Here is a 110,140-nt window from a genome sequence, read left to right as displayed (position 1 = left end):
GTCAGATCGCCAACGACAATGGCGGCGGTCAGCTGGTTATTTCCGGAGCCAAGGCCGCGGTCGAACTGGCAGCGAAACTGTGCACGGAAAAGGGCGCCAAGCGTGCGCTGATGCTGCAGGTCTCCGCACCTTTCCACTCCGCGCTGATGGCGCCTGCGGCCGACGTCATGCGGGAAGCCCTGGCCGGCGTGACAAAGAATTCGCCGGTGGTTCCCGTCCTGTCCAATGTCACGGTTAGCCCGACCAGCGATCCGGACGAGATCGCCCGCCGCCTGGTCGAACAGATAACCGGCCGCGTACGCTGGCGCGAGACGGTGGAATGGTTCGGCGCGAACGGCGTCACCACACTTTACGAGATTGGCGCCGGCAAGGTGCTTTCGGGATTGGCGCGGCGCATCAACCGCGATATCGCCACCGCGTCGGTCGGCACCGCGGCTGACGTCGAGGCGGCCATGGTGGCGCTTGCATAAAGCGTCATTTGATCCCATCCCTGTAAAGGGTGTTCTCTTCTCAATCAGGAGACAAAAATGTTCGAATTGACTGGCCGCAAGGCGCTCGTCACCGGTGCATCAGGCGGTATCGGCGAGGCGATCGCCAGGATGCTGCATGCGCAGGGCGCGATCGTCGGCCTGCATGGCACCCGCCTCGAGAAACTGGAAGCGCTGGCTGGCGAGCTTGGCGACCGGGTCAAGCTGTTCCCGGCCAATTTGTCCAACCGTGACGAGGTCAAGGCGCTCGGCCAGAAGGCGGAGGCCGATCTCGAAGGCGTCGACATCCTGGTCAACAACGCCGGCATCACCAAGGACGGGCTGTTCGTGCGCATGTCGGATGCCGACTGGGACAGCGTGCTCGAGGTCAACCTGACCGCCGTGTTCAGGCTGACCCGCGAGCTCACCCATCCGATGATGCGCCGCCGCCATGGCCGCATCATCAACATCACCTCGGTGGTCGGCGTCACCGGCAATCCCGGCCAGACCAATTACTGCGCCTCAAAGGCCGGCATGATCGGCTTTTCCAAATCGCTGGCGCAGGAGATCGCCACCCGCAACATCACCGTCAACTGCGTCGCCCCGGGCTTCATCGAATCGGCGATGACCGACAAGCTCAACGACAAGCAGAAAGAGGCGATCATGGCGGCGATCCCGACGCGGCGCATGGGCACCAGCGTTGAAGTCGCGTCCGCCGTCGCTTATCTCGCCTCCAACGAAGCCGCCTACGTCACCGGCCAGACCATCCACGTAAATGGCGGCATGGCTATGATTTGACGAGGTTCGGCAGCAACGCCGGCGGGTTGTGAAAAGAGACCATTTCGGCTTGGACCTCAGCTATTTTTCGTGTAATGCGGCCCGCAACCCGGCGGTTCGGGCAAAAACCGGTCCGTAGTCGTTGCGTTTCCGGCAGGACCATCTTTCAGCTTGATTAGCGGCATTCTGCCCGCTAACGAAGACAGACAAACAAAAGACGAGGATGCCCAAATGAGTGACACCGCAGAGCGCGTCAAGAAGATCGTCATCGAGCACCTTGGCGTCGATGCCGACAAAGTGACGGAGCAGGCGAGCTTCATCGATGATCTGGGCGCCGACAGCCTCGACACGGTCGAACTCGTCATGGCGTTCGAAGAAGAATTCGGCGTCGAGATTCCCGACGACGCGGCTGAGACCATCCTGACCGTTGGCGATGCCGTGAAGTACATCGACAAGGCTTCGGCCTGACGCTTTCCGCAGTCATCACCGGGGAGGACCTGCGATGAGGCGTGTCGTCGTCACGGGCCTTGGGTTGCTGTCGCCGTTCGGCATGGGCTTCGAGCACAGCTGGAAAGAACTTCTGACCGGCCGCAGCGCTGCCAAGCGCATCACCGAGTTCGAGGTGGAGGATCTTGCTTGCAAGATCGCCCACGTCATTCCGCGCGGTGACGGCAGCAATGCCACCTTCAATCCCGAGGCCGTGCTCGAGCCGAAGGAATTGCGCAAGATCGGCGACTTCATCCTTTACGGGATTGCCGCCGCCGACGAGGCGCTGAAGGATTCCGGCTGGGAACCCAAGACGCATGAAGAGCAGTGCGCCACCGGCGTCCTGATCGGCTCCGGCATCGGCGGCATCGAAGGCATCGCCGAGAACGCGATGATCCTCAAGGAGCGCGGCCCACGCCGCATCAGCCCTTTCTTCATCCCGGGCCAGATCATCAATCTCGTCTCCGGGCAGGTTTCGATCCGGCACGGGCTGAAAGGCCCAAATCATGCCGTCGTCACGGCCTGTTCGACCGGCGCGCACGCCATTGGCGATGCTGCCCGGCTGATCATGTGGGGCGATGCCGACGTGATGGTCGCCGGTGGCGCCGAAGCGCCGGTGACGCGGCTGTCGATCGCCGGCTTCGCCGCATGCCGGGCACTGTCGACGGAACGCAATGATTCGCCGCAAACTGCGTCGCGCCCCTATGATCGCGATCGCGACGGCTTCGTCATGGGCGAGGGCGCCGGCGTTGTCGTGCTCGAGGAGCTCGAACATGCCAAGGCGCGCGGCGCCAAGATCTATGCCGAGGTGACGGGTTATGGTCTCACCGGTGACGCGCATCACATCACGGCGCCCGCCGAGGATGGCGATGGCGCCTTCCGTTGCATGACGGCGGCACTCAACCGGGCCAAATTGACGCCTGCCGACGTCGACTACATCAACGCGCACGGCACCTCGACCATGGCCGACACGATTGAGCTCGGCGCTGTCGAGCGGCTTGTCGGCAATGCCGCGTCGAAGATTTCGATGTCGTCGACCAAGTCGTCGATCGGCCATCTGCTTGGGGCGGCGGGTGCCGCCGAAGCGATCTTCTCGATCCTTGCCATCAGGGACAATGTCGCGCCGCCGACCATCAACCTCGACAACCCGGAACGCGAAACCGCGATCGACCTGGTGCCGAACAAGCCGCGTGCCCGCCAGATCGACGTGGCGCTGTCCAATTCGTTCGGCTTTGGCGGGACCAACGCGTCGCTGGTCTTCCAGCGTTACAATGGCTGATCGTCCGGCTGCCGGGCGGCGCTTCGGCGTGCCGTCAATTTTGCCATATTCGCCCCTACTCTGCCGCTGGGGATTCGTTGGGCGATCAAACGGTAGGGCGAAATGAACACAAATCCGGCAGGCAACGGAGAATTCGGGCAACGGCCGGCGACATCCGGACCGATCGTGCCGAAAACAGCCAGCGAGGCGTTGCGGCCGGAGGCCGGCACGCCGCCGCCGAAGCGCTCGCGTGCGTCACGCAGCCAGGTCGTCGTGTTCATGAACTTCGTCATCTCCTCGGTGATGCTGTTGGTTCTGGCGGCCGGCGTCGCGGTCTATTTCGGCAAGCAGGAATTCACCGAGCCCGGCCCCTCGGCCAATGGCGATACCTTTCTGGTCAAGCCGAACACCGGCGTCCAGGATATTGCCGACCAACTCGAGCGCCGCGGGCTGATCAGCGACGCCCGGGTATTCCGCCTTGGCGTGCGGGCCTTCGGCAATGATTCCGCGTTGAAAGCCGGCGAGTACGAGATCAAGCCCAGGGCGTCCATGCGCGATATCATGGAGCTTTTGAAGAGCGGCAAGTCGGTGATGTATTCGCTGACCATCCCTGAAGGACTGACGGTCGACCAGGCATTGCAGCGCATCGCCGAGGAGGCTGCCTTGAGCGGCGACATGCCGGCAACCACGCCGCCGGAGGGCAGCCTCGCCACCGACACGCTGCGCTTCACGCGCGGCGCGACACGCCAGCAGATGGTGGACAAGCTGCTGGCGGATCAGAAGAAGCTGGTTGACGATGTCTGGCAGCGGCGCGCGCCTGACCTGCCGCTGGCCAACGTCGAGGAGTTCGTCACGCTGGCCTCGATCGTCGAGAAGGAGACGGGCAAGGGTGACGAGCGTTCGCGAGTTGCCGCCGTCTTCCTGAACCGGCTTGCCAAGGGCATGCGCCTGCAATCCGATCCGACCATCATCTACGGGCTGTTCGGCGGCAAGGGAAAGCCGGCGGACCGGCCGATCTACCAGTCGGACATCCAGAAACAGACTCCCTACAACACCTATGTGATCAATGGCTTGCCGCCGACGCCGATCGCCAATCCGGGTCGTGCAGCGCTGGAGGCGGTGGCCAATCCGTCGAAGACCGCCGACCTCTATTTCGTTGCCGACGGCACCGGCGGGCACGTCTTTGCCGCGACGCTGGACGAGCACAACGAGAATGTCGCCCGCTATCGCGCGTTGCTGAAGAAGCAGGCCGATGATGCCGCCAAAGCCGCCAAGACGACTGGCACCGGCGACAGCAATGCCGTCAAGCCGGCTGACGGTGCACCGGCTGACGGTGCCGACGACAGCGGCGGTGACGCGGGCGCTGCCCAGTAAATGAAGAAAGGCGTTGCCCGGCAGGCAACGCCCTGACATTTGGAAGAGCGCCGCGCGTCCGGTTTCGACGCGCCTGCGGCGCAGTCTTTTTTCAAGCCGCACTCGCTCTGTCCGGAAAGCCGGTTCAGGGCGATGTGCCAGGGACGTGTGGGCGATATGAATTTGCAGAGCATGACCGGTTTTGCACGTGCCGTCGCCGAGCACGAAGGCACCTCGATCGCCTGGGAGGTCAAGTCCGTCAACGGCAAGAGCGTCGAGGTACGGCTGCGGCTGCCGCAAGGCTTCGAGCGGTTGGAACCTGCGGTCCGGCAAATACTTCAGAAACGTTTTGCACGCGGCAATTTTCAGGCGACGCTGACCATCGGCCGTGCCGTCGGCGCGCAGGCGCAGCCGGTCGTCAACGAAGCCTTCCTGAAGGACTTGGCCGGGCTCGCCAAGCGGCTGCAGGAGCAATTCGGCGTTGCTCCCGCGACATCAGACGGATTGCTGTCGCTGCGCGGCGTGCTCGACATTCCCGAAACTGTCGAAACCGAAGAAGTGAGGGCCGCGCTCGATGCCGCGATCATGGCCGCGCTCGAAGTGGCCTTGAACGGGCTCGAACAGGCACGGCAGGGCGAAGGAGCCGCGCTGGCTTTGCTGTTGTCGGGTCATATCGACACGATCGAGACGCTGACGCTGCGGGCAGAAGTGGATCCATCCCGCGAGACCGCGGTGATCCGCGAACGCATCGCCGAGCAGGTCAGGCTGCTGATGGACGCTTCCGCCAATCTGGATGCCACCCGACTGCATATGGAGGCGGCGTTCCTGGCCACCAAAGCCGATATTCGCGAAGAGATCGACCGGCTGAAAACGCATGTCGCGTCCGGCCGGGCTCTGCTGCTGGGCGGCGGTGCGGTCGGTCGCAAGCTCGATTTTCTGGCACAGGAATTTAACCGCGAATCGAATACGCTGTGTTCCAAGTCGAATGCCGCCGCCGTCACCGCGATCGGGCTGGACCTGAAGGCGGTGGTCGACCAGTTTCGTGAACAGATCCAGAATCTGGAGTAGCCGATGGTTGCCAAGGATTTGGGGTCCCGCATTCGCCGCCGGGGCCTGATGCTCGTCTTGTCATCGCCATCCGGCGCCGGCAAGTCGACGATCGCGCGCAATCTTCTGGAAAGCGATTCCAGCCTCGAACTGTCGGTCTCGGTCACCACCAGGCCGCGCCGTGGCAGCGAGATCGAAGGCGTTCACTACCATTTTAGGACGATGCGCGAATTCGAGCGGCTTCGTGATTCCGACGCGCTGCTGGAGTGGGCCGAGGTGCATGGCAATTGCTATGCGACGCCGCGCGAACCGGCCGAACTGGCGCTGTCCGAGGGGCGCGACATGCTGTTCGACATCGACTGGCAAGGTGCCCAGCAGCTCAAGGAGAAGATGCGCGCCGACATTGTCTCGATCTTCATCCTGCCGCCATCGATGAAGGAGTTGAAGGCACGGCTGAAGCGCCGCGCCGAAGACCAGGAAGCGGTGATCGAAACGCGGTTGAAAAACGCCCGCAACGAGATCGAGCACTGGAAGGAATATGATTTCGTCATCGTCAATGACGACCTCGACCGCGCCTTCGCCGAAGTGCGCGGTATCGTCGTCGCCGAGCGGCTAAGACGCGACCGCCGGCCAGGCCTGTTCGATTTCGTCTCGGGACTGTTGGACGAGAAGACGGGCTGAGACCTCTTCCTTCGCCCCGTTCACGGGGAGAAGGTGGCCCGAAGGGCCGTATGAGGGGCGGTGCTGGCATTTCAAGGTTCGTGCTGCCCCTCATCTGCCTGCCGGCATCTTCTCCCCGTAAACGGGGAGAAGGGAGCTACACCGCATTGGTCAGCCGCACGAATTCCTCAACGCTGAGCGTCTCGGCGCGGCGTGTCGGATCGATGCCGGCGCGTTCGAGCAGGGCCTCGCCGCCGAGGCTCTTCACGCTTTGCCGCAGCATCTTGCGACGTTGGCCGAAGGCGGCTTCTGTGACGCGGCCGAGTTTTTTCACCTCGGCGGGCAGGGGCGTCGGGCGCGGCACCAGATGAACCACCGAGGAGGTGACCTTTGGCGGCGGCGTGAATGCCTGTGGCGGTACGTCGAAGGCGATCCTCGCCTCCGTTCGCCAGCCGGCAAGAACCCCCAACCGGCCATAGCTGTCGCTGCCGGCGGGAGCGACGATGCGCTCGGCCACCTCGCGCTGGAACATCAAAGTCATCGAGGTGTAGAAAGGCGGCCAGTCGCTGACCGTCAGCCAGCGCACCAGCAGCTCCGTGCCGATGTTGTAGGGCAGGTTGGCCACGATCTTTACCGAGCCCCCGGTCACTCGACGGGCAAGGCCTGCGAAATCCGTCTTCAGCGCGTCGCCGGAAACAACCTCCAGCCGGCCGGGATAATGATCGGACACTTCGGCAAGAGCAGCCAGGCAACGTTCGTCGCGCTCTATGGCGATCACATGGCGCGCTCCATTGGCAAGCAAGGCGCGGGTCAGCCCGCCGGGGCCGGGACCGACCTCGATGACGGTTGCATCGGACAAGTCGCCGGCGGTGCGCGCGATCTTGCCGGTGAGGTTGAGGTCGAGCAGGAAATTCTGGCCGAGCGCCTTCTTCGCCTGCAGCCCATGACGCTCGATCACCTCGCGCAGCGGGGGCAGCCCGTCGATGCTCATGCCCGAGATCTCATACAGCAACCGCCTTCGTGTTCGCGTCGGCCAGCCGCCGGGCAAGCTTCAACGCCGCTATCAGGCTGTCGGGCCGCGCCACACCCTTGCCGGCGATGTCGAAGGCGGTGCCGTGGTCGGGTGAGGTACGGATGAAGGGCAGGCCGAGCGTGACATTGACCGCCTCGTCGAAAGCCAGCGCCTTGGCCGGGATCAGCGCTTGGTCGTGATACATGCAAAGGGCCGCGTCGTAGCCGGCCCGCGCCCGGACATGGAACAACGTGTCGGCCGGCAAAGGGCCGAAAGCGTCGATGCCGTCGGCACGCAGGATGTCGACCGCCGGGCGCACGATCCGCTCGTCCTCAAGGCCCATGGCACCGCCTTCGCCGGCATGCGGGTTGAGCCCGGCAATGGCCAGCCTCGGCTTGGCGATGCCGAAGCGGCCGGTAAGGTCGGCAGCGGTGATACGCGCGGTGGCGACGATCAGCTCGGTGGTCAGTGCCTTCGGCACGTCGGCCAGCGCGATGTGGATGGTGACGGGAACGGTGCGCAGGTCGGGGCCTGCCAGCATCATCACCGGCATGGCCTCGACGCCGCTGTGCCGGGCCGCCAGATGCGCCAGATACTCGGTGTGGCCGGGGAAGCGAAAGCCGGCATCGTAGAGCGGCTTCTTGGCGATGGGGCAGGTGACCACGGCCGAGGCTTCGCCGGCAAGGCAATCGGCGACGGCGCGGTCGATGGCCTCGATGGTGGCGGCCGCATTGGCCAGATCCGGCCGGCCGGGACTGTCGATGCAGCGGGCGGCTAGCGGAACGATTGGCAAGGCGCGCGCAAAGACCTGCGCCGCTTGCGCTGATGTCGTTTCGACGACCGGCAGCGAAATGCCGAGCAGGCGCGCCCGTGAGGCGATCAGCGCCGGATCGGCGAGCAGGTAGAAGGGGGGCAGGACGGCAGCTTCGCGCGCCATAAAGGCGGCGATGGCGATCTCCGGCCCAATGCCGGACGGATCGCCGGCGCTCAACGCGAGCGCAGTCACTGCGTTGCTCACGTCAGCGCTTGACGATGCGGGCTTTTGCCTTCAGCTCGTCGACATATTTCTTGCTGAGCGCGTCGGCATCCTTGTCGCCGCCGGAGCCTTCGGCCTGAAACGCCATCTGGGCGACCTTGTCGTCGGACACTTCGCGCGACGAGCAGATGCCGATGAATTCGACGCCGCGTTCGGTTTCGCGCGTGGCGGTGGCGCCGCCGACTTTGGTCGCCTTGATCTGCTCGGCCCAGTCCGGCGGCAGCTGCGGCGCCAGCACCCGGCCCAGATCGCGAACGGTGACGTCGATCAGGCCCTTGGCGAATTCGCGCGTCGTGTTGCAGCCGTTGAAGCGGGCGCGCATGGCGTCGGCCTCGCGCTTGCGTTTGCCCAGCGTCGCGCTGCGTTCAGCCGCCGGCACCACGAAGATGACCTGCTGCAGCATATATTCGGTGGCGCTCGGTTTGGCGCCGCCTTTTTCGAGCATCTTCCTCACGAGATCCTGTTCGCTGACGGCACCGGTGCCGTCGCCGGACCGGTAGCGCGCGCTCAAGGCCTGGTTCCAGGCCATCTGGGCGCGGATGAATTCCTTGAAGTGGCTCCTGGTGACGCCTGACTTCTCCATGACGCCGTCGAGCTGGCTGAGCTGCATCTTGTTGCTCGAGGCAAAGCGCTGATACGCCGCATCGACCTGCGCGTCGCTGATGCGGATGCCAAGCCGCTTGGCCTCGGCCATACGCAGCGTCTGGTCGATCATTTCCTGGCCGGCATCGCCCTTCTTGCGCTGCAGCTTCAGGAAGGCGGCGCGATGGGCTATGTCGCCGGTGGTGACCGGAATGTTGTTGACGACGTATTTGATCTCGCTGGCGAAAGCCGGCGGCGTCATTGCAGTGATCGACACGGACGTCGCCGCCACGAGCAACGCGAAACCTGCTGAAAAGAGGTATTTCCTCATCGTTGGCATCCCAATTCTATCTCGGTCCCGCCCAATTTCATCTTTCCAGGTGCGCGAAATCCGTGCCAGACCTATGCGGCGAAACGATGTCGCCGATTGTTACTGGATCGTGTCGATGGCACTGGTCGACGAGCCGAATTCGCCGAGGGTGCGGAACGACAGATTGAAGCCGATGGTCTGCGACACCTCCCTGGTGTTCAGATCGCGCGACTGCGAGTAGGTCATCAGATAAGTGAAGCAGGAATCGTTGTAGGCGAAGCCGACACCGTCCTTGACCAGCAGGCTTTGCTGCAGGTCGTAGGTTCCTGTGCCGAAGACGCGCCAGTTTTCGGCCAGATGCGTGGATGCACCAAGTGTGACTTCGTGACGGTCTTCCGTGAAACCGTACAGCGGCTGGGCCTGGATGAAGGCGTATTTGGCACTCAGCGACACAGGCAGGCCGGAATAGGCGGCCTTCACCTCGGCGCGGCGGACCTCGAAGCTCTGTTCGTCGAAACGGCCGCTGACCGAGGCCGCGAAGCCGTTGGGGCTGTTGATGCCGAACAAGCCGACATAGTCGGATTTGGTCGTGTCGAGGCCGGAATTGGCGCCGACATTGACCAGATCCGGCGCGGCAAAGGAGTTCTCGCCGCCGATCTGATAGGATTGGCCGAAAATGGCATTGGTACCCCAGCCATTGTTGTACGAGCCGGAATAGCGGAGGCCGACATTGGCGCGCGAACCGCCTTCGACGCGGTCGTAACCGGAGAACTTGTCGCGCTCGAACAAGGTGGTCGCGTCGAAGACCATGCTTTGGGCGTCTTCGTTGGGCACCGAGAGGCCGCCGACATACTGCTCGTTCGGACGCATGAAGACCTGCGCCATTGGCTCGATGACATGGCTGGACCCGCTGGCCATGGAAAACAGCACCGGCCAACGCATCTCGAGGCCCGCGGTTGCCATGTAGCGGGCAAATGACGAGCGCATATCGTCCTGCTCGCCCAAATGCGTTGCCATTCGGTCGATGGCGTCTAGCGAAGCCGACGATGCGTTGAGGTAGTCCACATCGCCCTGCAGCGCGAGCAACGGCGTTAGCACCAGTCCGTCATCTGTGACGAAACTCCGCTTCCACTCGGCCTCGGCGGTGAGGCGGCCCGATTCGCCTTCGATGCCGCGGACGCGCTGCGTCGGAGTGAGGGCATTGTAGGGCTGGACGAAGGTCTCGTCGACATCGTCGCGGCGGATGACACGCGCGTTGACATTGAGGGACAGCTGGCCGCCGGCCACCGACGCATCAGGAATATAGGCGTAATCGAGCGACGGCAGCACCCAGGGCTGTTGTCCGCTTCGCGCAGAGATATTATCGTCAGGCGTATCTTCCTGCACATCGAAATGCATGGCGCGCACGTCGAAATAGTTGCGGCCGTTGAGACCCGTCAAGTAGACCGACGACTGGTGGACGCTGCTATTGTACTTGTCGATGCCGTAGGTATTCGAGAAGTTCTTGTCGGTCTGCAGCAGCACGTCCCAGCCGAAGTTCCAGCGTGAGTTGATGGCGAACTGCCCCTGGGTACCCATCATGCCGCGGAATTTGTTGGGGTCGCCGGCGCTGCCCGAATTGACGTTGTGGCCAGAGCTGGATGGGAAGGCAGCGGTGTCGAGGAAGGCGTCGGGATTCTGCTGGTGTATCCCGGCGATCTTCAAGCTGTACTCGCCATTGTCGAAGCGCTGACGCCACTCGGCCTCACCGAGGAAACCCTGCTTGGTATAGCCGGTGCCGGTGACGGTCAGGTCGTAGGTCGGCGCCAATGCGAGATAATAGGGGACTTTCACGCCGACGCCGAGATCGCTCTTGTAGATGATGCTCGGGATCAGGAAGCCGCTCTTGCGCTTCACCGTCGGGTCGGCAATTTCGAATGCAGGCAGATAGGCAAGCGGAAAACCGAAGAACTCGAAATTCGCATTCTCGAAGCGAACCGTCTTCTTCTCGCCGTTCCAGATGATCTTCTTGGCCTTGACGCGCCAGGTCGGCGCTTTATCCGGCTTATCCTCGCACGGCTCGCAGGCGGTGTAGACGCCATTGTGGAAGGTGGTCAGCACGCCGCCCATGCGTTCGGCGCTTTCGGCGGCGAAATAGGCCTTGTCGATGGTCTCGACCCGCAACGCGTTGACGAAGCCGTCGGCGAAGTCATCGGTGATATCGATATGCTGCGAATTGATCTTGGTGCCGTCGCTGTTGATGACTTCGACGTTGCCACTCGCGACCATCCGCTTGGTGTTGCGGTTGTATTCGACCCGCTGGGCGACAAGGCGATTGCCACCATAGTCGATCTGCACACCGCCAACGGCGGTCACGGTCTGGTTGTCGTTGTTATAGACCAGCGTATCGGCAGCCAGCAGCATTTGCGAGCCGGCCGGAACCGAGGTCGCCATGTCGCCGACGTCCTGCGCAAGCGCCGGTGCCGGAACGGCGTAGGCAAGCACGCACGCCAAGGCGGTCGCCGCATAGAGGCGCGCCAAACCGGCCTGCCTGTTGCTGGGCAAAAACGCCTCCCTCACTAGCCGTCTTCCTTGTATAGCAGGAAAGTCACCCCGAAGAACATAGCCACCATGACCGGTACCCAGGCGGCTACGACAGTCGGCACGAATCCCGCCACGCCGAATGCCTTCACCAGCACCGAAACGACATAAAGCAGAAAGCCAGCGATGATGCCACCCAGAATCATCGTCGCCGACTGTCCCATCCTAGCAAATCGCATTGAAACCGTTGCCGCGATCAGCGTCATGGCGACGAGAAGGAACGGCAACGCCACGAGCGAATCAAACTGCATGGCAAAGGCATTTGCCTTGAGGCCGAAGGAGCGGGCAACCTCAATCTTTCCGGGCAGGTCGTAGAAGGGGATGGTTTCGGGGCGCGCCAGCCGCTCTTGCACGAATTCGGGCTTCAGATTGGTCGGTACGCGATCGGTTGCCGATGCCTGGATCATGCCGTTCTGGAACGTCTTGACGTCCTGCAATTCCCAATAGCCGTCGCGCAAGAAAGCACGGGCGGCGTCTTTGCGCTCGACGATGTTGCCTTGCGGTTCGAGAATGAAAAATACGACATCGGCCATTTCCAGGCCCTGGTTCAGGATGGCCCGCGCACCGATGATGGTGTCCCCCGAACTGGTTTTCTGCCGGATCCAGGGCGCGGCATCGGCCGAGACCGTATTCGATTTGCCGGAACGCAGCTGGGTTTCGATCTGCTCGGACCAGGAGAATGCGTGCGCGGCGAGCGGATTGATGACGCCAACCGACAGGACGCCGAACAGCAAGGCTCCGATACAGCAGGGCAAGAGGAACTGCCAGGCGGAAACGCCGGCGGAACGCGCGATGACCAGTTCGTAGCGCCGGTTCAGCGACACCAGCGTCGCCATCGCGGAGAAGAGACCGACGAACGGCACCGTCTGCAGCATGATCATCGGCATACGGAGGCCTGAAATGGCTACCGCCGTGCCGTAGGTGAAGCCGGGCAGGCCGGTGGTGCGGCCGGACAGCTCGGTGAAATCGATCAGGAACACCAGAGCCAGGAGGCCGATGAAGAACCAGATGGTGATCGTCACATAGCGGAAGAAGAAATAGCGGCCCAGTGTCCAGCCCATCAGCCGACCCCTTGCCCTGAAGCGCCGCGCCTGGACAAACGCAATTTGAGAGCATTCCAGCTGTCAGCGATGCGCGTGGCGAAGTTTGTCATCCAGTCCGCCCAGGTCACGGGCAGTTCCAGTGTCCGGTTGGAGACGATGAACCAGATCGCCACCGCGGAAGCCACGATCGGCACGCCATAGACCATATACGCATATTGCGGGACCTCATCCGCCTTGCTGGCGGCAAAAAAGCCCAGCCAACGCACGAACAGTGATATCGTGATCGCCGTGATCAGCGGATTGACGCGCGCCTCGCGGTGCGAGCGCGCATCTCCGGCGACCGCAAGCGCGATCAGCGCGAAAACCATGGAATAGGTCCATTCCGAGAACCGCTGGTTGACCTCGGCCCGGTATTCGTAGGGGTTTTGCTGATAGTACTTGTCGTTGGCGCCCGGGTTGAGCAGGTACTGCGTCGTCTGGTCCTTGGGCAGGAGCGTCACCGCCGAAGCCGCCGCCATGAAAGCCGACATGTCGAAGGCGTAGGAGGTGAAGCGGATGACGGAGAGATCGCCGGTCAGCGTTTTGCGATGGATGACGCCGTCATTCATCATCAGCACCTTTTCACCGCCGCGTTCGACGATGCTGCCGGTCTTGGCGTAGTAGACGAGGTTGACGCCTTCTTCTCGCGAATCGGCGACGAAAATGCCGCCCAGCCGATTGTTGGGAAGGCGCTCGCCGACCTGCAGGAACAACCCGTCGTCAATCTTGCGGAAGGTGCCTTCCTGGATGATCAGCGACAACAGATCCGCGCGCGACGACGCCACCAGGGCCCGGTTCTTCTGCCGTGCGTAAGGGTCGATGCCGTTGTCGACGGCAAAGGAAAAAACGGCGGCGGCGAGCGCCAGCAACATGATCGGCCGCACGATCGTCCAGCGCGAGGCCCCCGCAGCGTTGACGACGGCGAGTTCGGAATCCGAATTCATGACACTGAGTGTCTGTGCGACCGCCACCACCAGCGCAAAAGGCACCACGATCGGGATGATGGACGGAAGGATGAGGGCGGCGACTTCGAAGAAGGTCAGCGCCGACTGGCCGCTGTCTGTCACCAGATCGATCTTTGCCAGCACCTGCGTCGTCCATACGATCGCCAGCGTCCACACAAGAGCGGCCATGAAGACCACGAAAGCGCGGCGCATGATGTAGCGTTCAACGACCTTCATGAAGGCTTTTCTCGATTTTTTCGAACGGCATCATGCCACCGAACAAGGTAGCTGTCCGGCAGCGCCTGCACAACTGGCTCATCAGATGGTCTATCCGGGTTCTGTCCCACATCACGCCCCCCGGCTGGGCGGAGTGTCGGCGGGAATGGATAAGAAAGGGCGAACATCGATGGTTAACAACAGGTTGCGGCAAAAAGCGGGGCCGTGCCGCGACGAATCGTCATCGATTCCATAGGTCATATGGGATGCCAATTCGGCAAAGTCTTGCCAAATGCCGGAAAACGACCAAATGTCGCGCATCGTTTCGAACCGCTTCCCCAAAGTCGCGCATTCCCTGAAAGCAGGACATGATGAATCAAAGACCGTCGATCGCATTCGCCAAATTTTCCCAGAGCGCGGTGAACAAGAAGGGCACGGTCTTCGTGCTCGCGGCGGATGAGGGCGGCCTGAGCGACGTCGCCAAGGCCGGCGATCCCGGCAAGACATTGGAGCGGGCCTTTCCCGTGGCTGAGTTCACCGGCAAGTTCGCCAGCACGGTGGAAGTTCTGGCGCCGCAGGGAGCGTCGCTCGACAGACTGGTGGCGGTAGGCGCCGGCAAGGTATCGGGACTGGACGAATATGCGTGGCTGAAACTTGGCGGCACCGTTGCCGCGTCGCTGCGCAAGGCGACCGAGGTAGCGGTGATCCTCGATGTGGTCGGCGCCTCGCCGAGCGCGAAGGACGCGGCAAGTCTTGCCGCGGGCATTCTCCTGCGCAGCTATTCCTTCGATAAGTACAAGACCAGGAAGGACAAGGACGACGGCAAGGCGGAGCCGAAGAAGCCGGTCAAGGTGACCATCCACACCGCCGATCCAGCCGCTGCGAAGAAGGCCTTCGCCGATGCCGAGGCGGTGATCGACGGCGTCCTTCTGGCGCGCGACCTCGTCAACGAACCGGCAAACGTGCTTGGGCCGGTCGAGTTCGCTGCCCGCGCCAAGGAACTCGAGGCGCTAGGCGTCAAGGTCGAGATATTGGCTGAGAAGGAAATGAAGAAGCTCGGCATGGGCTCGCTGCTCGGTGTCGCGCAGGGCTCGCCGCGTGGCGCCCGCATGGCGATCATGCAGTGGAACGGCGGCAAGCCGAAGGACAGCCCGATCGCCTTCGTCGGCAAGGGCGTCACTTTCGACACCGGCGGCAATTCCATAAAGCCGGCATCGGGCATGGAGGATATGAAGGGCGACATGGGCGGCGCCGCCGCCGTTACCGGCCTGATGCATGCGCTGGCGGCCCGCAAGGCGAAAGCCAATGTCGTCGGTATCATCGGACTGGTCGAAAATGCCGTCGACGGTCATGCCCAGCGTCCCGGTGATATCGTCACTTCGATGTCGGGCCAGACCATCGAGGTGCTCAATACCGACGCCGAGGGCCGCCTCGTGCTGGCCGATGCGTTGTGGTACTGCAACGACCGCTTCCAGCCGAAATTCATGGTCAATCTGGCGACGCTGACCGGCGCCATCATGGTGGCGCTCGGCCAACATTATGCCGGCCTGTTTTCCAACAATGACGAACTGGCCGAAAAGTTGTCGGCGGCGGGGCAGGCGACGCAGGAACGGCTGTGGCGCATGCCGCTCGGCGCCGAATACGACAAGCTTATCGATTCCAAGAACGCCGACATGAAGAACATCGGCGGCCGTTTTGGCGGTGCCACCATCGCGGCGCAGTTTCTGCAGCGCTTCGTCAAGGACACGCCATGGGCTCATCTCGATATTGCCGGCACGGCGATGGGGGCGCCGTCGAACGAGATCAACCAGTCCTGGGGTTCCGGTTTCGGCGTCAGGCTGCTCGACCGGCTGGTGCGCGACAATTATGAGCAGTGAACGGCTTCGATTACTATAGGCTGAAGCGATGGCCGACGTCTTGTTCTACCACCTGACCGAATCGACGCTGGAGGATGCGCTGCCAGGCCTCCTGGAGCGCAGCGTCGACCGTGGTTGGCGCGCCGTGGTGCAGACAGGCACCGAGGAACGCCGCGATGCGCTCGACCAGCATCTTTGGACCTTCCGCGACGATTCGTTCCTGGCGCACGCAACCGATCGTGAGGCTCATCCCGGTGAACAGCCGATTCTGCTGACCACCGGCGACGGCAATCCCAACGACGCCAGGATAAGGTTCCTGGTCGACGGCGCGGTGCCGCCTGACCTTGGCGGCTACGAGCGCGCCGTATTCCTGTTCGATGGCCACGATGCCGCTCAGCTCGAGGCGGCGCGAGGGCACTGGAAGGTGATGAAGAGCGCTGGCCACGCCGTCACCTACTGGCAACAGACGCCAGATCGCCGCTGGGAGCGCAAGGCTTAAGGCAGGTCGCCTGAACGTGAGTGGAGGCAGGTCGCCTGACCGTTCAGTCGACCTGCTTTTGGACCAGTGACCTGTCGCAGATGAAAATCTCTACTGCTTTGCCTTGATCCGGCTCTGTTTGCGGCTGACGTAGTCGCCGTGTTTCAATTGCATGAACGCGTCCGCAAGGTTGCGGTGCGAACTCCTGAAGACATACCATTCGCCATCCGGAACCCGGCGCTGGTAGAGAATCCTGCCTGCCTGGCGATGTTCGAAACAGGAAAGAGCGTTGGAGTCGCCGCCGGCTCCGTGCCATTTTGCGCGGAAGCACAGCTTGCCTCCTCCGGGAATGAACCAGATGCCGTCACCGTAGCCCAGCTTGCGCGCTTTGTCCGAGGTCCAGGCACTGAACTGACGGCGCTGGACGGCAAAATATCCGGCACCCTCCCGACCCCAGAGCCACGAGCGGTTCTGGTATATCTGGTAGATGCCTTTGTCCGGCACCACTTCTGCCCGCATGGCCTGTTCGGCGATTTTCGTCGCCGTCTTGGCTGTTGCGGGAATCTGGAAAGCAAACAGACCAATGGAACAGGCAAGTGCCGTTCCGATACAATTGCCCAGTACTCGTTTCACAACCCCTACCCCTACTGTTACGCTACGCCCAGTTTATGAGAACGCTTGAGATGATTTCAGGTGAATCCTGAAATCTGAATCCGCCACTAAATGAAAGAGATGGAGCATGATGCTCGGACAGATGGTGCCCCGTTTGTCCGAAAAGCCGCTTCTCACTTTTTCAGTATCATGCTCTAGGGCAAGACATGCTGGGTCACTCTCCAGTCGGGCAGACCATAGCCGCCCAGCCACGGCCACACTTCCTTCTGGTTGAAGTAGACGACCGAAGTCAGAGCCGGAAACTCCGCGTAGGATTTGCGGGAATCTTCCTGCCATTTCGAGACATAGTCCTGCTTTCCGACATAGCCGAGTTCCGCAACGACGATCGGCTTGTTGAACACCGCAACGCGGTCATAGCCGGGCTTCAGCAGTTCAGCGAAGGTGCGGTCACGACCGGTCTCGTCACCGTCTTTTTTCTGCAGACCGAACACCGACAGGCCGATGACGTCGACATAGTCGTCGCCGGGGTAGTATTTTTCCAAACCCTCTTCGCCTTTGGGCGACCACATGTACTTGGCGGCGGGGGCAGCCTTGCGGCAGATGTCGACTTCGCGCTTGTAAGCGGAGATCCAGTCCTTGGGAGCCCAGTTGGCCCAGGTGAAGCGGCCGTTCTTGTCTTCCATTTCCTGCGCCCAGCGAATGGTCACCGGGCTCTTCATCTGTCCCACCAGATCGCAGATCGCCTGCATGTTGGCGTCATATTTGCCGCTCAAAATGCCGTCACGCAATTCGGGCGGGGTGATGCGCCAGTCCTTGGACCATGTCCACGGCTCAATCGTGATCAGAAGCGAGCGGCCGCGCTGCAGCGCATAAGCGTCGGCAAGCGGCAGCGTCGACAGATCGACGTCTTCCCAGGGCAGGAACAGCTCTTCGATGCTGGCGCTCTTGTCGGTGCTGAAGTCCCCGTAGGGATCATAGGAACCGAACGCCGACGCAGCGCTGCTCGTTTGAACAGGGTCGGTCGCGGTTACGGAGCCGGCCCATCCTGCAGTAGGGAAGGCGGCGCTTCCGCCCAATACCAGCGCGATTGCAAGTGTCTTTGCTGCGGAGTGTGTCATCATAAATTCTCCCATGGCCTCGACTTCTCTCGGAAGTTGAGGCTTCGCCCGTGCGCATCGATGTTTGATCGACACGGTTACCCAAAAAGCCATCGGCTCTATTGGCGGAATCTGCGGGATTTCGGAGCGATCATTGGCGGTTGTGCGAACCTTCGCACGAAGCCCACCCAAAGATTAACTCTCAAGGCGCCAACACAGAGGTGCCGTAGAGAGGAATTCGCCGCGATACTCACAAATTCGCGTCTATATCCCGATATATCATCCCTGGCTAATTTAAGAGCTGGTCCGAGCCAAGAGTCAAGTATAATTAACGATTGCTTAACCCTGATCCTCGCAACATGGTTAACGCCGCCTCGATCCGGTTCCCATCCAGACAGCTTTTGGTCCCCTCGGCGAATTCTCCAACGCTGAAAATTTGCCGGCTCGCTATCCCTTCGCCACCCCGGAACTGGTCGGCGGAAGGATCGACGGAATTTGCCATCGCGATTCAAGGTCTTAGGTTAACCAATTTGCAAGAAGTATAGTTAACCAGCGCTTAATTTAGTTGACTCTAAAGCACCCAAGTGGATTCTAAGGGCGGGTTTTTAAGGCTCGTCAGCCGTCGTTCGGCTGACGCTGGGGTGGCGGCGGTACGTGTATGAGTGTTTCCGCGGACGTGGGGATCATCAGCGGCAAGACCATGCCGAAACGGGGGCGTGGGGCGGCTCCGGGCAACGCTGCGGAGAAGCCTCCTTTCCTGGTGCCGGTGCTGTCGGCCACCCAGCGACGGATCTGGAGGCTGGGACTTGCCTGCTGGTCGGTAACGTTCGGATTTTTCTGGTTCTGGTGGCTGCAGCCCGGGCACATCGAAAACGTCATTCCATACATGCTGGCGACATTGACGCTCGTATGGCTGACGTTCATGCCGATGTATTTTCTCTTGAACGTGCATGCGATGAAAAAGCCGTCCAGTCTTCACACGATCCCGGAACGATCGCGGGTCGCGATGGTGGTGACCAAGGCTCCGTCCGAACCGTTTTCGGTGGTTGCGCGAACGCTCGAAGCGATGCTGGCGCAGGACTGTCCGCATGATACCTGGCTGGCCGACGAGGACCCGTCAGAGGAAACGATTGCCTGGTGCGATGCCCATAACGTCATGATTTCGACGCGGCGCGGGCGGGAGGATTATCACCGCAAGGTGTGGCCCCGCCGGACGCGCTGCAAAGAGGGAAACTTGGCGTTCTTCTACGACCACTATGGTTATGAGCGCTATCACTTCGTCGCTCAGATGGATGCGGACCACGTCCCGACACCAACCTATCTCAGCGAAATCCTGGTCGCCTTTGCCGACCCGGCGGTTGGCTATGTATCGGCGCCGAGCATATGCGACAACAATGCCGCTGAAAGCTGGTCGGCACGCGGCCGGCTGTTCCCGGAAGGGATGTTCCACGGACCCTTGCAGTCCGGCCATACGGGCGACGGAACGCCGCTCTGCATCGGCTCGCACTATGCCGTGAGAACCGCAGCGCTCAAGCAGGTCGGCGGCCTTGGCCCGGAACTGGCCGAAGATCACTCGACGTCCATGCTGTTCATTGCGGCTGGTTGGCGCGGTGTGCATGCCATAGACGCCATTGCCCATGGCGACGGCCCGCAGACCTTTGCCGATCTTGTCACGCAGGAGTTCCAGTGGTCGCGGAGCCTGATGACGATCATGCTCGAATACTCGCCCATATACCTTTCCAAGCTATCGCCACGGCTGAAATTCCAGTTCCTGTTTCGCCAGCTCTGGTATCCGCTTTTCGCCGTGTTTTCGCTTGTCATGTACGTCATGCCTATGTACGCGCTTCTGACGGGGAAGAGCTTCGCCAATGTGACGTATGTCGATTTCCTTTTATACTATGCGCCGAACTCTATTTCCCTGATTATGCTGGTGATGTTGCTGAAGGCCTTCGGCCTATCGCGGCCGCTCACTGCCAAGACGATCAGTTGGGAGGGAATGTTGTTCTCATTCTTCGCGCGTTGGCCGTGGGTGCTGGCGGGCACGCTGTCGTCGATCCGTGATTATGCGACCAAGTCGTTCGTGGATTTTCGTGTTACCCCCAAGGGCAGTGGCCCGAAAAATCTGCTGCCTGCCCGCGTCATCGTTCCGTATGTGGCACTTGCAATCGGAGCTTCGCTGCCGGTCCTTCTGGTGGACCGCGCGTCGGATGCCGCCGGCTTCTACTGGTTCGCTGCCTTCAATGCGTTCGTCTACGGGTTGCTTGTGGTCGTAATCATCACCAGGCACCTGGCGGAGAACAGAATTTCGTTGCGGCGCAATGTCGCGAAACTCGCCTTGCAGGCCTCGCTCGCTGGCGTTGCGCTCTTCGTCCCGGGCGCTGCGTTTTATGACCGCGGCCTGGAAGGCATATATGGGCTCCAGCAGGGAGCAGGCAGTGTGCGCATCGTCAGCGTGGCCTACCCGGTTTCCGGAGCCGGGCGTGGCGGGAGCGGAACCCGCACATTCCATCTCGACCCCGCCTGGGATCGGCCAATCGTCAGATAGTCTGGAAGAGCCTGGCGGCCCGCCAACTCAGGGATTGCCATGACAAACATCCAAGGCACGGGCAACTTCTCGACCGCAGGGGTGGAAGCGGTGGCTAATTCGAGATCGGTAGGTTCGCCGGGCGAGTGAACCTGGCATTTGGGAAATGGCAGCGGCTTTGAGATTGCAACGTAGTATCAGGCCCTTTGCTCTTTCGGTTGTCCTCGCGGTTATGCACGGAACGGTCAGATGGAATTGAAGACACAGCCCGGTTCACAAGGTTCCAAGCACTTCCTCCGCGCAGGCCTGCTGATCGCTTGCACCGGGTTTTTCTCCTGGGTGCTTCTGGGTGTCTACCGCGGCTTCATCATCGATCCCCAATCGACGCTCCAGGGTCGCTTGGCCTCCATCCCCAGCGGAATAGCGTCAAGCTACCACGATATGATTTTCATTTCGTCGCTGACGGCAGCAGCCCTGCTCCTGCTTTTCCTGGCAAAGGCCAACCGCCTCTTCGGCGTCGTCGTGGTCATCACTTTCTATCTCGCCATCCTGATTTCGCTATGCTGGGGGTTTGCCAACATCAATCTCGTCAAAATGCTGAGCGAGCCGTTCACTTTCCAGTGGTTGGTCTATGGCGACTTTCTGCAGAATGCCGATGCCAAGAACGCCATAGGTGACGCGCTCAACCCAAGGGATTTCGCATTCTCGTCGTTGTCCATAGTTCTGGCGCTGGCCTTGGGTTACGCGACAGCAGGACTGTGCCTGCGGCTGGCGGGAACTACCCGAGCGGCATTGCTGGGGGCGCTTGTCCTGTGCGTCGGTGCGGGACTGGTCGGCACCGGATACCATGTTCGGGCGACGACCCTGTCAGAGGCAAAGCTTGCAAACCCTATCGTGTACTTTGTTGAATCGGCCCTGTTCAGTCCGACCCCCGTCGTTTTCGCCGTGAATACCGGGGTGGACGTTGACGTCGCCAGCGTTGGGGAACGTCCGGCGGAGACGTCCAGCTTCAAGGTTCAATCACCAAATCCGATAAAGAACGTGCTGGTTTTCATGATGGAATCGGTGCCATCCCAATACGTCGAGACGTTTGGTGGAAAGTATCCTGTTACACCAAATATAAAGAGCTACTCAAGTGACTCGATGCGCTTCGACAATATATATGCGCATACTCCATCTACAAACTATTCGATATTTTCGCTATTCAGCTCGATGTACAATGACATATCTTACTATGGAATGACCGCGAGCCATCCGGATCTGCCGCTGAGTTCAATCTCCAACACTCTGACCGCAAGCGGCTTTCGCACCGGATTTTTCTGGAGTGCGGATTCACGGTTCCAGCGCGTGGACGAGTTTCTGCTCAACAAGGGGCTTGATGTCATTCAGGACTACCGCGGGCAGAAATGCGATATTCCCACATTCAAGCTCAGCTCCAAGGAATGGAAGAATTTCGACTACAACAGCGATCTCTGTACCGCTCAATCCGTCATCAACTGGGTGAATGAGGATGCCGAAAATCCCTTCTTCGCGGTGATGTTTACGGCGATGACCCATTACCCCTATCTCATCGACAGCCCGCTGTTTACGGCGATGAAAGAGACCCCCCACCTCTCTGACGGCTCGAAAGTTCACTATTCAGATGACGAGAAGTTCAACGCCTACCTCAACGCGCTGAAGGTCGGCGACCAGGCGCTGGGGCAGATCCTCGATTCTCTCAAGCAGTCCGGCAAACTCGATTCGACGCTTGTGGTCATACTCGGCGACCACGGCGAAGCGTTTGGAGAGCATGGGAACTACGTCCATGCCAGTGCTCTCTACGAAGAAAATATCCATATCCCGCTTATCATGATCAACAAGCAGCTTTTTCATGATGACGTCGCACATTCTGTCGGTGGCATTATCGACATAGCCCCGACCATCCTCGATATACTCGGCCTCCCACTTCCAAAGTCGTGGCAGGGTCACAGCTTGTTCAGCGAGCAGCGGCCGAACAAGACATTCTTCTTCATTCCCTGGAGCGGATTCCAATTCGGCTACCGCGAGGATGATCGAAAGGTCATCTTCAACGCGACCTCCGGCAGCATCGAGGCGTATGACCTCAAGACGGATCCTACGGAAAAGGTCAACCTCATCAAGGCCGGCGCCGGCGATCGCACCGCCATCTTGCAGCCGATCGCGGGATGGGTACAGTCGCAGAAGCGCCGCGTTGCCGATATGATCGCCAATGCGGCGAAAGACGCGGCGCGTTGCAGCATTGCCAGCCTTGAGATCGACGCGGCCGGCACCAGCTTCGAGGGTTCCCCTCGGCTCGACGTGCTTGTCGACGGAAAGCCAGTTGGACAGGCGGACGTCCTGGGGACGGAAAGCACGGCGATCACAGCAGAATCAATCGTCGCGGAGTTGAAGGCAGCGTCCGCTCATACCGTACCATTTCGCTTCAATCTAAGCGCCGTGCCCAATCCGCGGAAAATCGAACTCCGCTATGCCAACGACCTGTGGGCGGGACAGGGCAAGGCTGGCGATCGCAACCTGTTCGTCAAGACTATCAAGATAGACGGCCGAGTGGTGCCGAAGAGCAAGCTGCATGTCGACAACAAGACTGTAGGGTTCATCGATGACAGCGGGACCAGCATGTTCAACAGTGGCTCGCTGTGGGTCAGCGGTCCATTTGTCGAGGGGTGCATATAGCGGCATAGGCACTCTGGAGCGGGCCGCCGCATCCAGCCACTTCCGGCGATAAGGATCGCCAGCCCTTTTTGTCGGCTGGAGAGAGCCTGGGGCAGTCGGCCCTGCCGGCGCCGGTTGCGGCGCTGAGCGTTTTATACATCGCAACATCCATGACAGCCCGAGCGCCGGCTTCTGATTGCCGCAGGCGCGAGTGGGTCGCGTATGCCGATGTGCCGTTTGGCAAGGCTCCGTCTGCCAGCCGATCCGACAACCGAATTTCCTTCAAATTCGAGCGAAGAGTGAAAGGCCGCGTTCATTATGACGTTTGCACGAATTTTAATAAGTCTCTTCTAATATGACGGAACGATGTGAATGGAAAACGACCACTCACGAGCGATTAGAAACGACGGATTCGAAGTATATTCTTTGCTTTCAATCACGTTGCATTACAGGGCAGGGAGCAGATAATGAGACAGTTTATGGAAAATCTGACCGGCAGAAAATATGCCTATGCTGTTGCTGCAATCGCATTGGCCTCGATGGTGTCAGGCTGCCAGACGATGGACACGACCAAGACCAGCTCAATCAACGGACGGATCGTTGATCAAGGTTTTGGCAAGAAGGTCCAGCATGTCAGGAAGCTCGATCGCGTCGGAAAGAAGGTTCTCTACCGCAAGCCGCTCACACAGACGACCATGGTGACGCGTACGAGGCAGGAGGCCTATGCGGCCTTCGTGCGGCCGCAGCGGGTCGGCAGGCCGGCGACGGTGAAGGTCTCGTACAGCCCGGGCAATGGCGGCCCGTTCCTGGGTCATTCGCCCTGGATTTGCGGTCCGAGCGGCTTTGGCCAGCGCGCCAGCTGCCGTTCGCGTTACTAGACTGGAACATCGGACCTGAAGTGGCGGTCGATTTGACCGCCGCCTGGTCTTCGCCGGGGGGCGCCGTCGAGGGCGAGAGGTTTGGCGCGTTGCGCCTTGCCTCTTGCCCTCCGGGCGCCATCGGTCTGTTGGGCGGGAACCTTCAGGAAGTCCCGATCAGCTCATGATGGCCGGCTCGGGCGGAGCCAGCCGTCATTGTCACTGGGCGCCGGCTGTGGCCGCGCGACATAGGCCGATGCTCCATTCGCTTCGTGATAGACCCGTGCCAGCATTTCAGCCAGCACGCCCGACGTCACCATCTGCACCCCGGCGATGAGCAGGAAGAAGCCGGTGAACAGCATCGGGCGTGTTCCGATGTCCTCGGCGAAAAGCAGCTTCAGGCAAAGCAGGTAGGCAAGGATCAGCGAACCCAGCGCGCCAAGCACGATGCCGATGCCGCCGAAGAAGTGCCCGGGCCGTGTGCGATAGCGCATGAAGAAATACATGAACACCAGATCGAGCACGACCCTGAAGGTGCGCGAAATGCCGTATTTGGACTGGCCGTGGATGCGGGCATGGTGCGTCACCACCTCCTGGGCGATGCGTCTGGGTGTCGTCACCGTGGCCAGCCATGCCGGGATGAAGCGGTGCATCTCGCCATAGAGCTTGACGCTGCGGATGACGTTGCCGCGATAGACCTTGAGGCTGCAGCCATAGTCCTTGAGGCGCACCCCGGTGACGCGCGCGATCAGCGCGTTGGCAATGCGCGAGGGGAGCCTGCGCATGAAAAACCCTTCCTGGCGATCCTTGCGCCAGCCCACCACCAGGTCGAGATCTTCGCTTAGCAGGCGGTAGACCATACGCGGAATGTCGTAGGGATCATTTTGCAGGTCGCCGTCGATCGTGGCGATGACGTCGCCGCGCGCCGCGTCGATACCGGCCTGCATCGCGGCGGTCTGCTTGTAGTTGCGCACCAGCTCGACCGCACGCACATGCGGGCCGTAATGCGCCGCCAGGCGCCTGATCTCGCTCACCGTCGCGTCGGTACTGCCGTCATCGACCAGCACGACCTCCCACGGCTGGCCGTAGCGTTCCATCGCCTGGTGAATCCGTGCCAGCAGCGGTTCGACGTTTTCAGCCTCGTTGTACATGGGCACGACGATGGACAGTGTATGGTCCGGCATCACCGCGCCGTCAGGCAGTCCCGAAGCAGGGATGGGCAATACGCTCATAGGGATGGTTTCCTTGCAGGGCCGACGGCCGGGTTCCCCGGCAGCGTCGATTTCGAGGGAAACAGCCAGGCGATCGCACCCGTGGCGATTGCCGAGCAGAAGATGAACAGATGCAGTGCCAGCGCTGCCTGAAGGCCGCTCTTCATGGCAATGCCGGAGGTGAGCAGCGCCGCCGCTGCGCCCGCCTCGTAGGTGCCGAAGCCGGCGACGCCTTGCACCGGCAGTATGGCGGCGCCTTCGGCCCCGACGACGCCTGGAAAGGCGGTCGAAAAGGATGTCCCCAGCAGCATTGCCAGCAACCATCCCTGTACGGTGAGCTTCAGCGACCAATTGGCGATCGTCCACCACCAGCCATAGCGCGATCGGCCGGTCGCCTCGGTGAAGACATCGCGCAGCCTGCCGAGTTTCGCCACGATCTTGCCGCGGCCTGCCCAGTCATGCGGCGCACGCGCCCAGCGCGGCAGATACCAGGCGGCACCGACCACCGCCGCCACGCCCGCGATCCTTGTCGCCGGATGCAGGCCCGGCCACACAGCCAGGGCCAGCACGCCGACAACGAAGGCATCCTGCAGCCTGAACCACAGCAGCGAGGCGCTGGCGCGCATGACCGGTATGCCGAAGACCTGGCGCAGGAGCAGGGGAAAAGCCGTCTCGCCGCCGCGAAAGGGCACGACGTTGATCATTGCATTGTGGATCAGAATGATCCGCAGGCAGGCACCGAAACGACCATGCACCTCGTCGCGGAACTCGTCGCAGACGCGCAGCGCGCGCAGCACGTAGGTGACGAACAGCGCAAGCGCCACGGCCGCGAAAGCGCCGGGCGTGATGCTCGCGAAAGCATCGCCCACCATTTTCCAGCGCGAGTCGCTGACAACCCACGCCAGCAGGGCCAGGCTCACGATTATTGAGGCAGCTCGTTTCAACAATTCAAAAATTCCTGCGCAGGCTTGCGCTATCGGATTCCGTCGGCCGCGGCGTGCTGTATCTCAAAATCCACGGCATTGGTAGCGGCCCAAGCCTTCCGATCGGCCGCATTGCCTGGCTTGCGAGCGCGCATCCGCGCAACTTCACGCGGCCGCTGGACCTCCGGCTTTGGCCTGCTTTCCTACCCGCGACAGCGGCCTCGGTTTCATCGATGGCTGCTGATCATAGGTGGGCCGGCTGTCCGGATCCACAAGCCCGATGCGCGATCGCGATGTTGCCGTCTTGATGGACAATGCGCGTGTCGCGAATAGTTGTTGCCCGCATGCTTTGCGGCGGTTGACACCGCCGTTCTCACGACTGTTAAATGGTTCGCGTGGCTGTCAAAGTGCTGACGCAGCCGCCTTGGACTGAATAAACATGCGAGTGCCAACTATGCCGACAGCTTTGATCAGATCGCTGCCGCTTGATGTCGGCCGTCGGCATCGCAGGGGGCCTCGCCGGTGTGCAAGTTTCAAGCAACTTGTGCTGCTCCTGGCTCTCTGCGGCCAGGTGGCTGTTTCGGGAGCGGCGCACGCGGCCGTCGCCAACGACAAAAGCACCGCGGAAGCAGGTAGCGCCGCTGTTCCGACTGCTTACGAACTACAGCTTCTATATGCCGGCCGCACATGGATATGGAAGGACGGAGCAGCTTATTTCGCGCGGGACAATCGACACCTCAGGGCTTGGACGTCCGGGCAGGACACGGCAACCGTCGCGGAGGGCAGATGGCTGGTGACCAAGGACGGCAAGATGTGCATGGAGCTCGCCTGGCGATCGAAGAGCTACACCGGCGAGCCCCACCGCACCTGCTACAGCCATCGCATTCAGGGCCGCAACATCGAGCAACGCAAGGATCCGGACGGGGAATGGTACGGTTTCAAGCGATCTCCCGAGGATCCTTCCGACGAATACAAGAAATTCGAAGCAGGCGACACCAAGGGCGCGCAGTTCGAAGAGACCCGCAAGCTGGTCGATGCCAAGAAGTAGGCCATGCTTCCGACGCGCGGAGATAGTGGCCTGGCTGTTCTTGCCGTGCGCCTGTCGCGGAACCCGCGAATCGCCTATGGTGAAGCCTTGAGCGGCTCGGCAGGCGCGGTCGGCGCGCCGATCGCATCTAGTCGCATTCGGCATCTAGTCGCATTCACATTCGGCATCTAGTCGCATTCAATTGCATCAGCCAGACGACAAGACGATGGCCTGCCATACGGTTTTGATGAAATTTAATAATTAGTGATATCTAATATAACGTGTGATGTGCGAGTGGTCACTCATGCGGCGTGAAAGCGGCCCAAGTATAGTATGTCGCAACGCGCCCTTGGCTTATGCTTGATAGCAAGGGACAGAGGATGAGAAATTCCGCGAGGGTATTTCGCTCAAGCAAAAATGTCGTATCTATTGCCGCGGCTGTGGCGCTGGGTTCTATGGTTGCAGGTTGTCAAAGTATGGACGCAACTGAAACCGGTTCGGTCCTTATCAGGCCCGTGGTCCACCCGGTCCGCAGTCAGCCCGCGGTCCAGCCCGTGCAGGCCAGATTTCTCGTGCGGTCGCCCCGGGCCGACCTTCCGATCCAGATGACAAGCACAATAGGGACTGAAAGTGGCTACGCCTTTGCACCGCCGCAACGGATCAAGGCCAGTACGCCGGCGCCGGTGAAAATCTCGTTCAATCCGGGCGATGGCAGCACGTTCTCGGGCGGCTCGCCTTATATCTGCAGCCCTAGCGGATTTGGCCAGCGCGCGAGCTGTCACCCCCGCTATCTCTGACCCGTCGAGCGACGACCGACGCTGCCGCCCTGGCTGGCGGCAGTTTCATCGGCTTGGTCTTCAGTCCAAAAAAGGGAGCGGCTGTCCTGACAATCGTGTCGATGTCTGAAAGCTCCGGCACAAAGCCAAGATGTTCGCGTGCGCTTCCCGGATCGGCGTAGAGCTCCGCCGGATCTCCGGGGCGTCGGCTCCTGAGCACTGCCGGAACCGGCCTCGACGTCATTCTGCCGACCGCCTTGACGATCTCCTTGATGGAGATGCCCCGCCCGGTGCCGAGATTGACCGCAAGGCTTCGCCCGCCACCCTCGAGATGCATGAGCGCTTTCAGGTGGGCGCGGGCCAGATCGGTGACGTGGATATAATCCCTTACGCAGGTGCCGTCCGACGTGTCGTAATCGGTGCCGAAAACCTCGATCTCGTCGATGATGCCCGCTGCGGCCATGAGCACTCTGGGAACCAGATGGGTTTCCGGCGAATGCCACTCACCAAGCTCGCCGTCTGGATCGGCGCCACAAGCGTTGAAATAGCGCAGGATGGCAAACTTCATTCCATACGCGGATGCATAGTCGCCGATGATCTGTTCGCCCATCAGCTTGGTGCGCCCATAAGGGCTGATCGGATTTTGCGAGGAGGTTTCGCGAACGGGCAACGCTTCCGGCACGCCGTAGGTCGCACAACTGCTGGAGAAGATGATGTTTTCGATCGAACTCGCGCGTGCGGCATCGAGCACCGCGATGGTGCCTGTCACATTGGTCGAATAATATTCGGCCGGCTCGCGAACGGACTCCCCGACATAGGCCAGCGCCGCAAAATGGATCACGGCCGTCGGCCGGTACGTTTCCATCGCCCGCCGCAGTGCATCCCGATCCCGGATATCGCCGACGACGAGCGGACCCCAGCCGACGGATCTCTCATTGCCGCGGCTCAGATTGTCGAAAACCACCGGCATGTAGCCGGCGGCGGCCAGCTGCTTGCAGGTGTGGCTGCCGATGAAACCGGCTCCACCCGTCACCAGGACTGCCGTCCGGCTCATGAAGCGGCAGCTCCCCTGGCGATGCGATTTCCGTAGAGCAGGGTATCAAAATACTCGACGGTACGCGCGAGCCCCTGGCTCAAGCTGATTTTCGGCTCCCAGCCGAGATTGGCCTTGGCAAAGGAGATGTCCGGCTTGCGCTGCCTGGGATCGTCGACGGGCAGCGGCCGATGCACGATCTTCGATCGGGCGTTGGTGTAGTCGACGACCAGCGTCGCCAGTTCCATGATGGTGAATTCGGCAGGGTTGCCGAGATTGACCGGGTGGGCGGGCGCAATCGGCGCGTTCATCAGCCGGATAAAGCCCTCGATTAGGTCGTCGGCATAGCAGAAGGAGCGTGTCTGCTGGCCGCTGCCATAGACGGTCAGGTCCTCGCCCCGCAGCGCCTGGACGATGAAGTTCGAAACCACGCGCCCATCGTCGGGCTGCATGCGGCGACCGTAGGTGTTGAAAATGCGGGCGACACGGATATCGAGGCCATAGGTTCTCGAATAATCGAAGAACAGGGTTTCGGCCGAGCGCTTGCCTTCATCGTAGCAGGAACGCGGTCCGTGCGTGTTGACGTTGCCGAAGTAGCTCTCGGGCTGTGGATGCACGAAGGGATCGCCATAGACTTCGGACGTAGAGGCCTGGAATATCTTGGCCTTGTTCTGTCGCGCGAGTTCCAGAAGGTTCAGCGATCCAAGCACGCTTGTCTTGAAAGTGTGGATCGGATCTGCCTGGTAGTGCGGCGGAGAGGCGGGGCAGGCGAGATTGTAGATCTCGTCGCATTGAAGATCGCAAGGCAGTGCATCGACGATGTCGTGCTCGATACAGCTAAAGCTCGGATTACGCAGAAGAGTATTGAGATTGTATCTTTTGCCGGTGTGGAAATTGTCCAGCGCGACAACGTCGTATCCGTCACGCAAAAGACGTTCGCACAGATGCGATCCTAAAAATCCCGCTCCTCCAGCGACAAGGGCGCGTCGTCGGCTTTGGTTGGCGCCCCTTTGGCTGCCGGATTCCAGTTTCAGAACCTTGACAAGCTTACTCATGCTTTCCTCATACGCACACGCTACCGCCGGGCCGGGACAAAGCATCGCCCGGCCACGTTCCTTCAGAACGGGGCAAACCTCCGCATCTGCGGAATCGCCATCACTGATGTGCGTCAATTGTTCTTTGAGTTTCGCGAAGCTGGTGCGACTACACAACCTCCGTGCTGCCGCTCAGCATTCTCTGCGCCCCGAAATCGCGATCACACGCTCGGTGTCACCATCATCGATTGCTCGCCCAAATTGCACATCCCAACGCATCGAAAATATACCTGTGGAAATCATAGTCAACTAAATTAGGTATTTCTTAACCATATCTGTTTGCGAATGGTTAATCACGGGCCGGCATCAGCCTCGAAGCGGAACCAGGGAATGTCCAGGGCGGTTCCTCATTTTAAATCAGGGTATTGGGTCCGGCCGCTGGCAGTCGGCGCCACAAGCTGTTCGTTGTGCCGAATCAGCGCTTGGCAGCAAGGATCGCCATGAATGAGGGGTTGCGCAATTCAGGGCGAGGTCGGGCTGTATTCAGCCGAAAGGTGAAATTTAACGATCCGAGCGACGGGAAAATTTCAGATTGCAATGAGATTGCTGCCCAAAACCGCTCGGAGTGCAAATGTAAATTCCAGGGTGCGAATACTCATACCACAGGGCTTGACCTATCGTAGGCACGCCGCAGCTGGCTATAGTGGGAAGAAGGGCAAGGGCTAAAGATTTGTAAGCAAATTTATTCACAAGGACGAGTTTTGACTTCGTCCCCTTTTGATACACTGTTCATGGTCTTTGCGCATCAAGGCCTCTGGTTCGCAAGGCGCGCCGATGGCCCATTCCGCCGAAAAGCGCATGCGCGCCTTCATTCCATAGTGGAGGAGCGGTCATTTCGGCAACGAATTTTAAGCGCATAGGTAGAACCCGCATTGTTGCGCGGCCACGCCGCCACAAGGTTGTTGCTTGCGCACGTCTGGCTCGATCACCTGGTGGCGACTCGGCTGGCCATCGCCTTTTGATCGTCGGGGCGCTATTGGCAAGGTCACGATGGAATGTGGTGATGTCAATGCGCTTTCTGTTTGTCCTGATCCTGCTCGCCGGCGCCGGCATCGGTGTCGTCTATCCCTGGGCGATGAGCAACTTCTCCGGCCATGAGATCGGCACCTGGCGGGTCTATGAGCAGGGCCGCTTCAAGCCGCTGACGGTGCCGCTCGCCGGCCGCGACGCGCCGGTGAGGGTGCTGGTCGACCTGACCGCAAGAGCCGAGCGCATAGTCTCTCAGCAGCGCACCGTGCTGACGCTGACCGCCGCAAGCAATGGCCGCACGGTGCTCGCCTCGACGCTGCAGTTCAACCATCCCGACAATCCTCGCCAGGCCAGCCCGCAACTGCCCGACAAGATCTTTCGCGACGAGGCCGGCGTGATCGCGACCGTCAGCCCAGGTCCCTACATCTTCACCGTTGGACCGGGTGATGCCGACGACATACCGATGCGGGCGGTCGATCTCATCTTGCGCTCCGGCGCCGGCGAGATCGACAGCCGTGCGCGGCCGGTCGGCTTCGCGCTGATGGCGATCGGCTTGATCGGGTTTTTGCTGACCCTGCGTTCTGGCGGTGGCGGCCGGCCGGAAAATCCGAACTCGCAGCCACCGCCGCCGCGCTGGGGCAGGGGCTGATGCATGTCGCCCAAACATGTGCAGCGGTTTTGGGACAACGACATGCATAACGGCACAAAACAATGAACTACCGCCACGCCTATCATGCCGGGAATTTCGCTGACGTCGTCAAGCATGTCGTGCTGACGCGCTTGCTTGAGTATCTGAAGCAGAAGGACAAGGCGTTCCGGGTCGTCGACACCCATGCCGGCATTGGCCGCTACGACCTGTCGTCGCTCGAAGCGCAGAAGACGGGTGAGTGGCAAGGCGGCATCGGCAGGGTGATCGATGCCCCGTTTGCCGCGCCGGTGGAGGCGCTGCTCGCGCCCTATCTGGAGACAATACGGTCGCTCAACCCCGAGGGCGGCATCCAGAAATACCCGGGCTCGCCGTTGATCGCGCGCCATCTCATGCGCAAGCAGGACAGGCTGACGGCGATCGAGCTGCACCCCAAGGACGCCGCGAGGCTGAGGATGTTCTTTGCGGGCGATTTCCAGGCCCGGATCATCGAACTCGATGGCTGGCTGGCGCTCGGCGCCCATCTGCCGCCGAAGGAAAAGCGCGGCCTTGTCCTCATCGATCCGCCATTCGAGGAAGCGGGTGAGTTCGAGCGCCTCGTCGACGGGCTCATAAGGGCGCACAAGCGCTGGCCCGGCGGCATCTACGCGCTCTGGTATCCGATCAAGGACCGCAAGGCGATCATCGCCTTCCGCAAGGCGTTGAAGCAATCCGGCATCCCGAAGCTGCTCGACATCGAATTCGAGATCAGGCCGGCCTCTTCGGAACCCAGCCTCGACGGCAGCGGTCTGCTGGTGGTCAACCCGCCGTTCACGCTGGAGGGCGAACTGCGGACGCTGCTGCCGGCCCTGCACAGGCTGCTTGCGGTGGGGCGGCCGGCGCACTGGTCGCTGGAATGGCTGGCCGGCGAGCAGGTTTGAGGCGGGCTCATTGACGATCCGGGACCGCGCTCTTTTGGGTCCGGACATGAACGTGCCAGAGCCATTCCGGTGCCGTGCAAATTCGGCTTTGGTCAAAAGCAGTTTCAAACTGGGAAACCATTGTCAACGCAACCGCTTGACCGCCGCCGAGCGAATCCGCACAGTGCGCGCAATCGACCTTGAGAGGCTGCCATGACTCGCTTCGCCAAATCCGCCCTTGCCGCCCTGATTTCGCTCTGCACCCCGCTTGCCGCGCCTCTCGGTATCACCCAGACCGTGCAGGCCGCCGATCTTACGGTCTATTCCGATGAAGACAGCGGGGTCTGCGGTCAGCCATGGGTACTGAACAAGATCACCAGCCGCTTTTCCTATCAGGTGCATCATGTGCCGCACCTGCCTGATGTGCAGATCACCGATTTCCGGCGTATCCACCAGCATCGCTATCTGGCGGCCAACGATACCTGGCCGATCGGTCGCCGTTATTGCGGGGCCACCGTCAGCCTGTCCGACGGCCGCGATCGCACCATCTGGTACCTGATCGAGGAGGGCCAGGGCTTTGCCTCGATCGGCGACAATGTCGAATTCTGCGTCTCGGGCTTCGACCGCTGGATGGTCTACAACGGCCGCTGCCGCATTCTGCGCTAAACCCGGTTTCCCCTCCCAATCTCTTTCGCGCCTGTGGCTTGATCGGCTGCAGGCGTTTTCGTGCCGCGTTGACAGCAGGTGCGATCCGTCGCATAGACATGAGACAGACCTGTCTCACCACTTGGTATGCGCCATGACACCATCGCCCGTTTCCGATAAGCGCCAGCACGTCGTTGAAACGGCCTACGTGCTGTTCAAGCGCGCCGGCTTCCATGCCACCGGTATCGATCGGATCATCGCCGAAGCCGATGTGGCCAAGATGACGATGTATCGCCACTTTCCCAGCAAGGACGAACTGATCGTCGAGGTGCTCGACTATCGCGCTAAGCGTTTCGACCGCCAGCTCGACCGGCTCGCCCAAGAGGGCATTCCGCCGGAACAGAAAATCGGAAGAATCTTCGACTGGCATGCACGCTGGTTCCGCAGCCCGGATTTCCATGGCTGTCTGTTCGCACATGCGCTGGCCGAGTTCGGCGATCCCGGGCATCCGGTTTTCAAGGCCGTTGTCAGGCAGAAGAACGGCCTCAAGCGGTGCATGCGGTCCATCCTCGAAGAGATGATGCCGCGCGGCCGCGCCGAGAGCGGTGCGGCGGCGTTGCTTATGCTGATCGAAGGGGCGACCTTGCTGGCGCAGATGGGGCAGGCCGACGCCGCCATTCGCGACGCCCGCAAGGCGGCCATGGGCATCGTCGCTGCTTCGCGTAAGTCCCAATGAGCCCGCTGGTCATCGGGCTCGCATTGTTTGCGGCGATCCTGCACGCAACCTGGAACGCGTTCCTGCGCACGGGGGCCGACAGGTTGTGGACCGTCACCGTCATGAGCTTTTCCAGTACGGCGCTCGCCATCCCCTTCGCCTTCTTCCACGGCCTTCCGGCCGCGCCGGCCTGGCCCTACATCGTGCTCTCGGCCTGCCTGCAGGTCGGCTACAGTTTGTTTCTGGTGGCCGCCTACAGATATGGCGAACTGGGACAGGTCTATCCGATCGTTCGCGGCAGCGTGCCGCTGCTTGTCACGCTCGGTGGGTTCTTCCTGGCCAACCAGCAACTCACTCTGCCGCAGACCATCGGTGTCGCACTGGTCGCGGGCGGCATCATGGGCCTTTCTCTCGGAAGGGGCAGGGCCGCCACGACATCGATATTCTATGCATTGGCAACGGGAGCGATCATCGCCGCCTATGCGATGGTCGATGCGCTCGGCGTTCGGGCGGCGGGAAGCGCCGGCGCCTACACCGCATGGGTGTTGCTGATCTACGGCGCGTTGCTGCCGGCGGCCTTCGTCGCCTGCCGTGGCCGGCTCATCGTCGACCTGCGTGCGCCGGAAACCTGGAAGGCACTGGGCGGCGGCCTGTTTGCACTTCTGGCCTACGGCGTCGTGGTCGCGGCCTTCGCGCTTGGACCGGCAGGTCCGATCACCGCGATCCGCGAAACCAGCGTCGTCTTCGCGGCTTTCATCGGGCGCCTGTTCCTGGGCGAGATGCTGACGCCGCGGCGGGTCGGCGCCTGCGCCATCGTCGCGCTCGGCGCCATCTGCCTCGGCTATCAGCCGTGACGGAAATGTGGATCGCGAAGATTCTGGACTGCAGCCCGTCTCAGGGCGGCGAGGGCTGCTGACGATTTTTGCCATCGGCATCGCGCTCAATCTTGGCAATCCGAAGATGCCGTTGTTCTACGTTGCGCTGTTGCTTAACGTCGTCGGCGCATCGCTAAATGCTGTTCATCTCGGTGTGCTGATGATCGTGCGTCGGGTGAACCGCGCGGCGGGCGGTGTGATGATCGGCGCCGGCGTTGCCGTAGTTGCCGCGCGCTGAGCGGATTGCCCAGTCACGCTATCTCCTGCGCGGCTCCGCCTCGGCCTGATCGAGGATCTTGCGCAGGAATGCGGCGTGGCCGCGAAACGCGCGCCGTCCGCTCGTCGTCGCCTTGACGCGCGTCTGCGGCCGGCGGCCGACGAACAGCTTTTCGATGTCGACATAACCGGCCCTGGCCAGCGTATCGAGATGCGCGCCGAGATTGCCGTCGGTGACGTCCACGATGGCCTTCAGCCCGGTAAAGTCCAGCGTTTGACGCCTTTCCAGCATGCTCAGCGCGGCCATGATCCTGAGTCGAGTGCTTTGATGGATGATTTCGTCGGCACTCATCGATCGGCTCCGGCGCAGCCAAGTCGGAGGCAACGGACAACCATGCCGCCGCCGTGGCGGACCGTCTTGGCAATCTGGAACGGCGACAGCGCCGTTTGCTCCTGCGCGATCGACATTGAAGTGCTCCCGCATGCTGTACAGAATACTCTGCCATGTAGAGTTATCTGTCAAATCACGAGAAAGCCGGTCTGCGATCCCGCTTGACAAGACGATGCACCGACCGGCTGTCGCATTGCAGTATAGATCGTCCGGATGCACGAGATGATCGCACCGATGAGGCGGCGGTCATGATATCGGCGCCGACGATCGACACCCAAAGATGCTCGCTGATCTTCGGAGCTTCACGAGAGGAGCGGTCCAGCGGAGTGTGGAGAATGTCGGTGGCACATTCTAGCCATTGGTCGAAGATCAGCAGTGAATTTCTGCGACGATCAGCACGATCATGTGCCGATCGTAACCGAAATTTAAGCTGCGAAAATCAGTCTATTGCTTCGCTGGCTAGCAAGCCGCGAGTCAGATATGCATGAGCGTGCCGGGTCATTACGGCCGTCGGCACAAAGGAAGGGGCATCGCATGGCTAAGCAGTCATCCAAAGCGCCGGCGTCCAAGGCACCGGCAAAGAAAGCACCCGCAAAAGCAGCGACGGCAAAGGTCGCAGTTGCAGTGAAGAAAGCAGCACCCGCTGCCAAGCCGAAGGCCGCGGCGGCCAAGGCAAAAGCAGCACCGGCCAAGAAGCCGGCAGCGAAGAAGGCGGCACCCGCCAAGGCAGCGGCAAAGCCGGCTGCGAAGGCGGCACCGGCCAAGAAGCCTGCAGCGAAAGCCGCGGCGAAACCCGCAGCGAAGAAGGCAGCACCTGCCAAGAAACCGGCTGCCAAGGCTGCACCTGCCAAGAAGCCGGCTGCGAAGGCTGCTCCGGCAAAGAAGGCTGCGGCAGCGAAATCTTCAGCGCCGGTGAAGAAAGCGGCACCTGCTGCCAAGCCGAAGGCAGCGCCCGCGAAGGCCGGCAAGAAGTAGTCGCGCTTCCCTCGCCGGGGGCGGTGCCGAAACAGTCAAGGGCGGGTGCCTCACAGGGCGCCCCGCTCGTTTTTTAGGCAGTCGGAAGGCGAGAACAGAGGCGGACGGAGGATATCTTTTCGCAGCTCCCAGGACTTCGCCATAGGGCGGAGTCCGGTGGGGGCTTTTTTGTGTCATTCATGCGCGTGATGAAATGTCGGCGCGACGCTGTTCGGTCTTGCCTGTCGGCTGGGTGATCCGTGCGATCCCGGCAACTCGGCGACCATGGTGAAGCGCCGCCTTCTTGGAGCGCTCGCTAAACGGCCTTGGTCGATGCGTCGCTCGCTGGCGGCTGGGTTTTCCGCTTCTGGCCATTGCTCGATCGCGCCTGATCGGTCAACACTGCCGGCCTGCAAAACAGGAAACCGATCATGCCCAGGCTGCTCTACGCGTCGTCTTCTCCCTACAGTTCCAAGGTACGAATGGCGGCGGCCTATGCCGGCATCGCTGTCGATCTGGTGCCGATCAAGACCGAGGAGAAGCCGGCCGACTTGATGATCGCCAACCCGCTCGGCAAGATCCCGGTTCTGGTGCTCGACGACGGTCGCTCCATCCATGACAGTCGCGCCATCACCCAGCACCTCAATCGCTTGTCGAAGAACGCGCTTTTTCCACGCAATCCCGACAAGCGGCTCGAGGCGGAAGTGCTGGAAGCATTGGCCGACGGCATTTGCGACTGTGCGCTGTCGATGGTCTATGAACGGCGCACGCGGCCTGAGGAGATGGTCTATCAGCCTTGGCTCGATCGCCAGTGGGCGAAGATCACGGCGGCACTCGACCTGCTCAATGCCAACCCGCCGAAGCTGCCGAAAAAGATCACCGCCGGCCAGATGGCGCTGCGCGCCTGCCTTGGCTATCTCTCGCTGCGCTTTGCCGGAAAATGGGAGAAGGGTCGCGCCCGGCTGACGCGGTGGGCTGCGCGCTTCGACGAGAAGTTTCCAGAACTGAAGCCCTGCATTCCCGGTTGATAGCCGATTACCCCGGAATTGATTTCCGGGTTATCAGTTCGATCATCCGGGAAAATCACTCAGACACAAAAAAGCCGGGCGCGAGGCCCGGCTTTTCGTGTCGTGGCTTGAACGACTTAGAACTTCATACCGACGCCGAAGGTGACGCGGTTGTCGGTGGCCTTGACCTTGCCGATACCGTCGAAGCTCTTGCTGCCGAAGTCGGTGTAACGATACTCGACGCGGCCGAAGACATTGTCGGTCAGCTTGATGTCGGTGCCGAGACCGGCGGTCCAGCCGAGCATCGTGGCGCGGTCCGAACCGTACAGGTCGTCTTCAACCTTCAGGCTCCTTCCGGCGAGACCGCCGGTGCCATAGAGCAGGATTTCCGGGGTCACGGCGTAGCCAAGACGGGCACGCAGCGAACCTTCGAAGCCAGCCTTGGAATTGACGCCATTCTCGTCGCCCTTGACGCCGTTGTAGCCGAGTTCGGCTTCAGCGCCGTAGACGAAGTTCTCCTGCTGCCACTGATAGCCGCCGAAGACACTGCCAACGAAACCCTTCGTGCCGACGTCAACATTGTCAACACCCAGATCCTTTTCCTTGGTATGGCCGCTGAAGCCATAGCCGACGTTGAGACCGGCGTAGGGGCCGGCCCACGAAGCGACCGGAAGTTCAGCGATCGGCGCAGGTGCCGGCGGCTCTTCCGAAACCACGTCAGCAGCATAGGCAGTTCCGCTGAGGGCGAAGAGCCCGAGCGCAACGGCCAGCGGCCGTGCGAATTTGAGATTGGCTTGCATTGTTCTTTACTCCTTAAGCCACAGGACACAGGCTTGTTTCTCACGATCGCCATCGACCCGTCCGGGGGGTGAAACGGATCTGGCGTTCGTCGGTTCCAAATGTCGTGTCAAAATGCGGCTGAAGCGAACCTGAACTTGGGTCATTCCCCGGCGCAAATGAGGCAGAACCTTGACGTTGCATCTTCGCAACAGCGAAATGGCAGGAGCCATTCCTTGCTGCGCTGCACACCGCTTGGTGCAAGGACTCCAGCACCCTATATTGCGGTCGGGCGCGCCCGAGTCCAAAGGGGCCGGGATGTCCAAACGGCCGTTTCGCCACAATGCTGCCCAAGGTGCGAACACCATTTAACGCATGCCGGGCCATATTTCGCCGGCACTGCTTTTTCGGGCCGAAATTGAGGATTGACACCATATGAGCAAAGCCACTGTCACGGCGCTGGTGACGGGCGGGGCTAGGCGGATCGGCAGGGCGATCGTCGAGGATCTCGCCGCGCACGGTTTTGCAGTCGCCATCCATTGCAACCGCTCGCGCACCGAGGCCGATGCGTTGGCTGCCCAAATCATCGCCGGAGGTGGCCGGGCCACCGTGGTCGCCGCCGACCTGACCGATATGGATGCCGTTGGCGATCTCGTCGGCCAGGCGCAAGCTGCGCTCGGACCGATCCCGCTGCTGGTCAACAATGCGTCGCTGTTCGAGGACGATTCGGTTCTGGATTTCGACTGGCGGGCCTGGGACCGGCACTTTGCCGTCCATGTGAAAGCGCCCGCGCTCCTGGCGCAGAATTTCGCCCGGGCGTTGCCGGGAGGGCAGGAGGGCCTGATCGTCAACATGATCGATCAGCGCGTCTGGCGACCGACGCCGCGCTACTTCTCCTATGCACTGTCCAAATCGACGCTGTGGACGGCCACCCAGATGATGGCGCAAGCGCTCGGTCCCCGCATCCGCGTCAATGCCATCGGCCCGGGGCCGACACTGAAGAACGCGCGTCAGGACGACAGCGATTTTGCCGCACAGGTCGATGGCTTGATCCTCAAGCGCGGCCCGGAATTGCCGGAATTCGGCGCCACGATCCGCTATCTCTGGGAAGCGCGCTCGGTCACCGGCCAGATGATCGCGCTTGATGGCGGCCAGCATCTTGCGTGGCAGACGCCCGATGTGACAGGCATGACGGAATGAGTCCCATAGACCACAAAAGCAAGCCGCGCGGCGGCGCCGACGATCTGCCCCCCGACATCGACGTCGAGGACGAGGCAGTCGAGGAGATCGTTGAAACCGTCGGTCCCGATGTCGCCTTCACCGCCATCGACTGGACGCCGCATGCCGGCGACGCGGAAGGCATGATCGGCGCCGAGGTGATCCAGACGCTGGTCAAGCGGCTGCCCAACGCGCCCGGCGTCTACCGCATGATGAACGCTGCCGGCGATGTGCTCTATGTCGGCAAGGCGCGCAGCCTGAAGAAGCGCGTCACCAACTACGCGCAAGGCCGCTTCCACACCACCCGCATCGGCCGCATGGTGCGCGAAACGTCGACGATGGAGTTCGTCGTCACCCGCACCGAGATCGAAGCGCTGCTGCTCGAAGCCAACCTTATCAAGCGCTTGCGGCCGCGATTCAACGTCCTGATGCGCGACGACAAGTCGTTTCCCTATATCCTCTTGACCGGCGACCATGTCTCGCCGGGCATCTACAAGCATCGCGGCGCGCGCTCGCGCAAAGGCGATTATTTTGGGCCTTTCGCCTCGGCCGGTGCCGTTGGCCGTACCATCAATTCCCTGCAGCGCGCCTTCCTGCTCAGGAGTTGCACCAACTCGTTCTACGAGAACCGCACGCGGCCATGCCTGCTTTATCAGATCAAGCGCTGCGCCGGCCCCTGCACCGGAGAGGTTTCGCACCAGGACTATGCCGAACTGGTCAATGAGGCGAAGGACTTCTTGTCCGGCCGCAGCCAGAAGGTGAAGACGGAAATCTCGGCCGCCATGCAGCAGGCGTCGGAAGCTCTCGATTTCGAGCGCGCCGCGATCTATCGCGACCGACTTGCGGCCCTGTCGCATGTGCAGAGCCACCAGGGCATTAATCCGGCAACCGTTGACGAAGCCGATGTCTTCGCCATTCATCAGGAAGGCGGCCAGGTCTGCATCCAGGTGTTCTTCTTCCGCACCGGCCAGAACTGGGGCAACCGCGCCTATTTCCCCAAAGCCGATCCGGCCTTGGAAGCAGCCGAGGTGTTGGGTTCGTTCCTGGCGCAGTTCTATGACGACAAGCCGACGCCGCGGAACATTCTTCTGTCGCATGGCGTCGAGGATCAGGAACTGCTGGCCGAGGCGCTCTCCACCCGCGCTGGCCGCAAGGTCGCGATCTCCGTGCCGCAGCGCGGTGAAAAGAAAGACCTGACCGACAACGCCCTGCAGAATGCCCGCGAGGCGCTCGGACGCCGGTTGGCTGAAACCTCCACCCAAGGACGCTTGCTTGCCGGTTTCGCCGAGACATTCGGCCTGGCCAAGCCACCGGTGCGCATCGAGGTCTACGACAATTCGCACATCATGGGCACCAACGCGGTCGGCGCCATGGTCGTCGCCGGACCGGAAGGGTTCGTGAAGAACCAGTACCGGAAATTCAACATCCGCTCGACCGAGATCACGCCGGGCGACGATTTCGGCATGATGCGCGAGGTGATGGAGCGACGTTTTTCGCGGTTGCTCAAGGAGCATGGCGATGTCCCGGCTGGGGATACAGTTGATGGTTCGGCAGACGATATGGAGGACGATATCTCCGGCAGCTTCCCGGCCTGGCCCGATGTCATCCTGATCGACGGTGGCCAGGGCCAGATGACCGCGGTGCGCAAGATCCTTTCGGATCTCGGCATCGAGGACCGCGTGGTTGCCATCGGCATCGCCAAGGGCCAGGACCGCGACGCCGGCCGCGAGCGCTTCTTCGTCAAAGGCAGGGATTCATTTTCGCTGCCTGTCCGCGATCCCGTGCTCTATTTCGTCCAGCGATTGCGCGACGAGGTTCACCGTTTCGCGATCGGTTCCCACCGGGCTCGCCGCAAGAAAGAGATGGTCAAGAGCCCGCTCGACGAGATCAGCGGCATCGGTCCCGGCCGCAAGCGGGCATTGCTGCTGGCATTCGGCACCGCCAAGGCGGTCAGCCGTGCTGCTGTCGAGGATTTGAGGAAAGTCGACGGCATTTCCGAACAGGTCGCCAAACTGGTCTATAATCATTTCCATGAGAGTTGAAAAATCTGGCACTTTCATCTGGCCAATCGATTCTAGCCTGTTGACCCCCCACATTCGCTTCTGATTTGAGTAGGCAGGCAGAAAGAGTTTCCCAGACATGGCCAAGCGCGCGTTCAACCTGCCCAACATGCTCACCTACGCCCGCATCGTCGCGGTGCCGATGGTGGTGCTGTGCTTTTTTCTCGAAGGACATCTGAAGTCGAGCGACTTTGCCCGTTGGTCGGCGCTGATCATCTTCCTGCTCGCCTCGATCACCGACTATCTGGATGGCTATCTGGCACGCGCCTGGCAGCAGACCTCCAACATCGGCAAGATGCTCGACCCGATCGCCGACAAGCTGCTGGTCGCCACCTGCCTGCTGCTGCTGGCCGCCGACACCGATCGCCATGCGGGCATTGCCGGCTGGTCGTTGTGGGCGGCGATCATCATCCTGTGCCGCGAAATCCTCGTCTCGGGCCTGCGCGAATATCTGGCGGCTCTCAAGGTCTCGGTGCCGGTGACGCAGCTGGCAAAATGGAAGACCGCCATCCAGATGGTCGCCATAGCGTTCCTCTTGGCCGGACCGGCCGGCGACAAGATCTTTCCGCTGACCACCCAGACCGGGCTGGTGCTGCTGTGGATCGCGGCGTTGGTGACGCTCTATACGGGCTACGACTATTTCCGCGCCGGCCTCAAGCACATCATGGACGAGTGAGATGACGACCCGGCTCATTTATTTTGCCTGGGTGCGCGAACGCATCGGTATGCCTGAGGAGGATGTCGACCTGCCTGCCGGCATCGAGACGGTCGCCGATCTCCTGCGCTGGCTGAAATCGCGCGGCGAGGGCTACGAGCACGCGCTGCAATATCCCGACGTGATCCGCGTCGCCATCAACCAGGAACATGTCGAGCACCGCGAGAAGATCGCGGGCGCCCGCGAAATCGCGCTGTTCCCGCCGATGACCGGGGGCTGACATGAGCGGCGGGGTCTTGCCTGTCGTGCGCATTCAGCGCCAGGATTTTGACGTCGCCGCCGAGATCGCCAGACTGACGCAAGGCCGCGCCGATATCGGCGCCGTGGTGACCTTCTCCGGCCTTTGCCGCGACGAGCAGGGCGCGCTCTCGGCGCTCGAGCTCGAACACTATCCAGGTATGGCCGAAGCAGAAATCGCCCGCATCGCTGCCGAAGCGGTCGAGCGTTGGCCGTTGCAGGGGCTCACCGCCATCCACCGCCACGGCAAGATCGCGCCCGGCGAGAACATCGTGCTGGTCGTGACTGCCTCGGTGCATCGCCAGGCGGCGTTCGAGGCGGCGAACTTTCTCATGGACTATCTCAAATCGCGCGCGCCCTTCTGGAAGAAGGAGCATCGCGCGGACGGTTCCGAGGGCGGCTGGGTCGAGGCCAAGGAGGCCGACGACGAGGCGGCCGGTCGCTGGAAATCGTCAGACTAAAATACCGCCGCAGCCATGTGTTGACCGCAATCATTTGGCCAATTGAGCGCGGCTGGTCAGCTTGGGCACTGGCAGCCCGGGAGCATTGGCGGCTCGGGGCCTTGGCCAGCCTGGGCAAGGGAGATGGTCATGCTGGACAGGATCGCGGAGTTCTTCATCTTCGGTTTCGTGCCTCTGGTCGTCGGCATATTGGCCGTTCCGGAGCAGTCTGTTGCCGCCGAAAATTCCGTGAGAGGCGAGGTGATCTATCGCGAGCGCATTGCCTTGCCGCCCAGTGCCGTGCTCTCCGTGCAACTTGCCGATGTGTCGCTGGCCTATGCGCCGGCCACCATTATCGGCGAACAGGAAGTGAAGCCGGCCGGCCAGGTGCCGATCAGCTTCGAGATCAAATTCGACCCTTCCGTCATCCGGTCGCAGATGACTTACGCGTTGCAAGCCCGCATCACCGTCGATGACAAGCTGCTGTTCATCTCCGATATGCGCCATCAGGTCGATCCGCTGGCCGACGTGCCGCAGACCATCATGCTGAAGATGGTCACCCCGAGCGCCGAGCCCATGGTTTCCGTCTTCGACCAGCTCTGGCTGGTCGACTATGTCGACGGCATCGGCGCCATTGCTGCCCCGCAAGCGACATTCAGGGTCAGCGAGGCCGGCAAGGCGGGCGGCAGCGGCCCCTGCAACACCTATTTCGCCACCGCCAAACTCGATGGCCAAACGATCGCGATCAGAGACATCGGTTCGACCTACAAGGCCTGCGCGCCAGAGGTGATGGCCGAGGAAAAGGCGCTGTTCGATGCGCTGGCCAAGGCGGCGTCATATCGTGTCGATGCCGGCAAGCTCATCATATCAGACAAGGACGGCCGCGAGATCCTGCGCTTGAGCGCGGCCAGCTGACCCCTAACGAAGAAGGCCGGCGAAACGCCGGCCTTCTTTTACGGGATAAGGTCCTGACTATCGGCTCAGCCGACGATCTCGGTGTCCGAGAACCAGTACTTGATCTCTTCTGCCGCGGTCTCCGGTGCGTCGGAGCCGTGCACCGAGTTTTCGCCGATCGACAGCGCATGAACCTTGCGGATGGTGCCTTCGGCGGCGTTGGCCGGGTTCGTGGCGCCCATCACTTCGCGGTTCCTGGCAATGGCGTTCTCGCCTTCCAGAACCTGGACGACGGTCGGTGCCGACGACATGAATTCAACCAATTCGCCGAAGAAAGGACGGTCCTTGTGGACGGCATAGAAGCCTTCCGCTTCGCGGCGGCTCATCCAGACCCGGCGCGAGGCGATGACGCGCAGGCCTGCCTCTTCCAGCATCCTGGTGATGGCGCCGGTGAGGTTGCGCCGGGTCGCGTCCGGCTTGATCATGGAAAATGTGCGTTCGAGCGCCATGGGTCGTCCTTGTCTGAGAATGGAATTGAGAGTGGCGGGCTCTATACAAGCCGCCCGGCCCATTGCCAAGGGGGCCGCAAAGCGGACGGAAAGCCAATTGCTTGGCTTTCCGAACGACGAACGGTGAAAGCCCGGTCCGCCTTCGGGCGGATTGAAAGGTCCAGTGGACCTTTCAAAGGGTTTGAACGCCCGAAGGGCAGGGAGCGATAGCGAAGGGCCGGACGGCTGCGCGTTTCCGCGGCAAGCCGGCCCCGATCAGACGGCTGCACAGCAACGCTTTGCTTGCTATAGTCGCGTGTCGGCGCCGCGCTGAGGTCGGGCCGTATGGAGACAACATGACCATCACAGACGATCGTCAGGAACGCATTCGCAACCGTGCGCACCAGATCTGGCTGCAAGAGGGCCAGCCGGCTGGACATCATGAGCGCCATTGGCATCAGGCGGCAGCGGATGTCGACCAGCAGGACGCCGCGGGCAAGTCGGCAGCCAAAAAGCCAACCAAGAAGGCAACTGGCGCCGCCAAGGCAAAGGCCGACCCCAAGGAGGCAAAGGCTGCCACGAAGGCCGGCAAGCCAAAGAAGGCGGCGGCCAAGTAAGCTTTACGGCGTCAAGCCGCGGCGGCGACCTTTCGTCCCAGCCCGCCATACAGGTCGAGGCAGCGGGCGAACCACTGCGCCACCACGTCGCCGTCGTCGAGCAGTTGGTAGGGCGAGGCTATGCGCGCCCATTGCATTGCGCCGAAGACGATATAGTCGCTAAACAGCGGCGCCGCGCCGCCGATGAATGGCTGATAGAAGAGCATCGAGCGCAATGGCTCCAGCGAGGCTCTGAAATTGCCGAGCCCGGCTTCCCTGGCGGCCTTCACCTCCTCCAGCCGCTTGCCAAGACGCTGCTCCCGGCTCTGGCGGAAATAGACGGCGTTTTCCGCGTCCTGCATGGCATGAAGGTCCATGATGGCCGCGGTGGTCACGTAGGGATGAATGGTCACTTGCGACCAGCGTTCGATGAAGCGCGCCATCGCCTTGCCGCCTTCACCGCCAAACAGCGTCGGCCGGTCCGGATAGGCTTCATCGAGATAGAGGGCGATGGCGAAGGAATCCGCGAGGACCGTCTCGCCGTCGCGGATCACCGGGACGGTTTTCGAAACGCCGCCCTCGACAGCGGGCACCTCGAGAAAGCGCGTCGGTACGGTCGATATGTCGAGCCCCTTGTGGGCAAGCGCCATCACCACCTTCCAGCAATGCGGGCTGAACGGACGTGTGCTGTCGCGTCCGACGAGGTCATAGAGCAGAATGGTCATTGGCGGCGGCTTCCTCGCGGGTTAGGTAGGCCCCGTATCGACGCGAGCCGAGGGAAGCCATGAGACAGCATTTCATGATGTTTGCGGCCTATAATCAATGGGCCAATGGCCGCATCTATGATGCCGCCGCGGAGCTCGATGATGAGGAATTCAACCGCGATGTCGGCGCCTTCTTCGGCTCGATGATGGGCACGCTCAACCACGTTTTGACGGCCGATCGGATCTGGATGAAGCGCTTCACCGGCGAGGGCGACGCGCCGACGACACTGGACGCTATCCTGCATCGGGGGTTGACCGGCCTGCGGGCGGCGCGTGAAGCCGAAGACAGGAGGATCATCGACTGGATCGGCCGCCTCAATGACAAGGCGTTGACGGGCCGCTTCACCTACATGACCGTCTCGGACATGCGCACCGTCTCGCAAAGGCTGGCGCCGGCGCTGGACCATGTCTTCAACCACCAGACCCATCATCGCGGCCAGGCGCATACGATCCTGACCATCCTGGGACGGCCAAGCCTGGGGTTGGACCTGATGCTTTTCCAGCGGACCGAGGAGGGCAGGGCTTTCGCCTGATCCGGTGCCGTCCGAAGGTTGAAGAGCTTGCGCCTACTATCGCTGCATCTTGTGCTGCAGCATCGTCTTTGCATCAGAAATTAGCCGGCACACCGGATACTTGCCCGAGATTCAGGCGGCCGTCGAAGCCTCGCCCCTGATTTCGCTGTCCAGTTGGCACTGCGTCAGAGCCGCTTCCGCCATCACCCACTGCTTGAACAACTGGACCTTGCGTGCGGCAAGGCCTCTCAGCGGGGAAACAAAATACCAGCCAGCCGTGTTCGGGTGGTGGACGGCGAAGGGGGCCACCAACCTTTCGGCGCGGATGTCGCTGGCCATATAGGCACGGTTGGCCACCGCAAAGCCCATCCCGGAATTGGCTGCCTCGTAGGACATCATGCACGAGTCGAAATAGATGCTCTTGGTCTCGCTGAGCACGAAGCTGGCGCCGGCGAAACCAAGCCAGGATTGCCAATTCTGGGTGCAGGTGTCGGAATGCAGCAGGGTAAAGTGCTTGAGGTCGTCCGGTGTCACCTTCGACAGCCGTTTATCGCCGAGAACTTCGTGGAACAGCTTGCGGCTGCACACCGGTGTCAGGTCTTCGCGAAACAGCAGATCGGATTGCAGCCCGTGAAAGTGACCGTCGCCATAACGGATTTCGAGATCGAATTCCGAGGCCGTGAACTCATGCGTCGCGTAGGAGGTCGAGACCCGCATCACGATATCGGGATATTGCTGCTGGAACAGCGGCAGGCGCGGAAACAGCCAGCGTGCCGCAAAGGTGGGCAGCACCGATATTTTTAGCACATGCTCCTGCGATTGCCCGGTCGCTTCCATGCTGGCGGCGACGATTCGCTCCAACGCCTCGCGAACGCGCGAGACATAGGTCTCGCCCTCCGGCGTCAACGACACCGCATTGCCGCCGCGTTGGAAAATCTTGAAGCGCAGCTGATCCTCAAGGCTTTTCACGCGCTGGCTGACCGCTGAAGCGGTAATAAACTGTTCTTCGCCGGCACGCGTGAAATTACCGTGCCTCGCAGCACTCTCCACGATTTTAAGCGAATTGAGGTTGACCTGACTGAGCAGACGCACGGTTTCGACCTTAAGCTTGGCTTACACTAGCACCAGCATTCCTAATTTTACAGGGGTGGGTGAATTAATCGACTGTTTACCAAGTGTTGCCCCCCTCCTGGAGAAGTACAATGAACGCCCATACCATTCCCGAACTGCGTTATGCGATGAGCCGCGAGGCCATTATCGGCCATGAAACCGCCTGGAAAGTGTCGAGTTTCGGTGTCGCGCAATATCTGCACGGCTATGACCCGGCACTGCTTGCCGCGATCGAGGAGGCTGCCCTGAAGCTCAAGGCCAGCCATGCCGTGCACAAGCACCTCGATCTGACCTTCATCACCGGGGCCGACCGCTTCATTCCCGAGATCAAGGAATTGCTGCATGACAAGCTGCGCCTGGAGCGGCTGTCCGACATGATGGGCACCAAGCTGGAGCCCTATCCGCTGTCGATCGTCGGCTCGACGGTCACCTTCATGAATCCGGACGACGGCGCCGTGGAGTGGCATTGCGATGGCGTTCCGGTCACCGAGCTCATTCCGCTGTCGATCAGCAATCCGTTGGTCGGCGGCCACCTCGAAATCTACTGCGACGACTCCGAAACCGGCCGCGCCATTCTCGAAGCCGGCCGCGAGATCCCGCGCAACAGTGTCATGCGCATCGATCACAAGATGAACTATGCGACGCTCGGGCAATTCCTGGGCGTCCTGCATCGCACCGCGCCGATCCGGTTCGGCGAGCGCGTCACGCTGGTGCTCAACCAGCGCTCGGTGGCCAAACCCTATGTCGACGACAACAGAATGTTCTATCTCGCCGCCGACAACGACCACGACCGTGAGTGGGTCAGCGAACTGGCCGAAGATGTCTGGACCAATCAGCTGCCGGCCTACCGTCGGTTCGAGGCGGAGCATCCCGTGCCCGCCGCCGTCGAGGCACCAGTTCCGGGCGGAGCCAGGGAATCATGGTAATGAGGCATGATCCCGAAAAGTCGGAACCGGTTTTCGGACAGGATCATGGTCGAACAGCAAAATAGAATCCCATGCCGATTGTTTCGGCAGGGATCCGGCTCGATATCCGCGTTGGTCTTCGCTGCCGGTGCGGTGGCGTTGTGGTCCACCAATGCGCTGGTCGGCAAATCCCTGCTGGCCAGCCACCCGGTGTCGCAGGTCCAGTTCCTGCAATTTGCAGGCGCCGCACTCGTCTTCGCAGCCATCCGATTGATGAGCCGGGAAAGAGTAGCACCGGTCACGGCCGGGGCGGCGCTCACCTCTCTCGCGGTCGGCTTCATCGGCCTGGTCGGCACCATGGTGCTGCAATACATCGCCTTCGCTTCGATGCCGGTGATCGAGGCCAATCTGGTGGCCTATACCTGGCCGCTGATGGTCGCGGCGGCAGTCATTGCCTTGGAAAATCCGCGGCGTCCGGCACTGTTGGGTCTCGCCGCGGTGGTAGGCTTCATCGGCGTCGCACTGGTGGTTTCGGGAGGGCGCAACCAATCCTGGTTCGAGGGCGATCTGGTCGGCTATCTCGCCGCATTCGGGTCGGCGCTGTGCATGGCCTTCTATTCGATCATGGTGGGACGGGTGACCACCCCAGCGGATCGCCTGTTGCTGCCATCGTCGTTTATTGGCGTCGCTTTGATGTTTCTGTGGTGCGCTCGCGACGGTTTCACCTGGCCCCTCGGCGCGGACCTGGCTCTCGGCCTTTATCTCGGCGCCGGTCCGATGGGCCTGGGCTACTATTTCTGGTCGCGCGCCTTGAAGCTTGAAGGCAGCGGCAGGGTCGCGGTGGTCGCCTATCTCACGCCGATCGCCTCGACCCTGCTTTTGACCTTGTCCGGCGAACGGCTGACGGTGACGGCCATTGTCGGAGCCATCCTCGTCATCGGCAGTTGTGTCGCGGTCGGTGTGGAACGTTCGGAGGCCGAAAACCATGTTTGACGAGAATGAGCGTCTGGCCATCCAGGAAGCGCATTGGCTGATCGACGAATTCGGCGCCGAGGCGCCGCTTTACGCCGCGATGAGGGCCGAAAAGGCAATAGAACAAAAGGATTTCGCGCGTTGCGCCCGCTGGAAGCGTATTCTGGAGATATTGGACGAAAGTCCTGCCGCGAAGTCTGCTGGCTCCAAGTATTAGATTTTCTAATTTGCACGGCGTCGATTTCGCATGAATGCTATTTTGGCCGATTCTTCATTCTTTTATGAGACTTGGCGGTCCGTTGGGGGACGCGGTTAAAGAGATACATCGACACAAGTCTTCGCTGGGGTGGAGGATTTTGTCGCAAATAAGGTGAAAGAATTGTCAAATATCGATGATAAGACCGTTATCGAGCTGACGGCCGATATTGTCTCGGCCTATGTAGGCAACAATCCTCTTCCGGCTTCCGGCCTGCCTGAGTTGATTGCCAGCGTCAGTGCTTCGGTTCGCAAGCTCGCTGGCGCAGTTGTCGCGGAAACTCCAAACCTGGTTCCGGCAGTCAATCCGAAGAAGTCGGTGTTTCCCGACTACATCATCTGCCTTGAGGACGGAAAGAAGTTCAAGTCGCTCAAGCGGCATCTGCGGACCGACTACGGCCTGAGCCCGGACGACTATCGGGCCAAATGGGGCTTGCCGCCGGACTATCCGATGGTTGCGCCGAACTACTCGGCGACGCGATCGGCGCTGGCAAAGTCGACGGGACTTGGCCGCAAGCCGGCAGCAGCGCCGGCCGCTGTCGCCAAGGCAACGAAGCGCAAGGCGACTGCCTGAGAGCAGGCAAGCCACTGTTCGGCTGCTTTGACGGCGCCCTAGCGGGCGTCGTTTCGAGGCCTTGTGCGGCCAACTGGCCCGCAAGGCCTTGCGAAGCGTTGATGTCCGGTGCAAAAGCGCGGCCATGCTGATCATCAACGACCTATCGCTCCGCATGGCCGGACGCTTGCTTCTCGACCATGCCTCGCTGACCTTGCCGGCCGGCACCAAGGCCGGCCTTGTCGGCCGCAACGGTACTGGCAAGACGACGCTGTTCAAGGCCATCACCGGCGATTTCCCGTCCGAGACAGGCTCGATCAGCCTGCCCAAGAGCACCCGCATCGGCCAGGTGGCGCAGGAAGCGCCAGGCACCGAGGATGCGCTGATCGAGATCGTGCTCAAGGCCGATCTCGAACGCACGGCGCTGCTCGAAGAAGAAAAGACGGCGACCGATCCGCACCGTATCGCCGACATCCATATGCGGCTGGCCGATATCGACGCGCACTCAGCCGAATCCCGCGCCGCCACCATTCTCGCCGGCCTCGGCTTCGATGACGCTGCGCAGAGGCGTCCGGCCTCGTCCTTCTCCGGCGGCTGGCGCATGCGCGTGGCGCTTGCCGCGGTGCTGTTTGCCGAGCCCGACCTGCTGCTGCTCGACGAGCCGACCAACTATCTCGATCTTGAAGGCACGCTGTGGCTGGAAAACTACGTGTCGAAATATCCGCATACCGTGCTTTTGATCTCGCACGATCGCGACCTGCTCAACCGTGCCGTCAACTCGATCGTTCACCTCGACCAGAAAAAGCTGACCTTCTGGCGCGGCGGCTACGACCAGTTCGAGCGTCAATATACAGAGCAGAAGGAATTGCAGGAGAAGGGCCGGGTCAAGCAGGAGGCCGCGCGCAAGCACATGGAATCCTTCGTCGAGCGGTTCCGCGCCAAGGCCTCCAAGGCGAGACAGGCACAGTCGCGCATCAAGGCGCTGGAGAAGATGAAACCGATCGCGGCCCTCGTGAACGATTCGGTGCGGCCGTTCTCCTTCCCCGAACCGGTGAAGACGGTGGCCTCGCCGATCGTGGCGCTGAACAACGTCAATGTCGGCTACACCGACGGGCAGCCGATCCTCAAGAAGGTGACGCTGCGTATCGACGCCGACGACCGCATCGCGCTGCTCGGCGCCAACGGCAACGGCAAGTCGACCTTCGCCAAATTGCTGTCGGGCCGGCTCAAGCAAGAGAGCGGCACCATGACGGTGGCGCCCGGGCTGAAGGTGGCGATCTTCGCCCAGCATCAGCTCGATGATCTCCGGCCGGACGAAAACGCCTACGAGCATGTCCGTCGGCTGATGCCGGAGGCCCCGGAATCGAAGGTGCGCGGCCGCGTCGCCCAGTTCGGCCTCACCACCGAGAAGATGAACACCGCCGCCAAGGACCTGTCGGGCGGCGAGAAGGCGCGCCTGCTGATGGGCCTGTCGGCCTTCGAGGGCCCGAACCTGTTCATCCTCGACGAACCGACCAACCATCTCGACATCGACAGCCGCGAATCGCTGATCCATGCACTGAACGAATTCCCTGGCGCCGTCATCCTGATCTCGCACGATCGCCATCTGCTGGAGGCGACCGCCGACCGGCTGTGGCTGGTCAAGGACGGCGCGGTCAACCCCTATGACGGCGACTTGGAAGACTACAAGACGCTGGTCACCGGCGTCTCCGGCGACCGCCGCGGCAAGCGTGAGGCCGACAAGGCGTCAAAGGCCGATCGCCGCCGCGATGCGGCGGCACGCCGCGCCGCCTTCGAGCCGCTCGCCAAGGAAATCCGCGCCACCGAAGCGCTGATGGACCGCATTCGCAAGCGCATCGACGGCATCGAGGACGAACTGTCCAATCCGGCGGTGTACGAAAAGGATCCCTCGACGGCGACACGGCTGGCCAAGGAGCGCTCGCAACTGGCCCAGACGCTGGCCGGCCACGAGGAAAAGTGGCTGTCCATGTCGGCAGAGTATGAGGAAGGCACGGCGGAGTAGAGTCGATCTCCCCCCTCGTGGGGGAGGATGCCCGGCAGGGCAGAGGGGGGCGCTGTCCCGCCAACCTGTCAGCTTTTTTCAACCACCTACCGCCGGCTTCGGGAACGAACAGATAGGTCGCGATCCTTCGCGCCCCCCTCTGTCCTGCCGGACATCTCCCCCACAAGTGGGGAGATTGGCTAACCATCTGGCCCTACACGCGCCCTTTGAAACCCGCTAGTCTTGCCCCATGAACCAACACACCAAGCTTCGCATCGGCCATTCGGCCTGTCCGCATGATTGCCCCTCGACCTGCGCGCTCGAGGTCGAACTGCTCGACGGCAACCGCATCGGCCGCGTCCATGGCGCCAAGTCCAACAGCTATACGGCCGGTGTCGTCTGCGCCAAGGTTGCCCGCTATGCCGATCGCGTCCATCATCCCGACCGTTTGCTGAGGCCGCTGATCCGCGCCGGTGCCAAGGGCGAGGGCGCCTGGAAGGAAGCGAGCTGGGAGGCCGCGCTCGACCTCGTCGCTGAAAAATTCATTGCGGCCGAGGAGAAATACGGCTCGGAGACGGTCTGGCCCTATTATTATGCCGGCACGATGGGGCTGGTGCAGCGCGACGGCATCGACCGGCTGCGCCACGCCAAGAAATACTCCGGCTTTTTCGGTTCGATCTGCACCAATCTCGCCTGGACCGGCTGGATGATGGGGGCCGGCGCCTTGCGCGGGCCGGACCCGCGCGAGATGTCGAAATCCGATTGCGTGGTGATCTGGGGCACCAATGCGGTGGTGACGCAGGTCAACGTCATGACCCACGCCATCAAGGCGCGCAAGGAGCGCGGCGCCAAGATCGTCGTTATCGACGTCTACGAGAACGCGACGATGAAGCAGGCCGATCTCGGCCTGATGCTGAAGCCGGGCACCGACGGCGCGCTGGCCTGCGCGGTCATGCATGTGCTGTTCAGGGAAGGCATGGCCGACCGCGCCTATCTCTCGAAATACACTGACGACCCGAGAGGACTGGAAGCGCATCTCGAGACGCGCACACCGGACTGGGCGGCCGGGATCACCGGCTTGACGGTCGCCGAGATCGAGGCCTTCGCCCGCCTCGTCGGCACGACGAAAAAGACCTATTTCCGCCTCGGCTATGGTTTTGCGCGCCAGCGCAATGGCGCCGTCAACATGCATGCCGCATCTTGCATCGCGGCGGTCACCGGCAGCTGGCAATATGAGGGCGGCGGCGCCTTCCATTCCAACTCCGGCATCTTCAAGCTCAACCAGGAAGTGCTCGAAGGCACCAGGATGCGCGATCCCTCGATACGCCATCTCGACCATTCGCGCATCGGCCCGGTGCTGACCGGAGCCAGCGACGCGCTTTATGGCGGCCCGCCGGTGACGGCAATGCTGATCCAGAACACCAACCCGGTGAATGTCGCGCCGGAGCAGCGGCTGGTGACGCAGGGTTTTATGCGCGACGACCTGTTCACTTGCGTGCACGAGCAGTTCATGACCGACACGGCCAAGCTTGCCGATGTCGTGCTGCCGGCGACGATGTTCCTCGAGCACGACGACGTCTACAAGGGCGGCGGCAACCAGCACATCACGCTTGGCCCCAAGCTGATCGAGCCGCCGGAAGGACCGCGCACCAACCATTTCGTCGTCGAGGAATTGGCAAAACGCCTCGGCGTCGCCGATCGTCCGGGGTTTGGTCTTACCGAGCAGCAGCATATCGACATCATCCTGGGCAAGCGCGGGCTGGGCAGCTTCGACAGCTTGAAGGAAGACAAGTGGATCGACCTACAGCCGGATTTCGAGGCAGCACACTTCATCAACGGATTTGGCCACGCGGATGGAAAGTTCCGTTTCCGCGCCGATTGGACCGGGCAGGCGGCGCCCAACCGGCCGCCGAAGAGCATGGGCCTGTTCGGCCCGGTGGCGCTTCTGCCGGAATTCCCCGACCATGTCGACCTGATCGAGGTCGCCGACGAAGCGCATCCGTTCCGGCTGACGACGTCGCCGGCGCGCAATTTTCTCAACTCAACATTCTCGGAAACGCCGGTGTCGAGGGCCAAGGAGGGCCGCCCGGAACTGCTTCTGCATCCCGACGATGCCGCAGCCCTTGGGCTAGCCGACGGCGACCGTGTCGAGGTCGGCAACACACGCGGCGAAGTCGTGCTGCATGCGAAGCTGTTCGACGGCATCAAGCGCGGCGTGGTGATCGCCGAAGGCATCTGGCCAAACAGCGCCCATGAGCGCGGCGAAGGCATCAACGTGCTGACCGGTGCCGACGCGCCGGCACCCTATGGAGGGGCTGCCTTCCACGACAACAAGGTCTGGCTGCGCGCGGCAGGCTGAGATCGGTGAGAATTCCGCTCGTCTCGCGCCAGATCAAACCGTGCAGGGATACGCTCAGCCGGGCAATGGCACCGTCAAACCGACCTTGACCCGGTCCATGGCAACGAACGTTCGGAACTTGCGGACATTGTTGCTGTCGAAGAACAGTTTTCGCGTCAGCGCCTCATAGGCGCCCATATCAGCCACGGTGATGACCAGGATGAAGTCGGCCTCGCCGGTGACGTAGTAGCATTGCTGGACTTCAGGCGTCGCCGAGAATTGCCGCTTGGCCGCGTCGATCAGTTCGGCACGTTCGCTCTCGAGTTCCACCTCGACGAAGATGGTGATGGGCTGGCCGACCGCTGCCGGCTCGACGACCGCGACATTGCCGGCGATGACGCCGGTCTGCTCCATGCGCTTGACGCGGCGCTGCACCGCCGGCGCCGACAGGTTCACCGCCTCGCCGATCAGCCGCTGCGGCGTCGTGTTGTCGCGCTGCAGGATGGCAAGGATGGCGAGATCGAAACTGTCGAGCGAGGGCGACGATACAGGCAATGGAGATATCCTTGGCGAAACAAACTTGCATTTGGGAGGCCATATTACAGCGCCCTTTGCGCCGATCCTGCAATATATTCTCGCTGAACGCCAAGGAGGCCCGCCAGTGTTCCTGCTCAACCGCAATACTCTGCATCGCCTGCCACTCGATCCGAGCGATGCCGAAACCCTTGGTGTTGCCGGCGCCGACACGGTCGAGCGTTTTCTCAGCCACCGCGACAATCACCTGATGACGCCGCTGCATGCGCTTCCGGCGCTCGCCAGCGAACTCGGACTTGGCGCCATCCATATCAAGGATGAGAGCTTTCGCCTCGGCCTCGGCAGCTTCAAGGCGCTGGGCGGTGCCTATGCCGTCTTGCGCCTGGTGCTGGAGGAGGCAGGCAGCCGGCTGGGCCGGCCCGTCGATATGGCCGATCTCGATCAGCCTGATGTGCGGGCCGTCACTGCTGCGATGACATTTGCCTGTGCGACCGACGGCAATCATGGCCGCTCCGTCGCGCAAGGCGCGCAACTCGTCGGCGCGCGGGCGGCGATCTTCGTCCACGCCGGCGTCAGCGAGGAGCGTATCGCGGCGATCGCCCGCTATGGCGCCGAGATGATCCGCGTCGCCGGCAATTATGATGATTCGGTCAGGCAAGCTGCCCAGGTTTCGGCCGAGAAGGGCTGGACCGTGGTCTCCGACACCTCGTGGCCCGGCTACGAGCGCATCCCCGGCCTCGTCATGCAAGGCTATACCGCGATCATGCGCGAAGCCTTGCGCCAGCACCCTCGGACGCCAACCCACGTCTTCGTGCAGGCCGGCGTCGGTGGCATTGCCGCCGCGCTGGCCGGTCATCTGGCCATCGTGCTCGGTGACGCCAGGCCTACCTTCATCGTGGTCGAGCCGGCGCGTGCCGCTTGTCTTTTTGCGGCCGCCCAGGTCGGGCATCCGGTCAAGGTTGCGCATGGCCAGCCGACGGTGATGGCCATGCTTGAATGCTACGAGGCTTCGCCCGTCGCCTGGCGGGTGCTGGCGCGCGCCGCCGATGCCTTCATGACGGTGGATGAGGACGACGCCGTCGCGGTGATGCGGCGGCTGGCACGGCCGGCCGCCGGCGATCCGGTGATCGTCGCCGGCGAAAGCGGTGGCGTCGGCCTTGCCGGGCTGATCCGGGCGGTGGCCGACAACCGGGCCGAGCTTCAACTCGACGGCAAATCGCGTGTGCTGGTGATCAACACTGAGGGCGCCACCGATCCGCATCGCTATGCCGAACTGGTTGGCATAAGCCCGGCCAATGTGCTGGCCGGCAAGAGGACAGCCGAGGCAACGGCATGATCGCGGTTGACGCGCAGCGCCTGCTCGGCCGCATCCGCGAACTCGGCGCCGTCGGCCGCGACAGTGAGGGCAGGCTTATCCGGCTGGCCGCCTCCGATACCGACAGGCAGGGCCGCGACCTCTTCGTCGGCTGGCTGCGGCAGGCGGGGCTCGATGTCGCCATCGACCGGGTCGGCAACATTTTCGGCATCTGGCAAAGCTCGGAAAACACCGGGCAGGCGGCGCTGCTCATCGGCTCGCACATCGACACTGTCATCGATGCCGGCATTTATGACGGCTGCTATGGGGTGCTTGCTGGGCTGGAAGTGATCGAGACGCTGAAGGCGTCAGGCTTGTCGCCGTCGCGCCCGATCGCGGTCGCAGCTTTCACCAATGAGGAGGGCGTGCGCTACACTCCCGACATGATGGGCTCGCTGGTCCACGCCGGCGGCATCGATGCCGAAACGGTGCTGGCGGCTATCGGCACGGACGGCAGCGTGCTGGGCCAGGAACTCGCCCGCATCGGCTATGCCGGCGACCGGGAACCTGGCTTCCTCAAGCCGCATGCCTATCTCGAACTGCATATCGAACAGGGGCCGGTGCTGGAGCGCGAAGGTGTGCCGGTCGGTGCGGTGGAAAACCTGCAAGGCATCTCCTGGCAGCGCATCATCATAGACGGCGTCGCCAATCATGCCGGCACCACGCCGATGTCGATGCGCAGCGATGCCGGCCATGCCGCCGCCCGGATCATCACCTTCCTGCTCGACCGGATCAAAGCCTCGAACGCGCCGACGGTGGCAACCGTGGGTACGATCCGCTTCGAGCCGAATGCCATCAACGTCATCCCTTCGCGCGCGGTCTTCACCATCGATCTGCGCGACCCCGACGAACAGCGCCTGCAGGCGGCGGAGGCGGCGCTTGCCGCCTATCTCGGGCCGCTTGCCGCTGCCGAGAACGTGGTCATTTCGGTCGAGCAACTGGCCCGCTTCGAACCGGTGATCTTCGACCTGCGCATCGTCGAGCTGATCGAGGCCGCCGCGAAAGACCGTGGCCTCGGTGTCCGGCGCATGACATCAGGCGCCGGACACGACGCGCAGATGCTGGCGCGCATCGCACCGGCAGCGATGATCTTCGTGCCGAGCATTGGCGGCATCAGCCACAGTCCGCGCGAACACACCGAAGATGCCGAGCTTGTTGCCGGCGCCAACATCCTGCTTGATGTGGCCGCGCAACTGGCAAAGTAGGTCAGAAGGGGCAAAGAAATGTCTGAACTCGATCGCGATGCGCTGAAGCAGGAAATGATTCTCTGGCGGCGCGATCTGCATGCGCATCCCGAATTCGGTTTCGAGGAGAAGCGTACCGCAGCCTTCGTCGCCGCCAAATTGCGCGAGTTCGGCCTCGACGATGTCACCGAAGGTGTCGGTGGCACCGGCGTTGTCGGCACGCTGAAGCGTGGCAGCGGCAACCGGGCGATTGCGCTGAGGGCCGACATGGATGCGCTGCGCATATCAGAGCAGTCGGACGCACCCTACCGTTCCGGCAATCCCGGCATCATGCATGCCTGCGGTCATGACGGCCACACCACCATGCTGCTCGGCGCGGCAAAGCTGCTGGCAGGTGAGGGCGGTTTCGACGGCATCGTGCGCTTCGTCTTCCAGCCGGCCGAGGAATGGGGCAGGGGCGCACTCGCCATGCTCGACGATGGGCTGATGCAACGCTTTCCCTTCGACGAGATCTTTGGCCTGCACAACATGCCCGGCCTGCCGATCGGGCATTTCGAGACCCGTGCCGGCCCCATAATGTCGGCCGAGGATATCTTCGAGATCGTGCTCGAAGGGCTCGGCGGTCATGCCGCGCGGCCGCATACGGGCAACGAGACACTGGTCGCCGCCTGCGCGCTGGTCACCAATCTGCAGACCATCGTCTCGCGCCGGCTGAGCCCGGCCGACATATCGGTGGTTTCGGTGACCGAGCTTATCACCGACGGCACCCGCAACGCTCTGCCCGGCCTTGCCCGCATCCTCGGCGATGCGCGCAGCTTCCGGCCCGAGGTCAGCGCCGAGATCGAGCGGCAAATGCGCATCATCGCCGAGGGCATCGCCGTCGCCTACAATGTCACCGCTGAGGTCAAGTACAGCAGGGAGTTCGTGCCGCTGCGCAACGATGCCGAGCTGGTCGATGCCGCATTCGCCGCCGCCAGGGGCGTCTTCGAGCTTGGCAACATCGCTGTCGCCCGCGAGCCGATGACCGCTTCGGAGGATTTCGCCCGCTTCCTCGACCACGTGCCGGGCTGCTTCGTCTTCCTCGGCAATGGCGAGGGTTCGGCGCCGCTGCACAATTCCAGCTACGACTTCAACGATGACGGGCTGGTGTTCGGCACGAATTTCCATGTCGCCGTGGTCAGGCAAAGGCTGGGTGGCGAGGCGGGAAGATGATCGCGTTTTGATCGCCAACTCCCGGGTTTATTGAGATTGCCGAGATGATGGTCAAGACAAGCTTGTGACGGCTGGCGACCGATAGGGCCGTGCGCGTCGGTACGTTTTTAACAAAGACAATCCCCCGATGACGCAGGGGCTAGACTCAGCTAGCCTTACCTGTGCGGCGGACCTCATTATCCGCTTGGCCGGCGCTTCGTTCCTCCTCCCAAGCGGCGCCGGCCTTCTTCCCCCAAAGCCTGTCTGGAACGCCACGGCGGCATGCGGCAGGACACGAACCCCGCAAACCGCCAAGTTCCGCCTCCCGTGCCCCGAGAATGCATCGGGAAAGCGCTGGCGAAACCCGTAGCCCACCCTCATCTCCGACTGCGCGCGTGGACGATTGGCAAGGGAACCAAATGCGGTTTACCCGGTTGGTTCTGCTCCAAAGGAGTGTTGCACCATGTTCCGTCTGCTCGTTGCCGGCGCCTTCGCCTATGTCACTTATCGTATCGCCAGGAAGATGGTCGAAAACGTGCCCGATACAGTCGACCCGCTGCTGTTGCCGCCGTCGAAGCACGATCGCGAGACCTTGCGGCGGCAGTCGGCCGACATGGGTGTCGATCCGCAACGCTAAAGACACGGATGTCGCGCTTCGGCCTGTCGAGCACGAGGCCAGCCTCGCATCGACGTTGCGAACAAAGCAGAAACGATGCTTGATGGGCGATGAACCTCGCCACCGCTGATTCGACCTTTCGGGAACCGACCGTCCAGCCTGCCTATCTCGCCCGGCTGAACGATGCCCAGCGTCAGGCCGTCGAACATGGCGACGGCAAGATCGCCGGCCCGCTGCTGGTCATTGCCGGCGCCGGATCTGGCAAGACCAACACGCTGGCGCATCGCGTCGCTCATCTGATCGTCAAGGGCGCCGACCCACGCCGCATCCTGCTGATGACGTTTTCGCGCCGCGCCGCGTCCGAAATGGCCAGGCGCGTCGAGCGCATCGCCGGCGAGGTGCTCGGCCGCGATGCAGCTGTCATCACCGATGCGCTGACCTGGGCGGGAACCTTTCACGGCATCGGCGCGCGGCTGCTTCGCGACTATGCGCTGGAGATCGGCCTCGACCCTGCCTTCACCATCCATGACCGCGAGGATTCCGCCGACCTGATGAACCTGGTCCGCCACGAACTTGGCTTCTCGAAGACGGAAGCGCGCTTTCCCACCAAGGGAACCTGCCTTGCCATCTATTCGCGCGCCGTCAACGCGCAGGCGCCGCTCAACGAGGTGTTGGGTTCCGCCTTTCCCTGGTGCGCCGGCTGGGCGGAGCAGCTGAAAGAATTGTTCGCCGGTTATGTCGAGGCCAAGCAGGCGCAAAATGTGCTCGATTACGACGATTTGCTGCTCTACTGGGCGCAGATGGCGGCGGAGCCCGAGATAGCAGCGCATCTGGGCGGGCGTTTCGACCATGTGCTGGTCGACGAATATCAGGACACCAACCGCTTGCAGGCTTCGATCCTGATGGCGCTGAAACCCGACGGCGCCGGGCTGACGGTGGTGGGCGACGATGCGCAATCGATCTATTCGTTCCGGGCCGCCGAGGTGCGCAACATCCTCGACTTCCCCAACCAGTTCGCGCAAGCCGCCGATGTCGTGATGCTGGAGCGCAATTACCGCTCGACCGAAACCATCCTGGCGGCCGCCAATGCGGTGATCGGCGAAGCCTCGGAGCGCTTCACAAAGAACTTGTGGTCGGAGCGCAAATCCAGCGACAAGCCAAAACTGGTGAGCGTGCGCGACGAAGTCGAGCAGGCCAATTTCGTCTGCGACACGATCCTGGCCGAGCGCGAGGCGGGCACAGCGCTGAAATCCCAGGCGGTGCTGTTTCGCGCCTCGCATCACAGCGGCCCGCTGGAGATCGAGCTGACGCGGCGCAACATTCCCTTCGTCAAGTTCGGTGGTCTGAAGTTCCTCGATGCCGCCCATGTCAAGGACGTGTTGGCGGTGCTGCGCTTTGCCGAAAACCCGCGCGACCGGGTCGCCGGCTTCCGCGTGCTGCAATTGATGCCGGGCATCGGCCCTTCAGCCGCCGCGCAGATCGTCGAGACCATGACGACGGCGCTGGACGAGGCGATGGGGCTGGCCGGCTGGCGTCCGCCGCAACGCGCCGCGGATGACTGGCCAGGCTTTGTCTCGCTCTATTCCGGCCTGCGGGCCGGCGCCAAATGGCCGGCCGACCTCGAACAGATCAGGCTGTGGTACGAGCCGCATCTGGAACGCATCCACGAGGATGCGACGACGCGGCGCGCCGATCTCTTGCAACTTGAGCAGATCGGTTCGGGCTATACTTCGCGCGAACGCTTCCTCACTGAACTGACGCTCGATCCACCGGACGCCACCAGCGACCAGGCCGGGACGCCGCATCGCGACGAGGACTATCTGATCCTGTCGACCATCCACTCGGCCAAGGGCCAGGAATGGAAGAACGTCTTCGTGCTCAACACGGTCGACGGCTGTATCCCAGCCGATCTCGGCGTCGGCACCAAGGAAGACATCGAGGAGGAGCGCCGGCTGCTCTACGTGGCGATGACGCGGGCCAAGGACAATCTCAACCTGGTCATGCCGCAACGCTTCTTTCCGCACGGCCAGGCGGCGCGCGGCGACCGCCATCTCTATGCCTCGCGCACCCGCTTCATCCCGGCTTCGATCCTGGCTGCGTTCCAGCAGGTGTCGTGGCCAAGCGCACAGGCGGCACAGGGCAGGGCGGCCCGGCCGGAGGTGCGCGTCGACATCGGCGCGCGCATGCGCGGCATGTGGAAATAAATAGCCGCGGGATAGCGCCATGTCGAAACCTCCGGTCAGGGTCGCCATAGCGGGTGCGCTGGGCCGCATGGGCCGCGAGATGGCGGCCGCCGTGCAGGGTGACGCGCGGCTGGCGCTCGCCGCCCGCTTCCACCGGCCGGTCAGTGTCGGCGAAGGTCTGGTGAGCCGTGACGAGGCGCTTGCCGTGGCCGACGTGGTTATCGACTTCACCACGCCGGCTGCCTCGGCTGATCTAGCCAGGATTTGCGCCGAGCGCGGCAGGCCGGCCCTGGTCATTGGCTCGACGGGTTTCGATGCTGCTGAATTGGCTGTTATCGCCGACGCCGCGAAAACGATTGCCATCGTGCGTTCCGGCAGCTTTTCGCTCGGGCTCAACATGCTGGTCGGACTGGTCGAGCAGGCGGCGCGGGCACTCGATCCCGATGACTGGGACGTCGAGATTGTCGAGGCGCATCATCGCCACAAGGTCGATGCGCCATCGGGAACGGCGTTGATGCTGGGCCATGCCGCGGCCGGCGGACGCTGCATCGATCTGAAGACGGTCGCAAGGCGTGCACGCGACGGTGCCATCGGCGCGCGGCCTCCCGGTGAGATCGGCTTTGCGGTGCTGCGTGGTGGCAGCATCATCGGCGAACACAGCGTGAGCTTCTGCGCCGACGGCGAGACCGTGACCTTGTCGCATGCGGCCGGCGACCGCGTCATGTTCGCCCGCGGCGCCATCGCCGCCACGCTCTGGCTCGAGGGACGCCCGCCAGGCGAATACGACATGCGCGACGTGCTGGGGTTCAACGCCTCGTGATGCGCAATCCCGCCTGATTTCGGCTATTCCTCTCATCGAACGACTGAAAGCCAGCTGAAAGCTTGGTCATGCCATGACGGGACCGCGGTGTTCACCGCGTGACCGGTCCTTGGTGGCCGGTGAGGAGGAAAATGCGGCGCTGCCTTTCGGCGCGCCGTCCAGGTGGAGGAAGTTTCGTGACAGGCATCATCTTGAAATACGCCTTGCGTTCAGCGGCGCTGGCGTTGGCCATCGCCGCAACAGGTGCCACGGCGGCATCGGCGGCCGACAAGATCACCATCATCGTCGGCGGTATGGAAAAGCAGATCTATCTGCCGGCCGTGCTCACCCAGCAGCTCGGCTACTTCAAGGATCAGGGGCTTGATGTCGAACTGGTCAACTCGCGTGCTGGCGTCGAGGCCGAGAATGAACTGCTGGCCGGCGCCGTGCAGGGCGTCGTCGGCTTCTACGACCACACCGTCGACCTCCAGTCGAAGGGCAAGTACATCCAGTCGATCGTCCAGTTCAGCCAGGCGCCGGGCGAGGTCGAGCTGGTCTCCGCCAGGCACCCCGAGATCAAGTCGCCGGCCGACTTCAAAGGGGCCACGCTTGGCGTCACCGGCCTCGGCTCGTCGACCGATTTCCTCAGCCAGTATCTGGCCGTGCGCAACGGCCTGAAGCCCGGCGACTATACGTTGCTGCCGGTCGGCGCCGGCAACACCTTCATCGCCGCCGTCAAGCAGGATCAGATCCAGGCCGGCATGACCACCGAGCCGACCATTGCCCAATTGCTCAAGACCGGCGAGGCCAGCGTCCTGGTCGACATGCGCACCCCGGAAAAGACCAAGGAAGCGCTGGGCGGCCCCTATCCGGCGGCGTCCTTCTACGTCCAGTCCGCCTGGCTCGAAGACCACAAGGATGAGGCACAGAAGCTCGCCAATGCCTTCGTCATGACGATGAAGTTCATCGCCACCCATTCGGCCGAGGAGATCGCCGACAAGATGCCGAAGGACTATTACGCCGGCAATAGGGATCTCTACGTGCAGGGGCTGGCCAGCGGCAAGGCGATGTTCACGCCGGACGGCCGCATGCCGGCCGACGGCCCGCCGACCGTGCTCAAGGTCCTCTCGACATTCTCCAAGAGCCTGCAGGGTAAGCAGATCGACTTGTCGAAGACCTACACAACGGCGTTCGTCGACGCCGCCAAATAGCCTCGTCCCCAACGGTGCGGGCTTCCCGTCTTCGTCCATCGAAGAACAATAGCTTGCGCCGTTTGCCTAAATCAAACCGGCAGCGGCACAGCCCTTGCCGGATCATCTGGAGACCCGCGGCCGCGCTGTGGCTCCTTCCCCATTGCGACAGGAGAGTGCCATGCAACTGCAACCCATGGCGGCCGAGAGGCTGTCTCAGGCCGCGCCGCCGGCCGATGCCGCGATCGCCATCGACGATGTGACACTGCGCTTCGTCACACCGGACGGCCACATGATGACGGCGATCCGCGATTTCACCATGACCGTGGCGCGCGGCGAATTCGCCTGCGTCGTCGGGCCAACCGGCTGTGGCAAGTCGACGACGCTCAACCTCGTCACCGGCCTGTTGCGGCCGACGACAGGCAATGTCCGGGTCATGGGCAATCCCGTCAACGACATCAGCCGCGACATCGGCTTCGTCTTCCAGGCCGATGCGCTGTTTCCGTGGCGCAGCGTCATCGACAATGTCGCCGCCGGTCCGCTCTATCGCGGCACGCCCAAGGCGCAGGCCTATGAGCGGGCGCGTGACTGGATCGGCCGTGTCGGCCTGGGGCGCTTCGAAAAGCACTATCCGCACCAGCTATCCGGCGGCATGCGCAAGCGCGTCGCACTCGCCCAGACCTTCATCAACCAGCCCAAGATCCTGCTGATGGACGAGCCCTTCAGTGCGCTCGACATGCAGACACGCACCGCCATGCAGGACGAACTGCTGGGCCTGTGGTCGGAGCAGAAGTCTTCCGTCGTGTTCGTCACCCACGACCTGGAGGAGGCGGTGGCACTGGCCGACAAGGTCTATGTGCTGACGGCGGGACCGGGCACGGTCAAGAGCGTCTACCGCATCGACCTGCCGCGTCCGCGCGTCATGGCCGACATCCGCTACGATCCGAAATTCGTCGAGATCGCCAAGGTGATCTGGAACGACCTGCGCGAGGAAGTGCAGCTCGGCCAGAGCCGCACCTTGCAAACCGGCCATTAGAGCGGGTCGCGGACCCGCTCTAATGGTTTTTCGCAATTCCGGACGGAAAACCGCTTGTCACTTTTTCTGGAATTGCTCTGAGAGGAGACACCGCCATGACCGCCATCTCTCCCACCACCACTTCTCAGGCCGCCGTCCGCGATGCCTCCATCGCCGTTGCCGAAGGTCGGGCGAAGGCGCGGCTGCGCCGCCGTCATGCGCTGGTTATCGGCCTGCGCCTGGCTATCCTGGTCGTCTTCCTCGGCCTGTGGGAACTCGGTGCCGACTACAACATCATCGATCCGTTCTTCTTCGCCAGCCCGTCCGGCATCTGGGACCAGATCCGGGTGTGGGTCACCGAAGGCACGTCGCAAGGTCCGCTCTGGGTGCAGATCTATGTGACGCTCGAGGAAACATTCCTCGGCTTCGTCATCGGCGCGGTCGGCGGCATCGCCGCAGGCATCATCCTTGGCCGCAATCGGCTGCTGGCGGACGTCTTTTCCATCTACATCAAGATCGCCAATTCGGTGCCGCGAGTCGTGCTGGGTTCGGTGTTCATCATCGCGCTCGGCCTCGGCATGGCGTCCAAGGTGGCGCTCGCCGTGGTGATGGTGTTCTTCGTCGTCTTCGCCAATGCCTTTCAGGGTGTACGCGAAGCCGACCGGGCGATGATCGCCAACGCCCAGATCCTCGGCGCCTCGCCATTCCAGATCACACGCACCGTCATCATCCCGTCGGCGATGAGCTGGATCCTGGCCAGCCTGCATGTCAGCTTCGGTTTTGCCCTGGTCGGCGCGGTGGTCGGCGAATTCCTCGGCGCCAAGCAAGGCATGGGCCTGCTGATCTCTACAGCGCAGGGCGCCTTCAATGCCAATGGCGTCTTTGCCGCCATGATCATCCTGGCGGTGATGGCGCTGGTGGTGGAGTTCATCATCACCCGCTTCGAGAACTATGTCGTCAAGTGGCGGCCGGCTCCGTACAACGAACAGGGAACCTGATTGATCAGGCCAAAGGCAACCTGACCTCGACCACCAGACCGCCGGTCGCGCCATCTCCAAGGGTGACGCGGCCGCCGGCATTTTCGACAACCTCGCGCACGATGGCGAGGCCGAGCCCGCTGCCTTCCTCGGTCGAGCCGGCGATGCGGTAGAAGCGTTCGAATACGTGGTCGCGTTCGTCCGCCGGAATGCCGGGCCCGTCATCGTCGACTGTCAGCACGGCTTCGCCGCCGGTGGCCGCCAACTTCACCGTGACGCTGCCGCCGGCCCGGGTGTAGCGCAGTGCGTTATCGACAAGATTGACGATCATCTCGCGCAGCATGGTGCCGTCGCCGATAACCGGCACAGGTCCGGCCTCCTCGAGGCCGAGATCGATGTTGCGACCGATTGCTATTGGCGCATGCGTTTCCAGAACGTGCCGAGCGGCTTCGGTCAGGTCGACGTGGTCGGCGCGCGGCCGCCGACTGCCCGGTTCGGCTCGCGATAGGGTCAGCAATTGTTCGGCCAGCCGTGCCAGCCTGCCGGAGCTCGCCTGCAGCGCCACCAAGGCTTCCTGGCGCGCGTCGGAGGCACTTTCGCGAAGCGCGTAGCTCGCCTGCGTCGACAGCAGCGCCAGCGGTGTGCGCAACTGGTGCGCCGCATTCGCGATGAAGCGGCGCTGCGCCGCCATCTGCGCCCGCACCCGCTCCATATAGGCGTTGAGCGCATCGATCAGCGGGCGGATCTCGCTTTGCGCACCTGGCACCTCGACAGGGTCAAGGTCGCTGCGGCTTGGCGAGCGCACCGCGTCGCGCAGCCTGATCAGCGGCGCTAGGCCACGACGCAGACCGAGCAGGACGAAGATGCCGGCAATGGCCACCAGCGCCAGTTGCTGGGCAAAGGCGCTGAGCCACAGCCGTTTCACCATCGCATCATGTCCGGCCAGCGTGACACCAACGGTGACGGATATTGGCGAGTCGCCGCCGGCGCCGACCACCGCATGACTGAATGTCAGCAGCCGCAGCGCTTGGTCGCGATAGACCGCTTCCATGCTGGGCTGCCTCGGACCCTCGGGCAGGTCGGGGTAGCCGGTCAGCAAACGCCCGCCAGCCGTCTCGACATGATAATAGACGCTGTCGCGATCACCGGTGTCGAACATCTCGATTGCCGCCGGTGGCACCGTGGCGTCGAGAACGCCATCCACTATGGCGACCTGTTCGGCAATCGCGCGTGCCGAACCGAGCAGCATTCGGTCCGTGACCAGATCGGCGGTCGCCAGCGCGCTGTGGTGACTGGTCCACAGGTTGATGGTGGCGAGCCCCGCAAGCGGCAGCACCACCCAGGCCAGCAACTGCAGGCGGAGGCTGCTAATCCTCATGGCGCAAGAGATAGCCAAGACCACGCAAGGTGGCGATCTGGACCCGAGACCCTTCGAGTTTCTTGCGCACACGGTGCACATAGATCTCGATGGCGCTGGGGTCGGCGTCGGTCTCGAAATCGTAGATCGCCGCCGACAAGGCCGCCTTGCTTACCGTGCGCCCGGCCTTGACCATCAACTGTTCAAGCACGGCATGCTCGCGCGGCGTCAGCGCCAGTGTTTCGCCTGCGAGCGAAAACAGCCGCGTGTTGGTGTCGAAGACAAGGTCGCCGCAAGCAACGACAGGCGCGGTGCGGTCATTGGCGCGGCGCAGCTGCACGCGGATGCGCGCCTCCAGTTCCTCGATCTGGAACGGCTTCGCCAGATAGTCGTCGGCGCCTTCATTGAGGCCCTTGACCCGGCCGTCGAGGCTGGCATTGGCGGTCAATACAATCACCGGCACCGCATTGCCGCGCGCCCTCAGCATGCGCAGCACTTCCAGGCCGCCCATACGCGGCAATGCCAGGTCGAGGATGACAAGTGCGTGGTCACCGGCGGCCAGCGCGTGCTCGACATCTTCGCCGTCGTGGACGACGTCGACGACATAGTTCGCCTGCCGCAAGGTCTTGCCCAGCCAGTCGGCCAGTTCGCGATTGTCTTCGACGAGCAGCAGCCGCATCTCTATCGCTGTCCTGGGAAGCTGCCATCTCGCGTCTCGGAGGATGCGGCTGGCAGCGTACAATGCATACGCAGGAACAACCGATAGTATCGATCCAGCCGCAAGGCAAATAGCGGACTCGGCTGCTGCCGCCGCCTTTGAGTAGCCTGAATTCGCCCACCTTCGATAAAACCGAACCGTTCGGTTCGATTGTGATTGACGGACCGTCCATGTTTGGTGAACGTCGGCTCATTGGACGACGGCGTCATGCGCGGGGCGGTTTCTCATAAGTATTTGATTATAATGGATAAAAAACTCACCGCTGAAGGCCTGTGCCAAATTTCAAGACCCGGATTCGAGCTGCGGAGGAACATCTTCGTGATTGGCATCCGCGACAGGGCAAACCCATCTCGGGGTGGTCCGAGCGACGCGAAATTCCTCCCAAGGGCACGCCACTAGACGGACATGACAAACACTGGAGTAAATAAAATGACCAAGATCGCTCTTACCGCCGCCGCCATCCTCGTTGCCACGGGCACTGCTTTTGCCGGCAGCGACAATTATGGCTCGGCCAACGCCAATCAGCCTGCCGTCACCGTCGACCAGTCGATCACCGCTTCGGTCTCGAAGTCGACGCAAACCGCCCAGGCCCCCGCTCCCCAGGGCGCTGACCGCAATCTCTTCGGCCGCTAATCGCGACTGCCGATATCAACCCAATCTTGAACTCAGGAGTAATTAAAATGACCAAGATCGCACTCACCGCCGCCGCCATCCTCGTTGCCACGGGCACCGCTTTTGCTGGCAGCGACAATTACGGCTCTTACAATGCCAACCAGCCGGTTGCGAACCAGTCCGTGTCCAACATCGACACCACGCACACCGGCTCGATCCCGAAGTCCGTAAAGACGCAGGGTGATGCCAATGCCAACGTGCCGGCTCAGTCGGGCCAGGGCATCTGGGGTCGTTGATTTTCTGAAGTCTGCGACCACAAAGAGCGGTGGGCTTTGCCCACCGCTCTTGTTTTTTATGCATGAGCAGGATTTCGGACAACGGCGCCAGTGTCGGAGCGGCGATGGTAAATCGAACCAACTGGTTCAATTTATGTTGACGAATCGTGAACGGATGGCGAGCGCTGTCTCGATGAACCGCTGCACCCTGCGTCAGGCATCCTCCTTATAAGCATATGAGATCAATCGATAAAACGGGGCGAGCTCAACACCTTGCCCGACGTTGGAGGCCCCGATTCCGCGCGTGAGGGAACGTCTTCGTGATTGGAAGTCGGCGCACGAAAAACCCAGATCGAGGCTGTCCGAGCGACGCGAAATTCCTCCCAGGGGCACGCCACTAGACGGACAGGATCAGGAATACCGGAGTAAATAAAATGACCAGGATCGCTCTTACCGCCGCCACCATCCTCATTGCCACTGGCACCGCTTTTGCCGGCAGCGACAATTATGGTTCGGACAATGTCAATCAGCCGGCCGTCACCTCGCACGCGGTCAATGTCGACCACAGCTACACGGCTTCGACCCACAGGCTGGTCAAGCACCGTGACCTCACGCTGACGCCCGATTCGGTCCAGCCGGAATCCGGCCAGGGCAACTGGGGAAACTGACGGCTCAAGCGGGCGTGCGGTGGGCTTGGCCTGCCGCACCTGCCTTGGACTAGCCCAGGTCCTTCGGCCGCAGGCAATGTGTCAGCCGGGCGGGGGATACGCCGGACCAATCGCCTTCGAAGACCACCCGGGCCAAGGCTCCCGTCGGGAATTTTTCCTCAAGTCTCGCGAGCGCCTTGGCGTCCGACCCCGGCCCGGCAAGCTGTCGGGCCAAATGTTCCAGGCCCGGATTGTGGCCAATTACCAGCAAGCTGCCGCTTGAAGCGTCGGTTTGACCAATGTGGCTCAGAATGTCCGCCGCTGAAGCATCGTACAGCGCCTTGACGAATGCGATCCCGGGCTGGACGGGCAACTCCGCCGCCACAAGCCGCCAGGTCTCGCGGGTGCGCAGCGCCGCCGACACCAGCGCCAGGTCCGGCAGCCAGCGGCGCGCCGCAAGCTCGCGGCCCATCAACCGGGCTGCCTTCGATCCGCGTTCGGCCAGGGGCCGGTCGAAATCATCGAGATCAGGGACGTCCCAGCTGGATTTGGCGTGACGGATAAGAAGTAGTTGTCTCATCGATGTCGGTCATGACCAGGGAGACTGGTCAGACGAGTGCGGGCCTTTTGTTTGATCGCTTCAATGTCGAAGGGAGCTAACGGGCCGCTTTCCAATCCTTCCAGCCAAGCTCTGCGCAGCCGGTCCGTTTCGGTCTGGCACCGAGTCTGATTTGGCGGTTCCAGGCAAAGTGCCGTTGTCATTCCCGATCTAGGCCTCTCAAGGCGTGATGCGCGCCAGATGCTCCAGGTCGGCTTCCTCGCGCAGCGGATCCGGGGCCATCACCACCGAGGTGCCGTTGTCGGCATCGTCGGCAAAGTGGGCAAGCACGGTGCGGCCGGCCTCCATGCGCGCCTTGCCTTCGGCAACCAGTCCCAGCGCCAGCGGATAGAGCCGGTGTTCGGTCTTCAGCACGCGTGCTGCCAAAGTATCGGCGGTGTCGCCGACCATCACCGGCACGGCCGCCTGTGCGATGATCGGGCCGTCATCCATCTCGGAGGTGACGAAGTGCACGGTGCAGCCATGGATGCGGATGCCGGCGGCCAGTGCGCGCACATGGGTGTCGAGCCCCTTGAAAGCCGGCAGCAGGGCAGGGTGGATGTTGATCATGCGGCCCTGCCATCTCTGGACGAAGCCGGGGGTGAGGATGCGCATATAGCCGGCCAGCGCCACGATCTCGGCGTTGAAGGCCGCGAGCGCCGCGTCTATTGCCGCGTCATGCGCCTGCTTGCTGCCATGGTCGGCACGCGAGACGACCTGCGTGGCGATGCCGCGCGCCCTGGCGATGCCGAGCCCGGCGGCATCCGCCTTGTCGGAAATGACGCCGACGATTTCGGCCGGGAAGGCGGGGTCGCTGGCCGCGGCAATCAGCGCGGTCATGTTGGAGCCGCGTCCCGAAATCAGGACAACGGTGCGTTTCCTCTGCGCGCTCATAGGCCGATCGAGCCCCGATAGATGACGCCGGCGTCGCGACGCGGCACGATGCGGCCGATCGGCGTCACCGTCTCGCCGGCCTCCTGCAGCACGGCGGCGACCTGCGCTGCCTGGCCGGACGCGACCGCCAGGATCATGCCGATGCCGCAATTGAAGGTGCGCATCATTTCTTCCGGCGCCACGCCGCCGGTCTTGGCCAGCCACGAAAACACGGCAGGAACGTCGATCGCTTCGAGATCGAGTTCGGCCGAAAAATCCTTGGGCAGCACGCGCGGAATGTTTTCCGGGAAGCCGCCGCCGGTGATGTGGGCGAGCGCCTTGATACCATGCGTGTTGCGGATCGCCTTGAGGATCGACTTGACGTAGATGCGGGTCGGCTCGAGCAGCGCCTCGGCCAGCGTGGCCTCGTCGTTGAACGGTGCCGGATCGCTCCACGACAGACCGCTGACGGCGACGATGCGGCGCACCAGCGAATATCCGTTCGAGTGCAAGCCAGAGGACGCCAGGCCCAGCAGCACGTCGCCTTCGACAATGTCATCGGTGGGCAGCAATTGGCCGCGTTCGGCGGCACCCACCGCAAAGCCGGCGAGGTCGTAGTCGTTGCCGTGATACATGCCGGGCATCTCGGCGGTCTCGCCGCCGATCAGCGCGCAGCCGGCCTGGCGGCAGCCCTCGGCAATGCCGCCGACGATCGCGGCACCCTGGTCGGGATCGAGCTTGCCGGTGGCGAAATAGTCGAGGAAGAACAGTGGTTCGGCGCCTTGCACGACGATGTCGTTGACGCACATGGCGACGAGGTCGATGCCAATCGTGTCGTGCTTGCCGGCATCGATGGCGATCTTGAGCTTGGTGCCGACGCCGTCATTGGCCGCCACCAGCACCGGATCGGTAAACCCGGCCGCCTTGAGGTCGAACAGGCCGCCGAAACCGCCGATCTCGCCGTCGGCGCCCGGCCGGCGCGTCGCGCGCACCAGCGGCTTGATCTTCTCGACCATGAGATTGCCGGCATCGATATCGACACCGGCCTCGGCATAGGTGAGCCCGTTCTTGCGCTTGTTCACGTCGCGCTTGCTCATTTCTGGTGCCCGTTCAACAATTTTCCTTGTCGCGGGCTCTTCGCATGAACGGTTTCTGTCCGCAAGGATAACGGCCATTTCGGCCTACAAAACCGTGGACAGCGCGCGCGTACAGGCGCTCGTGATTGGCGAAAGCCAAGCTGAAAGCCGCTCTCCCGTGCGGGGAGATCGGCGGCTTGTCCCTTGTTGCCATCCGCCATCTTCATCATCTATCTCCGGCCAAGAGGAGGTGCCAAGCATTTGACCGTCCCCAACCTGATCACCATCCTGCGCCTTGTCCTGGTGCCGGCGGTGGTGCTGGCGATGCTGCAGGCGCGCTGGGACTGGGCTTTTGCCGGGTTCCTCGTCGCCGGCATTTCCGACGGCGTCGACGGGTTCATCGCTCGCCGTTTCAACCAGCAATCCACGCTCGGCGCCTATCTCGACCCGGCGGCCGACAAGCTGCTGCTGGTTTCGGTGTTCGTGGTCATGGGCTTCATCGGGCAATTGCCGCTGTGGCTGGTCGTCACCATGGTGTCGCGCGACGCGTTGATCGTCTGCGCGGTTCTGCTGTCCACCGTCATGGCCCATCCGGTCGAGATGAAACCGCTGTTCGTGTCGAAGGCCAACACCGCCATCCAGATCGTGCTGGCCGCGGTTGTGCTGGGTGAACTTGCCCTTGCCGTTCACCTCGACCCGCTGAGGTCAGCCCTCATATTGCTGTCCGGGGTCTTGACCGTGGCTTCGGCCGCAGCCTATCTCGTGACTTGGCTGAGGCACATGAGCTGACATGACGAAGGCTCCACTCCGGACATCCGAGACAGAAGCGGCAGCGATCGAGGCTGCGGCCGCCGACATCGCCGCGTCCGCGACCTTTCGCCGCCAGATCTTCTTCTGGCTGGCCGGCGCCGCGCTGCTGGCGCTTTTCCTCTATGTTTTCAGCGCTATCCTGCTGCCCTTCGTCGCCGGCATGGTGCTCGCCTATTTCCTCGATCCCGTTGCCGACCGGCTGCAGCGGCTCGGCCTGTCGCGTTTCATGGCGACGGTGGTCATCCTCATCACCTTCCTCATCGTGCTGGTGCTGGCCTTTGTCATCCTCATTCCGGTTCTGGCCACGCAGATGGCCGATTTCGCCGGCAAATTGCCGGAATATCTGACCCGGCTGCAAAGCCTGATCACCTCGTTCGATCCGAAATGGCTGGAACAGAAGTTCGGCGTCAACGCCAACAGCTTGCGCGACGGGCTGAATTCGCTGCTGACCTCGGGCTTCGGCCTGGTCACCACCGTGTTCACCTCGCTGTGGAGTTCCGGCATGGCGCTGGTTTCTGTGGTCAGCCTGTTCGTGGTGACACCGGTGGTCGCCTTCTACATGCTGCTCGACTGGGACCGCATGGTGGCGGTCATCGACGGTTGGGTGCCGCGCGACAATGTCCAGACCGTGCGCGCCATCGCTCGTGACATCAACACCGCCACGGCTGGCTTCGTGCGCGGCCAGGGCACGCTGTGCCTGGTGCTGGGCGCCATGTATGCCACCGGGCTGACGCTGACCGGACTGAACTTCGGCATCCTCATCGGCCTGTTCGCCGGACTGATTTCCTTCATCCCCTATGTCGGCTCGCTGACCGGGCTGGTGCTGGCTGTCGGCGTCGCCTTCGTCCAGTTCTGGCCGGACTGGACGATGATCGTCGCGGTCGCGGTCGTGTTCTTCATCGGCCAGTTCATCGAGGGCAACATCCTGCAGCCGCGGCTGGTCGGCAAAAGTGTCGGCCTGCACCCGGTATGGCTGATGTTTTCGCTGTTTGCCTTCGGCGCGCTGTTCGGCTTCGTCGGCTTGTTGATCGCCGTGCCGGCTTCGGCTGCCGTCGCCGTGCTGGTGCGGTTCGCCATAGCCCGCTATCTCGAATCGCCGCTCTACAAGGGCCGGGGCGCGGCACCTGTGCCGCAGCTTCCGGCGGATCGCGGCGGCGGCCACCGCACGCAACCGCGTCGCTGAAGTGACTGCCCAGCCGACCGACCCGCCGCGCCAGCTGCCGCTCGACCTCGGCCATGGCACCGGCTATTCGCGTGACGAACTCGTCGTCTCCGGCACCAACAACCAGGCGGTGGCGCTGGTCGACCGCTGGCCGGACTGGCCATCGCCGGTGGTGGTGCTGGCAGGTCCCGCCGGTTCGGGCAAGACGCATCTGGCCTCGATCTGGCGCGCCCGCGCCAATGCGGTGGCGGTCGACGCCAGGCGCATCGGCGACAGCATTGCCAATCTCGGCGCGCGGCCGGCGCTGATCGACGATGTCGATACCGGGACGGTTGACGAACAAGGCCTGTTCCATCTGATCAATGCGGTGCGTGGCGCCGGCTCGCAACTGCTTCTGACGGCGCGCCGCTTTCCGTCGGCCTGGGGTGTCGGCCTGCCCGATCTCGCCTCGCGGCTGAAGGCGGCCGCGACAGTCGAAATTCATGAACCCGACGATCTCCTGCTGGCAGGCGTCATCACAAAACTGTTCGCCGACCGCCAGATCGAGGTCGAGCCGCACGTCGTGCAGTATCTGGTCCGCCGCATCGAGCGCTCGCTGGCGACAGCGATGCGCGTGGTGGAGCGGCTCGACCGGACCGCGCTCGAACGCAAGACGCCGATCACCAGGACGCTGGCAGCCGAAACCGTCAACGCCATGGATGAAGGGCAGGGCGAATTCGAGATCTAGGCCGAGAGGCCAGTCTCAGAGCCACATTCTGGCGAAGTGACGGACCGCGAGGTAGACGGCGGAGTGGGCGGCGATATAGCCGGCGGCGACCAGCACGAACATTCCGATACTGACACGCCAGGAGCGGGAGACGACGGCCCCTGGGGCCTGCCTCGCCTGTCTGCGGCTTTCACGGTTGTTCCACATCGCCAGTGCGGCGCAGGCAATTGCCCACGTCACCATGAACGGAACGGTGATGCCGGCATAGGCAAAATAGGCCGGTCCGAAAAGCGACACCCAGGCATCGATTCCAAGCATCTGAACCCCTGTTTGCCGAACCGGCCCGCGGCCGCCGGATGCACGACCGGAGCAAGTGACCATATGGCTGCGTCGGGCATTGGGCATTTGAGGGGATGGTCGGAGTGGAGAGATTCGAACTCCCGACCCTCTGGTCCCAAACCAGATGCGCTACCAGGCTGCGCTACACTCCGAACGGTCTGTTGCCTATTCATTTCGGTGTTGCATGGCAAGAGCAAAATCCTGCGAGAGCAAAAACCTTGCCGCCGTGCGCATTGCGCAGTAATGACGGGCGAAGGGTGGCGATGCTGCCTTGCACAAGAACGAGGTGGCCATGTCCGCGCGCATTTTCAGCCCAGCCAAAACCGCGATGCAGTCCGGCAAGGCCAAGACCGGCCACTGGGTGCTGGAATTCGATCCCGAGTCGCGCAAGAAGATCGACCCGCTGATGGGCTATACGACGTCGGGAGACATGAGAAGCCAGATCAGGCTCAGCTTCGACACGCGCGAAGAGGCGGTCGCCTATGCCGAAAAGCAAGGGCTCGCTTTCCGCGTCGAAGAGCCGAAAGAGACCAAGCGCCGCCAGATTTCCTATGCGGAGAATTTCCGCTATGACCGCAGGACGCCCTGGACGCATTGAACGGCGTCCGGCGCCAGAATATCCAGCCGGCCCGCCGGCCGGCCAGCGGTCCCGTAGCTCAGCTGGATAGAGCACCGGCCTTCTAAGCCGATGGTCACAGGTTCGAATCCTGTCGGGATCGCCAATAAATCAAGCACTTAGGAGTTAGCCGGCTGAAAAGTTCCAACTCGATCATGGAGCGAGTTCCAACTTTTCACCCCTTTTCGTTCTCGCGGATGCGCTTGCGGCCGAGGCGGCGGGCGGCGTCGGCGGAGCGGACGGAGGCGAGGTCGACCGGCTGATAGGTGGCGTGCAGCGCGTTCGATGTGTCGATCGTGTTGGCCATTTTCGCCGAGACGGTGCCGGCCTGGGCGCCGCCGGCCATTGCCTCGATGGCGCCGGAGCGGCGCATGTCGGCCAACGTGCGGCGGTCGCCGGGAAACAGCGTCTCGCAGACGGCGCGGAAATCGTCGGGCATGGTGAAGCGCGAATAGACCGCGCCGGAACGGTTGCGCAGGATGGCGCCGACCTCGCACGGTTCCTTGGCCAGGTAGGCGTCGAGGAGCCGGAGCGTGCGACGGCTCATCGTGCCCAGCGCGTCGCGGCCGGACTTGGCGCGGCCGATGTCGAAATAGCGATCGAAGCCGCTGCCCTTCATCGCCGCCATGGTCAGCTGGCGCAGGTCGACGGGCGAGAATTGCGTGTCCCAGGCGATGGCGATTGCCACGGCGAGGCCGCGATAGCCCGTCCGCCATGCATGCTTGGCCTGGCGGACGGCCTCGCCCTCGCGCCAGCTGAAAGCCCTTGCCTTCGGCGCCCGGTTGCGGATGCCGGTGGAGGGGTCGGCCTTGCCGTGGCAGTATTGCAGCGCCGAACAGACGTTCCACAAAGCGCGCCAGATCTTGATGACGCGGTGCGCTTCGCGCAGCGATACGGTCTGGGCGATCAACTGGCGCAGGCTCGATAAGCTTTCCAGCGATACTTCCGGGTCGGTCGGCGCGAGATCGCCGAACACCGGCCTGATTCGCGCCCAGGCACGCTCCCATTCCTCGCGCGTGCGCGGCTTCTTGGCCGTCCATTCGACCGTGGCGCGGTAGCGGTTGAAGGCTTCACCGATCGATCCGGCCGGGAATTCCGGCTTGAGGTCCTGCGCCTTGCCGGCACGGTGGCGCTGCCAGCGCTCGTTCCAAAGTGCCGCGGTCGCCCAGGCCTGCGGCCCGTCGATGCCGCAACGGACGGCGGCGAAGCCGGCCCATCGCATGGCTTTGGTCGGCTGCCAATAGCCATACTTCCCCTTCTTGACGACGTAATAGGGGATATCCACGCTACCCACCGTAGAGCTTCTCCAGCCTTGCAGCGACAAGGCCGGGAGTGTGCGCCAGAGCGGGCGCCGAAGGCAAGAGGCGGCGGTGGCGCGCCGCGCGCCATGCGTCGATGGCGTCGAGATCGTAATTGCCGGTGTCGGGGTCGGTGGCCGGGAAGCCGCGCGACAAAAGCCGTGGCAAGAGGTCGGTGAACTGTTCCAGCGTCAGGCCGAGCCGCCGTGCCGCCTTTTCGGGCGGTACGTCGCGCGGATCGACGTGGAAGCGGATGCTCATCAGAAGGGGATCTCGTCGTCGAGTTCGCGCGAGCCTCGCGAGGTCTGCGCCTGGCGGGTGCGCTCCTCGACGGCGCGGCGATCATCGGTGTCGCGCGAACGCTGGCTGCCGTAGTCTTCGGCGCCCTCGGCGCCGGGCGGGCGGTTGGAGGGCAGCTTGTCGAGCATCTGGATATCGCCGCGAAAGCGGTTGAGCACCGTCTCGGTGGTGTAGCGATCAATGCCGTCCTGGCCTGCCCATTTGCGGGTCTGCTGCTGGCCCTCGACATAGACCTTCATGCCCTTCTTCAAATATTTTTCCGCGACCTCGGCGAGCTGCGTGTTGAAGACGACGACCGAATGCCACTCGGTGCGTTCCTTGCGCTCGCCGCTGTCCTTGTCCTTCCAGCTTTCGCTGGTCGCCATGCGGAACGAGACGATCGGGTCGCCGGCCTGGCTGCGCCGCACTTCGGGATCGGCGCCGAGATTGCCGACCAGGATGACTTTGTTGACAGATCCAGCCATTACGGTTCCACTCCCATGTCGGTCAGCGTGGCGTTGATGCCGTCGATCTTGCGGTCGAGTTCGGCTTTTGACGTTGCCGACGATCTCGGCGAGATAGACGGAGCCGAGCGCAATGACGCCGGCGTCCTTGCCTTCGCCGACCATCAGGGCGACGGGATCGGTATCGAGGCGGGTGCGCATGGCGCGCATGACCTTGCGGTCGGCGAACAGGCTCTGCGCCCTGGTGATGTCGGACTGCTTCAGCATCACACCATCCCCAGCGCGGCCATGTACAATTCAAGGATGGTCTCGGCCTCCTGCCTTGCGGCCGGGTCCTTGCGGCGCATGGCGACGATCACGCGCATCGCGGGCACATCGAAGCCGGTGCCCTTGGCCTCGCTATAGACCTCGCCGATGTCGTCGCCGATGGTCTTCTTCTCCTCCTCAAGGCGCTCGATGCGCTCGATGAAGGCGCGCAGCTGGCCGGCAGCGACCGTCTGACTGGTGTCTGTGATGTCGTCGGACATGAAATCCTCCGGTTAGAAACGCATTTGCATGAGGAGAAAAGAAGAGCGGTCGCTGTCGGGCAGCAGGCGCACGCCGACCGGGTTTTCGGCGCAGGGCGCGAAGGTGACCTTCGAACCGCCGGCGGCGGCAAGCGCGTCCCTGATGTAGCGGCAGTTGACGACGATCGGCTCGCCGGCACCCTCGACCTCGCAGTCGATCAGGTCCTCGGCGTCGGCGTCGTTGCCCTTGATCTCCAGACGCAGGCCGCCGTCGACCGGCGTCATGCGGATCGGCCGCGCGGTCTCGGCCTTGCCCTTGCCGTCCTTGCGCGGCAGCACCAGGAGCCGGCCGATCGCCGCGTCGAGCGCCTTGGCTGGGACGCAGATGCGGAATTCGCCCGGCGCCTGCATCAGCCTGTTGTATTCGGGGAAGGTGCCGTCGATCAGCTTTGAGGTGACGCGGATGGCTTGCGCCTCGACGGTGATGATCGCCGCGGTACCTGCAATCGTCACTTCGCTTTCGTCGCCATCGAAAATGCGGACCAGCTCCTTGACCGTGCGGTCGGGAATGGTGACGCCGCGGTAGCTGCCGCCGTCGCGCTGTCGGAAGTCGCCCTGCAGCTCGGGTGCGTCGACGCCGATGACGTGGACGCGGTGGCCGTCGGTGGCTGCACCGCGCAATTCGCTGTCGGTGACGTGCAGCAGCACGCCCTGGATGTAGTGGCGGGTCTCGTCCATCGCCTTTTCGCATGTGCGCAGAAGATCGACCAATTCGTTGGCACGGATCGCCATGCTCCAGTCGGTCTCGCCGGCGCCGATCAGGAAGAAATCGGCGCCGGGCAGGATCGGCATGGTCAGCCGGCCCTTGCCCTGGCGGGCGACGACGGTCTTCATGTCGTCTGCGAAGGTCAGCGTGCCGGCATCGTCGCCCGATCCATCGCGCGAGATGAAGAATTCCAGCACCGCGCGCGGGATGGCAGCGACGATGGCAGATCCTTCGCAAGGGATGGTGGCGCAGGCCTCGATGTCGAGGTCCGACATCGTCAGGGTCAGCTTCTTCCTCGCCACTTCGAGGCGGGCATGGTCGAGGATCTCGATGTTGCGCGAGCCGCCGGGAATGTTGCGGATGGCTTTTGCGGCTTCGGCGAAGGCGGCGACGGAGAATTTGATCATAGCGCCATCGTCCCCTGACGGCGAATGCCGGCCAGCATGTGTTCGGCTGCGGGCGAGAGGAATTGATGTTCGGGGTGCATGTCGCGCAACAGGTCGAGCGCATCGGCGACGTTGCGGTCGGCGATCATCTCCTGAAGGCGGTCAAGTTCGCCGGACTGGTAGCCAAGCTTTTCGCGCAGATCGTCGATCTTGGCCTGCGCTTTTTCCAGCTCGTTTACCGAGGTCGATAGCTTTTCTTCCCACTCTTGCCGCTCGGCCTCGACGGCGCTTTCGTGGACAAGGACGCCTTCCTTGACGAGATGGTCGATCGTTTGATCGTGGAGAAAACCCCAGTGTTTGCTGAGTTTGACCAGTGATGCGAACGCTTCCGCGTCCAGTCGGTTGATGTCGCGCCCGATTGACATCGTCAGTGCTTGGGCTTCGTTCGTTGACATCATCACACCCTCCTGGCGTTGGGGCAGAGCGTGGCCAGGCGCTCGCGGTAGGCTTCGGCGGCCTTGGCCACCGGCCATGCGGACAGCCGGCCGCGCATCGGGATCGGCTTGGCGGTGTCGATGGCCGCGCCCCAGCTTTTCGGCGCCGGCATCAGCAATTGCCGTTGCTCGGTCGCCAGCATGCGCAGGTCGAAATCGGCGATTGCCGCGCGGTAGGTCTTGGCCGGAGGCGCCATGCCGGCGGCGCGCCAGATCGCCATGTCGAGGCGGGCCTTGGCGGTGGCGATCAGCGTCTCGACCATGCCGTGCGCCGAGCCGCCATAAAGTTCGGCGGCGATGACGGCGAGCCACTTGGCCACCGGCGTCGTCATGTCGCCGAAGACGAATTCATGCGCGTCGTGCAGCAGGAAATATGCCGCGATGTTGGCGTCGCGGGTTTCTTCCATCGCCGCGTCGGCGCCGACCACGCAATGCTGCGCCACCGAATAGGAATTGCCCGGCACCGCGCCGCCGAAGCGGCAGATGCGCGCCAGCCCCTCGGCGACGTCGCCATGCAGGTCGATGTCGAGCGCGGAAAAACCGGACATCGGAAAGGCGCGGCCGGTGATCGTCTGCTTCCAGAACGAATGGTCGGCGGCGTTCATTGTGCACCTGCCTTGGCGCGCTCAGCAAGCATGCGGTCGGCGATTGCATAGGCTGCCATCGCATGTAAAAGCGCCGAGCTTTCCGATTTTGGATTGGCGGCAAGGCCGGCGAGGGCTTGCCCTGCGAACCAGTCGCGAAGGGTTATCCCCTCGCGATCGGAAAGCGCGGTCGGGAATACCGGACCACCATCCATCGTCTGCACGCCGGTCTTTTCTGCTGCCGTGCTCATATGTGCTCGCCCCGGTGCACGGTCGCCTTCTGTTCGGCGGCGATGGCGTAGATGACGCGGTTGGCCTCGCGCTCCAGCAGCGGCAGACGCCGCAGGAAGGCGTTCAGCATTGCGAGAACGCGCTCGGATTGCGACCACCAGGGGTCGAGCTTGAAGGCGGCGCGCGCCTGGCAGTAGCGCCGCCACTCGATCGCCGCCTTCTCCTCGCTGGCTTCGTCGAGGCCTGCGGTGCGCGGCATGATGTGGGCGGCCGAGGCCATCGCCTTCTCGATGATCTGCTGCATCCGGTCGCCGGTCGGCGCGATCTCGCGGATGAAGGTCTCGGCGAGGATCATCTTGGCTTCGGGCAGATGGGCGAGGATCTCGCCGATCGAGAAGCCAAGGACGGACAGGTCCTTTTCGGTGGCACCGTCGCCGCAGCCGGCGATCTCGCGCAAGGCGTCGGCAAGTTCGGTGGCGCGGGGGTTGCGTCCGCCGCTGCCGGCCTCGGGGTGCTCGACGCGGCGGCTATCGCTGAATCGCTGGCCGGGCTTGCCGGCAAGGCTGGCAGGGATCGGCGCGGCGGTTTCGGATTGACTGCGGGTTTGATGCACGGCGCGCCTCCATCGGTTGAGATGGAGCGCAATATCGAAGAATATGCGATGTTATGTCAAGCGGCTTATCGAAAAAAATGCGATAGCCTGTCAATTGTCATTCGCGACTCACGGCAAACCGCACGCGGCCGACGATGCGAACGGTGTCGTCTTCGTTGCCATCGATCGGGATCGGCTCCTGGAAAAGAGGGTCATCCGATTCCGGCAACAGCCATATCTTGCCGGCCTCGTCGCGCCATAGTGTCTTGACCGTGGCTTCGCGCAAACCGTCGGCGCGCTCGCGTTCGATGATGTAGCGCTTGCCAAGATGCAGATCGTTCTGCGTCTCGATAATGTCGGTGAACACCAGGACCGTGCCCTCCGGATAACGCCGGTTCATCGACGGCCCGCGTGTCTCGGCGGCGTGCAAGGTGTAATGGCGCAGGGCCGGCTCGTCAGGGACCGGCACGGTGTACTGATCGTCTTCGTTCCATTCCCATGTTTCGGCCCATGCGCCGGCCTGGACAAAACCCTTGACCGTCACCATGCGGCCTTCGTCTTTCTGCAGCAGTTCGTCCGGCTCGACGCCGAGCGCCTGGGCGTAATAGCGCAACTTGGTGGTGCCGAGCGCGGTCTTGCCCGACTCGGCGCGCAGCACGGTCTGCCAGTGAACGCCGATCTTGGCGCCCAAGGCTTCCTGTGAAAGGCCCTGCGCCTCCCGTAATTCGCGGATGCGGTTTTTCATGGCAGATGCCTATTCGAACCGCGCAACTCTGAAAATCGAAGAAAATGCGATATCGCACTTGACAGCGATATCGAAATTTGTGCGATATAGGAGACGATTGGAGTTTCGCGATGCAGCTTGCAGAGTGGCGCAAGGAGAAAAACCTCTCCTGTTCCGAGATTGCCAAGGCCCTCGGCCTCGATGGCGATCGCGACGGTACGTCCGTATGGAACTGGGAAACCGGCCGCTCGCGTCCCGATGCCGACATGATCGACAAGATCCGCGTCTTCACCGACGGCGCCGTGACGGCGGCCGACATGCATGAATGCCGGCTCGCCTGGCTGCGCGAAAATCGCCCCGAGAAATTTGAGGCTGCATGATGAGCGCATCAATGGTCTCCTCGGGAAATGCTGCGGCGCAGGTCGCGCGACAGAGCGCGCGCAATCTCGGGCGGCATCACCATGCGGGCGATGATGCGACGCTCCTGAAAGTCATAGCCGGGCGCCGGCAGCTCGACCCAGCCGATCAGGCGCGTGAAATTCTCGGTGTGCTGGACGTCGACGCCGGTGCAGAACAGGCACTGCACGATGACCGGCTCGGTCAGCGCCGGGGCCTTTTCGTCGGCCATTCAATCCTCCTGCTCGATCGCAAGCCGGGCGCGTTCACGGCTGAACCTATCGCGCAGGCGCAGCGGTCCGCCGCCCTTCACCTCGACGATTTCGACGCCACGCCCCTCGGCGTCGCGGCCGGTCCCGTGCCCTCCCAAGCCGGGACCGGCCTTTCCAATCAAGCAATCCAGGAGATGGCGGAATGAGCAGGGCACTGTTGCCTCCATAGGCGGGTTTCAGAACACCGCCACATCACCACCACCGCAGCCTTCCCACCACGGGAAACGCCGCCGGGTTTTCCCGGCGCGGGAATTCTTTTTGACCCTTGAGGCACGCCATGTCCGACACTTTGCCCACCGCATGGTTCTACCGGCTGAAAGCCGCGCAGCGCGACCTGATCGCACGGGCCGGCGGCATCGAGCGCTCGGCCGAAATCGCCTCGCTGTCGAAAAGCCAGATCGGCCGCTTCAACAATGCCGGCGATCCCGAATTGATGCCGCTGACGGCGGTGCTGATGCTGGAGGCCGAGTGCGGCGCACCGCTGGTGACGGCGGTGATGGCGGAACTCAACGGCCGCCGCCTGGCCGACGCCGAAATCGGCGACGCAGCCAACGCCTCGATCATGGCCAGCCATGCCGAAGTGGTGGTGCAGGCCGGCGAGCTGATGGCCAAGGGCGCCATTGCCTTTGCCGATGGAAGGCTGACGCCTTCGGAAGCCGCCGGCATCGACCGTTCGGCCGCCTCGCTCGAGCACGCCGTGTCCGACCTGCGCCGCGCCGCCGCTTCGGCGCGCGTCAACGGATTGTCGGTGGTCGGGAGCACGAAGTAGATGGACCTCAACGAGTATTCACGCGACTGCCATGCCGCCAATCAGCATTGGTGGCATCACCCGCAAACCGGCGAGAGGCTGGAGCGGAACAAGGGTGAACTGCTCTGCCTGATCCATTCCGAAATCTCGGAATGCATGGAAGGCGAGCGCAAGGATCTGATGGATGACAAGCTGCCTCATCGCAAGATGGCGGAAGTCGAGCTTGCCGATGCTCTGATTCGGATTTTCGATTACGCCGGCGCTTATGGCTACGATCTCGAAGGCGCAGTGCGCGAAAAGCGCGCTTACAATGCGAAGCGCGCGGACCACCAGGCCGAGGCGCGCCTCGCCGCCAACGGCAAGCGGTGGTGATGATGCGCCGCCGCCCGATCCATTCCATGGCCGGTGCCCTGGCAGTGTCGGGATTGCTCGCCGGCCTGGTGCTTGCCGGCACGCATGGCAAGGCATGGCCGCACGATGCGCCGAACGGCTGGGCCTATCCGGCCGGCTGCTGCTCCGGCGTCGACTGCCGCGAGGTGGCAGATGCCGAGGTGATCGAGGGCGCGCGCGGCTACGAGATCCGCAAGACCGGCGAACTGATCCCGACGCCATGGCTGCGCTCGAAACCGTCGTCATGAACATGATTGCGGATCTTGCCATGGATCTCGATGACGCCAATTGCGGACTGGATTCGGTGACAGGCGATATCCGGCTTGGCCTGCAGATGCGCTTTCCGGGGACGAAGCAATGATCCCCGCCGAGATCGTCTCCCGCGCGCGTGACATGTCGATCGTCGACGTGGCGCTGGCGCTTGGGGCGGCGGAGGGTTGCAAGATCGACGAGCGCGGCGTGCCGTGCCCGTGCTGCGGCGGGCGCGACCGGTTTTCGCTGGACAAGGGCAAGAACGTCTTCCTGTGCCGCGCCTCCGGCGCCGGCGGCGATCCGATCGCGCTGGTGCAGCATGTGCATCAATGCAGCTTTGCCGAGGCGATCGAGCAGCTGACCGGCGAAAAGCCGATCGCGGCCGCCAAACGGGCGCCGGCGCAGAGCGACGACGACAGACAAGAATGGCGCGAAAAGGCGCGGCGCCGGGCCTGGAAGATCTGGCAGAACGCCGCGCCGATCGAGCCGGAGCGTGGCGGCCACTGGCTGCGCGACTATTTTGCGCTGCGTGCCATCGCTTTCCCCGCATGGCGCATCAAGGCGCTGCGCGAAGTGTCGAGCCTTGCCTACTGGCACCGCAGCAAGGCCGGCGACGAGTTCAAGGTGATCCACAGCGGACCGGCGATGCTGGCGGCGATCACCGGACCTGACGGCCATTTCATCGGCGTGCATCGCACCTGGATCGACCTGTCGCGGCCGAATGGCAAGGCGGCGATATCGGATCCCGCGACCGGCGACCTGCTCGATGCCAAGAAGGTCGAGGGGTCGCAAAAGGGCGGCAAGATCGTGCTGTTCGACGGCCAGCCCGGTGGCGGTTGCGTGCTCGGCGAGGGTATCGAGACGGTGCTGTCATGGGCGTCGCTCCACCGCTCCCAACATGGCGACTGCGCGCTCTGGTGTGGATTGAACATCGGCAACATTGCCGGCAAGGCGGCCGAACAGATCCCGCATCCCTCGCTGACGATGACCGACCGGATCGGCCGCAAGCGGAGGCAGAAGGTCGGCGGCCATGAGCCGGACCTTTCCGACACCGACTGCCTGCAGATCCCGGCCGACGATTTCGAGCGTCTGATCCTGCTCGGCGACGGCGACAGCGACCGCTTCACCACGCAGGCCGCCATGATGCGCGCCCGCAACCGCTTCGAATTGACCGGTCATGACGCCGGGATCGACTGGGCGCCGGACGGGCAGGACTTCAACGACGTGTTGCGGGAACGGGCGGCGCAAACCAGGGCGAGGGCAGTGGCATGAGGGGCGACGCCCTGCATCTGCCGGAGCCGACCGGCATCTGGTATCGCTTCTCGGTCAAGTGCGACCGGCCGACCAATGCGGCCATCGAGAAGGCGGCGAAGTCTGCCGGCATGAGCCCGACCAGCTTCGTGCAGAAGCATTTCGAGGGCATTTTGGCAGCGCCGCCGGTCGATCAGTCGGCACCGCCGTCGACCACCAACTGCACGCGCGATTTCGACGTCGCCAAAAGCGTCGGCATCACGGTCACCGTCTTGCGCCTTTACCGGGCGATGGATCACGCCAAGGACGGCAACGGCAACGTGCAGATGTCGATGCTGTCACTGGCCGACGTCGCCGGTGTGGCGCCGGCCTCGGTCAAGACATTCCAGCACAAGCTGATGCGCCGCGGGCTGATCAAGGAAGTCAGGCCCGCCAGCCACCGCACACCGGCAATCTTCCATGTCTTTTCGATAGGGGACGAACAATGAGCGAGTGGAGCCAGGCCGAGATCGACACCTTGCGCAAACTGACAGGCGAGGGCCTTTCCGCCAGCCAGATTGGCACCAAGATGGGGCGCAGCCGCAATGCCATCATCGGCAAGATCCTGCGTCTGAACGGTGCTGGCGGCCATCTCACCGTTCGGCCGATCAAGGCTGGCGACGGCAGGCCCGTGCGGCGCCCGGCGCCATGCCGGCCGAGACCGCCGAAGCTGGCGTTCGTCGCTGCCAAACCAGTGTTCGAGCGCCCGCAGCCGTATGTGCCGGCGCAGAATCTGCCGGCGACCTTGCCGGTCGGCTTCCTCGACGCGGTCAACGCCAGGAAATGCCTGCACTTTGTCGGCGACCCTTTCAGCTCTGACGGTCCCGAAATGCCGGTGTGCGGGGCCGAGCGATCGGAAGCGGCCGGCGCCGTGCCCTATTGCCGGCGCCATTTTGCCAGCGCAACGCGCGAGCGGGTGCCTGCATGACCCTGCAATCCTATCACGACTTCCTGGCGCAGAAGCGCGTGGCCGATGTTGCCAGCGGGCTGGTCGATCTGCCGGACCTGCCGGCGTTCCTGTTTCCGCACCAGCGCGACATCGTGCGCTGGTCGCTGCGCCGGGGCAGGGCGGCGGTGTTTGCCGGCACCGGGCTCGGCAAGACGCTGATGGAGCTGGTCTGGGCGCGCGTGGTGTCCAACCATACCGGCAAGCCGGTGTTGCTGTTCGCGCCGCTGGCGGTCGGGCCGCAGCATGAGGACGAGGCGAAGAAATACGATCTGCTGGCCCGCGTCGTCACCCGTGACGGCGTGGTCGACGAGACCGCGATCACCAACTACCAGAAGCTCGACCTGTTCGATCTCTCCCGCTATGGCGGCATCGCGCTCGACGAAAGCTCAATCCTGAAAAGCTTCGATGGCCACTACCGCAACCGGCTGATCGAGATCGCCAGGCCGATCCCGTTCCGGCTCGCGGCCACGGCAACGCCGGCGCCGAATGACTTCATGGAGCTGGGCAGCCATGCCGAGTTCCTCGGCGTGATGAGCTATTTCTCGATGCTGGCGACCTTCTTCACCCATGACGGGTCGGAGACGAAAAGCTGGCGGCTGAAGGGCCATGCCGAAAACGAGTTCTGGCGCTGGATGGCGTCATGGGCGGTGATGCTGCGCAAGCCGTCCGACCTCGGCTATTCCGACGACGGCTATGAACTGCCACCGTTGACCAAGCGTCTGCATGTGGTCGAGACCGGATCGCATTGGGACGATGGCGGGCAGTTCTCGCTGCTGCCGGTGCAGGCGAAAACACTGCAGGAGCGCAACCACGCGCGCAAATCGACGATCGATCACCGCATCGCGCGTGCGGTGGCGCTGACGCCGGCCGATGATCATTACGTCTGGTGGGGCAACCTCAACGCCGAGACCGAAGGCGTGACCAAGGCCATTCCCGGCGCCGTAGAGGTGCGCGGCAGCGACCATGACGATTACAAGGAAGAAAAGCTGAAGGCGTTCAGCCAGGGCAAGATCCGCGTGCTGGTGACGAAACCGTCGATCTGCGGTTTTGGCATGAACTGGCAGCACTGCCACCGCACCGGCTTCGTCGGCCTCAACGACAGTTTCGAGCAGGTCTACCAGGCGATCCGCCGCTTCTGGCGCTTCGGCCAGGGCAGCGAAGTGACCGCCGACTTCATCGCCGCCGACACCGAGGGCGCGATCATCGCCAATCTCGACCGCAAGGAAGCCGACGCCGAGCGCATGGCGGCGGCGATGGTGCGGCACATGGCCGATATGTCGTCGGTCGCGGTGCGCGGCGCGGCGCTGGAGCGGCACGATTACCAGCCGAAACAGAAGTTGCGGCTGCCAGCCTGGGAGGAGTTCGCGTGAGCAACGAAGGGCAATTCAGGCTCAAGATGTACAACGTTAAGGTCAAGGGTTTCCCGGTGTCGGCGTTCCCTGCCGCAACGCCGTCCAAGGCCAGAGCCGAAGCTTGGCGCCAGTACACTCACGCCTACGACGTTTCGTTCCGTGAGTTCCTGAAGGTCTCGACCATCGCCCGCATAGATCCACCGCCGAGGTTCGGCGAAGAAATCACCGTATCCGGCGAAAGGGCGTTTTTGGTCACCGGCTACCCCGGAGGTCAGTACGTCGCTTTCGCACGCCCAAACAGCGATCAGATCCTCTTGTCACATCCGCTCGATGTCTCGGCACTCGCGGGGGATGCGGCATGAAAAAGCTCCCCGCCATAAAAGCCGTCGACCAGGACGTGACCGACCGCTACGCCATCTACCAGGGCGACAGCTGCGAGCTGATCCGGGCCGTACCGGGTGACAGCGTGCATTTCGGCGTGCATTCGCCGCCCTTCGAGGGGCTTTACAAATTCTCCGGCTCGGATCGCGACCTGTCGAATTCCGAGGGGAAAACCTTCTGGCAGCATTACCAGTTCCTGATCTTGGAAATGCTGCGCATCACCATGCCCAGCGCCTGGCCCGAAATGGTCGAGTCCTTCACCACCTGCTTGTGGTTGGCCGACTACATCGTCGCCTTCCGCAAGCCTGGCGACAATCCCGAGCCGGTCAGCGGCGCGCTGAAACGCTATGTCGGCGAGGGTGAGGGTCCGGACTATGCCAAGTTCACCACCGACAATGACAGCCGCAACTGGTTTTCGATCGAGGTCTGGCAGCGCTATGCGTCGCCGGTGTGGATGGACATCCGCCAGACCCGCACCCTGCAATACCTGACCGCGCGGGATGGAAACGATGAAGCCCACATCTCGCCGCTGCAGCTCGACGTCATCGAGCGCTGCATCGACCTGTGGTCCAATCCCGACGACATCGTGTTCACGCCGTTCCTCGGCATTGGCTCGGAAGTCTGGGCGGCGGTGCAGTCGGGCCGGCGCGGCCTCGGCTTCGAGCTCAAGGACAAGTATTTCCGCCAGGCGCGCATCAACATGACGCGCGAAATCGCGGCGGTGTCGGCCGACGCGTTGACCGCACTGGAGCCGCGAGAGGGTGAGGAAGAGGCCGACGACGCGCCAGAGACCGCCGAGGACATGGTTAACGAACTGGAGCCCGCTTCCTGATGGCGCGCCTAGACGCCTGCCTGGAATGCGGTGAGCCGTTCGAGCGGGCGACGGGCCGCGAGTTCTGCACGCCGAAATGCCGCAAGGACTGGAACAACCGCCGCATGAAGCGCGGTGCCGAGCTTTACGATCTCTACATGGCGCACCGTTTCGACCGCGCGACCGCCAAGGAATTGCGGGTGTTCCAGGCGATCAACCGCATGGCGTCGAATTTCCGGCTTGAAGACAAGGCCGAGCGCGCCGGCCGGCAATCATGGCGGCGGCCGGCGGCGGTGCTGGAGGAACGGCCATATCTGCGCAGCGTGACGACGCACGTGCGCATGGGCCGGATGGGCACCTGACAGCATGCAGGATGACGACGATTTTTCACCGGATCTGCCGGACGATGACCCGCCGCCGCCCGAAGGCGAGGAACCGTCGCCCGAACAGCTTCTGCTCGCCGCCTGCGCGGCCGAGCCGGAAACCGACATCGGCAACGGCCGCCGCCTGCGCCGCCGCTTTGGCGATCTCGCCAGCGAGCATGCGGGTGCGGCCAGCCACATCGCCATCTGCGTGGCGCATATCGGCTGGCATGTCTTCGACGGCAAGCGATGGAAGGAAGACGAGGACGGCTCGCTGATCCGCCGCCTGGCGCATCGCACCGCCGAGGCGATCCGCAAGGAAGCCGGCGTCATCGAGCCGAGCGACGATGAACAGGCGATGATGGCCGCCGGCGAAGTGGCGCTCGACGCGCTGGCGCGCATGGAGGCCGACAAGGGCAAGCGCCTGCCCGACATCTCGGCACTTGCCCGCAAGCGCGATTACGAGATGGCGGTCGAGGCCGCAAAACGCGTCGCCGAGCAGCTGGGCGCGCGCATCGGCTCGCGCCGCCGCCATGCCAAGTCGACGGCAGGATCGTCGAAACTCAACAACCTGCTCGCCGAGGGCCAGCCCTACATGGCGCGCAAGGTCGGGGATCTCAACACCGACCGCTACAGCGTCAACTGCCGTGCCGGTACGATCGAGTTCGTCCAGGTCGAGGTTGAGGACGAGGAATCGGATCCTGACGATCCGCGCATCGTCACCCGCTGGCAGGCGCGGCTGCGCGAGCACCGGCAGGGCGATTTCATCACCAAGATGGTCGAGGCGGACTGGGATGATCCTTCTGCCTCACGCGCCGAGGGCGCTCCGGCGGGGCGCGCCAACGGGCGCGACGCCCGGTCGGGCTTGCCGGCTTCGCCGGAAATGCCCGAATTCAAGAAGTTCCTGATCAAGGTGCAGCCCGACGCGGCGATCCGTGCCTTCCTGAAACGCTTCTGCGGCTATCTCTTGACCGGGCTGACGATCGAGCAGGTGATGCTGTTCTTCTATGGCGCCGGCCGCAACGGCAAGTCGACCTTCGTCGACCTGCTCTGCTTCATCATGGGCGACTATGCGGTGACGCTGTCGATCGACAGCTTTTCCGGCGACAACAAGCGCGGCGGCGGCGAGGCGACGCCCGATTTGGCGCGGCTGCCCGGCGCGCGCCTAGTGGCCGCATCGGAGCCGGAGGCCGGCGTCAAGCTCAAGGACGCGCTGATCAAGACGCTGACCGGCGGCGAGAAGATCCCGGTGCGGCGCCTGCACAAGGATTTCTTCGAGGTCGATCCGCATTTCAAGATCGTGCTGTCGGGCAACCACAAGCCGCGCATCGACGATGATTCGGACGGCATCTGGCGCCGCCTGCTCTTGGTGCCGTGGACGGTGCAGATCGCCGAGGGCGACACCGACCGGGCGCTGCCGCGCAAGCTGCGGGCCGAGGCCGGCGCGGTGTTCGCCTGGATGGTCGAGGGCGCCGTCGACTACCTCAACCACGGCCTCGACATCCCGGAAGGCGTGCGCGCGGCGTCGAACGAATACCGCCAGGAAAGCGATGCCATCGGCACCTTCATCCGCATGGCCTGCCATGTCACCGGCATTCCCGACGACAAGGAAAAGCCGATCGACCTCTATCACGCCTTCGAGAAATTCGCGGCTTCGGAAGGCGTCTTCGCCTTCAACCGCTCGACCTTCGAAAAGCGCTTCGCCAAGTCGGCCGAGCGCAGTTTTGAAGGCCCGGACGGGCAGATGAGGCAGTTCCAGCGCCAGCGATCGCACGGCGAAACCTTCTATCGCGGCATCGGGATCAGGCCGGAATGGCAGAGCCAGGGCGGCGACCACGGGCAGGGCAGCTATGGGGAGGACGGGCGGTGACGCTGACCTATGGCTCGGTCTGTTCCGGCATTGAGTCGGCATCGGTGGCGTGGGAACCGCTTGGCTGGCGGCCGAAATTCTTTTCCGAGATCGAGGCGTTCCCGTCCGCAGTGCTTGCGCATCACTACGGCTCGAACCTGCCGGGCGAGCCGCTTTCCAAGAACGGAGTGCCGAACCATGGCGATTTCACATCCATCCCAGGCGACGCTGGACCTGTCGACCTACTCGTCGGCGGGACACCCTGCCAATCCTTCTCCGTCGCCGGAAAGCGTCTCGGCCTGGATGATCCGCGCGGCAACCTTGCCCTTGAGTATGTCCGCCTGGCTAAGCGCCTTGGCGCCCGCTGGGTCGTCTGGGAAAATGTGCCCGGCGTCTTCTCCAGCGCCACCGGACGAGACTTTGCAGACTTTCTGGGCTTCCTCACCGGAAGGGCAATCGAAGTGCCGAGGGGGGGGTGGCGCGGTGCCGGCATCGTTGCGGGAAGCGCTGCATCCTACGGGATCGCGTGGCGCGTGCTTGACGCTCAATATATCCGAGTGGACGGCTACGCTCGTGCCGTCCCACAGCGACGGCGACGTGTCGTCGTTGTTGGATATCTTGGAGACTGGCGACGTGCCGCGGCGGTACTTCTTGAGCCCGAAGGCATGCAGGGGCATCCTGCGCCGCGCCGAAAAGCGGGGCAAGGAATTGCCGCCCGAACTGCTCGAAGCGTTGCGCTCCGCGGCCGGGATGAAGGCGGAACGGCAGAACTAGGCGACCAGGTCGCCGACACTGTGCGGGCGTCATCGGGTGGCGGGGACAAGCCGCACGCGTTGATCGGTTTCGATGGCCAAAATCTCGCCTGCGGTGATGATGTTTTCGCCACGCTCGACACCGGTGCAGCGCACAGCAACAGGGGCTTGCATGTCGCCCACACGCTGCGCGGCGAGGGGTTTGACGCAAGCGAAGACGGGACCGGTCGCGGCATTCCGCTGGCATTCGATTGGTATGCCTCGGAATCGCAATCCATGCCGATCGACGACCACTGCGCGCCGCCGATAAAGACGACAATGCAGCCTGCGGTATCGATCCCATTCTATACGACGCAGATCACAAGTCCAGCCAACGGCAGCAATCCACGGCCTGGCGACCCAATGCACGCGCTCTCGGCGCAGGCGCATCCACCCGCCATCGCTGGCGCGGTTGTCCGCCGCCTCATGCCGCATGAATGCGCTCGCCTGCAGGGCTTCGCCGATGATCGCTGCCGCATTCCGTGGAAGGGTCGACCGCCTGAAAAGTGTCCTGACGGGCCGCAGTACAAGGCCTATGGCAATTCGATGGCGATCCCGTTCATGCGCTGGATCGGCATGCGCATCGACCTGATCGAGCGTCTGACGCGCGAGGGCAAGATCCCGTGAGCGCGCATTTTCCCTTCTCCCCTTGGTCAGGCTTCGCGCTGCGATGCTTGGTATCGCGTCTGTCGGCACCCTGTGCGGTGCCGGTGGTGCCGATCTGCCCGCCATGTCGCCGCATCGGCACCGTGAAAGGGATAGGGAAATCAAGATGTTGTGCAGATGGTGCCGATGGTGCCGGTTATTTCCGGGTACGCATGTGATGTCTCGGCAAGGTGATAGGGCAGATGTTCTGCCACTCATATGCGTTATCGGCTGTTACCCTCACCATCTGCACCATCGCGTTTTTTCTATTGTTGTTTTGCTTGCGAAAGCAATGGTTTAGCCACTTCGAGAAAGGGTGCAGATGATGAAAACGGGTGCAGATGGTGCTGATCTGGGCTTTGTGACCAGCAGGAACCGTCCTTTGAGCCGCAATGCCCAGGGAAAGCGCAGCGGGCCGGTCGAGGATGTCATCGCCTGGGCGTGGCGCGACGAACTGCCGAAGGTGCCAAGGCGGCAGGATGGGCCGATGGCGATGGCCGGCGGATGGGACAGCACCGGGCGTTTCGCCGAGCTTCTGTCGCTGGTCGATGCCTTCGGCGTCAACGGCTATGGCGCGGTGCCGGACTTCTCCGCCGACAGCTGGCCCTGCGAGGATGCGCAGGCGATCGGCGACGCGGTGATGGCGCTCGACGATTGTGCGCTCGAACTGCCCGAGGACTGGCGGCCTGCGCCCGAGCTCGACCGCTTCGGCGGACTTGGCGCCAAGGCGGTGAGCGAGGCATGGCGACGCATGACGCATGACGGGCAGGGCAGGGTGACGCTCAGGCTAAAGCCATCCGAGCTGATCATCAGGCGCGCGGTGATGGGCTGGGATGCGGATGGCATGCAGCTCGACGCTGTCCGCCAAGAGATCGATCGCCACGGCAATGGCAAACCGCGCTACTATCTGCAGGTCACGCAGGACCAGCTGACCGGCAAGGTGGTCGATGGTGTCGATGAGACGGTGGCGCGCACCATCGAGGTCAATGGCGTCGACAAGCGTGGCGATGCGCTGCCTGGCGCCTACACCAAGCCCTACCTCGACCCCGATCCGGTCAACGCCATCATCGCCAGGGCCGAGCATGAGATCTGGCTGTCGGCGCTGGCCATGGTGCATGAGACGGTGGCGCACAAGATGCAGGATGTGGTCATGCTGCCCACCACCATACCGGTGGCACCATGGCTGACGCCCATGCCGATGGCGCGCGTGCTGCCCGATCTCGTCGGCAATGCGGTGCTGCTCAAGGCACAGCAGGACAAGGCCGATGCAGCCATGGCCCTGCGCTTCCCCTCATGGTTCAAGCTGTTCAACAAAAAGAATGCAGCACCCGCTTGACGCGTGCAGCGATTTGGTGGATGTCTTGTCACGGATAAAAAGCATCGAACACCCCGCCACCGCAAACCGGTCGCGGGGTGTTCTCGTTTCGGCACCCTGCCCAGCGCCGCCGACCCCCTCCCAGTCACGGGTCCTTCCCCGCCTCCAAACCGTATGCGGGACGGCGTAGCCCGAGGGTTCGCTAGTGAGAGGGTGCGGAAAACTGGGTTTACGATGTTAACGATGGCCGGTGAACGGTAAACCTCGGCAGGTTTCAGACATGCAATCGCCTGCCGACCTGCCGACGCCCGTGTGGAAGTCGCTGTCCGAGATCGCGGTCATGCGCGGCGTTTCGAAGGTGGCGATCAAGAAGCGCGTCGACCGCTACGAGGCCGAGGGCCTGCTGACCACGCGCCGTAACGGCCGCGAGCGCCAGGTCGACCTTGCCGCCTTCGACAAGGCGATCGGCACCGCCGGTGACGCCTACCGCGAGCAGGCCGCCGAGACGGTGCGCGAGGAGAAGGCCGCCGAGCCGGCCAACATTCCGAGCGCGCTGCGCGACGCCCAGACCGAGAAGGCGCAGTGGGAAGCGCGCCGCTCCGCCCTCGACGTCAGCGAACGGCTCGGCAAGCTGGTGCCGGTCGCCGAAGTCGAGACCGCCATGGTGCGGGCCGGCGAGGCGATCGTGCGGGCCATCGAGCAACTGCCGACCTTCGCTGGCGAGATCATGGCGGCAGCCAAAGACGGCGAACCGGCCCTGCGCCGCAAGCTGCGCGACATCAAGGACCAGATCCGCCGCCGTGCCGCCGATGCGCTGACCCTGCAGCGCAACGAAGGCCAGGTCGACGAGGAAACCGGCAACGAGTTCGATCTCGGCGCCGACTGAAAGACCGTCCATGAAGCTCAACCTCAAGCGCTCCGCCCTGGCGGTGATCGCCGGCACGCTCGCCGCGCTGATCATGCCGCCCGAGCGCATGGCACCCAGCGCATGGGCGCAGGCCAACCTGATCGTGCCGGACGGCCCCAAGGCCAACGAGCCATGGGACGCCTCGCTGACGCCCTACATCATCGAGCCGCTCGACATGCTGGCGATGGATTCCGGCGTCAACGAGATCGACATCCGGAAGTCGGCGCAGACCGGCTTCACCACGCTGCTGCTCGCCGCGGTCGGCCACATCATCGACCAGGACCCGTGCCGGGTGATGATCGTCCAGCCGACATCGGGCGCGCTGTCCGACTTCAACCGCGAAAAGCTGGCGCTGGCGATCGAGAAGACGCCGGCGCTCAAGCGCAAGGTCAAGCCGCAGACCAGCCGCGCCGGCGATGCCTCGACCACCACGTCGAAGGTCTATCCCGGCGGCTCGCTGACGCTGGCGATCGCATCGTCGCCGGCCGACCTGCGCTCCAAGACGATCAAGGTCGCACTGCTCGACGAGGTCGACGAGTACCCCGACGATCTCGACGGCCAGGGCGATCCGCTCGGCATGATCGAGGGCCGCCAGGAATCGTTCCTGATGTCGGGCGAATGGAAGCGCACCAAGATCTCGACGCCGACCGTCAAGGGCGCCTCGAAGATCGACAGCGGCTTCCACGCCGGCGACCAGCGCTACTGGCACATGCCGTGCCCCGGCTGTGCCGCGCCGTTCAAGTTCGTCTTCGACCGCACCTTCTTCAAGTTCGAGGAGACCTTCCCCTACAAGGCCTATTACGCGACACCCTGCTGCGGCGCGATCGTCGAGTCGGCCGACAAGGTCGAGCTGATGAAGAAGGGCCGATGGATCGCCACCGCGACCAGGCCCGGCGCGCATCCGAGCTACCATTTCGACGCGCTGACCTCGCCGTTCGTGCCGTGGGAGAAGATCGCCGAGCGCTTCGTCAAGGCGGCCGGCGACCCGCTCAAGCTGAAGACCTTCGAAAATCTGACGCTCGGCCTGCCGTTCGAGGTCAAGGGCGACGCGCCCGACCACGAAAAGCTGATGCTGCGCCGCGACAAGGAACAGAAGCGCGGCCACATCCCGCCCGCCGGCCTGATCCTGACCGGCGCCGCCGACGTGCAAATGCGCGGCATCTGGTATTCGATCAAGGCCTGGGCGCCGGATGGGCAGAGCTGGGTCGTCGACGCCGGCTATCTCTCCGGCGAAACCGACGATCCGCATGCCGGCGCCTTCGCCGAACTGGAAAAGATCCGCGTCGCGCAATGGCCGGACGCCTATGGCCGCGCCCGCACAGTCGACCTGTTCGGCGTCGACAGCGGCTACCGTGCCCATGTCGTCTATACCTGGGTGCGCGGCAAGGCGGCCTGTTTCGCGCTCAAGGGCGAGGATGGCTGGAGCCGTCCGGCGCTTGGCCAGCCAACGAAAGTCGACATCGACTTCAAGGGCGAGCGGGTCCGCGGCGGCGCCATGGTCTGGAAGGTCGGCACCTGGGCGCTGAAGGGCGCCTTCTACGCGCAGCTGCGCAAGGAAGGCATTGCCGCGGGACAACCGGTCGATCCTGCTGGCTATTGTCACTTCGCCTGGTGGCAGGACGAAGTCTATTTTCGTCAGATCACCTCGGAATATCTGGCCACCGAAACCTATCGCGGCCGTGCCCGCCGGGTCTGGAAAGTCCGCGGCGGCGAGGAAAACCACCTGCTCGACTGCGAGATCTACAATGCGGCGCTTGCCGACTATCTCGGCCTGTCGCGCATGACCTCCGACCAGTGGCGCACGCTCGCCGCCGATCGCGGTTTCCCGCAGGATTTTGACTTCTTTTCGCCTGATGTCCTGCAGGTGCAGATGCGCGCGCCGTCGGCGGCGGCACCGCAGCCGCAAGGCAAGCCCGCACGGCCACGGGAAGGTTTCGTCAATGCGCGCTCCGGCTGGCTGAAAGGATAGGGCGATGGCTTACACCCAGACCCAGATCAACACGCTGAAGAACAACATCGCTTCCGGCATCCTGAGCCTGCGCCACGGCGAGACGTTCACGCAATTCCAGTCGCTCGCCGAGATGCGTGCGCTGCTGCGCGAGATGGAAGCCTCGGCGGCAGGCAGTTCCGAGGCGCCGCGCCGCACCGTCGCCGGCTTTTCGCGGGGCCTCTGATGAACCTGTTCGACCGCGCCTTGGCTGCCGTCGCTCCTGAAATGGCGGAACGCCGCGTCAGGTCGCGTGCGCGTCTCGCCGCATTGCAAGGCGCCACCATGGCTTTCGACGGCGCCACGCGCGGTCGCCGGGCGCAAGGCTGGCGCGTCGTGTCGACAGACGCAAATGCCGAAAACCTGCCGGCACTGTCCAGGTTGCGCGATGTGGCGCGCGACATGGTTCGTAACAACCCGCATGCCGCGCGCGGCAAGGCGGTGCTGGCCAACAACATCGTCGGCACCGGCATCATCCCGTCGATCGCCGGAAATATACCGAAAACCGTGAAGGCGAAGCTGTTCGACCTAGTCAAGGCGCATCTCGACACCACTGCATGCGATGCGCGTGGCCGCACCAATTTCTATGGCCTGCAGTGGCTGGTGATGGCAACCGTGGCCGAATCCGGCGAGGCCCTGGTGCGTCGCCGTCCGCGCCGCGCCGTTGATGCCTTGCCGCTGCCCTTCCAGCTCGAAGTGCTGGAGCCGGACTATATCGATTCGACCAAGGATGGGCCTGTTGCCAATGACGGCGGCTACATGGTGCAAGGCCTGCAGTTCGATCCGATAGGCCGACTGGTCGGCTATTGGCTCTACACCCAGCATCCCGGTTCCTATTCCGGTTTCGCCTATGAGAGCCGCATGGTGCCGGCGTCGGAAATCGCCCACGTCTTCCGCACCGATCGTCCTGGACAGGCGCGTGGCGTCACCTGGTTCGCGCCGGTGATCCTGAAGATGCGCGATCTCGCGGACTATGCCGACGCGCAATTGGTCCGCCAGAAGGTGGCGGCTTGCTTTGCAGCCTTCATCCATTCTGAAGAAAACGTCTCGACGGTCATGCCGGCGGCCGACCCGAACAGGGCGCCGCAAAAGGACACCGGCGGCATCTACCAGGTCGAAAGCCTGGAACCCGGCATGATCCAGCGCCTCAAGCCGGGCGAGGAAGTGACCTTCGGCACGCCGCCATCGGTCGGCGAATATGCTGGCTACAAGGCCGCCGAGTTGCGTGACATCGCGGTCGGCCTGGGCGTCTCCTACGAGGTTCTGTCCGCCGATTTGACCGGCGTCAATTTTTCCTCCGGCCGCATGGGCTGGCTCGAATTCCAGCGCACTATCGGCACGGCGCAGAACTTCATGCTGATCCCGCAGCTTTGCGGTGCGGTCGGCCGCTGGTTTCTTGATGCGGCGCAGCTGGTGATCGGCCGCGATCTGTCGGCCGCAGTGCTCCTGTGGACGCCACCGCGGCGCGAAATGATCAATCCGAAGGAAGAGATCGCCGCCTCGCGCGACGCCATCCGTTCCGGCCTGTCGTCGCGCTCGGAAGAGCAGCGCCAGAAGGGTTTCGATCCCGAGGATCTCGATGCCGAGAATGCCGCCGATAACCAGCGCGCCGACAAGGATGGCCTGATCTTCGATTCCGATCCCCGCTACCGCACCGCGGCCGGCAACGCGGTGACCGCCGCGCCTGCAGCGGCGCCCGTGGACCCACCGACAGGAGACGACAATGGACAATAGCTTGATCGTCGATGGTGACCTGATCCTTTACGGCCCGGTCGGTTTCCATGATTTCTGGGAAGGCGCCGGCTTCACCGCCGCCGATGTCGTCAACGCCCTGGCCGAGATGAGCGGTGACATCACCGTCCGTCTCAATTCCGGCGGAGGTGTCGCCACCGAGGGAGCCGCCATCTACAACGCATTGAAGCGTCATGATGGCGCCGTTGCCATCGTCATCGACGGCATCGCCGCCTCCGCCGCCTCGCTGATCGCCATGGCCGGCGCCACGATCGAGATGCCGCTCGGCAGCCTGATGATGATCCACGAGCCCGCCGGCATCACCCTTGGTCCGGCCGACGCCCACCGCAAGAGCGCCTCCGCTCTGGATGTCCTGACCGGCGTCTATGCCGAGGTCTACGCCGATCGCAGCGGCCTGCCCGATGCTGATGTGCGGGCGCTGATGAAGGCCGAGACCTGGCTGTCGCCGACCGACGCTGTCGCCAAAGGCTTCGCCACGGCAGCCATCGAGGAAGGCGAGCCGGCCGTCGCCGATGCCAGCTTTGACTATCAGACATACAGACACGCGCCGGCGGAGCTAGCCGCGCTGTCAGCAAATCGCAAGGCTGCAAGCCTTCCGATGGTGGCGGTTCTAGCCGCGCCGCAAACCCCTGGAAAGGAAACCAGAATGACTACTCCTGCACCTGCGGCGGCCCCGATTCAGCCCGCCAATCCTGCCGTCGAACCCGTCGTCGAGCCGGTCATGACCGCCGACGCCGTCAACGTGAAAATCTACCAGATGGCCGGTCGCGCCAAGATCGGCTTCGAGGACACCGAAAAGCTGATCAAGGATGCCGGCGGCAACCTCGAAAAGGCGACCGCGCTGATCATCGATGCCGTCGCCGATCGCGATCCGGACAATGGCCGCAACACGCCTCCGGTCGCAACGGTCACCGCAGACGCGCGCGATCGCTTCAGGCAAGGCGTCGAAAAGTCGCTTCTCTCGAAGGCTGGAATGCCTGGTGGCGAGGTAAACGAGTTCTCGGCCTTTACGCTGCGCGAGCTGGCCCGCGAAAGCATGCTGATCTCCGGCGACAAGCGGAAATTCTCCGACCCGATGACAATGGTTGGCGCCGCCTTCACCATGGCGATCACGCACTCGACGTCGGACTTCCCGACGATCCTCGCCAACGTCGCCAACAAGTCGATGATGAAGGGCTTCGAGGAAGCAGACGAGACGTTCGAACTGTGGACCGCAAAAGGCACGTTGTCGGACTTCAAGGCGAGCTCCCGTGCAGATCTGGGGCTGTTCGCCAATCTCGCGGAAGTTCCTGAAGGTGCCGAATACACCTATGGCACCTTCGGCGAGCGCGGCGAGACGATCCAGCTTGCCACCTACGGCAAGATGTTCTCGATCACCCGCCAGGCCATCATCAACGATGACCTGAACGCCTTCACCAAGATCCCGCAGCGCATGGGCCGCGCCGCAAAGCGCACCATCGGCACGCTCGTCTATGCCATTCTCACCGGTAACCCGACGATGGCGGATGGCATTACGCTGTTCCATGCCAGTCACAACAATGTCGGCACCGGCCTGATCACCATGGCCAATGTCGACGCCGCTCGTGCCAAGATGGCGCTGCAGAAAGACACTGACAGCATTTCGGCCGGCCTCAATATCCGGCCGAAGTTCATGCTGGTCCCGGTGGAAAAGCAGGGCGTAGCGGCTGCGTTGATGGCATCGGAGTTCGACCCTGCCGGAACGCAGCGCAACCCGAACATCGTGCGCGGCGCCGTCCAGGTGATTTCGGAAGCCAGGCTGTCGGCTGATTCCGCCGCAGAATGGTATCTGACCGCCGATCCGCAGACCGTAGACACGATCGAAGTCGCCTATCTCAACGGCAATTCTGCGCCGACCCTTGAGCAGCGCGACGGCTGGAGCGTCGACGGCACCGAGTTCAAGGTCCGCATCGACGCCGGCGTCAAGGCACTCGACTATCGAGGCCTCTACTACTCGACCGGCGCCTGACCCCAACGGGCGGCGTTTGCCGCCCGTTCCCCCTCTCACCCCGTTCCTCTACAGGAGGCAAATTATGAAGAACTACATTCAGCCGGGTAACGAGATTACCTGGACCAATGAAGACGTCACCGGCGCCGTCGATATCGCGTCGGGCGACGGCGTCGTCGCCGGCTCGCTGTTTGGTGTCGCGAAAGTCGATATTGCCGTTGGCGATGAAGGCCCGCTTTCGGTGATCGGCGTCTTCGAACTGCCCAAGGTCTCGGCGCAGGCCTGGACGTTCGGACAGCGCATCTACTTCGTCGCCGCCAGCGGCGAATGCACGACCACCGCCGGCTCGAACAAGCTGATCGGCGTTGCCGTGGAAGCTGCCGACAATCCGTCGGCGACCGGCAAGGTCCGGCTGTCGGCCGCCTTCACCATCTGACGCGCCCGTGGGGACTATCGCCCGCGAATGGGAAGGCGAAACAGCCTTTGTGCTCGCGGGCGGTGCCTCAGTCAAAACCATCGACCTGTCGCGCCTCAAAGGGCGACGGGTCATCGCCATCAATTCGGCGCATCTGACATGGCCGGACGCCGCCATCCTGTTCTTTGCTGATGCCAGGTGGTGGACAGACGTCGGTTCGAAGGAACGCCCGGCGGTCGGGCGCCTGGTCACCACGTCGCAGGGCGGACCTCGCGATGTCGTTCGGCTCACCAAGATCGACCCCGGCGCCGGCATAGCCAGCAAACCGAACCAGCTTGCCCTGGCGCGGACCTCGGTCACCGGCGCCATCAATCTTGCCGTCCACCTCGGTTGCCGCCGCGTCGTGCTGCTTGGGGTCGACGGCCGCTTTGCCGAGGACGGCACCCGCCACCACCACGGCGCTGCCTATCCATGGCCGCTGATCAAGGGGTCTTTCGAGCTGCACGCCGCCGAGTTCCGTGCGGTAGCGCCGTCACTGAAGAAATCAGGCGTCGAGATCATCAACGCCAACCCGGACAGCGCAATAGACGTCTGGCCGAAAATGCCTTTTGAGGATGTGTGCTCCATGCTTCAGCGCCTGCCGGTAAAGCCTTCGCTCGTCGTCTTGAGCATGTACGGCGCCGGCGACTGCATCCACCAGCGCGCGGTGCTTCGCGAACTCATGAAGAGGCACGACGTCGTCGAGCTTCAGACCTATTACACGGCGATGTATCATGACCTCGAGGCCGAAGGGCTGAAGGTCACGGTTTCCGACAGGCTGCCGCCGCGCATCCGCGACCGGACGGAGGCGGGCCGGGCCGAGAAGGTCACGCCGTCGCCAAGGAAAATTGGTTACGACCATGCCCAGACCAAGCGGCATGGCACGCTGTTGAACGCCATGTTCGGATCGGTCGGGCTGAAGGTTCCGGAGCGGCCTGATTTCAGCCTGCCGGTCAAGCAGGAATGGCGCAACGAGGCCAAGGCGCTCATTGGAGACACTGGCGGTAAGCCGGTCATGATCTATCGGCCGATCGTCATCAATGCGACCTGGCCGTGCCCGTCGCGCTCGCCGGATCCTGTCGCCTATGCGGCGCTCTATCGCTCGATCAAGGACCGGTTCTTCACCGTGTCGGTCTGCGATCTGACGCAAAAGGGCGAGGAGATCGTCGGCGAGGAACAGGATGCCGACCTGAAACTTCACCGCGGCGAGGCCGATTTCGAGACGCTGGCCGGGATGTTCGCCGAGGCGGCGCTGGTCTTCGGCAATGCCGGCTTCACGCCGATCCTGGCGCAGGCCGTCGGTACGCCGAATATCTGCGTCTATGGCGGCAATGAGAGCTACCGTTTCACCAACATCTGCGGCGCGCATCTGGCGCCGACGCTGCCGATCGAGCCGGTCAAGCCGTGTGAGTGTTTCGATCGCCACCACAAATGCGACAAGACCATCGACATGGCCAAGGCGGTACCGCTGGTCGAGGCCTTCGCCACCGAACATGCGGCCACGCCGCGCATCCTGGTGTTCGGCACCACCTATGTCGACACGCCGGAGAAGCAAAAACTGGCCGGGCAGTGGGAGGCGCTGCACCGCAAGGTGAACGGCTGGGCGGTCGATCTGCTTCTGGTCGACAGCGCTTCGTCCGTGCCACTGCTGGCTGTCGAGGAAGGCGCCGAGAAATACGCATTCCCCGACAACATCGGCCACCTCGCGCGCGGTGGCAAAGACGGCTGGGGCAGGGCTTTCAGCAAGGGCCTCGAGATGGCGATCGACGGGCAGTACGATTACGTTGTCCACATCGAAGGCGACAGCCTGTTATCGAAGCCGGTGCTGCCGATCATCCGCAAGATGATGGCCGATGGCGTCAAGGCGGCATCTGTCCCGGTGGAAGGCACGAAACGGAAGGAAACCGGCTGGGCTGAAACCGGCCTGATGTTCTTCTCGGTCGACTATCTCTGGCAGACCAAGTTCATCGAGCGCTATGACTGGTGGAACCGGACCAAAAGCCCGACACCGGAAAAGGTCATCTTCGACCTGATCGGCGAAGACCTGCGCATGCTGCCGCTGAAGGCCGAGCGCGGCGACAGGGGGCAGCTTACTGCGGCAACAGCGCCGACACTGGATTGGATCACGCATTGCGCGCCGGAAGCGCTGGACGCCTTCGTTGACGCCGCCTTGCCGTCGGAGGTCATCAGGGTCGTGAACCCGGACGATCCCGAGCAGTGGGTTGATGTCACGCGCACCACGCGCATCAGCTTCGTTGAGAAGGCGGTCAAGCTCAACTTCGGCTGCGGTACCAACAGGATGGACGGCTGGGAAAACTTCGACGAGGAAGTCGACATCACCAAGCGCCTGCCGTTCATGGACGGATACGCGGATTTCATCTTCGCCGAGCATGTGGTCGAGCACGTCGATTATCGTCAGGCGCTGGCGTTCTTCGCCGAATGCCATCGCGTTCTGAAGCCGGGCGGCGTCATCCGCATCTGCGTTCCGAGCCTCGAAAACATCCGGCTGCGCGGCGACCAGGATTATTTCGATTTCACCCGCAAGTGGGGACCGACCGCAGATATGCGCGGCGCCATGCATGCCATCATCTTCGCGCATGGCCACAAGGCAATCTGGTCGCAAGGTCTGCTTGAGGCGTGCCTGTATTTCGCCGGTTTCGAGGATGTCGTGCCGGCCGAACAGCATAGCTCCTGCCATGCGGCGCTGACCGATGTCGAAGGCCATCACAAGGTCATCGGCGAAAAGTTCAACTGGATCGAGAGCGCGATTGCGGAAGGTAGAAAGCCATGAGTGACGGCGGCTCCGTGTTCCCTCAATTGCTGAAGGCGGGCGATCACGCCATCTCGGAAGGTGGCATGAGCCTCCGCGACTGGTTCGCGGGCCAGGCGCTCATCGAGATCGCAAACGTCCATATCGCCCATTCGCCCGATACGTTCGAGGCAGAGAAGGCCAGGCGGTGCTACGCGATGGCTGACGCCATGCTTGCTGAAGGTTCGAAAGCGGTCCCATCCGCGCCGCAACCCACCGACGAGCAGATCAAACACATGGTCAGCCGGTTCCTTCAATGGCGACTGCCAGAGAATTTCATTCCTGACGGCGGCGTCAGTTTCACTCCATCCTTCAACGAGGAGCCGATGCGGACGCGGCATTGGCCTATAGGCACCAATGTCCTTGATGCCGTGCAGGCGGAAGCGATGGTCCGTCATATGCTTGATGGCATGCCGAAGTGACCGGCCACCGCGATCAATGGTTCGGCGGCCGCACCTATGCGCAGCATGGCGACGACCTTGCCGTGCTGAACATCTTCAAGCGGCTCGGCATCGAAAAGCCGTCCTATCTCGACGTCGGCGCCTATCACCCGTTCGACCTGTCGAACACGGCGCTGCTCTATGAGCGCGGCTCGCGCGGCATCAATGTCGAGCCGAATGGCAATCTGGTCATGGCGTTTCTGGACGCGCGACCGGAGGACAAAAACATCTGCGCCGGCGTGGCGCCCGTCCATGGAACGCTTACCTTTTACCACGTTGCCGCCGATCCTGGCCGCTTCACCTTTGACAAGGCGACCGCGATGACGCTTGGCATCACGGGCAGCGTCGACTGGCCGGTTATGACGCTGAACGAAATCGTCGACCACCATGCCGCAGGCATCTGGCCGGACCTGCTCAACATCGACATCGAAGGCCTCGACATCGATGTGCTGCGCGCATCCGACTTCGGCAACAATCCACCGCGCGTCGTCATCGTCGAAGCCGACAACGGCAGCGGCGACACCAGCCATGAACTGGACGCGCTGATGCATGCCAAGGGCTTCACGCTGCATAGCTGGTGCGGTTCGAACATGATCTTCGTGCGCGTCGCCGACAGCGACAGGATCTAGGGCTGATCGATGGCAAATCGCTTTTGGGTTGGCGGCACCGGCGAATGGAATGCCAGCGACACCACGCATTGGTCGGCAACGACCGGCGGTGCAGGCGGCGCTTCGGTGCCTGGGACATCGGACACAGTGACCTTCAACGCCAGCTCGGGCGGCGGCACGGTTACCGTGAACACGACGGTCGCGGTGCAGTCGATCACCTGCGGGGCCTTTACCGGTACGCTGGATTTCAGCGTCAACAACAACAATGTGACACTAAGTAGTTCATCCGCTTTTAACGGCAGCGGCAGCGGCACCAGGACAATCAAGCTTGGAAATGGGACGTGGACATTCACGTCCACGGCATCGAGCAATTCAACGATTTGGACCATGGCCACCACTACTGGCCTGACTTTCGATGCCGGTCTATCAATTCTTGATTTTACCGGGGTTGGTGATAGCGCTGGTCAGCGAATTTTCAGCGGCGGCGGCTTGACCTATTCATCGGTCCGGTTTCGCGGGCAGGTGAACGGCGCCTCCCTGCAAATTATTGGAGCAAACAGCTTCACGACTCTGACGAATGACGGGCCGAACGTCATCGAACTGAGCGGCCTGACACAAACCATTGCCACCTTGACGATTAACGGATCTCCAAGTTCCCCCGTGCTCATGCGATCATCGTCCGACGGATCGTCGCGGACGCTTTCGGTCGCCAGCAATGCGCCGACGATCAATGGCGCGGCACTGCGTGACATCACCGGAGCCGGCGGCGCCAGTTTCGTCGCCAACAACAGTTTCGATCTGGGCCATAATTCCGGCATCACCATTAACGGGCCTGCGGGCGGCCATATCGCAACCCGCCAGCAATTGGGGATGTAGATGCGCAGGCTCGCCCAATCCACCGCCTACACGGTGATGCTGAAACTGTTCCTGGCCAGTGATCACGTCACTGCCGCGACCGGCAAGACCGTGGCGATCACGATCAGCAAGGCCGGCGGCGCGTTCGGCAATCCTAACGCCGGCGCCTCGAATGCGACGGAAGTTTCCAACGGCTGGTACAAGTTCGCGCTCGACACGACGGACACGGCGACGCTCGGCGATCTGGTCGTGCGCGGCACGTCGGCGAGCTGCGACGACGCCGAACAGGTCTGTCAGGTGGTGAAGGCGACCAATGGCGGGTTGACGGCGCTGCCGGATGCCGTCGCTGGCGCCAATGGTGGCGTGCCGCTGTCCGTCGATGCCTCCGGCCGTGTCGATGTGCTCAAGATCAACGGCACGTCCCAGACCGCGCGCGATATCGGTGCCAGCGTATTGCTCTCATCGGGCACGGGAACCGGCCAGCTCGATTTCACCTCTGGCGTGGTCAAGGCCAATCTCGCCCAGATCCTCGGAACGGCATTGACGGAAACCGCCGGCCAGATCGCGGCGGGCTTCAAGAAGTTCTTCAACATCGCCACGCCTGCCGCCACCATGGATCATGGCGTGCTTGTCGATACGGTCACCACCTATACCGGCAACACGCCGCAGACCGGCGACGCCTATGCACGGATCGGCGCGGCGGGCGCTGGCCTGACCGCGCTCGGCGATACACGCATCGCACATCTGGATGCTGATGTGTCGACCCGCTCGACCTATGCCGGCGCCGACACTCCCGGCACCGCGACCCTTCTGGCGCGTCTGACCAGCACCAGGGCAGGCTTGCTCGACAACCTTGACGCGGGCATCTCCGCAAGCTTCACCGCGCTACAGAGCCATGGCGACAGCGCATGGACGACGGCGACTGGCTTCTCGACGCTTGATGCCGCTGGCGTGAGGGGCGCGGTCGGCTTGGCGTCACCGAACCTCGACACGCAACTCGATGCGCTGCCAACCAATGCCGACTTGACCACAGCGCTCGCGGGCGCCGACGACGCCACATTGGCGGCGATCGCGGCGTTGTCTTCGGGCATTTCGAGCAGCTTCACCAGTCTTGCCAGCTACGGCGACGCACATTGGTCGACAGCAACAGGCTTTGCCACGGTCAATCCCGACAATGCCGGCATCGCCGCCATCCAGGAGCGCACCGGCAATCTGCCGGACGATCCGGCCGATGCTTCCGTCATCGCCGGTGCCTTCACCGCCTTGCAAAGCCATGGCGACGGGGCGTGGGCGACAGCGACATCGGCGCCAACGGTGGAAGCCATCGCCGATGAAGTGCAGACCCGCACCATCGCGGCGGTCACGGCCGTCACCGATCGTGTCGACGCCAACATGGTGTCGATCAACGGCACCGACCTGACCGGCGACGGCTCGACCGGCGACAAGTTCGGGCCGGCCTGATGCTTGGTACGGTCTGGAGCGATTGCTGGCGGGACTGCTGGACGGACTGCTGGGCCGATGCCGTCACGCCGCCCATCGCCACGCTGATCCTCGGCGCCATCCGCATCGTGCCCGTTCTGGCCGGATCGGCGCGCATGGTGGCGGCGCTGACCGATGACGGCGTGACCACAGGCCCGCTGCTGCAGGGCAGCATCGAAACCGACAGGAGCGACCCATGACCAGTTGCGTCGTCTATGTCGGCAACACCAACATCATCGAACTGTCCGGCCTGAAAAGCGCGATCGAGGGCACATTCGTCAACGATGCCGACGTCTCGGTGACAGTGAAAGACGCCGAAGGGACAAACATCACGGGGCAGACCTGGCCGGCGGCCATGGCCTATGTCGCCTCCAGCGACGGCATCTATCGTGGCATCCTTGAAGACGATCTCGGGCTGGTCGACGGCACCACCTATTACGCCCACATCGAGGCCGACGCCGGGACAAACCGCATCGGCCACTGGGAATTCGCCTTCGTGCCGAAGACCAGGCGGGGCTCCTGATGGATTGGGCATCGCTGCTCTACGCGCCGATCTATGCCACGCTCGGCGTCGATGCGGTGCTGACGGTTGCTTGTGGCGATCCACCGATCAAGACCGGCGCGGACGGTGGGCCACTGCTGGTGCTGGACAAGACGGCCGGCTCCTCGGCGTCCTTCGGCAACGGCGCGAACCGCAACGGTCTGAATTTCTCGGATGTCAATGTCATGACCATCCGGCCGGCCGCCATGGTGCGCGCCACTGACCTCGCCGACGTCGAGTCCGCCAAACTGCGCGATGCGCAGATCACCTTCAACGGCAAGACGTGGCGGGTCATGGATCATGAGCCTGTGCCAGCGCCGACCGGCGAGGGGCAGGGCGAGATCCGGCTTATCCTGGAGGCCGCATAGTTGGACCCGCGTGAAGCAATTTTGGCCCGGCTGCTGATCGTTGCCGGGAGCGTCGACACGTCGCTTGCCAAGCGCCGGAACGAGACGGACGTGTCCGGTTCGAACCTGCCGGCCGTCATCCTGTTCGATGGCGAGGAAGTGGCACGCGAAAACGATCCGGCCGGCCGCAATGCGCTGACGTTTCGCCACGTCGACATGACGCCGGAGGTACAGTTCCGCCTCGAGGCAAAGGCTGAAGACGTCGGCACGAAGCTCAATCTGCTGCGCGCCAAACTCATCGACGCTGTCCTTGCCGATAGCGAACTGCTGGCCCTGACCATCAACAACCGCTCGATCCGCTACCAGGGCTCGATGACTGCCACCGAGCGCGGCCGCTCTATGGAAGGCGGCATCGGCGTTGCGTTCACCTTCACCTACCTGCTCAAGCCCGGCGAACTGGCGGCCTGAGCCTCATCCTCTTCAACCGCCCGGTGACGGGCAATATCACCGAAAGGAACGACCATGCCTTTGGTAGCTTCTCCCAGCCCCACCAACTATTTCCAGGGCACCGGCAAGTGCCTGTGGACTCCGACCGGCGGCAGCCAGCGTGATCTCGGCAACATCGTCGAGTGCGAGCTGACGCCTTCCGTCGACAAGCTCGAGCACAAGAAGACGCGCGGCGGGTCCAAGAAAACCGACTTCACCCAGTACAACAACCAGGCGGTGCAGATCCGCATCGTGCTCGACGAGATCACCGCGGCGAACCTTGCCATGATGTTCATGTCGGATGTCGAAACGTCAGGCTCTGACGAAGTGCTGAGCATCATGTCGGTTTCGACGATCACCGGCGCGCTGGAATTTGTCGGCGACAACAATGTCGGCAACATCGTGCATGGCGTGTTCCCGTCCGTGTCGTTTGGCCCGACGGGTTCGTTCAGCCCGATCTCGGGTGACGATTTCGGTCAGATCGAGATCACCGGCGATCTGCTTGCGACCGAGCACACGGACGGTTCGTCCGACTTCGGCACCATGACCATTTCGCCGCAGGCATAAGCGCACATGCCCGGTCTTCTGGATATAGCGCCGCTCACCGAAACTGTCCCGGTGCGCGGCGCGGAAGCAATCATCTGTGGCGTTCCCGTCAAGGCGATTGCGAGCCTGCTATCCCGGTTCCCCGATCTCCGCAAGATGTGGGCATCTGGCAATTGGGACACCGCTCGGCTGCTCGACATGTCCGATGAGGTGCTTGCCGCGCTTATCGCCTCCGGCTGTTCCAACATCGACGAGGCTGGTGCCGCAAACCTCGCCCTCGACGAGAAGGCCGAACTTCTGGCCGCCATCGTCAGGGTCACCATGCCGCGCGGCCCTGGCCCTTTCATGGCAACGCTGACCGCTCTGATGGGCACGGTCGGCGGCGCAGCATCGCCCACGGTGCCGGTTTCGAAATCGCGGAAACCATCACGAAGCTGAAGAAGCATGGCGGCCATAGCGCCGCCGAGCTTTGGGGTTGCACCCCGCGCGAACTTGTGGGCTGGCTCTATTTCTCCGAGCGTGATGAAAAGCGCTCTCGGGCTCGGGCCATAGCCGATGCGGCAACGGCAGCCCGGAGCGATCACAAGGATGTCAACAAGCTGATCGACAAGCTCGATAAGGGCTGATCACTTGTATTTGAACAGCTCGAAATCGCCGCCCGGTCCGTACTTCTGCATCAGCAATTCGCAGACGATATCGCGCGGGCCGGCGGCGCGGAACGTGTCGAACCATCCCTGTTCGGCGGCGGCATAGCGCTGATATTCTCCGTCATCGGCGTTCATATTGTAGCCGATCGACCCCAGAGCGAACCAAGCCGTCGTGATCTGAGGGCAGTATTCAGCTCCGGCTGTGCCGAGCGCATAGAGCTTTCGCTTTTGCTCAATGGACGTCTGAGCCGATGCGGCCGTCGTGACCGCTATCGAAGCCGCAAGCACCACCGCTCTGTATTTCATCGCCCATCCTCCCTCCCGCAAATGAAGCACGAATTCTGAAAGCGGGCAAATGGCCGGACTGAGCATCAAGATCAGCGACCCGAGCGATGCCTGGACCAAGGCAATGCGCGACAAGTACAAGCCCATCGCCAAGGCGGCCACCATGGCGATGAACCAGGTCGCCAACAACATCAAGGCAGAGGGCCGCGCCAACATCGTCAGTGCGGGGTTTTCGAAGCGCTGGGCCAACGCCTTCCGGGTCAACGTCTATCCTAAGGGACAGAATTCGGCCAACGCGGCCGCTCTGGTCTATCACAAGATCCCCTATGCCGATTTCTTCGAGACAGGCGGGATGATCAAGGGTAGCCCGTTTCTGTGGCTGCCGCTTCCCGATGCTCCAAAGGGCAGGGGCGGCCGGCGCATCTCGGCGTCCGAATACCGCAAGGAAATCGGACATCCGCTCTATTCGATCAAGCGGCCCGGCAAGCCACCGCTGCTGGCCGCCAACATCCGTTCCACAGCGCCGCGGTCGCAAAGGGGCGTGTCGCGCTCGCAGTTGAAGCGCGGCCGCAACCCGAACGGGCGCGGCGTCGTGCGCCTAGTGCCGCTCTATGTCGGCGTGCCGAAGGTCGAGATCGGCCAGAAATTCCATCTGCGCGCGATCACGGCGATGAACGCCGCAAAACTTGCCGCCTACTACTACCGCAACTTCCTGGACGAGTAGCCAAATGGCCGCGACGATCAAACAACGCATAGAGCTGGACGGCGGCAAGGAACTCAAGCGCGAGCTCGAGGAATTTGGCGCCGCCGGCCGCAAGGCGTTCAAGGAATTGCAGGCCGCTGCGGCTGCCACGAAAGGCTTGTCGCCCGGATTTTTCAACTCGCTGAAGCAGGCCGAGGTCCAGATCAAGTCGCTGGCCAAGACCTTCGAGGATGCCGGCAAGAAGATCC

General features: G+C 62.9%; 120 protein-coding genes, 2 tRNA genes and 1 pseudogene (2 of these 123 only partly in view). 85 read left to right on the top strand and 38 right to left on the bottom strand.

The features are described from left to right. The 7 genes from fabD to gmk all read left to right on the top strand — a co-directional run. On the top strand, positions 1-470 hold the end of the coding sequence (gene fabD / locus MESCI2_RS0119105) for an ACP S-malonyltransferase (RefSeq protein WP_027037974.1). 472 nt of this gene lie to the left of the window's left edge; the window shows 470 of its 942 coding nt (coding positions 473-942); its start codon lies beyond the left edge, outside the window; its stop codon occupies positions 468-470. Between the two features lie 57 nt (positions 471-527). Further along, positions 528-1,265, top strand: coding sequence for a 3-oxoacyl-[acyl-carrier-protein] reductase (fabG, locus tag MESCI2_RS0119100; protein WP_027037973.1), 738 nt, complete (start codon positions 528-530; stop codon positions 1,263-1,265). 210 nt (positions 1,266-1,475) lie between these two features. Then, complete coding sequence (locus tag MESCI2_RS0119095) at positions 1,476-1,712, top strand: acyl carrier protein (protein WP_006203723.1); 237 nt, start codon at positions 1,476-1,478, stop codon at positions 1,710-1,712. A 34-nt stretch (positions 1,713-1,746) separates the two neighbouring features. Continuing rightward, positions 1,747-3,009 (top strand): beta-ketoacyl-ACP synthase II, encoded by a 1,263-nt coding sequence (gene fabF / locus MESCI2_RS0119090; RefSeq protein WP_013532515.1) that lies wholly within the window; start codon positions 1,747-1,749, stop codon positions 3,007-3,009. 102 nt (positions 3,010-3,111) lie between these two features. After that, complete coding sequence (mltG, locus tag MESCI2_RS0119085; RefSeq protein ID WP_027037972.1) at positions 3,112-4,362, top strand: endolytic transglycosylase MltG; 1,251 nt, start codon at positions 3,112-3,114, stop codon at positions 4,360-4,362. A gap of 156 nt (positions 4,363-4,518) precedes the next feature. Then, positions 4,519-5,409: a YicC/YloC family endoribonuclease gene (locus tag MESCI2_RS0119080; RefSeq protein WP_027037971.1), complete on the top strand. Its 891-nt coding sequence runs from the start codon at positions 4,519-4,521 to the stop codon at positions 5,407-5,409. A 3-nt stretch (positions 5,410-5,412) separates the two neighbouring features. Continuing rightward, on the top strand, positions 5,413-6,069 hold the full coding sequence (gene gmk / locus MESCI2_RS0119075) for a guanylate kinase (RefSeq protein WP_013532512.1): 657 nt from the start codon (positions 5,413-5,415) through the stop codon (positions 6,067-6,069). Between the two features lie 136 nt (positions 6,070-6,205). Here gmk and rsmA read toward each other — a convergent pair whose 3' ends face one another. From rsmA to lptF, 6 genes are all read right to left on the bottom strand, one after another. Continuing rightward, complete coding sequence (gene rsmA, locus MESCI2_RS0119070; RefSeq protein ID WP_027037970.1) at positions 6,206-7,039, bottom strand: 16S rRNA (adenine(1518)-N(6)/adenine(1519)-N(6))-dimethyltransferase RsmA; 834 nt, start codon at positions 7,037-7,039, stop codon at positions 6,206-6,208. A 10-nt stretch (positions 7,040-7,049) separates the two neighbouring features. Then, entirely contained in the window at positions 7,050-8,078 is a 1,029-nt protein-coding gene (gene pdxA / locus MESCI2_RS0119065; protein ID WP_027037969.1) for a 4-hydroxythreonine-4-phosphate dehydrogenase PdxA, read from the bottom strand. A gap of 1 nt (position 8,079) precedes the next feature. Continuing rightward, positions 8,080-9,018 (bottom strand): peptidylprolyl isomerase, encoded by a 939-nt coding sequence (locus tag MESCI2_RS0119060; RefSeq protein WP_027037968.1) that lies wholly within the window; start codon positions 9,016-9,018, stop codon positions 8,080-8,082. Positions 9,019-9,108: 90 nt separating this feature from the next. Continuing rightward, on the bottom strand, positions 9,109-11,547 hold the full coding sequence (locus tag MESCI2_RS0119055; protein WP_027037967.1) for an LPS-assembly protein LptD: 2,439 nt from the start codon (positions 11,545-11,547) through the stop codon (positions 9,109-9,111). Then, the gene (gene lptG / locus MESCI2_RS0119050; RefSeq protein WP_027037966.1) at positions 11,547-12,632 is read right to left on the bottom strand and encodes an LPS export ABC transporter permease LptG; all 1,086 of its coding nucleotides are present in this window, start codon (positions 12,630-12,632) and stop codon (positions 11,547-11,549) included. The genes MESCI2_RS0119055 and lptG overlap by 1 nt, the downstream gene beginning before the upstream one ends. Continuing rightward, positions 12,629-13,831: an LPS export ABC transporter permease LptF gene (gene lptF, locus MESCI2_RS0119045; RefSeq protein ID WP_027037965.1), complete on the bottom strand. Its 1,203-nt coding sequence runs from the start codon at positions 13,829-13,831 to the stop codon at positions 12,629-12,631. Before lptF ends, lptG begins: the two co-directional genes overlap by 4 nt. Positions 13,832-14,181: 350 nt before the next feature. Here lptF and MESCI2_RS0119040 point away from each other — a divergent pair, with 350 nt between their 5' ends. Further along, positions 14,182-15,687 (top strand): leucyl aminopeptidase, encoded by a 1,506-nt coding sequence (locus tag MESCI2_RS0119040; RefSeq protein ID WP_027037964.1) that lies wholly within the window; start codon positions 14,182-14,184, stop codon positions 15,685-15,687. Between the two features lie 28 nt (positions 15,688-15,715). After that, positions 15,716-16,165, top strand: a complete 450-nt coding sequence (locus tag MESCI2_RS0119035) for a DNA polymerase III subunit chi (protein WP_027037963.1) — start codon at positions 15,716-15,718, stop codon at positions 16,163-16,165. A gap of 90 nt (positions 16,166-16,255) precedes the next feature. On the opposite strand, the gene MESCI2_RS0119030 is transcribed toward MESCI2_RS0119035, so the two are convergent. Both MESCI2_RS0119030 and MESCI2_RS0119025 read right to left on the bottom strand, forming a co-directional pair. Then, positions 16,256-16,777 carry a DUF995 domain-containing protein gene (locus MESCI2_RS0119030; RefSeq protein WP_027037962.1) on the bottom strand — a complete coding sequence of 174 codons (522 nt, stop codon included), beginning with the start codon at positions 16,775-16,777 and terminating at the stop codon, positions 16,256-16,258. Positions 16,778-16,950: 173 nt separating this feature from the next. After that, the gene (locus MESCI2_RS0119025; protein WP_027037961.1) at positions 16,951-17,874 is read right to left on the bottom strand and encodes a glycoside hydrolase family 26 protein; all 924 of its coding nucleotides are present in this window, start codon (positions 17,872-17,874) and stop codon (positions 16,951-16,953) included. A 637-nt stretch (positions 17,875-18,511) separates the two neighbouring features. Here MESCI2_RS0119025 and MESCI2_RS0119020 point away from each other — a divergent pair. From MESCI2_RS0119020 to MESCI2_RS0119010, 3 genes are all read left to right on the top strand, one after another. After that, the gene (locus MESCI2_RS0119020) at positions 18,512-20,398 is read left to right on the top strand and encodes a glycosyltransferase family 2 protein (protein WP_027037960.1); all 1,887 of its coding nucleotides are present in this window, start codon (positions 18,512-18,514) and stop codon (positions 20,396-20,398) included. Positions 20,399-20,626: 228 nt separating this feature from the next. Beyond that, positions 20,627-23,068: a sulfatase-like hydrolase/transferase gene (locus MESCI2_RS0119015; RefSeq protein ID WP_027037959.1), complete on the top strand. Its 2,442-nt coding sequence runs from the start codon at positions 20,627-20,629 to the stop codon at positions 23,066-23,068. Positions 23,069-23,514: 446 nt separating this feature from the next. Next, a complete protein-coding gene (locus tag MESCI2_RS0119010) occupies positions 23,515-23,925 on the top strand; it encodes a hypothetical protein (RefSeq protein WP_027037958.1) in 411 nt (136 codons plus the stop codon). Between the two features lie 161 nt (positions 23,926-24,086). On the opposite strand, the gene MESCI2_RS0119005 is transcribed toward MESCI2_RS0119010, so the two are convergent. Both MESCI2_RS0119005 and MESCI2_RS0119000 read right to left on the bottom strand, forming a co-directional pair. Continuing rightward, complete coding sequence (locus tag MESCI2_RS0119005) at positions 24,087-25,088, bottom strand: glycosyltransferase family 2 protein (RefSeq protein ID WP_245270395.1); 1,002 nt, start codon at positions 25,086-25,088, stop codon at positions 24,087-24,089. 44 nt (positions 25,089-25,132) lie between these two features. After that, on the bottom strand, positions 25,133-26,035 hold the full coding sequence (locus tag MESCI2_RS0119000; protein ID WP_245270389.1) for a lysylphosphatidylglycerol synthase domain-containing protein: 903 nt from the start codon (positions 26,033-26,035) through the stop codon (positions 25,133-25,135). A 442-nt stretch (positions 26,036-26,477) separates the two neighbouring features. Between MESCI2_RS0119000 and MESCI2_RS0118995 the strand changes: the two genes are divergently transcribed. Further along, on the top strand, positions 26,478-27,086 hold the full coding sequence (locus tag MESCI2_RS0118995) for a DUF995 domain-containing protein (protein WP_346558004.1): 609 nt from the start codon (positions 26,478-26,480) through the stop codon (positions 27,084-27,086). Between the two features lie 729 nt (positions 27,087-27,815). Here the strand turns inward: MESCI2_RS0118995 and galE are convergent. After that, positions 27,816-28,895 (bottom strand): UDP-glucose 4-epimerase GalE, encoded by a 1,080-nt coding sequence (gene galE / locus MESCI2_RS0118990; RefSeq protein WP_027037954.1) that lies wholly within the window; start codon positions 28,893-28,895, stop codon positions 27,816-27,818. After that, on the bottom strand, positions 28,892-29,929 hold the full coding sequence (locus MESCI2_RS0118985; protein WP_027037953.1) for a UDP-glucuronic acid decarboxylase family protein: 1,038 nt from the start codon (positions 29,927-29,929) through the stop codon (positions 28,892-28,894). The genes galE and MESCI2_RS0118985 overlap by 4 nt, the downstream gene beginning before the upstream one ends. Positions 29,930-30,977: 1,048 nt before the next feature. Between MESCI2_RS0118985 and MESCI2_RS0118975 the strand changes: the two genes are divergently transcribed. From MESCI2_RS0118975 to MESCI2_RS0118950, 6 genes and pseudogenes are all read left to right on the top strand, one after another. Next, the gene (locus MESCI2_RS0118975) at positions 30,978-31,586 is read left to right on the top strand and encodes a hypothetical protein (protein WP_027037952.1); all 609 of its coding nucleotides are present in this window, start codon (positions 30,978-30,980) and stop codon (positions 31,584-31,586) included. 62 nt (positions 31,587-31,648) lie between these two features. After that, on the top strand, positions 31,649-32,503 hold the full coding sequence (locus MESCI2_RS0118970) for a 23S rRNA (adenine(2030)-N(6))-methyltransferase RlmJ (RefSeq protein ID WP_027037951.1): 855 nt from the start codon (positions 31,649-31,651) through the stop codon (positions 32,501-32,503). A gap of 192 nt (positions 32,504-32,695) precedes the next feature. Next, complete coding sequence (locus MESCI2_RS0118965) at positions 32,696-33,148, top strand: hypothetical protein (RefSeq protein WP_023813788.1); 453 nt, start codon at positions 32,696-32,698, stop codon at positions 33,146-33,148. Positions 33,149-33,281: 133 nt separating this feature from the next. After that, complete coding sequence (locus MESCI2_RS0118960) at positions 33,282-33,863, top strand: TetR/AcrR family transcriptional regulator (protein ID WP_027037950.1); 582 nt, start codon at positions 33,282-33,284, stop codon at positions 33,861-33,863. Then, a complete protein-coding gene (locus MESCI2_RS0118955) occupies positions 33,860-34,696 on the top strand; it encodes a DMT family transporter (RefSeq protein WP_027037949.1) in 837 nt (278 codons plus the stop codon). Before MESCI2_RS0118960 ends, MESCI2_RS0118955 begins: the two co-directional genes overlap by 4 nt. A 28-nt stretch (positions 34,697-34,724) precedes the next feature. Further along, a pseudogene (locus MESCI2_RS0118950) lies at positions 34,725-34,955 on the top strand (LysE family translocator); the annotation flags it as partial. 18 nt (positions 34,956-34,973) lie between these two features. Here MESCI2_RS0118950 and MESCI2_RS0118945 read toward each other — a convergent pair. Beyond that, the gene (locus tag MESCI2_RS0118945; RefSeq protein ID WP_027037947.1) at positions 34,974-35,285 is read right to left on the bottom strand and encodes a transcriptional regulator; all 312 of its coding nucleotides are present in this window, start codon (positions 35,283-35,285) and stop codon (positions 34,974-34,976) included. Positions 35,286-35,858: 573 nt separating this feature from the next. On the opposite strand from MESCI2_RS0118945, the gene MESCI2_RS0118935 reads away from it, so the two are divergent. Both MESCI2_RS0118935 and MESCI2_RS0118930 read left to right on the top strand, forming a co-directional pair. Further along, complete coding sequence (locus MESCI2_RS0118935; RefSeq protein ID WP_027037946.1) at positions 35,859-36,299, top strand: hypothetical protein; 441 nt, start codon at positions 35,859-35,861, stop codon at positions 36,297-36,299. A gap of 410 nt (positions 36,300-36,709) precedes the next feature. After that, complete coding sequence (locus MESCI2_RS0118930; protein WP_027037945.1) at positions 36,710-37,306, top strand: glutathione S-transferase family protein; 597 nt, start codon at positions 36,710-36,712, stop codon at positions 37,304-37,306. Between the two features lie 116 nt (positions 37,307-37,422). Here the strand turns inward: MESCI2_RS0118930 and MESCI2_RS0118925 are convergent, their stop codons facing one another. Beyond that, on the bottom strand, positions 37,423-38,085 hold the full coding sequence (locus tag MESCI2_RS0118925; RefSeq protein WP_027037944.1) for an outer membrane protein: 663 nt from the start codon (positions 38,083-38,085) through the stop codon (positions 37,423-37,425). A gap of 412 nt (positions 38,086-38,497) precedes the next feature. Here MESCI2_RS0118925 and MESCI2_RS0118920 point away from each other — a divergent pair, with 412 nt between their 5' ends. The 6 genes from MESCI2_RS0118920 (at position 38,498) to MESCI2_RS0118895 (ending at position 43,647) form a co-directional block, all read left to right on the top strand. Then, the gene (locus tag MESCI2_RS0118920) at positions 38,498-39,262 is read left to right on the top strand and encodes an SDR family oxidoreductase (RefSeq protein WP_027037943.1); all 765 of its coding nucleotides are present in this window, start codon (positions 38,498-38,500) and stop codon (positions 39,260-39,262) included. Continuing rightward, positions 39,259-41,322, top strand: a complete 2,064-nt coding sequence (gene uvrC / locus MESCI2_RS0118915; RefSeq protein WP_027037942.1) for an excinuclease ABC subunit UvrC — start codon at positions 39,259-39,261, stop codon at positions 41,320-41,322. The genes MESCI2_RS0118920 and uvrC overlap by 4 nt, the downstream gene beginning before the upstream one ends. Positions 41,323-41,419: 97 nt before the next feature. Continuing rightward, complete coding sequence (pgsA, locus tag MESCI2_RS0118910; RefSeq protein WP_013532480.1) at positions 41,420-42,016, top strand: CDP-diacylglycerol--glycerol-3-phosphate 3-phosphatidyltransferase; 597 nt, start codon at positions 41,420-41,422, stop codon at positions 42,014-42,016. 1 nt (position 42,017) lies between these two features. Further along, positions 42,018-42,275: a molybdopterin converting factor subunit 1 gene (gene moaD / locus MESCI2_RS0118905; protein WP_013532479.1), complete on the top strand. Its 258-nt coding sequence runs from the start codon at positions 42,018-42,020 to the stop codon at positions 42,273-42,275. A gap of 1 nt (position 42,276) precedes the next feature. Continuing rightward, complete coding sequence (locus MESCI2_RS0118900; protein WP_027037941.1) at positions 42,277-42,753, top strand: molybdenum cofactor biosynthesis protein MoaE; 477 nt, start codon at positions 42,277-42,279, stop codon at positions 42,751-42,753. A gap of 129 nt (positions 42,754-42,882) precedes the next feature. Continuing rightward, entirely contained in the window at positions 42,883-43,647 is a 765-nt protein-coding gene (locus MESCI2_RS0118895) for a YbaY family lipoprotein (RefSeq protein WP_027037940.1), read from the top strand. Between the two features lie 65 nt (positions 43,648-43,712). Here MESCI2_RS0118895 and ndk read toward each other — a convergent pair whose 3' ends face one another. Then, on the bottom strand, positions 43,713-44,135 hold the full coding sequence (gene ndk, locus MESCI2_RS0118890) for a nucleoside-diphosphate kinase (RefSeq protein ID WP_013532476.1): 423 nt from the start codon (positions 44,133-44,135) through the stop codon (positions 43,713-43,715). Between the two features lie 335 nt (positions 44,136-44,470). Here ndk and MESCI2_RS0118885 point away from each other — a divergent pair, with 335 nt between their 5' ends. Then, complete coding sequence (locus MESCI2_RS0118885) at positions 44,471-44,731, top strand: DUF2934 domain-containing protein (RefSeq protein WP_027037939.1); 261 nt, start codon at positions 44,471-44,473, stop codon at positions 44,729-44,731. An 11-nt stretch (positions 44,732-44,742) separates the two neighbouring features. On the opposite strand, the gene MESCI2_RS0118880 is transcribed toward MESCI2_RS0118885, so the two are convergent. Then, positions 44,743-45,435, bottom strand: a complete 693-nt coding sequence (locus MESCI2_RS0118880; RefSeq protein ID WP_027037938.1) for a glutathione S-transferase family protein — start codon at positions 45,433-45,435, stop codon at positions 44,743-44,745. Positions 45,436-45,494: 59 nt separating this feature from the next. On the opposite strand from MESCI2_RS0118880, the gene MESCI2_RS0118875 reads away from it, so the two are divergent. After that, the gene (locus MESCI2_RS0118875; protein WP_027037937.1) at positions 45,495-46,007 is read left to right on the top strand and encodes a DinB family protein; all 513 of its coding nucleotides are present in this window, start codon (positions 45,495-45,497) and stop codon (positions 46,005-46,007) included. A gap of 111 nt (positions 46,008-46,118) precedes the next feature. Here MESCI2_RS0118875 and MESCI2_RS0118870 read toward each other — a convergent pair whose 3' ends face one another. Further along, positions 46,119-47,078: a LysR substrate-binding domain-containing protein gene (locus MESCI2_RS0118870; protein ID WP_027037936.1), complete on the bottom strand. Its 960-nt coding sequence runs from the start codon at positions 47,076-47,078 to the stop codon at positions 46,119-46,121. 110 nt (positions 47,079-47,188) lie between these two features. Here MESCI2_RS0118870 and MESCI2_RS1000000138500 point away from each other — a divergent pair, with 110 nt between their 5' ends. From MESCI2_RS1000000138500 to MESCI2_RS0118840, 6 genes are all read left to right on the top strand, one after another. Beyond that, positions 47,189-48,022 (top strand): hypothetical protein, encoded by an 834-nt coding sequence (locus MESCI2_RS1000000138500; protein WP_027037935.1) that lies wholly within the window; start codon positions 47,189-47,191, stop codon positions 48,020-48,022. Positions 48,023-48,067: 45 nt separating this feature from the next. Continuing rightward, positions 48,068-48,994, top strand: a complete 927-nt coding sequence (locus tag MESCI2_RS0118860; protein ID WP_027037934.1) for an EamA family transporter — start codon at positions 48,068-48,070, stop codon at positions 48,992-48,994. After that, complete coding sequence (locus MESCI2_RS0118855) at positions 48,987-49,190, top strand: hypothetical protein (protein WP_024504288.1); 204 nt, start codon at positions 48,987-48,989, stop codon at positions 49,188-49,190. The genes MESCI2_RS0118860 and MESCI2_RS0118855 overlap by 8 nt, the downstream gene beginning before the upstream one ends. A 162-nt stretch (positions 49,191-49,352) precedes the next feature. Then, on the top strand, positions 49,353-49,802 hold the full coding sequence (locus MESCI2_RS0118850; protein WP_013532467.1) for a MucR family transcriptional regulator: 450 nt from the start codon (positions 49,353-49,355) through the stop codon (positions 49,800-49,802). Positions 49,803-49,926: 124 nt separating this feature from the next. Continuing rightward, positions 49,927-51,804: an ABC-F family ATP-binding cassette domain-containing protein gene (locus MESCI2_RS0118845; RefSeq protein ID WP_027037932.1), complete on the top strand. Its 1,878-nt coding sequence runs from the start codon at positions 49,927-49,929 to the stop codon at positions 51,802-51,804. 229 nt (positions 51,805-52,033) lie between these two features. Next, complete coding sequence (locus MESCI2_RS0118840) at positions 52,034-54,142, top strand: molybdopterin-containing oxidoreductase family protein (protein WP_027037931.1); 2,109 nt, start codon at positions 52,034-52,036, stop codon at positions 54,140-54,142. A gap of 54 nt (positions 54,143-54,196) precedes the next feature. Here MESCI2_RS0118840 and MESCI2_RS0118835 read toward each other — a convergent pair whose 3' ends face one another. After that, positions 54,197-54,676: an Lrp/AsnC family transcriptional regulator gene (locus tag MESCI2_RS0118835; RefSeq protein ID WP_027037930.1), complete on the bottom strand. Its 480-nt coding sequence runs from the start codon at positions 54,674-54,676 to the stop codon at positions 54,197-54,199. Positions 54,677-54,782: 106 nt separating this feature from the next. On the opposite strand from MESCI2_RS0118835, the gene MESCI2_RS0118830 reads away from it, so the two are divergent. The 9 genes from MESCI2_RS0118830 to MESCI2_RS0118790 all read left to right on the top strand — a co-directional run bounded on the left by MESCI2_RS0118830 (position 54,783) and on the right by MESCI2_RS0118790 (position 65,185). Beyond that, positions 54,783-55,991 (top strand): diaminopropionate ammonia-lyase, encoded by a 1,209-nt coding sequence (locus MESCI2_RS0118830; RefSeq protein WP_027037929.1) that lies wholly within the window; start codon positions 54,783-54,785, stop codon positions 55,989-55,991. Beyond that, entirely contained in the window at positions 55,988-57,214 is a 1,227-nt protein-coding gene (locus MESCI2_RS0118825) for a Zn-dependent hydrolase (protein WP_027037928.1), read from the top strand. The genes MESCI2_RS0118830 and MESCI2_RS0118825 overlap by 4 nt, the downstream gene beginning before the upstream one ends. An 18-nt stretch (positions 57,215-57,232) precedes the next feature. Continuing rightward, on the top strand, positions 57,233-58,405 hold the full coding sequence (locus MESCI2_RS0118820) for a M20 aminoacylase family protein (RefSeq protein ID WP_027037927.1): 1,173 nt from the start codon (positions 57,233-57,235) through the stop codon (positions 58,403-58,405). A 442-nt stretch (positions 58,406-58,847) separates the two neighbouring features. Beyond that, complete coding sequence (locus MESCI2_RS1000000137010) at positions 58,848-59,021, top strand: hypothetical protein (RefSeq protein WP_081738796.1); 174 nt, start codon at positions 58,848-58,850, stop codon at positions 59,019-59,021. A gap of 89 nt (positions 59,022-59,110) precedes the next feature. Beyond that, a complete protein-coding gene (locus tag MESCI2_RS0118810) occupies positions 59,111-61,204 on the top strand; it encodes an ATP-dependent helicase (protein ID WP_027037926.1) in 2,094 nt (697 codons plus the stop codon). A 19-nt stretch (positions 61,205-61,223) separates the two neighbouring features. Continuing rightward, on the top strand, positions 61,224-62,003 hold the full coding sequence (gene dapB, locus MESCI2_RS0118805) for a 4-hydroxy-tetrahydrodipicolinate reductase (RefSeq protein ID WP_027037925.1): 780 nt from the start codon (positions 61,224-61,226) through the stop codon (positions 62,001-62,003). Positions 62,004-62,188: 185 nt separating this feature from the next. Beyond that, positions 62,189-63,193: an ABC transporter substrate-binding protein gene (locus MESCI2_RS0118800; RefSeq protein WP_430981670.1), complete on the top strand. Its 1,005-nt coding sequence runs from the start codon at positions 62,189-62,191 to the stop codon at positions 63,191-63,193. Positions 63,194-63,353: 160 nt separating this feature from the next. Next, on the top strand, positions 63,354-64,208 hold the full coding sequence (locus tag MESCI2_RS0118795) for an ABC transporter ATP-binding protein (RefSeq protein ID WP_050596595.1): 855 nt from the start codon (positions 63,354-63,356) through the stop codon (positions 64,206-64,208). Positions 64,209-64,303: 95 nt separating this feature from the next. Further along, on the top strand, positions 64,304-65,185 hold the full coding sequence (locus MESCI2_RS0118790) for an ABC transporter permease (RefSeq protein ID WP_027037922.1): 882 nt from the start codon (positions 64,304-64,306) through the stop codon (positions 65,183-65,185). A gap of 4 nt (positions 65,186-65,189) precedes the next feature. On the opposite strand, the gene MESCI2_RS0118785 is transcribed toward MESCI2_RS0118790, so the two are convergent. Both MESCI2_RS0118785 and MESCI2_RS0118780 read right to left on the bottom strand, forming a co-directional pair. Then, positions 65,190-66,542, bottom strand: coding sequence for a sensor histidine kinase (locus tag MESCI2_RS0118785; RefSeq protein WP_027037921.1), 1,353 nt, complete (start codon positions 66,540-66,542; stop codon positions 65,190-65,192). Then, complete coding sequence (locus tag MESCI2_RS0118780; protein ID WP_027037920.1) at positions 66,532-67,200, bottom strand: response regulator; 669 nt, start codon at positions 67,198-67,200, stop codon at positions 66,532-66,534. Before MESCI2_RS0118780 ends, MESCI2_RS0118785 begins: the two co-directional genes overlap by 11 nt. 468 nt (positions 67,201-67,668) lie before the next feature. Here MESCI2_RS0118780 and MESCI2_RS0118775 point away from each other — a divergent pair, with 468 nt between their 5' ends. The 3 genes from MESCI2_RS0118775 (at position 67,669) to MESCI2_RS0118765 (ending at position 68,794) form a co-directional block, all read left to right on the top strand. Further along, positions 67,669-67,872, top strand: a complete 204-nt coding sequence (locus MESCI2_RS0118775) for a DUF680 domain-containing protein (protein ID WP_027037919.1) — start codon at positions 67,669-67,671, stop codon at positions 67,870-67,872. A 47-nt stretch (positions 67,873-67,919) separates the two neighbouring features. Next, a complete protein-coding gene (locus tag MESCI2_RS0118770; RefSeq protein ID WP_023812599.1) occupies positions 67,920-68,147 on the top strand; it encodes a DUF680 domain-containing protein in 228 nt (75 codons plus the stop codon). Between the two features lie 413 nt (positions 68,148-68,560). Then, positions 68,561-68,794, top strand: coding sequence for a DUF680 domain-containing protein (locus MESCI2_RS0118765; RefSeq protein WP_027037918.1), 234 nt, complete (start codon positions 68,561-68,563; stop codon positions 68,792-68,794). Positions 68,795-68,843: 49 nt separating this feature from the next. On the opposite strand, the gene MESCI2_RS0118760 is transcribed toward MESCI2_RS0118765, so the two are convergent. The 3 genes from MESCI2_RS0118760 to purM form a co-directional block, all read right to left on the bottom strand. Further along, entirely contained in the window at positions 68,844-69,353 is a 510-nt protein-coding gene (locus MESCI2_RS0118760) for a SixA phosphatase family protein (protein WP_027037917.1), read from the bottom strand. A 198-nt stretch (positions 69,354-69,551) separates the two neighbouring features. Continuing rightward, positions 69,552-70,265 (bottom strand): phosphoribosylglycinamide formyltransferase, encoded by a 714-nt coding sequence (gene purN / locus MESCI2_RS0118755; protein ID WP_023812596.1) that lies wholly within the window; start codon positions 70,263-70,265, stop codon positions 69,552-69,554. After that, a complete protein-coding gene (gene purM, locus MESCI2_RS0118750; RefSeq protein ID WP_027037916.1) occupies positions 70,262-71,341 on the bottom strand; it encodes a phosphoribosylformylglycinamidine cyclo-ligase in 1,080 nt (359 codons plus the stop codon). The genes purN and purM overlap by 4 nt, the downstream gene beginning before the upstream one ends. 240 nt (positions 71,342-71,581) lie before the next feature. Between purM and MESCI2_RS0118745 the strand changes: the two genes are divergently transcribed. The 3 genes from MESCI2_RS0118745 to hdaA are packed head-to-tail and all read left to right on the top strand — an operon-like array spanning position 71,582 to position 74,019. Further along, positions 71,582-72,109: a CDP-alcohol phosphatidyltransferase family protein gene (locus MESCI2_RS0118745; RefSeq protein WP_027037915.1), complete on the top strand. Its 528-nt coding sequence runs from the start codon at positions 71,582-71,584 to the stop codon at positions 72,107-72,109. Position 72,110: 1 nt separating this feature from the next. Then, the gene (locus MESCI2_RS0118740) at positions 72,111-73,313 is read left to right on the top strand and encodes an AI-2E family transporter (protein ID WP_027037914.1); all 1,203 of its coding nucleotides are present in this window, start codon (positions 72,111-72,113) and stop codon (positions 73,311-73,313) included. Position 73,314: 1 nt separating this feature from the next. Continuing rightward, a complete protein-coding gene (gene hdaA / locus MESCI2_RS0118735) occupies positions 73,315-74,019 on the top strand; it encodes a DnaA regulatory inactivator HdaA (RefSeq protein ID WP_027037913.1) in 705 nt (234 codons plus the stop codon). 15 nt (positions 74,020-74,034) lie between these two features. Here hdaA and MESCI2_RS0118730 read toward each other — a convergent pair whose 3' ends face one another. Next, on the bottom strand, positions 74,035-74,316 hold the full coding sequence (locus MESCI2_RS0118730; RefSeq protein ID WP_027037912.1) for a hypothetical protein: 282 nt from the start codon (positions 74,314-74,316) through the stop codon (positions 74,035-74,037). A 96-nt stretch (positions 74,317-74,412) separates the two neighbouring features. Further along, positions 74,413-74,489 (bottom strand) — tRNA-Pro (locus MESCI2_RS0118725). 140 nt (positions 74,490-74,629) lie between these two features. Here MESCI2_RS0118725 and MESCI2_RS0118720 point away from each other — a divergent pair. Together MESCI2_RS0118720 and MESCI2_RS0118715 are read left to right on the top strand one after the other, a co-directional pair. Beyond that, complete coding sequence (locus tag MESCI2_RS0118720) at positions 74,630-74,935, top strand: ETC complex I subunit (RefSeq protein ID WP_027037911.1); 306 nt, start codon at positions 74,630-74,632, stop codon at positions 74,933-74,935. A 47-nt stretch (positions 74,936-74,982) separates the two neighbouring features. Next, a tRNA-Arg gene (locus MESCI2_RS0118715) sits at positions 74,983-75,059 on the top strand. 69 nt (positions 75,060-75,128) lie between these two features. On the opposite strand, the gene MESCI2_RS0118710 is transcribed toward MESCI2_RS0118715, so the two are convergent. The 10 genes from MESCI2_RS0118710 to MESCI2_RS0118665 form a co-directional block, all read right to left on the bottom strand. After that, positions 75,129-76,247, bottom strand: coding sequence for a hypothetical protein (locus MESCI2_RS0118710; protein WP_032900973.1), 1,119 nt, complete (start codon positions 76,245-76,247; stop codon positions 75,129-75,131). Then, complete coding sequence (locus MESCI2_RS01000000134930; RefSeq protein WP_032900972.1) at positions 76,240-76,512, bottom strand: hypothetical protein; 273 nt, start codon at positions 76,510-76,512, stop codon at positions 76,240-76,242. The genes MESCI2_RS0118710 and MESCI2_RS01000000134930 overlap by 8 nt, the downstream gene beginning before the upstream one ends. Next, on the bottom strand, positions 76,512-77,015 hold the full coding sequence (gene ssb / locus MESCI2_RS0118700) for a single-stranded DNA-binding protein (protein WP_027037909.1): 504 nt from the start codon (positions 77,013-77,015) through the stop codon (positions 76,512-76,514). Before ssb ends, MESCI2_RS01000000134930 begins: the two co-directional genes overlap by 1 nt. Positions 77,016-77,260: 245 nt before the next feature. Next, complete coding sequence (locus MESCI2_RS0118695) at positions 77,261-77,521, bottom strand: DUF2312 domain-containing protein (RefSeq protein WP_027037908.1); 261 nt, start codon at positions 77,519-77,521, stop codon at positions 77,261-77,263. Between the two features lie 12 nt (positions 77,522-77,533). Further along, the gene (locus MESCI2_RS0118690; protein WP_027037907.1) at positions 77,534-78,673 is read right to left on the bottom strand and encodes a DNA polymerase III subunit beta; all 1,140 of its coding nucleotides are present in this window, start codon (positions 78,671-78,673) and stop codon (positions 77,534-77,536) included. After that, positions 78,670-79,110: a hypothetical protein gene (locus MESCI2_RS0118685; RefSeq protein ID WP_027037906.1), complete on the bottom strand. Its 441-nt coding sequence runs from the start codon at positions 79,108-79,110 to the stop codon at positions 78,670-78,672. The genes MESCI2_RS0118690 and MESCI2_RS0118685 overlap by 4 nt, the downstream gene beginning before the upstream one ends. Continuing rightward, on the bottom strand, positions 79,110-79,751 hold the full coding sequence (locus MESCI2_RS01000000134925) for a hypothetical protein (RefSeq protein WP_050596594.1): 642 nt from the start codon (positions 79,749-79,751) through the stop codon (positions 79,110-79,112). The genes MESCI2_RS0118685 and MESCI2_RS01000000134925 overlap by 1 nt, the downstream gene beginning before the upstream one ends. Next, positions 79,748-79,981, bottom strand: coding sequence for a hypothetical protein (locus tag MESCI2_RS01000000134920; RefSeq protein ID WP_032900969.1), 234 nt, complete (start codon positions 79,979-79,981; stop codon positions 79,748-79,750). Before MESCI2_RS01000000134920 ends, MESCI2_RS01000000134925 begins: the two co-directional genes overlap by 4 nt. Further along, positions 79,978-80,574 (bottom strand): hypothetical protein, encoded by a 597-nt coding sequence (locus tag MESCI2_RS0118670; protein ID WP_027037905.1) that lies wholly within the window; start codon positions 80,572-80,574, stop codon positions 79,978-79,980. The genes MESCI2_RS01000000134920 and MESCI2_RS0118670 overlap by 4 nt, the downstream gene beginning before the upstream one ends. 97 nt (positions 80,575-80,671) lie before the next feature. Continuing rightward, on the bottom strand, positions 80,672-81,298 hold the full coding sequence (locus tag MESCI2_RS0118665) for an XRE family transcriptional regulator (RefSeq protein ID WP_027037904.1): 627 nt from the start codon (positions 81,296-81,298) through the stop codon (positions 80,672-80,674). Between the two features lie 110 nt (positions 81,299-81,408). On the opposite strand from MESCI2_RS0118665, the gene MESCI2_RS0118660 reads away from it, so the two are divergent. After that, complete coding sequence (locus MESCI2_RS0118660; protein WP_027037903.1) at positions 81,409-81,657, top strand: helix-turn-helix domain-containing protein; 249 nt, start codon at positions 81,409-81,411, stop codon at positions 81,655-81,657. Between the two features lie 8 nt (positions 81,658-81,665). Here the strand turns inward: MESCI2_RS0118660 and MESCI2_RS0118655 are convergent, their stop codons facing one another. After that, positions 81,666-81,905: a hypothetical protein gene (locus tag MESCI2_RS0118655; RefSeq protein WP_027037902.1), complete on the bottom strand. Its 240-nt coding sequence runs from the start codon at positions 81,903-81,905 to the stop codon at positions 81,666-81,668. Next, positions 81,906-82,043, bottom strand: coding sequence for a hypothetical protein (locus MESCI2_RS01000000134915; RefSeq protein WP_155936635.1), 138 nt, complete (start codon positions 82,041-82,043; stop codon positions 81,906-81,908). It lies immediately after the preceding gene. 179 nt (positions 82,044-82,222) lie between these two features. Here MESCI2_RS01000000134915 and MESCI2_RS0118645 point away from each other — a divergent pair, with 179 nt between their 5' ends. From MESCI2_RS0118645 to MESCI2_RS0118490, 30 genes are all read left to right on the top strand, one after another. Further along, entirely contained in the window at positions 82,223-82,714 is a 492-nt protein-coding gene (locus MESCI2_RS0118645; protein WP_027037901.1) for a hypothetical protein, read from the top strand. Beyond that, positions 82,715-83,065 (top strand): hypothetical protein, encoded by a 351-nt coding sequence (locus MESCI2_RS0118640; RefSeq protein ID WP_027037900.1) that lies wholly within the window; start codon positions 82,715-82,717, stop codon positions 83,063-83,065. After that, entirely contained in the window at positions 83,065-83,331 is a 267-nt protein-coding gene (locus MESCI2_RS01000000134910; protein WP_197031569.1) for a hypothetical protein, read from the top strand. The genes MESCI2_RS0118640 and MESCI2_RS01000000134910 overlap by 1 nt, the downstream gene beginning before the upstream one ends. 109 nt (positions 83,332-83,440) lie before the next feature. Further along, a complete protein-coding gene (locus MESCI2_RS01000000134905; RefSeq protein ID WP_050596593.1) occupies positions 83,441-84,607 on the top strand; it encodes a DUF7146 domain-containing protein in 1,167 nt (388 codons plus the stop codon). After that, complete coding sequence (locus tag MESCI2_RS1000000138495; protein ID WP_027037899.1) at positions 84,604-85,074, top strand: hypothetical protein; 471 nt, start codon at positions 84,604-84,606, stop codon at positions 85,072-85,074. Before MESCI2_RS01000000134905 ends, MESCI2_RS1000000138495 begins: the two co-directional genes overlap by 4 nt. Then, the gene (locus tag MESCI2_RS1000000138490) at positions 85,071-85,553 is read left to right on the top strand and encodes a GcrA family cell cycle regulator (RefSeq protein WP_050596592.1); all 483 of its coding nucleotides are present in this window, start codon (positions 85,071-85,073) and stop codon (positions 85,551-85,553) included. The genes MESCI2_RS1000000138495 and MESCI2_RS1000000138490 overlap by 4 nt, the downstream gene beginning before the upstream one ends. Next, positions 85,550-86,944 carry a helicase gene (locus tag MESCI2_RS0118610; RefSeq protein ID WP_027037898.1) on the top strand — a complete coding sequence of 465 codons (1,395 nt, stop codon included), beginning with the start codon at positions 85,550-85,552 and terminating at the stop codon, positions 86,942-86,944. Before MESCI2_RS1000000138490 ends, MESCI2_RS0118610 begins: the two co-directional genes overlap by 4 nt. After that, complete coding sequence (locus MESCI2_RS0118605) at positions 86,941-87,288, top strand: hypothetical protein (protein ID WP_027037897.1); 348 nt, start codon at positions 86,941-86,943, stop codon at positions 87,286-87,288. The genes MESCI2_RS0118610 and MESCI2_RS0118605 overlap by 4 nt, the downstream gene beginning before the upstream one ends. Then, positions 87,285-88,139, top strand: coding sequence for a DNA methyltransferase (locus MESCI2_RS0118600; protein WP_027037896.1), 855 nt, complete (start codon positions 87,285-87,287; stop codon positions 88,137-88,139). Before MESCI2_RS0118605 ends, MESCI2_RS0118600 begins: the two co-directional genes overlap by 4 nt. Further along, the gene (locus MESCI2_RS0118595) at positions 88,139-88,480 is read left to right on the top strand and encodes a hypothetical protein (RefSeq protein ID WP_027037895.1); all 342 of its coding nucleotides are present in this window, start codon (positions 88,139-88,141) and stop codon (positions 88,478-88,480) included. Before MESCI2_RS0118600 ends, MESCI2_RS0118595 begins: the two co-directional genes overlap by 1 nt. A gap of 4 nt (positions 88,481-88,484) precedes the next feature. Beyond that, positions 88,485-90,350 (top strand): phage/plasmid primase, P4 family, encoded by a 1,866-nt coding sequence (locus tag MESCI2_RS01000000134895; RefSeq protein ID WP_050596591.1) that lies wholly within the window; start codon positions 88,485-88,487, stop codon positions 90,348-90,350. Beyond that, the gene (locus tag MESCI2_RS1000000136995) at positions 90,347-91,747 is read left to right on the top strand and encodes a DNA cytosine methyltransferase (protein WP_197031568.1); all 1,401 of its coding nucleotides are present in this window, start codon (positions 90,347-90,349) and stop codon (positions 91,745-91,747) included. Before MESCI2_RS01000000134895 ends, MESCI2_RS1000000136995 begins: the two co-directional genes overlap by 4 nt. Before the next feature lie 400 nt (positions 91,748-92,147). Beyond that, complete coding sequence (locus MESCI2_RS0118580; RefSeq protein WP_027037894.1) at positions 92,148-93,101, top strand: hypothetical protein; 954 nt, start codon at positions 92,148-92,150, stop codon at positions 93,099-93,101. Positions 93,102-93,360: 259 nt separating this feature from the next. After that, positions 93,361-93,966, top strand: coding sequence for a hypothetical protein (locus MESCI2_RS0118575; protein WP_027037893.1), 606 nt, complete (start codon positions 93,361-93,363; stop codon positions 93,964-93,966). Positions 93,967-93,976: 10 nt separating this feature from the next. After that, positions 93,977-95,956, top strand: coding sequence for a phage terminase large subunit family protein (locus tag MESCI2_RS01000000134885; RefSeq protein ID WP_050596588.1), 1,980 nt, complete (start codon positions 93,977-93,979; stop codon positions 95,954-95,956). 4 nt (positions 95,957-95,960) lie between these two features. Continuing rightward, positions 95,961-96,161: a phage head-tail joining protein gene (locus MESCI2_RS0118565; RefSeq protein ID WP_027037892.1), complete on the top strand. Its 201-nt coding sequence runs from the start codon at positions 95,961-95,963 to the stop codon at positions 96,159-96,161. After that, positions 96,161-97,708, top strand: coding sequence for a phage portal protein (locus tag MESCI2_RS01000000134880; RefSeq protein ID WP_081738793.1), 1,548 nt, complete (start codon positions 96,161-96,163; stop codon positions 97,706-97,708). Before MESCI2_RS0118565 ends, MESCI2_RS01000000134880 begins: the two co-directional genes overlap by 1 nt. Next, positions 97,698-99,713: a ClpP-like prohead protease/major capsid protein fusion protein gene (locus MESCI2_RS01000000134875; protein WP_081738792.1), complete on the top strand. Its 2,016-nt coding sequence runs from the start codon at positions 97,698-97,700 to the stop codon at positions 99,711-99,713. Before MESCI2_RS01000000134880 ends, MESCI2_RS01000000134875 begins: the two co-directional genes overlap by 11 nt. A gap of 64 nt (positions 99,714-99,777) precedes the next feature. Then, on the top strand, positions 99,778-100,128 hold the full coding sequence (locus tag MESCI2_RS0118550; protein ID WP_027037891.1) for a DUF2190 family protein: 351 nt from the start codon (positions 99,778-99,780) through the stop codon (positions 100,126-100,128). A gap of 7 nt (positions 100,129-100,135) precedes the next feature. Further along, the gene (locus MESCI2_RS0118545) at positions 100,136-102,937 is read left to right on the top strand and encodes a methyltransferase domain-containing protein (protein WP_027037890.1); all 2,802 of its coding nucleotides are present in this window, start codon (positions 100,136-100,138) and stop codon (positions 102,935-102,937) included. Further along, the gene (locus tag MESCI2_RS1000000138485) at positions 102,934-103,377 is read left to right on the top strand and encodes a hypothetical protein (protein WP_197031567.1); all 444 of its coding nucleotides are present in this window, start codon (positions 102,934-102,936) and stop codon (positions 103,375-103,377) included. Before MESCI2_RS0118545 ends, MESCI2_RS1000000138485 begins: the two co-directional genes overlap by 4 nt. Beyond that, positions 103,374-104,024 (top strand): FkbM family methyltransferase, encoded by a 651-nt coding sequence (locus MESCI2_RS0118535; RefSeq protein WP_027037888.1) that lies wholly within the window; start codon positions 103,374-103,376, stop codon positions 104,022-104,024. The genes MESCI2_RS1000000138485 and MESCI2_RS0118535 overlap by 4 nt, the downstream gene beginning before the upstream one ends. Positions 104,025-104,033: 9 nt before the next feature. Then, positions 104,034-104,879, top strand: a complete 846-nt coding sequence (locus tag MESCI2_RS1000000138675; RefSeq protein WP_210164815.1) for a hypothetical protein — start codon at positions 104,034-104,036, stop codon at positions 104,877-104,879. After that, on the top strand, positions 104,880-106,319 hold the full coding sequence (locus MESCI2_RS0118520) for a hypothetical protein (protein WP_027037885.1): 1,440 nt from the start codon (positions 104,880-104,882) through the stop codon (positions 106,317-106,319). Then, positions 106,319-106,537, top strand: coding sequence for a hypothetical protein (locus MESCI2_RS0118515; protein ID WP_027037884.1), 219 nt, complete (start codon positions 106,319-106,321; stop codon positions 106,535-106,537). The genes MESCI2_RS0118520 and MESCI2_RS0118515 overlap by 1 nt, the downstream gene beginning before the upstream one ends. Then, complete coding sequence (locus tag MESCI2_RS0118510; protein WP_027037883.1) at positions 106,534-106,860, top strand: hypothetical protein; 327 nt, start codon at positions 106,534-106,536, stop codon at positions 106,858-106,860. Before MESCI2_RS0118515 ends, MESCI2_RS0118510 begins: the two co-directional genes overlap by 4 nt. Continuing rightward, complete coding sequence (locus MESCI2_RS0118505) at positions 106,860-107,246, top strand: hypothetical protein (protein ID WP_027037882.1); 387 nt, start codon at positions 106,860-106,862, stop codon at positions 107,244-107,246. Before MESCI2_RS0118510 ends, MESCI2_RS0118505 begins: the two co-directional genes overlap by 1 nt. Then, positions 107,247-107,693, top strand: a complete 447-nt coding sequence (locus tag MESCI2_RS0118500) for a hypothetical protein (protein WP_027037881.1) — start codon at positions 107,247-107,249, stop codon at positions 107,691-107,693. Between the two features lie 54 nt (positions 107,694-107,747). Beyond that, a complete protein-coding gene (locus tag MESCI2_RS0118495) occupies positions 107,748-108,278 on the top strand; it encodes a hypothetical protein (protein ID WP_027037880.1) in 531 nt (176 codons plus the stop codon). A gap of 6 nt (positions 108,279-108,284) precedes the next feature. Next, positions 108,285-108,695: a phage pre-tape measure protein gene (locus tag MESCI2_RS0118490; RefSeq protein ID WP_027037879.1), complete on the top strand. Its 411-nt coding sequence runs from the start codon at positions 108,285-108,287 to the stop codon at positions 108,693-108,695. 188 nt (positions 108,696-108,883) lie between these two features. On the opposite strand, the gene MESCI2_RS0118480 is transcribed toward MESCI2_RS0118490, so the two are convergent. Then, positions 108,884-109,210, bottom strand: coding sequence for a hypothetical protein (locus tag MESCI2_RS0118480; RefSeq protein ID WP_027037878.1), 327 nt, complete (start codon positions 109,208-109,210; stop codon positions 108,884-108,886). Between the two features lie 49 nt (positions 109,211-109,259). Between MESCI2_RS0118480 and MESCI2_RS0118475 the strand changes: the two genes are divergently transcribed. Then, the gene (locus MESCI2_RS0118475) at positions 109,260-109,913 is read left to right on the top strand and encodes a DUF6441 family protein (protein ID WP_027037877.1); all 654 of its coding nucleotides are present in this window, start codon (positions 109,260-109,262) and stop codon (positions 109,911-109,913) included. Between the two features lie 4 nt (positions 109,914-109,917). Next, positions 109,918-110,140: the 5' portion of a phage tail tape measure protein gene (locus MESCI2_RS0118470; protein WP_027037876.1), read on the top strand. The gene runs 2,996 nt beyond the window's last position; only the first 223 of its 3,219 coding nucleotides appear in the window; it begins with the start codon at positions 109,918-109,920; its stop codon lies beyond the right edge, outside the window.

This window comes from Mesorhizobium ciceri WSM4083 (assembly GCF_000519305.1).
In the GTDB taxonomy this organism is placed as follows: domain Bacteria; phylum Pseudomonadota; class Alphaproteobacteria; order Rhizobiales; family Rhizobiaceae; genus Mesorhizobium; species Mesorhizobium ciceri_B.
Note: the sequence above shows the minus strand (reverse complement) of the source record. Positions and strands in the feature narration are given on the sequence as shown.

Excerpts from the sequence above, each read along its gene's own strand:
- fabG (WP_027037973.1), top strand. The coding sequence starts at position 528 with ATGTTCGAATTGACTGGCCGCAAGGCGCTCGTCACCGGTGCATCAGGC.
- MESCI2_RS0119095 (WP_006203723.1), top strand. The coding sequence starts at position 1,476 with ATGAGTGACACCGCAGAGCGCGTCAAGAAGATCGTCATCGAGCACCTT.
- fabF (WP_013532515.1), top strand. The coding sequence starts at position 1,747 with ATGAGGCGTGTCGTCGTCACGGGCCTTGGGTTGCTGTCGCCGTTCGGC.
- mltG (WP_027037972.1), top strand. The coding sequence starts at position 3,112 with ATGAACACAAATCCGGCAGGCAACGGAGAATTCGGGCAACGGCCGGCG.
- MESCI2_RS0119080 (WP_027037971.1), top strand. The coding sequence starts at position 4,519 with ATGAATTTGCAGAGCATGACCGGTTTTGCACGTGCCGTCGCCGAGCAC.
- gmk (WP_013532512.1), top strand. The coding sequence starts at position 5,413 with ATGGTTGCCAAGGATTTGGGGTCCCGCATTCGCCGCCGGGGCCTGATG.
- rsmA (WP_027037970.1), bottom strand. The coding sequence starts at position 7,039 with ATGAGCATCGACGGGCTGCCCCCGCTGCGCGAGGTGATCGAGCGTCAT.
- MESCI2_RS0119060 (WP_027037968.1), bottom strand. The coding sequence starts at position 9,018 with ATGCCAACGATGAGGAAATACCTCTTTTCAGCAGGTTTCGCGTTGCTC.
- lptF (WP_027037965.1), bottom strand. The coding sequence starts at position 13,831 with ATGAAGGTCGTTGAACGCTACATCATGCGCCGCGCTTTCGTGGTCTTC.
- MESCI2_RS0119040 (WP_027037964.1), top strand. The coding sequence starts at position 14,182 with ATGAATCAAAGACCGTCGATCGCATTCGCCAAATTTTCCCAGAGCGCG.
- MESCI2_RS0119035 (WP_027037963.1), top strand. The coding sequence starts at position 15,716 with ATGGCCGACGTCTTGTTCTACCACCTGACCGAATCGACGCTGGAGGAT.
- MESCI2_RS0119025 (WP_027037961.1), bottom strand. The coding sequence starts at position 17,874 with ATGACACACTCCGCAGCAAAGACACTTGCAATCGCGCTGGTATTGGGC.
- MESCI2_RS0119020 (WP_027037960.1), top strand. The coding sequence starts at position 18,512 with ATGAGTGTTTCCGCGGACGTGGGGATCATCAGCGGCAAGACCATGCCG.
- MESCI2_RS0119015 (WP_027037959.1), top strand. The coding sequence starts at position 20,627 with ATGGAATTGAAGACACAGCCCGGTTCACAAGGTTCCAAGCACTTCCTC.
- MESCI2_RS0119010 (WP_027037958.1), top strand. The coding sequence starts at position 23,515 with ATGAGACAGTTTATGGAAAATCTGACCGGCAGAAAATATGCCTATGCT.
- MESCI2_RS0119005 (WP_245270395.1), bottom strand. The coding sequence starts at position 25,088 with ATGCCGGACCATACACTGTCCATCGTCGTGCCCATGTACAACGAGGCT.
- MESCI2_RS0118995 (WP_346558004.1), top strand. The coding sequence starts at position 26,478 with ATGCGAGTGCCAACTATGCCGACAGCTTTGATCAGATCGCTGCCGCTT.
- galE (WP_027037954.1), bottom strand. The coding sequence starts at position 28,895 with ATGAGCCGGACGGCAGTCCTGGTGACGGGTGGAGCCGGTTTCATCGGC.
- MESCI2_RS0118985 (WP_027037953.1), bottom strand. The coding sequence starts at position 29,929 with ATGAGTAAGCTTGTCAAGGTTCTGAAACTGGAATCCGGCAGCCAAAGG.
- MESCI2_RS0118975 (WP_027037952.1), top strand. The coding sequence starts at position 30,978 with ATGCGCTTTCTGTTTGTCCTGATCCTGCTCGCCGGCGCCGGCATCGGT.
- MESCI2_RS0118970 (WP_027037951.1), top strand. The coding sequence starts at position 31,649 with ATGAACTACCGCCACGCCTATCATGCCGGGAATTTCGCTGACGTCGTC.
- MESCI2_RS0118965 (WP_023813788.1), top strand. The coding sequence starts at position 32,696 with ATGACTCGCTTCGCCAAATCCGCCCTTGCCGCCCTGATTTCGCTCTGC.
- MESCI2_RS0118960 (WP_027037950.1), top strand. The coding sequence starts at position 33,282 with ATGACACCATCGCCCGTTTCCGATAAGCGCCAGCACGTCGTTGAAACG.
- MESCI2_RS0118955 (WP_027037949.1), top strand. The coding sequence starts at position 33,860 with ATGAGCCCGCTGGTCATCGGGCTCGCATTGTTTGCGGCGATCCTGCAC.
- MESCI2_RS0118945 (WP_027037947.1), bottom strand. The coding sequence starts at position 35,285 with ATGAGTGCCGACGAAATCATCCATCAAAGCACTCGACTCAGGATCATG.
- MESCI2_RS0118935 (WP_027037946.1), top strand. The coding sequence starts at position 35,859 with ATGGCTAAGCAGTCATCCAAAGCGCCGGCGTCCAAGGCACCGGCAAAG.
- MESCI2_RS0118930 (WP_027037945.1), top strand. The coding sequence starts at position 36,710 with ATGCCCAGGCTGCTCTACGCGTCGTCTTCTCCCTACAGTTCCAAGGTA.
- MESCI2_RS0118925 (WP_027037944.1), bottom strand. The coding sequence starts at position 38,085 with ATGCAAGCCAATCTCAAATTCGCACGGCCGCTGGCCGTTGCGCTCGGG.
- MESCI2_RS0118920 (WP_027037943.1), top strand. The coding sequence starts at position 38,498 with ATGAGCAAAGCCACTGTCACGGCGCTGGTGACGGGCGGGGCTAGGCGG.
- uvrC (WP_027037942.1), top strand. The coding sequence starts at position 39,259 with ATGAGTCCCATAGACCACAAAAGCAAGCCGCGCGGCGGCGCCGACGAT.
- pgsA (WP_013532480.1), top strand. The coding sequence starts at position 41,420 with ATGGCCAAGCGCGCGTTCAACCTGCCCAACATGCTCACCTACGCCCGC.
- moaD (WP_013532479.1), top strand. The coding sequence starts at position 42,018 with ATGACGACCCGGCTCATTTATTTTGCCTGGGTGCGCGAACGCATCGGT.
- MESCI2_RS0118900 (WP_027037941.1), top strand. The coding sequence starts at position 42,277 with ATGAGCGGCGGGGTCTTGCCTGTCGTGCGCATTCAGCGCCAGGATTTT.
- MESCI2_RS0118895 (WP_027037940.1), top strand. The coding sequence starts at position 42,883 with ATGCTGGACAGGATCGCGGAGTTCTTCATCTTCGGTTTCGTGCCTCTG.
- ndk (WP_013532476.1), bottom strand. The coding sequence starts at position 44,135 with ATGGCGCTCGAACGCACATTTTCCATGATCAAGCCGGACGCGACCCGG.
- MESCI2_RS0118885 (WP_027037939.1), top strand. The coding sequence starts at position 44,471 with ATGACCATCACAGACGATCGTCAGGAACGCATTCGCAACCGTGCGCAC.
- MESCI2_RS0118880 (WP_027037938.1), bottom strand. The coding sequence starts at position 45,435 with ATGACCATTCTGCTCTATGACCTCGTCGGACGCGACAGCACACGTCCG.
- MESCI2_RS0118875 (WP_027037937.1), top strand. The coding sequence starts at position 45,495 with ATGAGACAGCATTTCATGATGTTTGCGGCCTATAATCAATGGGCCAAT.
- MESCI2_RS1000000138500 (WP_027037935.1), top strand. The coding sequence starts at position 47,189 with ATGAACGCCCATACCATTCCCGAACTGCGTTATGCGATGAGCCGCGAG.
- MESCI2_RS0118860 (WP_027037934.1), top strand. The coding sequence starts at position 48,068 with ATGGTCGAACAGCAAAATAGAATCCCATGCCGATTGTTTCGGCAGGGA.
- MESCI2_RS0118855 (WP_024504288.1), top strand. The coding sequence starts at position 48,987 with ATGTTTGACGAGAATGAGCGTCTGGCCATCCAGGAAGCGCATTGGCTG.
- MESCI2_RS0118845 (WP_027037932.1), top strand. The coding sequence starts at position 49,927 with ATGCTGATCATCAACGACCTATCGCTCCGCATGGCCGGACGCTTGCTT.
- MESCI2_RS0118840 (WP_027037931.1), top strand. The coding sequence starts at position 52,034 with ATGAACCAACACACCAAGCTTCGCATCGGCCATTCGGCCTGTCCGCAT.
- MESCI2_RS0118825 (WP_027037928.1), top strand. The coding sequence starts at position 55,988 with ATGATCGCGGTTGACGCGCAGCGCCTGCTCGGCCGCATCCGCGAACTC.
- MESCI2_RS0118820 (WP_027037927.1), top strand. The coding sequence starts at position 57,233 with ATGTCTGAACTCGATCGCGATGCGCTGAAGCAGGAAATGATTCTCTGG.
- MESCI2_RS1000000137010 (WP_081738796.1), top strand. The coding sequence starts at position 58,848 with ATGTTCCGTCTGCTCGTTGCCGGCGCCTTCGCCTATGTCACTTATCGT.
- MESCI2_RS0118810 (WP_027037926.1), top strand. The coding sequence starts at position 59,111 with ATGAACCTCGCCACCGCTGATTCGACCTTTCGGGAACCGACCGTCCAG.
- dapB (WP_027037925.1), top strand. The coding sequence starts at position 61,224 with ATGTCGAAACCTCCGGTCAGGGTCGCCATAGCGGGTGCGCTGGGCCGC.
- MESCI2_RS0118795 (WP_050596595.1), top strand. The coding sequence starts at position 63,354 with ATGCAACTGCAACCCATGGCGGCCGAGAGGCTGTCTCAGGCCGCGCCG.
- MESCI2_RS0118790 (WP_027037922.1), top strand. The coding sequence starts at position 64,304 with ATGACCGCCATCTCTCCCACCACCACTTCTCAGGCCGCCGTCCGCGAT.
- MESCI2_RS0118785 (WP_027037921.1), bottom strand. The coding sequence starts at position 66,542 with ATGAGGATTAGCAGCCTCCGCCTGCAGTTGCTGGCCTGGGTGGTGCTG.
- MESCI2_RS0118780 (WP_027037920.1), bottom strand. The coding sequence starts at position 67,200 with ATGCGGCTGCTGCTCGTCGAAGACAATCGCGAACTGGCCGACTGGCTG.
- MESCI2_RS0118775 (WP_027037919.1), top strand. The coding sequence starts at position 67,669 with ATGACCAAGATCGCTCTTACCGCCGCCGCCATCCTCGTTGCCACGGGC.
- MESCI2_RS0118770 (WP_023812599.1), top strand. The coding sequence starts at position 67,920 with ATGACCAAGATCGCACTCACCGCCGCCGCCATCCTCGTTGCCACGGGC.
- MESCI2_RS0118765 (WP_027037918.1), top strand. The coding sequence starts at position 68,561 with ATGACCAGGATCGCTCTTACCGCCGCCACCATCCTCATTGCCACTGGC.
- MESCI2_RS0118760 (WP_027037917.1), bottom strand. The coding sequence starts at position 69,353 with ATGAGACAACTACTTCTTATCCGTCACGCCAAATCCAGCTGGGACGTC.
- purN (WP_023812596.1), bottom strand. The coding sequence starts at position 70,265 with ATGAGCGCGCAGAGGAAACGCACCGTTGTCCTGATTTCGGGACGCGGC.
- purM (WP_027037916.1), bottom strand. The coding sequence starts at position 71,341 with ATGAGCAAGCGCGACGTGAACAAGCGCAAGAACGGGCTCACCTATGCC.
- MESCI2_RS0118740 (WP_027037914.1), top strand. The coding sequence starts at position 72,111 with ATGACGAAGGCTCCACTCCGGACATCCGAGACAGAAGCGGCAGCGATC.
- MESCI2_RS0118730 (WP_027037912.1), bottom strand. The coding sequence starts at position 74,316 with ATGCTTGGAATCGATGCCTGGGTGTCGCTTTTCGGACCGGCCTATTTT.
- MESCI2_RS0118720 (WP_027037911.1), top strand. The coding sequence starts at position 74,630 with ATGTCCGCGCGCATTTTCAGCCCAGCCAAAACCGCGATGCAGTCCGGC.
- MESCI2_RS01000000134930 (WP_032900972.1), bottom strand. The coding sequence starts at position 76,512 with ATGAGCATCCGCTTCCACGTCGATCCGCGCGACGTACCGCCCGAAAAG.
- ssb (WP_027037909.1), bottom strand. The coding sequence starts at position 77,015 with ATGGCTGGATCTGTCAACAAAGTCATCCTGGTCGGCAATCTCGGCGCC.
- MESCI2_RS0118695 (WP_027037908.1), bottom strand. The coding sequence starts at position 77,521 with ATGTCCGACGACATCACAGACACCAGTCAGACGGTCGCTGCCGGCCAG.
- MESCI2_RS0118690 (WP_027037907.1), bottom strand. The coding sequence starts at position 78,673 with ATGATCAAATTCTCCGTCGCCGCCTTCGCCGAAGCCGCAAAAGCCATC.
- MESCI2_RS0118685 (WP_027037906.1), bottom strand. The coding sequence starts at position 79,110 with ATGATGTCAACGAACGAAGCCCAAGCACTGACGATGTCAATCGGGCGC.
- MESCI2_RS01000000134925 (WP_050596594.1), bottom strand. The coding sequence starts at position 79,751 with ATGAACGCCGCCGACCATTCGTTCTGGAAGCAGACGATCACCGGCCGC.
- MESCI2_RS01000000134920 (WP_032900969.1), bottom strand. The coding sequence starts at position 79,981 with ATGAGCACGGCAGCAGAAAAGACCGGCGTGCAGACGATGGATGGTGGT.
- MESCI2_RS0118665 (WP_027037904.1), bottom strand. The coding sequence starts at position 81,298 with ATGAAAAACCGCATCCGCGAATTACGGGAGGCGCAGGGCCTTTCACAG.
- MESCI2_RS0118660 (WP_027037903.1), top strand. The coding sequence starts at position 81,409 with ATGCAGCTTGCAGAGTGGCGCAAGGAGAAAAACCTCTCCTGTTCCGAG.
- MESCI2_RS0118655 (WP_027037902.1), bottom strand. The coding sequence starts at position 81,905 with ATGGCCGACGAAAAGGCCCCGGCGCTGACCGAGCCGGTCATCGTGCAG.
- MESCI2_RS0118645 (WP_027037901.1), top strand. The coding sequence starts at position 82,223 with ATGTCCGACACTTTGCCCACCGCATGGTTCTACCGGCTGAAAGCCGCG.
- MESCI2_RS0118640 (WP_027037900.1), top strand. The coding sequence starts at position 82,715 with ATGGACCTCAACGAGTATTCACGCGACTGCCATGCCGCCAATCAGCAT.
- MESCI2_RS01000000134910 (WP_197031569.1), top strand. The coding sequence starts at position 83,065 with ATGATGCGCCGCCGCCCGATCCATTCCATGGCCGGTGCCCTGGCAGTG.
- MESCI2_RS01000000134905 (WP_050596593.1), top strand. The coding sequence starts at position 83,441 with ATGATCCCCGCCGAGATCGTCTCCCGCGCGCGTGACATGTCGATCGTC.
- MESCI2_RS1000000138495 (WP_027037899.1), top strand. The coding sequence starts at position 84,604 with ATGAGGGGCGACGCCCTGCATCTGCCGGAGCCGACCGGCATCTGGTAT.
- MESCI2_RS1000000138490 (WP_050596592.1), top strand. The coding sequence starts at position 85,071 with ATGAGCGAGTGGAGCCAGGCCGAGATCGACACCTTGCGCAAACTGACA.
- MESCI2_RS0118610 (WP_027037898.1), top strand. The coding sequence starts at position 85,550 with ATGACCCTGCAATCCTATCACGACTTCCTGGCGCAGAAGCGCGTGGCC.
- MESCI2_RS0118600 (WP_027037896.1), top strand. The coding sequence starts at position 87,285 with ATGAAAAAGCTCCCCGCCATAAAAGCCGTCGACCAGGACGTGACCGAC.
- MESCI2_RS0118595 (WP_027037895.1), top strand. The coding sequence starts at position 88,139 with ATGGCGCGCCTAGACGCCTGCCTGGAATGCGGTGAGCCGTTCGAGCGG.
- MESCI2_RS01000000134895 (WP_050596591.1), top strand. The coding sequence starts at position 88,485 with ATGCAGGATGACGACGATTTTTCACCGGATCTGCCGGACGATGACCCG.
- MESCI2_RS0118575 (WP_027037893.1), top strand. The coding sequence starts at position 93,361 with ATGCAATCGCCTGCCGACCTGCCGACGCCCGTGTGGAAGTCGCTGTCC.
- MESCI2_RS01000000134885 (WP_050596588.1), top strand. The coding sequence starts at position 93,977 with ATGAAGCTCAACCTCAAGCGCTCCGCCCTGGCGGTGATCGCCGGCACG.
- MESCI2_RS0118565 (WP_027037892.1), top strand. The coding sequence starts at position 95,961 with ATGGCTTACACCCAGACCCAGATCAACACGCTGAAGAACAACATCGCT.
- MESCI2_RS01000000134880 (WP_081738793.1), top strand. The coding sequence starts at position 96,161 with ATGAACCTGTTCGACCGCGCCTTGGCTGCCGTCGCTCCTGAAATGGCG.
- MESCI2_RS01000000134875 (WP_081738792.1), top strand. The coding sequence starts at position 97,698 with ATGGACAATAGCTTGATCGTCGATGGTGACCTGATCCTTTACGGCCCG.
- MESCI2_RS0118550 (WP_027037891.1), top strand. The coding sequence starts at position 99,778 with ATGAAGAACTACATTCAGCCGGGTAACGAGATTACCTGGACCAATGAA.
- MESCI2_RS1000000138485 (WP_197031567.1), top strand. The coding sequence starts at position 102,934 with ATGAGTGACGGCGGCTCCGTGTTCCCTCAATTGCTGAAGGCGGGCGAT.
- MESCI2_RS1000000138675 (WP_210164815.1), top strand. The coding sequence starts at position 104,034 with ATGGCAAATCGCTTTTGGGTTGGCGGCACCGGCGAATGGAATGCCAGC.
- MESCI2_RS0118520 (WP_027037885.1), top strand. The coding sequence starts at position 104,880 with ATGCGCAGGCTCGCCCAATCCACCGCCTACACGGTGATGCTGAAACTG.
- MESCI2_RS0118515 (WP_027037884.1), top strand. The coding sequence starts at position 106,319 with ATGCTTGGTACGGTCTGGAGCGATTGCTGGCGGGACTGCTGGACGGAC.
- MESCI2_RS0118510 (WP_027037883.1), top strand. The coding sequence starts at position 106,534 with ATGACCAGTTGCGTCGTCTATGTCGGCAACACCAACATCATCGAACTG.
- MESCI2_RS0118505 (WP_027037882.1), top strand. The coding sequence starts at position 106,860 with ATGGATTGGGCATCGCTGCTCTACGCGCCGATCTATGCCACGCTCGGC.
- MESCI2_RS0118495 (WP_027037880.1), top strand. The coding sequence starts at position 107,748 with ATGCCTTTGGTAGCTTCTCCCAGCCCCACCAACTATTTCCAGGGCACC.
- MESCI2_RS0118490 (WP_027037879.1), top strand. The coding sequence starts at position 108,285 with ATGCCCGGTCTTCTGGATATAGCGCCGCTCACCGAAACTGTCCCGGTG.
- MESCI2_RS0118480 (WP_027037878.1), bottom strand. The coding sequence starts at position 109,210 with ATGAAATACAGAGCGGTGGTGCTTGCGGCTTCGATAGCGGTCACGACG.
- MESCI2_RS0118475 (WP_027037877.1), top strand. The coding sequence starts at position 109,260 with ATGGCCGGACTGAGCATCAAGATCAGCGACCCGAGCGATGCCTGGACC.